Origin of the sequence: Nonomuraea sp. NPDC050536 (genome assembly GCF_044457685.1) — a bacterium.
Lineage (GTDB): Bacteria > Actinomycetota > Actinomycetes > Streptosporangiales > Streptosporangiaceae > Nonomuraea.
Genome location: NZ_JBITHD010000028.1, coordinates 1 through 111,520, shown reverse-complemented (window position 1 = coordinate 111,520; position 111,520 = coordinate 1). Strand labels below are relative to the sequence as shown.

Annotated in this window: 95 protein-coding genes, 1 tRNA gene and 1 pseudogene; 38 read left to right on the top strand and 59 right to left on the bottom strand. The window is 67.5% G+C overall.

Translation table 11 applies throughout. From position 1 onward, the window contains the following. Positions 1-221: 221 nt before the first annotated feature. Complete coding sequence (locus ACIBHX_RS46465) at positions 222-749, bottom strand: histidine phosphatase family protein (RefSeq protein WP_397074671.1); 528 nt, start codon at positions 747-749, stop codon at positions 222-224. Positions 750-958: 209 nt separating this feature from the next. On the opposite strand from ACIBHX_RS46465, the gene ACIBHX_RS46460 reads away from it, so the two are divergent. Beyond that, positions 959-1,035 (top strand) — tRNA-Ile (locus tag ACIBHX_RS46460). Between the two features lie 78 nt (positions 1,036-1,113). Here ACIBHX_RS46460 and ACIBHX_RS46455 read toward each other — a convergent pair. The 3 genes from ACIBHX_RS46455 to ACIBHX_RS46445 all read right to left on the bottom strand — a co-directional run bounded on the left by ACIBHX_RS46455 (position 1,114) and on the right by ACIBHX_RS46445 (position 4,579). Continuing rightward, positions 1,114-1,851 carry a site-specific integrase gene (locus tag ACIBHX_RS46455; RefSeq protein WP_397074669.1) on the bottom strand — a complete coding sequence of 246 codons (738 nt, stop codon included), beginning with the start codon at positions 1,849-1,851 and terminating at the stop codon, positions 1,114-1,116. Positions 1,852-2,191: 340 nt separating this feature from the next. Continuing rightward, positions 2,192-3,256 (bottom strand): IS110 family transposase, encoded by a 1,065-nt coding sequence (locus ACIBHX_RS46450; RefSeq protein WP_397074679.1) that lies wholly within the window; start codon positions 3,254-3,256, stop codon positions 2,192-2,194. A 234-nt stretch (positions 3,257-3,490) separates the two neighbouring features. Beyond that, positions 3,491-4,579: an integrase core domain-containing protein gene (locus tag ACIBHX_RS46445; protein WP_397074668.1), complete on the bottom strand. Its 1,089-nt coding sequence runs from the start codon at positions 4,577-4,579 to the stop codon at positions 3,491-3,493. 607 nt (positions 4,580-5,186) lie between these two features. Here ACIBHX_RS46445 and ACIBHX_RS46440 point away from each other — a divergent pair. Together ACIBHX_RS46440 and ACIBHX_RS46435 are read left to right on the top strand one after the other, a co-directional pair. Further along, positions 5,187-7,484, top strand: a complete 2,298-nt coding sequence (locus tag ACIBHX_RS46440; RefSeq protein WP_397074666.1) for a DNRLRE domain-containing protein — start codon at positions 5,187-5,189, stop codon at positions 7,482-7,484. 100 nt (positions 7,485-7,584) lie between these two features. Next, a complete protein-coding gene (locus ACIBHX_RS46435; protein WP_397074664.1) occupies positions 7,585-7,878 on the top strand; it encodes a hypothetical protein in 294 nt (97 codons plus the stop codon). A 168-nt stretch (positions 7,879-8,046) separates the two neighbouring features. Here ACIBHX_RS46435 and ACIBHX_RS46430 read toward each other — a convergent pair whose 3' ends face one another. Next, positions 8,047-9,111 carry an integrase core domain-containing protein gene (locus tag ACIBHX_RS46430; RefSeq protein WP_397074663.1) on the bottom strand — a complete coding sequence of 355 codons (1,065 nt, stop codon included), beginning with the start codon at positions 9,109-9,111 and terminating at the stop codon, positions 8,047-8,049. On the opposite strand from ACIBHX_RS46430, the gene ACIBHX_RS46425 reads away from it, so the two are divergent. After that, a complete protein-coding gene (locus tag ACIBHX_RS46425; RefSeq protein ID WP_397074661.1) occupies positions 9,110-9,376 on the top strand; it encodes a hypothetical protein in 267 nt (88 codons plus the stop codon). The genes ACIBHX_RS46430 and ACIBHX_RS46425 overlap by 2 nt on opposite strands. A gap of 86 nt (positions 9,377-9,462) precedes the next feature. Here ACIBHX_RS46425 and ACIBHX_RS46420 read toward each other — a convergent pair whose 3' ends face one another. Continuing rightward, positions 9,463-9,702, bottom strand: a complete 240-nt coding sequence (locus ACIBHX_RS46420) for a hypothetical protein (protein ID WP_397074660.1) — start codon at positions 9,700-9,702, stop codon at positions 9,463-9,465. Between the two features lie 74 nt (positions 9,703-9,776). Between ACIBHX_RS46420 and ACIBHX_RS46415 the strand changes: the two genes are divergently transcribed. After that, positions 9,777-10,370, top strand: a complete 594-nt coding sequence (locus ACIBHX_RS46415; protein ID WP_397074659.1) for an MBL fold metallo-hydrolase — start codon at positions 9,777-9,779, stop codon at positions 10,368-10,370. A gap of 214 nt (positions 10,371-10,584) precedes the next feature. Next, positions 10,585-10,989: a RidA family protein gene (locus ACIBHX_RS46410; protein ID WP_397074657.1), complete on the top strand. Its 405-nt coding sequence runs from the start codon at positions 10,585-10,587 to the stop codon at positions 10,987-10,989. A 195-nt stretch (positions 10,990-11,184) separates the two neighbouring features. Here the strand turns inward: ACIBHX_RS46410 and ACIBHX_RS46405 are convergent, their stop codons facing one another. After that, positions 11,185-11,658, bottom strand: coding sequence for a hypothetical protein (locus tag ACIBHX_RS46405; protein ID WP_397074656.1), 474 nt, complete (start codon positions 11,656-11,658; stop codon positions 11,185-11,187). 30 nt (positions 11,659-11,688) lie between these two features. Continuing rightward, complete coding sequence (locus ACIBHX_RS46400) at positions 11,689-12,612, bottom strand: GlxA family transcriptional regulator (protein ID WP_397074654.1); 924 nt, start codon at positions 12,610-12,612, stop codon at positions 11,689-11,691. Positions 12,613-12,870: 258 nt separating this feature from the next. Here ACIBHX_RS46400 and ACIBHX_RS46395 point away from each other — a divergent pair, with 258 nt between their 5' ends. Beyond that, complete coding sequence (locus ACIBHX_RS46395; protein ID WP_397074652.1) at positions 12,871-13,947, top strand: hypothetical protein; 1,077 nt, start codon at positions 12,871-12,873, stop codon at positions 13,945-13,947. Between the two features lie 247 nt (positions 13,948-14,194). On the opposite strand, the gene ACIBHX_RS46390 is transcribed toward ACIBHX_RS46395, so the two are convergent. After that, complete coding sequence (locus tag ACIBHX_RS46390) at positions 14,195-14,623, bottom strand: hypothetical protein (RefSeq protein WP_397074650.1); 429 nt, start codon at positions 14,621-14,623, stop codon at positions 14,195-14,197. 270 nt (positions 14,624-14,893) lie between these two features. Here ACIBHX_RS46390 and ACIBHX_RS46385 point away from each other — a divergent pair, with 270 nt between their 5' ends. The 3 genes from ACIBHX_RS46385 (at position 14,894) to ACIBHX_RS46375 (ending at position 17,378) form a co-directional block, all read left to right on the top strand. After that, the gene (locus ACIBHX_RS46385) at positions 14,894-16,144 is read left to right on the top strand and encodes a S1 family peptidase (protein WP_397074648.1); all 1,251 of its coding nucleotides are present in this window, start codon (positions 14,894-14,896) and stop codon (positions 16,142-16,144) included. Positions 16,145-16,385: 241 nt separating this feature from the next. Beyond that, complete coding sequence (locus tag ACIBHX_RS46380; protein ID WP_397074647.1) at positions 16,386-17,057, top strand: response regulator; 672 nt, start codon at positions 16,386-16,388, stop codon at positions 17,055-17,057. 105 nt (positions 17,058-17,162) lie between these two features. After that, on the top strand, positions 17,163-17,378 hold the full coding sequence (locus ACIBHX_RS46375; RefSeq protein ID WP_397074645.1) for a hypothetical protein: 216 nt from the start codon (positions 17,163-17,165) through the stop codon (positions 17,376-17,378). Between the two features lie 612 nt (positions 17,379-17,990). Here ACIBHX_RS46375 and ACIBHX_RS46370 read toward each other — a convergent pair. Next, positions 17,991-19,274: a hypothetical protein gene (locus ACIBHX_RS46370; RefSeq protein ID WP_397074643.1), complete on the bottom strand. Its 1,284-nt coding sequence runs from the start codon at positions 19,272-19,274 to the stop codon at positions 17,991-17,993. A gap of 406 nt (positions 19,275-19,680) precedes the next feature. Between ACIBHX_RS46370 and ACIBHX_RS46365 the strand changes: the two genes are divergently transcribed. After that, positions 19,681-21,057, top strand: coding sequence for a carbohydrate-binding protein (locus ACIBHX_RS46365; RefSeq protein ID WP_397074678.1), 1,377 nt, complete (start codon positions 19,681-19,683; stop codon positions 21,055-21,057). Positions 21,058-21,110: 53 nt separating this feature from the next. Here the strand turns inward: ACIBHX_RS46365 and ACIBHX_RS46360 are convergent, their stop codons facing one another. Further along, entirely contained in the window at positions 21,111-22,349 is a 1,239-nt protein-coding gene (locus ACIBHX_RS46360) for a sensor histidine kinase (protein ID WP_397074642.1), read from the bottom strand. Positions 22,350-22,497: 148 nt separating this feature from the next. On the opposite strand from ACIBHX_RS46360, the gene ACIBHX_RS46355 reads away from it, so the two are divergent. Beyond that, a complete protein-coding gene (locus ACIBHX_RS46355) occupies positions 22,498-23,766 on the top strand; it encodes an alpha/beta hydrolase family protein (protein WP_397074640.1) in 1,269 nt (422 codons plus the stop codon). Next, positions 23,766-25,214 (top strand): S41 family peptidase, encoded by a 1,449-nt coding sequence (locus tag ACIBHX_RS46350; RefSeq protein ID WP_397074638.1) that lies wholly within the window; start codon positions 23,766-23,768, stop codon positions 25,212-25,214. The genes ACIBHX_RS46355 and ACIBHX_RS46350 overlap by 1 nt, the downstream gene beginning before the upstream one ends. A gap of 126 nt (positions 25,215-25,340) precedes the next feature. On the opposite strand, the gene ACIBHX_RS46345 is transcribed toward ACIBHX_RS46350, so the two are convergent. Then, positions 25,341-25,997 carry a response regulator transcription factor gene (locus ACIBHX_RS46345; protein WP_397074676.1) on the bottom strand — a complete coding sequence of 219 codons (657 nt, stop codon included), beginning with the start codon at positions 25,995-25,997 and terminating at the stop codon, positions 25,341-25,343. Positions 25,998-26,156: 159 nt separating this feature from the next. On the opposite strand from ACIBHX_RS46345, the gene ACIBHX_RS46340 reads away from it, so the two are divergent. The 4 genes from ACIBHX_RS46340 to ACIBHX_RS46325 are packed head-to-tail and all read left to right on the top strand — an operon-like array spanning position 26,157 to position 29,638. Continuing rightward, a complete protein-coding gene (locus ACIBHX_RS46340; protein ID WP_397074637.1) occupies positions 26,157-26,687 on the top strand; it encodes a hypothetical protein in 531 nt (176 codons plus the stop codon). After that, on the top strand, positions 26,680-27,783 hold the full coding sequence (locus ACIBHX_RS46335) for a peptidoglycan-binding protein (RefSeq protein ID WP_397074635.1): 1,104 nt from the start codon (positions 26,680-26,682) through the stop codon (positions 27,781-27,783). The genes ACIBHX_RS46340 and ACIBHX_RS46335 overlap by 8 nt, the downstream gene beginning before the upstream one ends. Next, positions 27,780-28,433 carry an ABC transporter ATP-binding protein gene (locus ACIBHX_RS46330; RefSeq protein WP_397074633.1) on the top strand — a complete coding sequence of 218 codons (654 nt, stop codon included), beginning with the start codon at positions 27,780-27,782 and terminating at the stop codon, positions 28,431-28,433. Before ACIBHX_RS46335 ends, ACIBHX_RS46330 begins: the two co-directional genes overlap by 4 nt. Then, entirely contained in the window at positions 28,433-29,638 is a 1,206-nt protein-coding gene (locus ACIBHX_RS46325) for an ABC transporter permease (RefSeq protein ID WP_397074631.1), read from the top strand. Before ACIBHX_RS46330 ends, ACIBHX_RS46325 begins: the two co-directional genes overlap by 1 nt. Here the strand turns inward: ACIBHX_RS46325 and ACIBHX_RS46320 are convergent. Next, positions 29,581-30,768 carry a hypothetical protein gene (locus tag ACIBHX_RS46320; RefSeq protein ID WP_397074630.1) on the bottom strand — a complete coding sequence of 396 codons (1,188 nt, stop codon included), beginning with the start codon at positions 30,766-30,768 and terminating at the stop codon, positions 29,581-29,583. The genes ACIBHX_RS46325 and ACIBHX_RS46320 overlap by 58 nt on opposite strands. Before the next feature lie 68 nt (positions 30,769-30,836). Between ACIBHX_RS46320 and ACIBHX_RS46315 the strand changes: the two genes are divergently transcribed. Beyond that, complete coding sequence (locus ACIBHX_RS46315) at positions 30,837-31,703, top strand: universal stress protein (protein WP_397074628.1); 867 nt, start codon at positions 30,837-30,839, stop codon at positions 31,701-31,703. A gap of 33 nt (positions 31,704-31,736) precedes the next feature. On the opposite strand, the gene ACIBHX_RS46310 is transcribed toward ACIBHX_RS46315, so the two are convergent. Together ACIBHX_RS46310 and ACIBHX_RS46305 are read right to left on the bottom strand one after the other, a co-directional pair. Next, on the bottom strand, positions 31,737-33,104 hold the full coding sequence (locus tag ACIBHX_RS46310; RefSeq protein WP_397074626.1) for a nicotinate phosphoribosyltransferase: 1,368 nt from the start codon (positions 33,102-33,104) through the stop codon (positions 31,737-31,739). 213 nt (positions 33,105-33,317) lie between these two features. Beyond that, positions 33,318-33,614 (bottom strand): hypothetical protein, encoded by a 297-nt coding sequence (locus ACIBHX_RS46305; RefSeq protein WP_397074624.1) that lies wholly within the window; start codon positions 33,612-33,614, stop codon positions 33,318-33,320. Positions 33,615-33,684: 70 nt separating this feature from the next. On the opposite strand from ACIBHX_RS46305, the gene ACIBHX_RS46300 reads away from it, so the two are divergent. Beyond that, positions 33,685-34,266 (top strand): hypothetical protein, encoded by a 582-nt coding sequence (locus ACIBHX_RS46300; protein WP_397074622.1) that lies wholly within the window; start codon positions 33,685-33,687, stop codon positions 34,264-34,266. A gap of 71 nt (positions 34,267-34,337) precedes the next feature. Here ACIBHX_RS46300 and ACIBHX_RS46295 read toward each other — a convergent pair whose 3' ends face one another. Then, positions 34,338-34,748: a roadblock/LC7 domain-containing protein gene (locus tag ACIBHX_RS46295; protein ID WP_397074620.1), complete on the bottom strand. Its 411-nt coding sequence runs from the start codon at positions 34,746-34,748 to the stop codon at positions 34,338-34,340. Positions 34,749-35,101: 353 nt separating this feature from the next. Between ACIBHX_RS46295 and ACIBHX_RS46290 the strand changes: the two genes are divergently transcribed. Continuing rightward, positions 35,102-35,470 carry a hypothetical protein gene (locus ACIBHX_RS46290; RefSeq protein WP_397074618.1) on the top strand — a complete coding sequence of 123 codons (369 nt, stop codon included), beginning with the start codon at positions 35,102-35,104 and terminating at the stop codon, positions 35,468-35,470. A gap of 253 nt (positions 35,471-35,723) precedes the next feature. On the opposite strand, the pseudogene ACIBHX_RS46285 reads toward ACIBHX_RS46290, so the two are convergent. Further along, a pseudogene (locus ACIBHX_RS46285) lies at positions 35,724-36,650 on the bottom strand (ISAzo13 family transposase); the annotation flags it as partial. Positions 36,651-36,660: 10 nt separating this feature from the next. On the opposite strand from ACIBHX_RS46285, the gene ACIBHX_RS46280 reads away from it, so the two are divergent. The 5 genes from ACIBHX_RS46280 to ACIBHX_RS46260 all read left to right on the top strand — a co-directional run bounded on the left by ACIBHX_RS46280 (position 36,661) and on the right by ACIBHX_RS46260 (position 40,499). Continuing rightward, positions 36,661-37,125, top strand: a complete 465-nt coding sequence (locus ACIBHX_RS46280) for a hypothetical protein (RefSeq protein ID WP_397074617.1) — start codon at positions 36,661-36,663, stop codon at positions 37,123-37,125. A gap of 10 nt (positions 37,126-37,135) precedes the next feature. Next, positions 37,136-37,927, top strand: coding sequence for a 2-oxo acid dehydrogenase subunit E2 (locus tag ACIBHX_RS46275; RefSeq protein WP_397074615.1), 792 nt, complete (start codon positions 37,136-37,138; stop codon positions 37,925-37,927). A gap of 59 nt (positions 37,928-37,986) precedes the next feature. Next, positions 37,987-38,208, top strand: coding sequence for a universal stress protein (locus ACIBHX_RS46270; protein ID WP_397074614.1), 222 nt, complete (start codon positions 37,987-37,989; stop codon positions 38,206-38,208). Positions 38,209-38,866: 658 nt separating this feature from the next. Then, a complete protein-coding gene (locus ACIBHX_RS46265; protein WP_397074612.1) occupies positions 38,867-40,102 on the top strand; it encodes a cytochrome b N-terminal domain-containing protein in 1,236 nt (411 codons plus the stop codon). A gap of 34 nt (positions 40,103-40,136) precedes the next feature. Continuing rightward, positions 40,137-40,499 carry a hypothetical protein gene (locus ACIBHX_RS46260; RefSeq protein WP_397074611.1) on the top strand — a complete coding sequence of 121 codons (363 nt, stop codon included), beginning with the start codon at positions 40,137-40,139 and terminating at the stop codon, positions 40,497-40,499. 62 nt (positions 40,500-40,561) lie between these two features. On the opposite strand, the gene ACIBHX_RS46255 is transcribed toward ACIBHX_RS46260, so the two are convergent. Continuing rightward, positions 40,562-41,029 (bottom strand): IS3 family transposase, encoded by a 468-nt coding sequence (locus ACIBHX_RS46255; RefSeq protein ID WP_397074609.1) that lies wholly within the window; start codon positions 41,027-41,029, stop codon positions 40,562-40,564. Continuing rightward, on the bottom strand, positions 41,029-41,508 hold the full coding sequence (locus ACIBHX_RS46250) for a hypothetical protein (protein ID WP_397074607.1): 480 nt from the start codon (positions 41,506-41,508) through the stop codon (positions 41,029-41,031). The genes ACIBHX_RS46255 and ACIBHX_RS46250 overlap by 1 nt, the downstream gene beginning before the upstream one ends. Before the next feature lie 456 nt (positions 41,509-41,964). On the opposite strand from ACIBHX_RS46250, the gene ACIBHX_RS46245 reads away from it, so the two are divergent. Next, the gene (locus tag ACIBHX_RS46245) at positions 41,965-43,149 is read left to right on the top strand and encodes a DUF2786 domain-containing protein (protein WP_397074606.1); all 1,185 of its coding nucleotides are present in this window, start codon (positions 41,965-41,967) and stop codon (positions 43,147-43,149) included. Between the two features lie 907 nt (positions 43,150-44,056). Here the strand turns inward: ACIBHX_RS46245 and xerC are convergent. The 8 genes from xerC to ACIBHX_RS46205 form a co-directional block, all read right to left on the bottom strand. Beyond that, positions 44,057-45,094, bottom strand: a complete 1,038-nt coding sequence (xerC, locus tag ACIBHX_RS46240) for a tyrosine recombinase XerC (RefSeq protein ID WP_397074604.1) — start codon at positions 45,092-45,094, stop codon at positions 44,057-44,059. 699 nt (positions 45,095-45,793) lie between these two features. After that, on the bottom strand, positions 45,794-46,009 hold the full coding sequence (locus ACIBHX_RS46235) for an integrase core domain-containing protein (RefSeq protein ID WP_397074602.1): 216 nt from the start codon (positions 46,007-46,009) through the stop codon (positions 45,794-45,796). A 201-nt stretch (positions 46,010-46,210) separates the two neighbouring features. After that, on the bottom strand, positions 46,211-46,516 hold the full coding sequence (locus ACIBHX_RS46230; RefSeq protein WP_397074674.1) for a helix-turn-helix transcriptional regulator: 306 nt from the start codon (positions 46,514-46,516) through the stop codon (positions 46,211-46,213). A 135-nt stretch (positions 46,517-46,651) separates the two neighbouring features. Continuing rightward, complete coding sequence (locus tag ACIBHX_RS46225; RefSeq protein WP_397074601.1) at positions 46,652-47,959, bottom strand: IS256 family transposase; 1,308 nt, start codon at positions 47,957-47,959, stop codon at positions 46,652-46,654. Between the two features lie 300 nt (positions 47,960-48,259). Beyond that, positions 48,260-49,939 carry a hypothetical protein gene (locus ACIBHX_RS46220; protein ID WP_397074599.1) on the bottom strand — a complete coding sequence of 560 codons (1,680 nt, stop codon included), beginning with the start codon at positions 49,937-49,939 and terminating at the stop codon, positions 48,260-48,262. A 668-nt stretch (positions 49,940-50,607) separates the two neighbouring features. Continuing rightward, a complete protein-coding gene (locus ACIBHX_RS46215; RefSeq protein WP_397074598.1) occupies positions 50,608-51,591 on the bottom strand; it encodes a hypothetical protein in 984 nt (327 codons plus the stop codon). A gap of 79 nt (positions 51,592-51,670) precedes the next feature. Continuing rightward, a complete protein-coding gene (locus ACIBHX_RS46210; RefSeq protein ID WP_397074597.1) occupies positions 51,671-51,805 on the bottom strand; it encodes a hypothetical protein in 135 nt (44 codons plus the stop codon). 53 nt (positions 51,806-51,858) lie between these two features. Beyond that, the gene (locus tag ACIBHX_RS46205) at positions 51,859-52,971 is read right to left on the bottom strand and encodes an alpha/beta hydrolase family protein (protein WP_397074595.1); all 1,113 of its coding nucleotides are present in this window, start codon (positions 52,969-52,971) and stop codon (positions 51,859-51,861) included. A gap of 148 nt (positions 52,972-53,119) precedes the next feature. Here ACIBHX_RS46205 and ACIBHX_RS46200 point away from each other — a divergent pair, with 148 nt between their 5' ends. Then, positions 53,120-54,211 (top strand): sensor histidine kinase, encoded by a 1,092-nt coding sequence (locus ACIBHX_RS46200; protein ID WP_397074593.1) that lies wholly within the window; start codon positions 53,120-53,122, stop codon positions 54,209-54,211. Beyond that, positions 54,208-54,879, top strand: coding sequence for a response regulator (locus ACIBHX_RS46195; RefSeq protein ID WP_397074591.1), 672 nt, complete (start codon positions 54,208-54,210; stop codon positions 54,877-54,879). The genes ACIBHX_RS46200 and ACIBHX_RS46195 overlap by 4 nt, the downstream gene beginning before the upstream one ends. Positions 54,880-55,619: 740 nt before the next feature. Here ACIBHX_RS46195 and ACIBHX_RS46190 read toward each other — a convergent pair. Continuing rightward, positions 55,620-56,618, bottom strand: a complete 999-nt coding sequence (locus tag ACIBHX_RS46190) for a reverse transcriptase domain-containing protein (protein WP_397074590.1) — start codon at positions 56,616-56,618, stop codon at positions 55,620-55,622. Between the two features lie 420 nt (positions 56,619-57,038). After that, on the bottom strand, positions 57,039-57,707 hold the full coding sequence (locus ACIBHX_RS46185; RefSeq protein ID WP_397074588.1) for a hypothetical protein: 669 nt from the start codon (positions 57,705-57,707) through the stop codon (positions 57,039-57,041). Between the two features lie 311 nt (positions 57,708-58,018). On the opposite strand from ACIBHX_RS46185, the gene ACIBHX_RS46180 reads away from it, so the two are divergent. After that, positions 58,019-59,227, top strand: a complete 1,209-nt coding sequence (locus ACIBHX_RS46180) for a lipid-transfer protein (RefSeq protein WP_397074586.1) — start codon at positions 58,019-58,021, stop codon at positions 59,225-59,227. Then, on the top strand, positions 59,224-60,105 hold the full coding sequence (locus ACIBHX_RS46175) for a proline racemase family protein (RefSeq protein ID WP_397074584.1): 882 nt from the start codon (positions 59,224-59,226) through the stop codon (positions 60,103-60,105). The genes ACIBHX_RS46180 and ACIBHX_RS46175 overlap by 4 nt, the downstream gene beginning before the upstream one ends. On the opposite strand, the gene ACIBHX_RS46170 is transcribed toward ACIBHX_RS46175, so the two are convergent. Both ACIBHX_RS46170 and ACIBHX_RS46165 read right to left on the bottom strand, forming a co-directional pair. Continuing rightward, positions 60,097-61,329: a PucR family transcriptional regulator gene (locus tag ACIBHX_RS46170; protein WP_397074582.1), complete on the bottom strand. Its 1,233-nt coding sequence runs from the start codon at positions 61,327-61,329 to the stop codon at positions 60,097-60,099. The two genes, ACIBHX_RS46175 and ACIBHX_RS46170, sit on opposite strands and share 9 nt — an antisense overlap. 44 nt (positions 61,330-61,373) lie before the next feature. Next, positions 61,374-62,063: a pyridoxamine 5'-phosphate oxidase family protein gene (locus tag ACIBHX_RS46165; protein WP_397074580.1), complete on the bottom strand. Its 690-nt coding sequence runs from the start codon at positions 62,061-62,063 to the stop codon at positions 61,374-61,376. A 149-nt stretch (positions 62,064-62,212) separates the two neighbouring features. On the opposite strand from ACIBHX_RS46165, the gene ACIBHX_RS46160 reads away from it, so the two are divergent. After that, a complete protein-coding gene (locus tag ACIBHX_RS46160) occupies positions 62,213-62,977 on the top strand; it encodes a pyrroline-5-carboxylate reductase family protein (RefSeq protein ID WP_397074578.1) in 765 nt (254 codons plus the stop codon). Here the strand turns inward: ACIBHX_RS46160 and ACIBHX_RS46155 are convergent. Genes ACIBHX_RS46155 through ACIBHX_RS46120 form a run of 8 tightly spaced genes read right to left on the bottom strand, consistent with a single transcriptional unit; the run spans position 62,974 to position 72,959 of the window. Then, a complete protein-coding gene (locus ACIBHX_RS46155) occupies positions 62,974-64,809 on the bottom strand; it encodes an MOSC domain-containing protein (RefSeq protein ID WP_397074576.1) in 1,836 nt (611 codons plus the stop codon). The two genes, ACIBHX_RS46160 and ACIBHX_RS46155, sit on opposite strands and share 4 nt — an antisense overlap. After that, positions 64,806-65,588: an enoyl-CoA hydratase-related protein gene (locus ACIBHX_RS46150; protein ID WP_397074574.1), complete on the bottom strand. Its 783-nt coding sequence runs from the start codon at positions 65,586-65,588 to the stop codon at positions 64,806-64,808. Before ACIBHX_RS46150 ends, ACIBHX_RS46155 begins: the two co-directional genes overlap by 4 nt. Before the next feature lie 20 nt (positions 65,589-65,608). Continuing rightward, on the bottom strand, positions 65,609-67,453 hold the full coding sequence (locus tag ACIBHX_RS46145) for a CocE/NonD family hydrolase (RefSeq protein ID WP_397074573.1): 1,845 nt from the start codon (positions 67,451-67,453) through the stop codon (positions 65,609-65,611). Then, a complete protein-coding gene (locus ACIBHX_RS46140) occupies positions 67,437-68,495 on the bottom strand; it encodes a dipeptidase (protein ID WP_397074571.1) in 1,059 nt (352 codons plus the stop codon). Before ACIBHX_RS46140 ends, ACIBHX_RS46145 begins: the two co-directional genes overlap by 17 nt. A gap of 58 nt (positions 68,496-68,553) precedes the next feature. Further along, entirely contained in the window at positions 68,554-69,501 is a 948-nt protein-coding gene (locus tag ACIBHX_RS46135) for a threonine/serine dehydratase (RefSeq protein WP_397074569.1), read from the bottom strand. 14 nt (positions 69,502-69,515) lie between these two features. Beyond that, positions 69,516-70,670: an acyl-CoA dehydrogenase family protein gene (locus ACIBHX_RS46130; protein WP_397074567.1), complete on the bottom strand. Its 1,155-nt coding sequence runs from the start codon at positions 70,668-70,670 to the stop codon at positions 69,516-69,518. 28 nt (positions 70,671-70,698) lie between these two features. Continuing rightward, complete coding sequence (locus ACIBHX_RS46125) at positions 70,699-72,252, bottom strand: AMP-binding protein (protein WP_397074565.1); 1,554 nt, start codon at positions 72,250-72,252, stop codon at positions 70,699-70,701. A gap of 8 nt (positions 72,253-72,260) precedes the next feature. Continuing rightward, positions 72,261-72,959, bottom strand: coding sequence for a TetR/AcrR family transcriptional regulator (locus tag ACIBHX_RS46120; RefSeq protein ID WP_397074563.1), 699 nt, complete (start codon positions 72,957-72,959; stop codon positions 72,261-72,263). Between the two features lie 196 nt (positions 72,960-73,155). Between ACIBHX_RS46120 and ACIBHX_RS46115 the strand changes: the two genes are divergently transcribed. Continuing rightward, positions 73,156-74,394 (top strand): amidohydrolase family protein, encoded by a 1,239-nt coding sequence (locus ACIBHX_RS46115; protein ID WP_397074561.1) that lies wholly within the window; start codon positions 73,156-73,158, stop codon positions 74,392-74,394. A 150-nt stretch (positions 74,395-74,544) separates the two neighbouring features. Here ACIBHX_RS46115 and ACIBHX_RS46110 read toward each other — a convergent pair whose 3' ends face one another. From ACIBHX_RS46110 to ACIBHX_RS46090, 5 genes are all read right to left on the bottom strand, one after another. Continuing rightward, on the bottom strand, positions 74,545-75,702 hold the full coding sequence (locus ACIBHX_RS46110; protein ID WP_397074560.1) for a dipeptidase: 1,158 nt from the start codon (positions 75,700-75,702) through the stop codon (positions 74,545-74,547). Positions 75,703-75,728: 26 nt separating this feature from the next. Further along, the gene (locus ACIBHX_RS46105) at positions 75,729-77,081 is read right to left on the bottom strand and encodes a serine hydrolase domain-containing protein (protein ID WP_397074558.1); all 1,353 of its coding nucleotides are present in this window, start codon (positions 77,079-77,081) and stop codon (positions 75,729-75,731) included. Positions 77,082-77,094: 13 nt separating this feature from the next. Beyond that, entirely contained in the window at positions 77,095-78,324 is a 1,230-nt protein-coding gene (locus tag ACIBHX_RS46100) for a serine hydrolase domain-containing protein (protein ID WP_397074557.1), read from the bottom strand. A 92-nt stretch (positions 78,325-78,416) separates the two neighbouring features. Beyond that, positions 78,417-79,751: an ABC transporter substrate-binding protein gene (locus ACIBHX_RS46095; protein ID WP_397074555.1), complete on the bottom strand. Its 1,335-nt coding sequence runs from the start codon at positions 79,749-79,751 to the stop codon at positions 78,417-78,419. Positions 79,752-79,922: 171 nt separating this feature from the next. After that, positions 79,923-80,462: a hypothetical protein gene (locus ACIBHX_RS46090; RefSeq protein WP_397074553.1), complete on the bottom strand. Its 540-nt coding sequence runs from the start codon at positions 80,460-80,462 to the stop codon at positions 79,923-79,925. Between the two features lie 111 nt (positions 80,463-80,573). On the opposite strand from ACIBHX_RS46090, the gene ACIBHX_RS46085 reads away from it, so the two are divergent. After that, the gene (locus ACIBHX_RS46085) at positions 80,574-81,416 is read left to right on the top strand and encodes an SDR family NAD(P)-dependent oxidoreductase (RefSeq protein WP_397074551.1); all 843 of its coding nucleotides are present in this window, start codon (positions 80,574-80,576) and stop codon (positions 81,414-81,416) included. Positions 81,417-81,459: 43 nt separating this feature from the next. Here the strand turns inward: ACIBHX_RS46085 and ACIBHX_RS46080 are convergent, their stop codons facing one another. The 11 genes from ACIBHX_RS46080 to ACIBHX_RS46030 form a co-directional block, all read right to left on the bottom strand. Further along, the gene (locus tag ACIBHX_RS46080; protein WP_397074550.1) at positions 81,460-84,456 is read right to left on the bottom strand and encodes an ATP-binding cassette domain-containing protein; all 2,997 of its coding nucleotides are present in this window, start codon (positions 84,454-84,456) and stop codon (positions 81,460-81,462) included. After that, positions 84,453-86,669, bottom strand: a complete 2,217-nt coding sequence (locus tag ACIBHX_RS46075) for an MFS transporter (RefSeq protein WP_397074548.1) — start codon at positions 86,667-86,669, stop codon at positions 84,453-84,455. The genes ACIBHX_RS46080 and ACIBHX_RS46075 overlap by 4 nt, the downstream gene beginning before the upstream one ends. 1 nt (position 86,670) lies before the next feature. Further along, positions 86,671-87,174 (bottom strand): hypothetical protein, encoded by a 504-nt coding sequence (locus ACIBHX_RS46070; protein ID WP_397074546.1) that lies wholly within the window; start codon positions 87,172-87,174, stop codon positions 86,671-86,673. A gap of 303 nt (positions 87,175-87,477) precedes the next feature. Continuing rightward, positions 87,478-88,143 (bottom strand): ABC transporter permease, encoded by a 666-nt coding sequence (locus ACIBHX_RS46065; RefSeq protein ID WP_397074545.1) that lies wholly within the window; start codon positions 88,141-88,143, stop codon positions 87,478-87,480. 106 nt (positions 88,144-88,249) lie between these two features. After that, a complete protein-coding gene (locus tag ACIBHX_RS46060) occupies positions 88,250-88,957 on the bottom strand; it encodes an ABC transporter ATP-binding protein (RefSeq protein WP_397074543.1) in 708 nt (235 codons plus the stop codon). 394 nt (positions 88,958-89,351) lie between these two features. Further along, positions 89,352-90,599: a serine hydrolase domain-containing protein gene (locus ACIBHX_RS46055; RefSeq protein ID WP_397074541.1), complete on the bottom strand. Its 1,248-nt coding sequence runs from the start codon at positions 90,597-90,599 to the stop codon at positions 89,352-89,354. A gap of 555 nt (positions 90,600-91,154) precedes the next feature. Further along, a complete protein-coding gene (locus tag ACIBHX_RS46050) occupies positions 91,155-91,859 on the bottom strand; it encodes an integrase core domain-containing protein (RefSeq protein WP_397074539.1) in 705 nt (234 codons plus the stop codon). A 188-nt stretch (positions 91,860-92,047) separates the two neighbouring features. Further along, positions 92,048-92,572 carry a helix-turn-helix domain-containing protein gene (locus tag ACIBHX_RS46045; protein WP_397074538.1) on the bottom strand — a complete coding sequence of 175 codons (525 nt, stop codon included), beginning with the start codon at positions 92,570-92,572 and terminating at the stop codon, positions 92,048-92,050. 47 nt (positions 92,573-92,619) lie between these two features. After that, the gene (locus ACIBHX_RS46040; protein WP_397074537.1) at positions 92,620-94,920 is read right to left on the bottom strand and encodes an ATP-binding protein; all 2,301 of its coding nucleotides are present in this window, start codon (positions 94,918-94,920) and stop codon (positions 92,620-92,622) included. A gap of 296 nt (positions 94,921-95,216) precedes the next feature. Beyond that, on the bottom strand, positions 95,217-96,278 hold the full coding sequence (locus ACIBHX_RS46035; protein WP_397074536.1) for an integrase core domain-containing protein: 1,062 nt from the start codon (positions 96,276-96,278) through the stop codon (positions 95,217-95,219). 398 nt (positions 96,279-96,676) lie between these two features. Next, entirely contained in the window at positions 96,677-105,454 is an 8,778-nt protein-coding gene (locus ACIBHX_RS46030; RefSeq protein ID WP_397074535.1) for a SpvB/TcaC N-terminal domain-containing protein, read from the bottom strand. Positions 105,455-105,866: 412 nt separating this feature from the next. On the opposite strand from ACIBHX_RS46030, the gene ACIBHX_RS46025 reads away from it, so the two are divergent. Then, on the top strand, positions 105,867-106,019 hold the full coding sequence (locus ACIBHX_RS46025) for a hypothetical protein (protein ID WP_397074534.1): 153 nt from the start codon (positions 105,867-105,869) through the stop codon (positions 106,017-106,019). Here ACIBHX_RS46025 and ACIBHX_RS46020 read toward each other — a convergent pair. Then, on the bottom strand, positions 106,004-106,396 hold the full coding sequence (locus tag ACIBHX_RS46020; protein WP_397074533.1) for a hypothetical protein: 393 nt from the start codon (positions 106,394-106,396) through the stop codon (positions 106,004-106,006). The genes ACIBHX_RS46025 and ACIBHX_RS46020 overlap by 16 nt on opposite strands. 125 nt (positions 106,397-106,521) lie before the next feature. Between ACIBHX_RS46020 and ACIBHX_RS46015 the strand changes: the two genes are divergently transcribed. Both ACIBHX_RS46015 and ACIBHX_RS46010 read left to right on the top strand, forming a co-directional pair. Further along, complete coding sequence (locus ACIBHX_RS46015; protein ID WP_397074532.1) at positions 106,522-107,556, top strand: hypothetical protein; 1,035 nt, start codon at positions 106,522-106,524, stop codon at positions 107,554-107,556. Then, the gene (locus ACIBHX_RS46010) at positions 107,556-107,990 is read left to right on the top strand and encodes a YybH family protein (protein WP_397074673.1); all 435 of its coding nucleotides are present in this window, start codon (positions 107,556-107,558) and stop codon (positions 107,988-107,990) included. Before ACIBHX_RS46015 ends, ACIBHX_RS46010 begins: the two co-directional genes overlap by 1 nt. 17 nt (positions 107,991-108,007) lie before the next feature. Here the strand turns inward: ACIBHX_RS46010 and ACIBHX_RS46005 are convergent, their stop codons facing one another. The 3 genes from ACIBHX_RS46005 to ACIBHX_RS45995 are packed head-to-tail and all read right to left on the bottom strand — an operon-like array spanning position 108,008 to position 109,847. Continuing rightward, positions 108,008-108,457, bottom strand: coding sequence for a YdeI/OmpD-associated family protein (locus ACIBHX_RS46005; RefSeq protein ID WP_397074531.1), 450 nt, complete (start codon positions 108,455-108,457; stop codon positions 108,008-108,010). Positions 108,458-108,471: 14 nt separating this feature from the next. Continuing rightward, a complete protein-coding gene (locus ACIBHX_RS46000) occupies positions 108,472-109,020 on the bottom strand; it encodes a dihydrofolate reductase family protein (RefSeq protein WP_397074530.1) in 549 nt (182 codons plus the stop codon). Between the two features lie 50 nt (positions 109,021-109,070). Next, entirely contained in the window at positions 109,071-109,847 is a 777-nt protein-coding gene (locus tag ACIBHX_RS45995) for an alpha/beta fold hydrolase (RefSeq protein WP_397074529.1), read from the bottom strand. 99 nt (positions 109,848-109,946) lie between these two features. Here ACIBHX_RS45995 and ACIBHX_RS45990 point away from each other — a divergent pair, with 99 nt between their 5' ends. Both ACIBHX_RS45990 and ACIBHX_RS45985 read left to right on the top strand, forming a co-directional pair. Beyond that, positions 109,947-110,588, top strand: coding sequence for a TetR/AcrR family transcriptional regulator (locus ACIBHX_RS45990; RefSeq protein WP_397074528.1), 642 nt, complete (start codon positions 109,947-109,949; stop codon positions 110,586-110,588). A 502-nt stretch (positions 110,589-111,090) separates the two neighbouring features. Beyond that, entirely contained in the window at positions 111,091-111,354 is a 264-nt protein-coding gene (locus ACIBHX_RS45985; RefSeq protein WP_397074527.1) for a hypothetical protein, read from the top strand. Positions 111,355-111,520 lie beyond the last annotated feature (166 nt).

Here is a 111,520-nt window from a genome sequence, read left to right as displayed (position 1 = left end):
CTGAACGTCGAGGTGCTGTCCAGCGACGGCATGTCCATCGAGATGCGCGACACCGACGAGGACGTCTTCCGCGCGGCAGAGGAACTCGGCATCGACCTCTCCCGGCGCCCCAACGAGGGCGCGATGACCATCGACGAAGTCTGACAACGCAACGAGCGGCCGGTCGACGCCGAGACCCCTGGCGGGCTGCGGTTTCGTGGCGGCCGGCCGTACCGTTGCTGTCAGGCGAGGCTGAACTCCCACCCTGGCTTCCAGTCGAACGGCGCGTCCACCAGCTCCTCCAGCGGTACCCCTTCGAGCAGGTTCTGCAGCGCCCACCGGTTCGCCGAATGGGCGATCACCAGCACGATCATGCCCTGCCACTGCTTGGCCAGGTCCTCCAGGAACCCCGCCGTCTCCGCCACGACCTGCCGATAACTCTGCCCGCCCGGCCACGGCGTATCGATGTAGCGGCTCCGCAGCATCGCCACCTCGCTCACGGGCCGCCCGTTGTATATCCCGTAGTCGCACTCGCGCAGCCGCGAGTCGAGCCTGATCTCCTTGCCGCCCTCGAACGCGATCTCAGCGGTCTGTACGGCACGCCGCAGGTCGGAGGAGTACACCACGTCGACGTCGCGCCGCCGGGCGCCCAGCTCCTTGGCCAGCTCGCGCCCCGTCCTGGACAGCTCACCCGGCAGCCATCCGGTGGCGATCCCCGTCTCGTTGTCCACGGTGATCGCATGCGTCTCATAGATCAGCCTGACCGCCATGCCAAGACGCTACCCGCCCTCCCTCTCGCATGCCCCGAGAAAATCTCACGTTCCCGATCGCCTATGGCGAAGACGTACGGCAACGCCCCCGCGCAGGGGTGGGAGCATGGAATGATGTCCTAGCGTGGATTCGAGCCCTCGCGCGGGGCAGGCTCGGATGCTCTACCCTTAGCCAGCACGCTCGATCCACGCACGCACAACTGAATCCAGGGGCGGTAGCTCAGCCGGTCAGAGCATCGGACTCATAATCCGTGGGTCGTGGGTTCAAGTCCCACCCGCCCTACCAGGTTCTCCTTTGATCGTCCGCAGTAAGATCCGCCGTTGTTGATCTCGAATCGGACCATTGCTGGACCACTCGAAACGATCATGATGGTGTGTGGCCTGTCCCTCGGCGCCGCGGGATGAGCGCGATCGCCGCCTCGGCCGCCGCCTCGGCCAGTTCCGGCAACACCACGGTGTAGGTGTCGGCGGTGAACCAGTAGTGCCGGTGACCGAGCGTCGCGGACACGTCCTTCATGTCCATCCCGCTCGCCAGCATGATCGTCGCCGCGCAGTGCCTCATGTCGTGCAACCGGATCGGTGGCAGCCCAGACTTCTTCACCAGGTGCTGTGTATGGTCGGACAGCCAGTACAGATCCAGCGACCGGCCCAGTCGATCGGTAAACACCTTCCCGCTGTCCACCCACTCCCGACCGGCCGCCAAGCGCTCCTCTGCCTGAACCTTCCTCCACGCCCTCAGCAGCGCGACGTTCGGCTTGCCCAGCTTCACCGTGCGCCGGGAAGATTCGGACTTGATACCGTCCTCGGCTTCAGCGTCCTCGTCTTCCAGGACCGAGATGGTGCCATCGCCGTCCAGGTCGCTGTCGGACCACTCCAGGGCGCACACCTCGCCCCGGCGCAGACCGCGAGTCAGGACCAGGTGGTACAGCGCATACAGGCGCTCGTCCCACTCCACGAGCATGTCGAGCCACTCCCCCGCCAGCGTGGGCGTCCACACCATGACCGGGCTCGGCTTAGACACCGGCAACCGCTCTTCCGGCGGCTTGGCCGCCTCAGCCGCCAACTGCCTGCGCCAGCGCGCTACCCGCTCCGGCGTCCACAACAGCGGCCGGCGCTTCTTCGCAGACGGCAGCTCGATGTTCTTCGACGGATCGTGTGCCGCTCGAATATTGAGTTACGTGGCCTGAGCTGCGGTTATGCGGCGTGGCGGTATTCGTTAATGATGCCGGTGACGACGGGTTTTCGGCGAACGGATCGCAGGTCGCTGAGGTCGGTCACGTCCCGGGCGGGCTGCGTTGCGATGTCTGGGGGACGCTGGTGCCGGGACTGGTGCGGCCGGTGGTGGTTGTAGTGGATCAGATATTCGCCGAGCACGAATGCCAGGTGGTGTACCGCTCGAATATTGGGTTACGTGGCCTGAGCTGCGGATGCTCCTATTGATGTCAAGCAAGTTGTTCATGATCGTTCTTGGTGATGATCTGGTAGAACTCGCGGGCGATGTAGCGTTTGAGGCAGCGGATGATCTCCTTCTTGGACAGGCCGTCTTGGGTGCGGCGTTGCATGTAGGCGCGGGTGCGGGGGTCCCAGCGCAGACGGACCAGGGCGATGCGGTAGAGGGCGGCGTTGGCTTGGCGGTCGCCGCCGCGGTTGAGGCGGTGCCGGGTGGTCTTGCCGCTGGAGGCGGGGATGGGAGCGACGCCGCAGAGCATGGCGAAGGCTGCTTCTGAGGTGAGCCGGTCGTGGTTTTCCCCGGCGGTGACCAGGAGCTGGCCGGCGGTGTCGGGGCCGACGCCGTGCACGGCCATCAGCGTGGAGTTGATGGCCGTCACCAAGGGCTCCAGGAGTTCGTCCAGATCGATGATCTCCGTCGACAGTTGTTGATGGCGGCGAGCCAAGGATCGCAACGCGATCTTGGTGGCGGTGGCCGATGTTGCAGCGTCGTCCCGATTGGGCTCAAAGGCCGCGCAGGTGGCGATCAGCTGCTTGGTGGGCAGATGGCGCAGTTGTCCGCGCAGGTCGTCGGGCGCGGTGATGATCAGTGCCTTGATCTGGCGCTGGGTGTCGGCACGCTGATCAACGGCCGAGCGGCGGGCCACCCGCAGATTGCGGAGTGCTTCGATGTGACCCACACGCTGCTTGGGGATGCCGGTTCGCTGCCCGGCCAGGGCGGTCTTAGCCGCTTGGACGGCATCGATCGGATCGGACTTGCCCTGGAAGCGACGGGTTCTGCGGTCTGGGCGGTCGACCTCGACGATCTCGACGCCTTCATCGTCGAGAACACGAGCCAGTCCGGCGCCATAGGCGCCGGTGCCTTCTATCCCGACCCGCAACAGCCGCCCGAACGAGTGCATCCACGCCAGCAGCGCCGCATATCCGGCCGGGGTGGCGGGGAACTGCTCGGTGCCCAGAACCCGCCCCACCGCATCGATGACCGCGGCGGTGTGGGTGTCCTGGTGGGTGTCGACGCCACCGACAACCTCGAGAACGGGCACGTCATGGGGTGTAATAGCAGACATCGTCGTCCTGTCGCTCGTGACCATGGGGCAGGGCGGCACGCACCAGCCGAGCGGACGGACACAACAGTGATGGGGCCTCTGGCCAGGCTCTTATCAGGTCACACCGCACGCCGGTGAATGCACACGAGCACCTCCCGGCCGAAGACGACAAATCCGGTTGAAGACCCCAAGGTCAGTTAAGCGGTGGGTCAGACTCCGGCGGGAGGTGCTCATCCATCATCACTGTTAAGCGGCGTGGTGGTACTCGCTGATCATGCCTGTGACGACGGGTTTTCGGCGGATGGATCGCATGTCGTTGAGGTCGGTCACGTCCCGGGCGGGCTGCGTTGCGGCGTCCGGAGGGCGTTGCTGCCGGGACTGGTGCGGCCGGTGTCTGTTGTAGTGGATCAGGTATTCGTGGAGCACGAGGGCCAGGTGGCGTTCGCTGAGGATCAGGATCCGGTCCAGGAGTTCGCGACGCAGGGTGCCGATGACCCGCTCGCAGATGGCGTTCATCCTCGGCGTCCGCGGCAGGGTGGTAATGGCTCGCAGTCCTTCAGTCTTGAAGACCTCCCTGAACGCGGAGGTGAAGAGCGGATCCCGATCGTGGATCAAGAATCGTAGCTCGGCGATGCGCTCTCCCAGGTCTAGCGTCAGGTTGCGGGCCTGCTGCACCGCCCATGCCCCGGTCGGGTGCGCAGTTACTCCGGCCAGGTGCAGTCTCCGGGTGCCGTGCTCGATGAAGACCAGCACATATAGCCGCTTGAGCAGTATCGTCTCGATCACCAGGAAGTCACACGCGATGATCGCGTGGGCTTGGGCGGACAGGAACTGCCGCCAGCTCGGCCCGGCCCGGCGGGGCGCCGGATTGATACCGGCCGCGTGCAGGATCTCCCACACGGTGGAGGCCGCGATCGGGTGACCCAGGCGGGCCAACTCGCCCTGGATCCTCCTGTGCCCCCAGGTCGGGTTCTCCCGCGCCATCCGCACAATCAGTGCCTTGACCGGTCGGCGGGTGCAGGGCCGTCCCGGGCGCCGCCTGTCGGTGAAGGTCCACTTGTGCGCGACGAGGTTGCGATGCCAGCGTAAGATCGTCGCCGGGGTTACCGGGAACACCTCCGCCCACCGCCGCCTTTGGACCAGCCGCGACAACGCCGCAAGCCAGAGCCGGTCCGCGCGACCCCACCGCGGCCGGCCATCGAGTTGACGGCGGAGCACCTGGTTCTCGTGCCGGAGCACCAACAGCTCAGCGTCCTTGGACAGATCAGAGCGGATCAGCACCGCCACAAGGCCGAACAAGCACCGCACTAACCGGTAGACCAGCGACAACAACACCTCGCGATGGTGGCAGCCGCCGCCCTGATCGCGCAGCGAAATACCAGCTCACAGCACGAAGCCGTATTTCCGAGCGGGACAGGGCTGGGGCTCCATATCACAGAAGGATCAAGGATGGGAGCTTGTGGCTAAAAATCCTTACTGTTACGTTCAGCCTGTTTGATGATCAACGTCAGAAAGGGGTCGAATATCCACCTCGTGGAGACCTGTACAACGCAGGACCTGGTTAGGGAGCGCCACCGCCGGACTTCTCGCAATCCCTCTCATCGTTGCGACCTTGTCCCCATCGGCTCAAGCAGACCCTGGCCCCACGCCGCATTTCGGAGTGGGGCCGAGCGCCAAACAGCAGAGCGGGCCAGTCGAACTCCTCGGTGCGGCAACAGAGTCGACACGCTACTGGCGATATCCGGACGGGCATATCTCTGCGGAGGCGTGGTCGCGACCGGTTCGGGTTCAAAAGAGCGGCGCATGGGCGTGGATTGACACCACGCTGGCTGAACAGGAGGGTCGAATCTCGCCGAAGGTAATCAAGGGTGACCTCTCGCTACCATCAGGAGGAAGCGGCTCCGAAGTCACTTTTACGCCCACCTCTCAGCAGTCCTTTTCGATGCAGTGGCCCACCGACCTCCCCAAACCAAAGCTTGAGGGAAGTCGCGCAATCTATGCGGACGCGGCCGGGCAGGGCGCCGACCTCGTCGTTACAGCCCTGGCAACAGGCTTCCGCTACGACGTCGTCCTACGCAACAGACCAGCCAAGGCATTAGAAATCAAGCTTCCGTTCCACGGCCCAGGGCTGGCGCTCCGAAAGGAAGCTAACGGCCTACTCCGGGCCAGTACCAACGACAAACAGAATCTCGTCTTCGGATCCAGGCCCTACCTTACGTCCCTCGATAACGCTGGAACCCAGCGCCCCCACATTGGCACCGTCGCTACGGATATAAGCACCAACGGTGGGCAGCAGACAATTAACCTCCGGCCCGATCAGAAGTACCTTGAGGACCCCTCCACCACCTACCCCGTCACTCTTCAGTCCGCGTTCAGCCTCACCGCCAGCTCAGATGCAGACATCTGGAGCGCAACGCCCGACTGGTCTTACCCCGACGGCGCAACGCTAAAGGCGGGAACTGAGTCCGATGGCACCAAATCGCGCGCCTACCTAAAATTCGATACATCTGCTCTCATCGGTCAGCAGATCAGTAATGTCACTCTGTCCATGCTCAACATCGACGGGCCAAGCTGCGGGGCGACGGTTGGTGATGGCATCCAGGTTCGCAGAATAACCGGTGCTTGGACTCCCGACACAGTCACCTGGTCAGCACAGCCAACCAACACAACCACAGATGCTGTGATCAACAAGAGCAGCATCGGCGGATCGTGTGACCCCGCACCTATGACATGGGACGTCACGGCCATAGCCCAGCAATGGGCAGCAGACGCTGGGAACTATGGCCTAGTACTCATGTCGCCTACTGAGCGCGCCAGCGCGAACTACCGAGTCTTCACCTCAACCGAGGACTCAGACTTCAACAACCCCCCAAAGCTCACAGCAACGTTTGCTCCTCTTGGCGAACCAACCGTGCTCTACCCGGCCGGGCCCGATGGTGTCGAGGTAATCCAGCCACCTGCACATTGGGGCAGCGACTCCGTGCAAATGGCCGAGCCGCAAGCCCAAGCACTCAGCTCTGCCTATGATCGAGTAGAAGCCAATGGGGACACCCTCGCCGACCCGTACGTCGATATGGTGAGCGGCAACGTCATCGTGCCAGCGGTCACCGCGGACGGTCACCCAATCGGTGAAGCGGCACTTACTGGGACTGCCTACCTTGGCATCGGCAGCGTGGACTGGACTCTCCCCGGAGAGTACACGGACGGCGACACCGATGAGGACAGCGAAGGTTCGGGCGGCCAGCCCCAAGACTACAGCTTCACGCCGCAGGTGCCTGACGTCGCCCGAAGCAAGACCTGGCTAACAGCCACCGCCCAAGAAGTCCTCCGCCTGACCGCGGCACAACTGCCTGGCGCTGACAATGTGCTGGCAGCACGTCTGTGGGGGGAGCGTAACCAGGTGTTGCTGATAGCTAACGCCGTTTCACCCGAACTACGTCAGGCGCTTGCACAGCGTTATGGCGTTGACGGCGTCGTCATCGCTTTGGACCCAGCCGCTACCAAGGCAGAGACACTAGACAGCCGAGGCAACGACAACGACGCCTATATCAACGGAGGTGGAGGCTACAAAACTGACAACGAAGACGCGTGCACCATGGGTTTTGCCTGGTCGGTCAGTGGAGCAAAGCGCCTCGTCACGGCCGGCCACTGCATGCCGACCAACGACAGCACGACCTTGGTCTACTCTCTCCAGGGGGGCCTGGGCGTTACGGCACCTTACGGACATAAACTGCTGAGCAACTGGACGGTTGGTACTGGTACAGTGCCCCTTCCCGGCCAGAACAAATGGTTGGGCGACGTTGCTCTGGTTGAAACCACCGCTCCCACTCAGCCCACAGCATCCATCTTCGTCGGAGGAGCAACCTCAGGATCAAAACGCGAGGTCAAGCGAAGCTGGCCGCGCCGTTCGGTAAACGGGGATCTATTCTGTGTTGGAGGTGCAGTCTCCGGACAACACTGTACCTGGAAGGTCGAGAATGCCAACACCTGGATGAAAACCAACACAGGCACCCTCGACAATACAGTCACGGCGTCACGTAGTCGTGACTGCGTGCAACACGGTGATTCTGGCGGTCCTGTCTACACGTTAATCCCAGACCCCGCAGGTGCTGCTGATGTAGCAGCGAAAGGTATCATAAGCAGCGGAAAGGATCCCTGGTTCGGCGACTGCATTCTCGCATTCACCGACATCACAACCGTCCGGCAAGCGTTCGACGGAGACGTCATGAAGCGCAAATAGGGGTATTTCGATGCCTATCCGTTTTCGAGCCTATATCCTAGGTGTACTGGCGATAGTTGGGTTATCAGGATGTGGGTCTACGGAATGGAGAGAGATTCACATGGCATCGCTATCGGAAGATCAGCGCACCCTATCGGTCAATCTACTGTTGGCTCCCGGCGAGGACGGAAAGGCCTGCGAGCGAGTGGCGGACACCGAAATGATTGAGATGTCATCTCGCGTAGTCATCGGGATCAAGGTCGAAAACAACTGTCCGGTCTCATGGCCGTGGGATGACGAACTCAGCAACATGAACGCACGTGTCCAGCGCGTCCAGTTCCGGCTTCAGAAGCCTCTGGAAGAGCGGGTTGTCGTCGACAATAGAGGTCAGGAGCAAATCAAGATCAACCGATAGGTTGTGATTAAGTATCGGGCTCGAGGCTACGACGTCCCGAGCCCGATACGTGCATGGCTTGTGTAGGTTACGAGCTACTTTTGCCGTAGAGTCGAACCGAGGCACCTTGCGGGTGCCGATTAATCATCCGGCCAGGTCAAGCCTGTGGGTGCCAAGAACTCGGCCACCTTATGCGACCTGCCCGTATTCGTGGATCAGCCCACCAAGGCGGTCACGTCGGATGACCTCGATATCGCCCTCGACCGGGTCGGGAAGGGCTCGCAGCGGAGCGGCCTGGCCCAGGGAGCGATGCGGGCGATGCCCATTGAAGTGGGTCTCGTAGGTCGCCAGCACGCGCCGTAAGTGGCGGGCGTTGACGATGAGGATCCGATCGAGGAGTTCGCGGCGCAGGCCGCCGATCCAGCGTTCGGCGAAAGCGTTGGCCCGCGGAGCGCGAGGTGGCGTCTTGAGGATGCGGATGCCCTCGGCCGTGAAGACTTCGTCGAACATCGTGGTGAACTTCGTATCCCGATCGCGGATGAGGAACCTGAACCCCTTCGCCCTGTCCCCCAGTTCGATCACCAGGTTCCTGGCCTGCTGCGCAACCCACGACCCGGTCGGATGCTCGGTGACGCCAAGGACGTGCACCCGGCGGGTCCTGAGCTCCATGACGACCAGGCAATACAGGCGTTTGAACAGCACGGTGTCGCAGTGGAAGAAGTCGCATGCCAAGATCCCCGTAGCTTGAGCGCGCAGGAACTCACTCCAGGTCGGTCCCGCGCGTCGTGGCGCTGGATCGATGCCAGCCGTCTTCAAGATGAGCCACACTGTGGAGGCTCCCACCCGATAGCCCAGAGCGGCGAGTTCGCCGGCGATCCGCCGGTAACCCCACAGCGGATTCTCCCGGGCCAGACGAAGTACCAAGGCCTGGATGGAGGCGCGAGTGGGGGGCCGGCCCTGGCTGCGGCGCTTGAAGGTCCACCGCCGCCGTACCAGATCGGCGTGCCAGCGCAGCAGCGTGCCCGGCGTCACGAACAACCGCCGACGACCGGCTGGAGACAGCAGGCGCGCCAGCGCGCTGATCACCGCCCGATCCGCCCACGACGGCCGAGGCCTTGCTACCTGCCGACGCAACACCGCGAGCTGATGACGCAAGACGAGGATCTCCGCGTCCTTCGACCTCTGCGAGCGAGCCAGTAGCACCACCCATCCCGCGAGTTGGACGAAGATCAGATAAAGCAGCCGCAACGTCATGGACAGCGATCATGCCCGCAAGAACGGCAACGCCAAACCCAAGGTCAGCCCCAACGACCGAGTTTCGGGCACCCACAGGTACGGCCACACCATCTACCCGTCCACCATCGGCTATGGGCCGAGCGAATGCATCAACGACGCGGTCGACTCGTTCCTCATCAACGTCAAGCCGCCGAAGGACGGCACCCGCTGCGAGGCGATCGAAGTCCCCGGCGAAGGCCACCCCAACCCGCCGACGCCCAGCGCGTCTCCCTCCAACCCGTGACGTAACTCCCTAACGGTGGTGCCAGGTCACATCCTGGCACCACCGCGTCCCGTTGCAGGGGACCCCGGTCTCGTGCGCCGAGCCCATCAAGGCCGCGGTGAGGCCGCATCGGGAACAGCGCTGGGCAGCGCCAGCACCAGATCGGCCCCCGCCAGCGCCTCCAGCCCCCCGTCAGCGTGTACGGCGAGCCCCAGATCCGTGGTCACCACCTCGGTGTCGGCGCACACGCTGAACGCGAACCTGCCCGAGAAGACCTCGCCCACCAGCCCGAGCCCGAACGCGGTCACCCCGCCGGGCGCGTAGGCCGCTACGGATTGGAACCCCATGGATGGCACGATAACCGCGATAGCTGGCATCCGTGCCAGCGGCCCCCAAAGGCCGACATCTCAAGACTGGTGCCATGAGTGACGCACCCAGCGGCCGCGAGGCCTCCTTCCAGGTCCTGACCACCGGATACACCGGCTCCACCGGCCCCGGCGTGGCCGCGACCGTCTCCTGCGTGGCCGACGGCGACCTTCGGATCGTCTTCGACCCCGGCATGGTGGACGACCCGAAGTCCATCACCGGCCCGCTGGCCGAGCTCGGCCTGACGCCCGAGGACATCACCGACGTGGTGCTCAGCCACCACCACCCGGACAACACCCTCAACGCCGCGCTGTTCACCCGCGCCCGCATCCACGACCACAAGGCCGTCTACACCGGGCACACCTGGACGACCAGGGACGCCGAAGGGTACGAGTTCACCCCGTCCATCAGGCTCCTGTTCACCCCCGGCCACAGCCACGAGGACCTCACCATGCTCGTCGGAACCCCCGACGGCGTCGTGGCGCTGGCCGGAGACCTATGGTGGCGCGCCGACGGCCCCGCCGACGACCCGGTCAGCCCCGACCGCGACCAGCTCCGCGCCAGCCGCGAACGCGTCCTGGCGGTGGCCGACCTCGTGGTACCCGGGCACGGAGCCCCGTTCATCCCCGACGACCAGACCCCGCGCTAGTGGTCGGTGGCCGCGCGGATGGCGACGGGGTGGGTTCAACTGGTCGTCGCAACACCGCGACTGATTCGCAGGCGCATTCTTTCGTTCATATAATAAATTTCTCTATATAGAATACAGATTACACAGCAAATCTGCTTCAAAATAGCGAGGAATTATCAATCGTCTGAGCGGTTGAATTGACTGGTTCCAGTTGGCCCTTGCCCTACCCAAAAGCGTGGCGCAAGATCCGCTCCGGCCAGGTGTGTGCGTCCGGCAGCGGTCGGCAAGTCGCATCCAACGCGAGAAGCAACCACTGTCGGCCGCCCGGTGCTGGGGTGGCCAAATTCTCAGGTCGAGATTGCCATTCCCAGCGCTTGGGGACTACGCAGGCCAAGCAGCGAAAGCCATTGAGAACATGCAGGCTGCTCTCGCTGCCTCAGGCGCATCGATGCAGGACGTCATTAGCACAAGGGTTCTCGTCGCCTCCACACGCCGCCAGGACTTGGTCGCTGCCTGGGAGGTGGTCCGGGACTCGTTCGGTCAGCACGACGTACTGAGCACCTTGATGGGCGTCACCGTGCTCGGTTACGACGGCCAACTCGTCGAGATCGAAGCCGTCGCCGCCGTCGCCGATTCCTGAGCGGTAAGCGTCCGCGTGACACAACGGGCATGCCTGTAGCCCATCGTTGTCTTGGGTTGGTGCGCGTTCTGGCTGGTCAGACGCATGACGGCACGTTAGGCAACTAGCCTGGCCCCGCCCGCCGTTCGGGGTGGTCGACTCAGAACTGCGACGTCGAGATCGCCATGCCCGCCGTTGAGGCCATGCTTGTGGGAGTCAGGCTTGGTCTGTCGCATCGGGGGCGATCAGGTCTTCGGCGCGGGCAACGGCCTCGAGATCGCGACGCAACCCCTGCGGCTGGGCTTGGAGGGAGGAGATCCGGCCGCCGGTGACAGTGAGATCACCGAGAAGGCTCCGATTGAACTGGAGGACGTGGTCCGCCACGTCGCCGACGAGCTCACCCCGCAAGCAGACAAGGCCCACGTGGCGATCCACTGTGCGGCCGACGCGACCCCGACCGTCGGGGACGGTCTGCTCCTCGAGCGGCTGGTGCACAACCTTCTGGAGAACGGGATCCGCTACGTGGGCGAGCAGGAGTAGTCCGGAGATGAGCCGCTCGTGCCGGTAGCTGATCTCCATGAGTCCCTCGCCGAGCTGCTTGACGTCCTCGGAGGCGCTCTTGCGCGTCGTAACGTCAAAGCGAACGCCCGTTCGGACAGGCCCATCGAGAACGACCATGCCGACGGTCAAGCATTCTCCAGGCCGGTCTTCATATTCTTGTCAACTGTGGAAGGCGCGCCGGTAGTCGCGGGGCGGGACGCCGCGCCGCCGGACGAACTGCTCGCGCAGCTCGGCGCCGCCGCTGTAGCCCACGCGCCTGGCCACCTCCTCGACCGGCAGGTCCGTCGTCTCGAGCAGCTCCTCGGCCCGGTTGAGGCGCTGCGCCCGCACCCAGGCGTGCGGGGTCGTGCCCGTCGCTGCCGTGAAGCGGCGGATGAAGGTCCTGCGGCTCATCAGCGCCCGCGCCGCCAGCCGGTCCACGGGCAGCGGCTCACCCAGACGCTCCAGCGCCCAGGCCAGCACCCCGGCCAGCCGCTCGTCGTCGGCGCCGCCGGGCAGCGGCGAGGCCAGGTACTGCGCCTGCCCACCCTCCCGGTGCGCGGGGACCACCATCTCCCTGGCGATCGCGTTGGCCACGGCCGCGCCGTGCTCGCGCCTGATCAGGTGCAGGCACAGGTCGATCCCGGCCGCCGCGCCCGCTCCCGTGAGCAGGTCGCCCTCGTCGACGTAGAGCACGTCGGGCTCGACGGTCACCGCGGGGAAACGCCCCGCCAGCCGATCGGCGAAGCGCCAGTGCGTGGTCGCGCGCCTGCCGTCCAGCAGCCCCGCCGCGGCCAGCGTGAACGCGCCGACGCAATGCGAGGCCACCAGCGCCCCGCGCTCGCTCGCCGCCCTGAACGCCTCCAGCGCCCGCGGTGAGGCCGCATCGGGAACAGCGCTGGGCAGCGCCAGCACCAGATCGGCCCCCGCCAGCGCCTCCAGCCCCCCGTCAGCGTGTACGGCGAGCCCCAGATCCGTGGTCACCACCTCGGTGTCGGCGCACACGCTGAACGCGAACCTGCCCGAGAAGACCTCGCCCACCAGCCCGAGCCCGAACGCGGTCACCCCGCCGGGCGCGTAAGCCGCCACCGATTGGAACCCCATGGATGGCACGATAGCCACGATAGCTGGCATCCGTGCCAGCGGCCCCCGATCGCCGACATATCAAGACTGGCGCTATGAGTCCAATGACGTTCTTCCGGGGGTGCCCTCACCGCCTCAATCAGTCCGGCAGACGCCCGTCTTCTCCGGCTCTCCCTGCAGCCGCCTTTCGATGATCATCGCCAATTCGAGGGCCGCCGCCGCCATAAAGCGGTGCGCTTCACCTCCTAGCGTGGCGACTGAACCGGTAGAGGTTTGGTCGTGGCAGCAGTTACGCGGCGGCGCTTTGATCCGGAGTTTCGGGCGGGCGGCTCGGATCGTCAAGGCAAGCCGCCCGTCTGCCGCTTCGCACGATGTACGGCGGGCGATGCTTCCGGAAGCTGTACCGGCCTTCACCTTGAAGTCAGACGGGAGATCCCGATGAGCCTTGCAGGGCTCGGCATGACCGAGTCCGAGGAGCACGCTTACCGATCCCTGTTGCGTGACCCCGACGGCCCGATACTCCACGACCGGAAAGTAGTCGAGAGGCTGATCGAACTCGAGTTGTTGTCCGTGGACCAGTCCGGCCGCGTGGTCGCCGTGGATCCGGAAATCGGCGTGGCGAGGCTGATCAGGCGCCGGCTGAACGAGGCCGATGCCGAGATGCTCCGTATTACCGCGGCTTGGAGGGCGTTGCCTTCGCTAGTGGCGGGGCGCGGCTCGCAGGTGGGGGTGGAGTCCGTCGAGCGCATCGACAGCGGCGAGGAGGTGGGCCGGCGCGTCTGGGCTCTCGGGCTCCAGGCGCAGGAGGTCTTGGGCGTGCGCTCCGAGCGGCGGATGCTGTCGTCCGACGAGCTGGCGCGCTGCTTGGGGCGGCTGGCGCAAGGACCGAAATGGCGCACTGTCATCGGACGGTCGAGCCTGCGCACCCCCGAGCTGATCGCATACGCCACCCAGTTGCACCGGGCGGGCGACCTGCATCGGGTGATCGACAACCCGATCCAGCAGATGGTGATCATCGACCGCTCGGTCGCGTTCGTGCCGATCACCCCGAACAGCAGGGGTGTCGGCGCTCTCGTGATCCGCCAGGCCGGTGCCGTCGCCACGCTGGTGGACCTCTTCGAGAGCATCTGGGCCAAGGCCGTCGATCTCGAACCGGCGGAGCCTCTCGCACCGACACCGTTGGAGCGGCAGGTGCTGTACCTGCTGAACAACGCGACCAAGGACGAGATCGCGGCCAGGGAGATGATGGTCTCCGTGCGCACATACCGACGCCACGTGGCCGGTCTCCTCAGCCGACTCGGTGCGGCCAGCCGATTCCAGGCCGCGCTCCTGGCCAGAGAGCGCGGGTGGATCTAGCGATGGCCTTCCGGGGTGTTCGCCCGAGCATCTCGCCGGGGTGCGCCCGGTACTCCGTGATCGCACGAGAGTGGTGATACCGGCGGTAGTTCTCGCGCATGGAGGGCGGCCGAGCGGGGTGAGGTTGGCCAGGACGTAGCGGGACTGCTTGCAGACGTTCGCTTGCCGTACGGCCGACCGCGAGAATGCCGCGCATCTCCTGCCGTCAGCGGTCGCTGCCATTGACGGCAGGAGGTGGTGTGGCCGGTCACCCGTACGAGTAGTTCTCCGGCGAGCCGCAGTCACTACTGCCGTCAGCCCAGTTCTGGCACACGGTGATCTTCACCCTGGTCGTCATCAGGTGGAAGTACATCGGCCCGAAGGAGACGGCGCCGTCGCGCGATGTCCGCGTCTCGGAACCGAGCTTGACGCCGGTCCCGGAGAACGCCTCGAAGACCGCGGTCGTGGAGTAGTCACCGCCCACGCGGCTGACAACCTTGCCGTTGAGCTCGCGCGTCGGCCAGTAGATGGTGCCCGAGGTGTAGCCCATGTTGCAGTCGGAGTTCTTGAAGCAGACGGAGAAGGCTTCGAGGTTTCCGTCCGCTGCCGAGGCTGAAGGTCCCGCCATGGTCGCGCCGGCGATCATCGCCGGAATCACGGCCAGCCGGGCCAGCTTGGTGAAACTGATCTTGTGCATGGGCAACACCGTAAGGCGGCGGGATCTACGCGCAGGCGCCGATGACAGCAACCTGTCTGTGCTGGCAGGAGCCTGCCAGGGCCCGGACAAATCCCGCCCAGGGGCGCCATGCTTCACACCGCGGGCTCGCCGTCGCCGTCATGCCGACATCTGTGACGGTCGCGCCCGGTCTTCGGAGATCGTCCACTGACCACCCAAGCAACTCGGAGCAACGGCCTGGTTGTGGCCCACGCAACCCGAAGTCTGAAAACGCTACAAAGGGAGCTCATGTTGATCAAGCTTCGCCCAGCGCGGCAGCGTGTCCTCGCGCTGTTAGCAGCCACGATCGCCACTGCGGTGACTCTGACACCTGCCGGTCCGGCCGGTGCAGCCGACCGGCCACTGGCCGCCCTGGCCGACACGGCGCTGCCGCCGACGCCGCCGGAGTCGGCCGTCAAGAAGATCGAAGCCCTCACCCGGTCGATGCTGGACGACCCGACCCAGTGGGCGGGAGTGTGGTACGACAAGGCGCGCGGCAGGGTAGTCACCTCCGTCCCGCCTGCCGCTTCGGCGCATACGCGAGCCTCCGCCAAATCTGCGGTCGGAACGACCGGTGATGTCGTACAAGTCGCCCGCAGTTTCGCGGACCTCACCCGGTTATCCAGCGAGATCATCGCGCGCGAGACGGTCGCCTCGGTCCCCATCGTGACCACGGGAATCGACCTGGAGCACAACTCGATCATAGTCGGCCTGAAGACGATCACCGACGATGCCCGGGCCGCATTAGCCGCCGCCTACGGCGATGCGGTGACGGTACGGCAGGCGCCCCCGGAACCCAAGAAGAACAACGGACCCGACCGGTATCGAGACCGGTACCCGTACTGGGGCGGGTCGGCATGGTCAGGCAAATACTGGACTGGTTTGCACTGCTCTACGGCCTTCGCCATGAAGCGCCCCGATAGCTCCAAGCACTTCATGGTGACAGCAGGCCACTGCAACAGCCCCGCCATGGCCGCGTACACGATGGACTCGACCCGCTCGTCCTGGGACAACTACATCGGCACGAGCGTGGGCTACCAGAACTCGGTGTGCGCCACCACCGGAAGCAGCTGCGACATCGGCAGCACCAAGTACGGTGACATCTCGGTGATCAGGGTGAACGGCAACGAGGGCCGAATCTACGACGGCGGCACGTACACCACGGCGTCCAAGGCCGTCGCCGAGACCATGACCAGCCCACCGGCTATGGGCGAGTCGCTCTGCATAAGCGGGGCCACGACCGGAACCACCTGCGGGCACGTCGTGAGCAACAACTTCACAACGGTGAGATACGACGACGGCACCGTTATGACTCCGGTCGTCGAGACTATCGGCGGCGACGGCTGTACCGCCCCAGGAGACTCTGGAGGAGCCGTCTACAGGCAGTTGACGAGTGGCGTCCGCGCCGCGGGCATCCACAGCGGCAGTGGCGGTTGTCAGGAGTGGTTCACCTCGATCTACTACGCGCAGAAGCTCTTCGACGCCGTCACCGTGACATCCTGAGCCATTGAGGGGTACGGCCGGCAGGCGTTCCGACCGGCCGACACCCCGGGCCCGCGGGCAACGACGGCAGCACGATGCATCGCGGTGGCCGCGGACTGGCGCTTGGATTCAGATGGTTCGGAGGGCTTCGGTGGGCTGCATGCGAACGCGTGAAGTTGCTCGACGGCACCTTCGCCGCCGGGCCGGGCCCCCAGGGCGGGTTCGTCGTGCGGGCGGCACTTCCGATCCAGGGATGCGATGCATGATCCGCGTACTCCTCGCCGATGACCAAGCTCTGGTCCGCACCGGCTTCCGCATGATCCTGGAGAACGCCCAGGACATGCAGGTGGTCGGCGAGGCGGCCGACGGCTGCCAGGCCGCGACGATGGCTCTCGGCCTGCGGCCGGACGTGGTACTGATGGACATCCGGATGCCCACGGTCGACGGCGTCGAGGCGACCGGCCGCATCTGTTCCGGCGACGCCGACGGCGGCACGCGCGTGCTGATACTGACGACCTTCGACCTCGATGAGTATGTCTACGCCGCCCTGCATGCCGGTGCGAGCGGATTCCTGCTCAAGGACACCCTCGCCTCCGACTTGCTCTCGGCCATCCGAATAGTGGCGCGGGGCGACGCCGTCGTGGCGCCGTCCGTGACCCGCCGGCTACTCGAACGGTATGTCGGCACCGCCTCCGCGCAGGTCATACCGGCCGCCGACCTGGATGTCCTGACTGAACGCGAGCGCGAGGTGCTGGGGCTCATCGCCCGCGGCCTGTCGAACACCGAGATCGCCGGCCGCCTCTACCTGTCCGAAGGCACCGTCAAGACACACGTCCACCGCGTCCTGTCCAAACTCGGCCTGCGCGACCGAGTCCAGGCCGTCGTGCACGCCTACGAAAGCGGCCTCGTACGCGCCGGCACCGCGGAGCCCTAACGACCGTGAACCTTGGGTGGTTTCTTTGAGCTTGGTGCGGGTGTGTGTGAGAGAGTTCACGATCCGGCGAGGAACTACGTAGGGGGCGAGGCCGTCATCCCTAACATGACTGATGAGGCGCAGAACGATCGGTTCCGCTCTCTGCCGGAGCGGCCGGACCCGGCGACGTGGCAATCCGGTCTGGATGAGGGGCCCTTGCCGCAGGTGATCGCTGAGCCGGCGGAGTTGGGAGACACCGGCCTGCGCTGGGTGGCACCCGAGCTCGAAGTGGCACAGCAGATCAGCGACGCGATCGTACGGCGCCGCAGTTCCCGTGACTGAACGGAACGTTTGGACTGTGCGCCTGCAGAAGAGTCCGTAGAGCGCGACCCAGACACCTCCCTCCGCGTCCACGGCCAGATGGCGAAGCCACGGTCGACGGCCGCGACGACGCCAATCACCGGCCTGGTTGGCCAGCCTCAACGCTTACCCGAAATGGGCCTGAGCCGGGCCTTGGTGTCCGAGATCGAACGCCATTCACCCAGCCATCCGAGTCATCCACGCCGCCGCACCAGCAACTGCGTGCGCACCTATTCGCTGGCCGAACCGCGCAGCAACGGCCGCAGGGTGGTGTTCATGAAGTCGGTGCCCGGAGATCTACAAGAAAGAGGCCCTGCCCCAGCGGGCCACGCTCGGCTTCTACCGCCAGGTCGACGACCTGGACTGGACCTACGTCTCCCCGGCCGTCGCGATCGAGCCCGGCGAGCGCACCGAGAGCTACCGCCTCGGCGGCGAGGACCTCCTCGCCGCCGAGCAGGGCAAACAGCTCCATCTCGGCCGAGGACTACGCCATCGCCATCGCCGACGAGATGGAGGAGGCCACCCACACCGCCGCATCCAAGTGGTCCAATGACCACATGCTCGGGGTATGGCTGGCCGTACCCCATGGTCGGCTCAGGACGTCACGGTTACGGCGTCGAAGAGCTGTTGGGCGTAGTAGATCGAGGTGTAGTACATAGAACACGCGCCGTCCACCATGTTGCTGCTACTCATGATGCCGGACGCGCGAGCGCCACCCGTTACGGGTTTGTAGACCGCACCACCCGAGTCTCCGTGGAGTATGCAGGGTCCGCTGTCGTTCCAGGTCTCGACGACCGGAGAACGCAGCACCCGTTGGCCCTTTGAGTTGGTGGCATAGATCGACGTGAAATTGTTCACCACGCGATATCCGCACGTTGTTCCGGTTGTCGCCCCACTCGTGCACATCGAGTCGCCCACGGCCGGCATGCTGGTCTGCGTCGAGACGACCGCCTGCGAATCCGTGGCGTACTTGCCTCCGTCATAGATCCGCGGATCGTTGCCGCTCACCCTGATGACCGAGATGTCGCCGTACTTGGTGGTGCCGATGTCGCAGCTGCTTTCCGTCGTTTCGCAGAGCGAGTTCTGATAGCCGTCACTCGTGCCGATGCGGTTGACCCAGCGGGTGCCCTCCGTGTTCAGCGTCGACGCGTCACCTGGAAAGGGGAGGGTGCAGTGGCCGGCGGTCACCAGGAAGTGCTTCGAGCCATCCGAGCGCTGCATCGGAAAGGCCGTGGAGCAGTGCAATCCACTGCTGCCATAGCCGCTCCACGCCGCCCCACCCCAGTAGGGAAACCTGTCCCGATACCGGTCAGGTCCGTCCGTCTGACTAGGCACGGTGGGTACATGGCGAACCGTCACCGCGTCGCCATAGTCGGCCGCCAGGGCGGCTCGGGCATCGTCAGTGATCGACTTCAGCCCGACGATGACCCCGTTGTGCTCCCAGTCGAGTCCGGTGCTCACGATGGGGACCGACGCGATGCTGCCACGCGTGATGATCTCGTTGGACAACCGGCTGAGGTCCGCGAAGCTGCGGGTGGCCTGTGTCACTTCGCCCGTGGAACCGGTCGCGGACCGGGCGGCCGCCTGTGTCCGGTCCGACGCGCCATGCGGGACGGCGGCGACGACCTTGCCGCGTGCCTTGTCGTACCAGACGCCGGCCCACTGTGTGGGGTTGTCGAGCATCAACCGGTTGATGGCCTCGATCTTCTTGACGGCCTGTTCCGGCGCCACGGCCGGTGGCGCCATGTCGGCAAGGGCGGCGAGCGGACGAGCGACCGCGTTCGCCGAACCGGCGGGACTCAGCGTCACCGCCGCCGCGGCGATCGCGGACGAGAACAGCGCGAATGCGCGCTGCCTCCTTCGAGGGTTGGTGGCCACCTGTACTCCTTTGCGTGTCCCCTGATTCGGGGCAGGGGCGTCGATGCGCGAATGCGCTCGACATCGGCGCAGACTGTCCGCCGATGCGGAAGCCCATCCAACCGAGCGGGTCGTTTCCTCACGGTTTCCCGGTCAACCCAGACCGGCTCCGATCGGCTGGCCGAGTACCCGCGCAGGCCCAAGAGGGCGCTCAGGAGCCGGAGCCCAAGACGCGCCGCTTGAAGGTTTGGGTCTTGACCGTAATTGATCAAGACCTCCATACTGCCGACCAATCGATCACCCGCCCACGGGGACTGGCGCGCCCATCAAGCAGAACCCACACCAGGACACGCAGTTGTTCGATGGTTACTGGCGGGCACTCAGGTAAGGAGAGCGACAGTGTTCCGTTCAAGATTGGCCGCGGCAACTGGGGCGGCTTCGTTCGCACTGCTATCGCCCATCGCACCCGCGATCGCGGCATCGGCCGACTACCAGGCCGAGATCTGCGTGGTCAACCACGGGCTCATCGAGTCCAACCACTCGGGCTACACCGGCACCGGGTTCGTCAACACCGACAACGTCACCGGAGCCTCGAGAGTGCACGGTCAGCGGCCCGGCGACCTCGGTGATCGTACGCTATGCCAACGGCACCAGCGCCAACCGGTCGGTCCGCTACGGCACGACCATTGTCGACTTCCCGGGCACCGGGTCATGGAACACCTGGAAGACCGCGACCTTCCCGGTCAGCCTCGCGGCCGGCATGCACACCATCCGCCTGACCGCGACCACCGCCGGCGGCGCGCCCAACATCGACAAGCTCACCCTGGACAACAGCACGGCCGGCTCGGGTGATGTGATCAACGTCGCCACCGCACAGCAGCTCCGTACGGCTCTGGCCGGCGCCCGCCCCGCCCAGACGATCCAGCTGGCCGGCGGGACCTACCACGGCTCGTTCATCGCACAGCGCGCGGGTACGGCTTCCGCGCCGATCACGCTGCGTGGCCCCCGCGATGCCGTACTGATCAACGACGGCCCTGGCGGCAGCGGGCCCTCGTGCTCGGCACCGGTCAGCGGCTTCGACCCGGGATACGGCGTGTGGCTGTACAACGCCTCCTACTGGGCGCTGACCGGCTTCACCGTGGCGAACGCCGACAAGGGCGTCGTCCTCGACAACTCCCAGCACGTCCTCCTCGACGACCTGTACATCCACCACATCGACGAGGAGGCCGTCGCCTTCCGCAGGTCGTCGGCCGACGGCACCATCCGCAACTCCCGCATCGAGCACACCGGCCTAAAGAACCCCCAGTACGGCGAAGGCGTCTACATCGGGACATATCACAGCAGCTGGGGCTGCTACGGCAACTCCGGCGGCGTCGACCGCTCCGACCGCATCCAGGTGATCGGCAACACGATCGGCCCCTACGTCACCGCCGAGCACGTCGACATCAAGGAAGGCACTCAGAACGGCGTGATCCGCGGCAACACCTTCAACGGCACCGGCCTGTCAGGTCAGAACTACGCCGACTCCTGGGTCGACGCCCAGGGCAACAACTACCTGATCGAGAACAACACCGGCACGTTCGCCAAGCCCGGCACCTTCGCCAACGGCTACGAAACCCACACCATCATCACCGGCTACGGCTGCGGCAACACCTGGCGCAACAACACCTCCGACCTGGGCGGCGTCGGCGGCTACGCCATCTACGACTCGGCAAGGTGCGCGTCCAACCCGAACCGGATCTACTCCTCCAACACAGTGACCAACGCCCGCAAAAGCCTGACCAACCTCCCCATCACTCCATGAGGTGCACGCCCCGAAGGTAGGGCACTGCTGCCGGCCAGGTAAGACAGCCGTGACTACGCAGCGGAATCATCGGACGCGTGGTCCCGGCGGAGTGGGAGGGTGACGGTCACGATCAGGCCGCCTTCGTGCCTGGGGCGGATGGTGGCTTCGCCGCCGTGGGCGTGGGCGATGGAGCGGACGATCGACAGGCCGAGCCCGGCGCCCTGCGCGCCGCGCAACCGGTCGGCGCCCAACCGTCGGAATGGTTCGAACAGCGAGGGGATCTCGTACGACGGTATGTCCGCACCGGTGTTGCTCACCTCGAGCTCCACCCCGTCGGCCACGGTACGGCTGGTGACGCGGACCCAGCCGCCGGTGTTGTAGCGGATCCCGTTCTCCAGAAGGTTGTGCACCAGCCGCTCAAGGAGCAGACCGTCCCCGACGGTCGGGGTCGCGTCGGCCGCACAGTGGATCACCACGTGGGCCTTGTCTGCTTGCGGGGTGAGCTCGTCGGCGACGTGGCGGACCACGTCCTCCAGATCAATCGGAGCCTTCTCGGTGATCTCGCTGTCAGCGTGGGCGAGCACGAGGAGTCCGGAGATGAGCCGCTCGTGCCGGTAGCTGATCTCCATGAGTCCCTCGCCGAGCTGCTTGACGTCCTCGGAGGCGCTCTTGCGCAGCATGGCGAGCTCGACGAGGGCGCGGCTGAGGGTCAGCGGGGTGCGCAGTTCGTGGGAGGCGTTGGCGACGAAGCGGCGCTGGCCGTCGAAGGATCTGTCGAGGCGTTCCAGCATGGTGTCGAAGGTGTCGGCGAGGTCCTTGACCTCGTCCTCTGGGCCGTCCAGGGAGATGCGTTCGTGCAGGTTGCGGTCGGCGGCCGAGGCCGCGGCGATTCGGCGGGCGGTCGCGGTGATCTGGTGCAGCGGTTCGAGGACACGTCCGGCGATCAGCCAGCCGAATCCGACCGCAGCTCCGCCGACCAGGAGGAGCGCGATCCCGCTTTGGGTGAGCAGCGAGGTGGTGGCCGCCTGGTGCAGGGTGGCGCGCTGGTCACTCATCCAGCGCACTGCCGCGTCTCCGGTCAGTCTGCTGCCGTCGGGGGTGACCACGAGCGCGTCGGCTACGGGCGGAGGTTCGGGATGGGCGACGGGTCCGACGACCATCTTCGAGCTGGAGGCGTTGAGTTGCTGGGTGAACAGCATGTATGTGGTGCCGAGCAGCAGCATCCCGGCGACGAAGAAGAGCCCGCCGTACAGGAGCGTGAGCCGGGCGCGCAGCGTGATGCGGCGCATCCGTAGGTTGAGGAGCTTCACCCGATGCCATCTCTCAAGTCGTGAACGTTGGATTCATCATCGCTCACCTGGTGTTTCCTCCCGGTTTTCCGGGCGGGAAACCGTGGGGAAACGGCTCTTCGCGTTGGATACGGCTTCGAAAGCATCCCTGGACGTTCAGGAGAGATCCATGGCACTCGACGGCATCAGCCGCCGCTCACTGCTGGGAGGCGCGGCACTCGTGGCCGCCTCGCTGGCTACCATCGGCGTCGCCCGGGCCGACACCCCCAAGCGCTTGCGCCTCCCCTTGCCCGCCCCGACCGGTCCACACGCCATCGGGACAGTGTCGAAGAGGCTGGTCGACCGATCCCGCAAGGACCCGTGGCTTCCCACGCGTGATCGCGAGCTGATGGTCAGCGTGTGGTACCCCGCCCATCCCGGCGGCGGGCAGCAGCGGGCGCCATGGATGACGAGCGCGGCCCTGGCCAAGTACCGGCCGGAGTTGGAGCGCATGCTCACCCAGACCGCGCAGATGCGGCAGACAGGCGACGGCACGATCTCGCTGGCCGGAGTGGAATTCCCCACCACGCACGCCCGATACGGAGCACCGGTCAGGAGGGCGGCCTCGCCGTACCCTGTGCTGCTCTTCTCCCCGGGGGCGGCCGCCGACAGGGAGGAGCACACGACGATCGCCGAGGACCTGGCCAGCCACGGCTACATAGTGATCACCCTCGGGCACACCTATGACGCCGCGGAGATCGAGTTCCCCGGAGGGCGGGTGGAGGTGGCGGGCCCGCCGCTGAGCCAGGACGGCTCGGCCGAGGTTCTGAAGGCACGCTATGCCGACGCGCTGTTCGTGCTGGACAGCCTGGACAGCCTGGACAGCCTGGACGTGCGTCCGGGGAAGATCGGCATGTTCGGCCATTCGCTCGGCGGAGCCACCACAGCCCAGGCGATGGCACACGACAGGCGCGTCCTGGCCGGTATCGACCTGGACGGTACTCCGATCCCTGATGTTGCGATCACTCCGCCGGACAGGGGCGGCGACACGACCCCTGAGAAGGCCGCGGAGCTGGCCGGAGCCATCGCGCGCAAGATCGGCGATCGTCCCTTCATGATCATGAGCAGCAATGGGCAGGGGCCGCAGCAGTTGGGCGCGCTGATGGACGGGTTCTGGAGCAACCTCAGCGGATGGCGGCGCTTCCTGTCGGTGAAGGGCACGACCCACGGCAGCTACACAGACGCGGAGACGCTGATGCCGGAGCTGGTCAAGGCCGGCAGGATCTCGGCCGGCCTCGCCGCCGCGGTCATCGGCCCGTCCCGCGTGCTTCCTGCCCAGCGCGCCTACATCCGCGCGTTCTTCGACCGCCACCTGCGCGGCATGCAGGCACCGCTCCTGGATGGCCCTTCGGCCGACTATCCCGACGTCATCTTCTTCCCCGCTCAAGGAGAGTCCTGATGAAGACCGCGTTGGTCGGCCTGGCCGCGGCGTTGGCGCTGACTGGATTCGCGAGCGCCCCGGCCGCCGCCTCGAAGGCGGCCGCCTGTGCACCCGCCACGCAGCCCCCGCCACCGGTGCAGCCCACCACGATCGCCACGATCGAGCAGGCGTATCGGTGCATCTTCGACCACTACTACGGTGGCGACCGTCTCGACGACCGCACGCTGCTGACAGGCGCGTTCGCCGGACTCACCCAGGAGTTGCAGCGTCGCGGGCTCGACCAGGCCGATGCCACGCTGCCGCCGCTGTCCGGCGACCGCGACCGTGACTGGGAGGCGTTCCGCGCGGTCTACGAGCGCGTGAGCGGTGAGGTCCCGGACAAGCCGGAGGTCGAGCAGGCGCTCGCCGGGGCGACCATGACCGCCATGATCGGCACCCTCCAGGACAACCACGCCCGCTGGATGCGCCCTGAGGTCCCGCCCGGCGCCAAGCCCGGCGACGCCTACGGCCTGGGTATCACGGGGCTGTCCGGCAGGCAGGGCTCGCGGCCCGACCCGGCGGCGACCGGGCCGCTGTTCGTCACCTCGATCGCGGCCGGCAGCCCCGCCGCACAACGCGGCCTCAAGCCCGGCGACGTGATCATCTCCGCCAACGGCTCGGCGCCGTTCGCCGGCGGCGTGCTGTCGACCGGCGTGCTCAACCTGCTCGATCCTCAATACCCGGATCAGGAGCCGGTACGGCTCACGCTGCGCCGTCCCGCCACGGGCCGGACATGGACGACCACCGTCAAGCCAGGGCTCTACCGCACGGCGCCGCCCGCGGTGTCGTCGAAGACGCTCCCCGGAGACATCGCCTACGTGGCGCTGCCGGGGTTCTTCCAGGGTGCCGCCGACCAGGTCCTCGCCCGACTGCGCGAGCAGCCCGAAGCCCGCGGCGTCGTGCTCGACCTGCGCGGCAACCGCGGCGGCTCCGATGCCGAGGTGAACCGGCTCTTGGGCGCCTTCGTCCACGGCAAGGTCACCGCCTACCACTGCGACGCGCAAGGATCATGTACGGCTGGCCGTACCGACGACAGCGTGCCGCTCCTCGGGCTGCCGCTTGTCACGCTGACGGACAGGGTTTGTGGCTCGGCCTGCGACCATTTCACTTCTGCGGTCAAGGACCTGAAGGTCGGCCCCCTGGTCGGCACGCGCACCGGCGGTGTCGTGTCAGGCCCCGCCAGCGCCTACACGCTCTCGGACAACAGCGCGTTGCTGCTGCCCACGCTGCACCATCTGGGGCCGAACCGGGAGATCGTCAATGGCATCGGCGTCGCCCCCGACCACTACCGGCCGCTGACAGCCAGGGACCTGTCCACCGGCAAGGATCCCGCCCTGGAGAAGGCGCTGGACATCCTGACTTCGAGCACGAGCACGAGCACGAGCACGAGCGTGAAGCCGACGCCGTCGGCCAGCCCGACCTCATAATCCGCCGTGTCGGAGATGTAGTGAGGCGAACCCATGGCAGGCCACGGCCTGCCATGGGTACCGCCGCGGGCCTGGTAGCGGGCCAGTCGGCTGCGCCGCGCCGTACCGAGACGGGCCGCCGGCTGGTCAGTGCATGCGGTAGCCGACGCGGGTGATGGTTTCGATGACGTCCGGATCGCCCAGCTTGCGCCGCAGTTTGAGCATGGTGAGCCGCACCGCGCCGGTGAAGGGGTCGGTGTGCTCGTCCCAGACCTTCTCCAGCAGGTGCTCGGTGGACACCACCACACCGTCGGCACGCAGCAGCTCGGCGAGCACGGCGAACTCCTTGTTCGACAGCGGCACGTACCGGCCGCCTCTGAACACCTTGTGCCGGGCCGGATCGAGCGTGATGTCCCCACGGCAAAGCACTGGCGGTACGGCAGGCCGGGAGCGACGACCCAGGGCCAGCACGCGGGCTGCGAGCTCGGTGAAGGCGAAAGGCTTGACGAGGTAATCGTCAGCGCCCAGGGACAAACCGCAGACCCGGTCTGCGACCTCGGCGGACGCGGTGAGCATCAGCACACGAGCGTCCGAACCCGACTCGACGAGCCGGCGGCAGACCTCGTCGCCGTGCACACCAGGCAGGTCCCGGTCCAAGACGACCACGTCGTAGTCGTAGACGTCGATGCGCTCCATCCCGGTGGCACCGTCGTAGGCGACGTCGACCGCGTGCGACTGCTCGCGCAGCCATTCGGCGATCGCGTCGGCGAGCACCGCCTCGTCTTCCACCACCAGTATCCGCATCGTCACGTTCCTTCCTGCGGTGTCGTCCCTGGCCATGGTGACAGACGGGCCGTTTCCCGCCTGTTTGCCCCTGAGGGAAACCGCCGGGAAACGGCTCATGGAGTTCCATGGCATCCTCGGCGGCCGGATCTCCTCCGGCTCCGATGAAAGGAGACTCCAATGCGGATGCGAACCTCCGGCACCCTGGTGTTCGCGCTGGCCATGGCGCTGGCCGGGTGCGGCGCGCAGGCCGACGGCGCGAGACAGGTGGCCTCGGCCAGCGGCGTCGCGACCCAGGGCGCCGCCCAGCCGGCCAAGAGCGCCGATCAGGCGGAGATGGGAGTGAAGTTCGCGCAGTGCCTGCGCGAGCACGGCGTGAACGTGGCCGATCCCGAGCCGGGCAAAGGCGTCACGATCACCTCCGACAACGGCAAGGTGGATTCGGGAAAGATGCACAAGGCGATGGAGGCCTGCCGCCAGTTCGATCCCATGGCCAACCAGCCGGCGGGCGCGGACACCCAGGCCCAGGAGCGGATGCGCAACCTGGCTAAGTGCATGCGCGAGCACGGCGTGGCGTCCTTCCCCGACCCGGAGCCGGGCGGCGGCATGCGGCTGGACGCCCAGGTGCAGCAGGATCCCGACTTCGCCAAGGCGCAGAAGCTGTGCATGGGCGACATGCCCGGTACCCCACGGAGCGGCGGCAATGGGTGAGGCGGCGCTCCGGCGCTCTGCTCGCCCTCGCCGTACCGGAAGGATCATCGCGATCGCCGGCTCGGGGATCCTGGCCGCGGCGGCCTTGGCCACGGCGCTGATCACGCGAGGCGGAGTCGTCCGCGACACGCCTACGGCCGGCCAACTGCCTCCCAGCACCGCGCAGGTGGCCCGGCAGACGCTCAGGGACACCACTGACAGCAACGGGCAACTGGGCTTCGGTCCCACGAACACGATCGTGAGCCGGCTGTCGGGGATCCTCACCCGGCTGCCCGAAGTCGGCGGCAAAGTGTCGCGCGGCAGGACCCTCTATTCGGTGGACGACGAGCCGGTGACGCTGATGTACGGCTCACTGCCCGCCTACCGCGACCTGCGCACCGGCACGGAGGGACCGGACGTGCGGCAGCTCGAGCGCAACCTCAAGGCGCTCGGTTACAGCGGCTTCACCGTCGACGATCAGTACACGGCGCAGACCGCGTCCGCCGTCAAGAAGTGGCAGAAGACGCGCGGGCTCGATCAGAGCGGCTCGGTCGAACTGGGCCGCGTGGTGTTCGCTCGCGGCGCGGTGCGGGTGGACAGCCTGGAGGCGGCCAGGGGCGACGCCGTCACCCCGAACGGGAAGGTCCTCTCCGTCACCGGCACGACGCAGGCCGTCACGGTGGAACTCGACCCCGCCGAGCAGCGCCTGGCACGGCCCGGCCGTACAGTCACCGTCAAACTGCCCGACGACAGGAGCATCCAGGGCCGCATCTCCACCGTCACCACGGTGATCGAACCAGGCGAAAGCCAGAACGACGACCCGACCACCAAGGTGGAGGTTGTCATCGCCCTCCATGGCGAGCGAGCCCAACGGGCTGCCCGCAATTACGCCCTCGCCTCGGTCACCGTCTCCTTCGTCGCCGGCGAACGGAAGAACGTGCTCACCGTCCCGGTCGCGGCCCTGGTAGCCCTGCGCGGCGGCGGCTTCGGTGTGGAGACCGTGCGCGGCTCGACCACCGGCTACGTCCCGGTGCGCACCGGCCTGTTCGCCGACGGCCAGGTGGAGATCTCCGGCGACGGGATCACCCAGGGCACGACCGTAGGGATGCCGAAATGATCCGTCTCACCGACGTGACCAAGACCTATCCGGGCGGCGTCGCCGCGCTCGCCGGAGTCTCGCTGGAGGTGGAGTACGGCGAACTCCTCGCCATCGTGGGCCCCTCCGGCTCCGGCAAATCGACCATGCTTCACTTGATCGGCACGCTGGATCGGCCTACCACCGGCAGCGTGCTCATCGAGAGCCACGACACCGCCGCCCTGTCGGACGCCGAGCTGTCCGCGCTGCGCGCCCGCCGGATCGGCTTCGTCTTCCAGCAGTTCCACCTCGCACCGGGCACCTCCGCCCTGTCCAACGTGGCCGACGGCCTGCTGTACACCGGGCTGCGGCCAGCTGAGCGGCGACGGCGGGCCGCGGCGGCGCTGGATCGCGTGGGGCTGGGGCATCGCATGGAGCACCACCCGCATCAGCTGTCCGGCGGTGAACGCCAGCGCGTCGCAGTCGCCCGCGCGGTAGCGGGCGACCCGGCGCTGCTGCTCGCCGACGAGCCGACCGGCGCCCTGGACTCCGCCTCCGGCGCCGGGGTGATGGCGTTGCTGCGCGAGTTGCACGCCACCGGCACCACCGTGGTCATCATCACCCACGACCGGGAGATCGCCGCCTCCCTTCCCCGACAGGTGCGCATGCACGACGGGCAGGTGATGCACTGATGGCCGCAACATCGCTGCGCCCCGCCCGGATGTGGCCCAGCGACGTGCTCCGGGTCGGCGCGGCCGGGCTGCGGACCCGGCCCCTGCGGGCCCTGCTGTCGGCGCTCGGCATCGCCATCGGCATCGCCGCCATGGTCGCCGTGCTCGGCATCTCCTCCTCCTCGCGCGCCGAACTCGACCACACCCTGTCCGCGCTGGGCACCAACCTGCTCACCGTGTCCCCGGGCAAGACCTTGATGGGCGCGGACGCCCGGCTGCCGGCCACCGCCGAGGCCATGGCCGGCCGCATCGGGCCCGTCGAGTCGGTGTCGGCCATCGGCCGGGTCACCGCGGCCAAGGTCTACCGGACCAGCAAGATTCCCGCAGTGGAGACCAATGGCATCGCCACCTACGCCACCAGGACCGGCCTGCTCGCCGCCCTCGGCGTCAAGGTCCGCAGCGGCACCTGGCTCAACGCCGCCACCGGCGGCTACCCGGCGACCGTGCTCGGCTCGGCGGCCGCGGAACGACTCGGAATCGGTCACGCAGGCCCGCAGACCCAGGTGCTCATCGGAGGCGTACGGTTCACCGTCGTCGGGGTGCTGGATCCCGCCGCGCTGGCTCCCGAACTGGACACCGCGGCGCTGGTCGGCTGGCCCGTCGCACAGGCCCGGCTCGGCTTCGACGGCCGCCCCACCACCGTCTACACCCGCTCCGCCGATGCTGAGGTCGAGGCGGTGCGCTCGGTGCTGGCCGCCACCGCCAATCCCGAAGCACCCAACGAAGTCCAGGTCTCCCGCCCCTCCGACGCGCTGGCCGCCAAGCAGGCCGCCGGCCAGGCGTTCACCGGACTACTGCTCGGACTCGGCGCGGTGGCACTACTGGTGGGCGGGGTCGGCGTGGCCAACACCATGGTCATCTCCGTCCTGGAACGCCGCGCCGAGATCGGGCTGCGCCGCTCACTGGGCGCCACCCGCGGCCAGATCCGCACCCAATTCCTCGCCGAGTCGCTGCTGCTTTCCGCCCTCGGTGGGATGGCGGGCGCGCTGCTGGGCGTCGTAGTCACTGCCTGTTACGCCCTTTACCAGGGCTGGCCCGCCATCGTGCCCTCCTGGGGAGTGATCGGCGGCGTCGCCGCCACCCTGGCCATCGGCGCCCTGGCCGGCCTCTACCCGGCCATCCGCGCCGCCCACCTCTCCCCCACCGAAGCCCTCGCCACTCCATAACCAGAGCCCTGAAGAGGCAGATACCCACCGCCACGTGGTGCCGCGGTGGGAAACCACGACTGGTGCCCGGCCGGCTCGAGCCGATCACGTCGACGGATGTCCAACGAGGCGATCGAGGCCGGGTTGATGTCGGGATCAACGAGTGGTCGAAGCGGGGCAGTCTGTTGGACAGCCCGGTGGGGCTGGTGTTCGATATAGAAGGTCTCGAACTCGCGCAGAGCATGCAGAAGGTGGCGCTGGTTCCAGAGCAAGGTTCGATCCAGCAACTCGCGCCGACAAGTCTGGATCCATCGCTCCATGATGGCGTTCATCCTCGGCATACGGACGCCGCTGATGACGCGCACTCCCGCACCGGCTAGCACGGCATCGAAGGCCGCGGTGAACTTGGCGTCTCGGTCACGGATGAGGAACCTCGCTGAACTGCCCGCGTCCTGCAGGTCCATGACGAGGGTGCGGCCGAGCTGGGTGACCCACTGCCCGGTGGGGTGCGCGGTGACACCGAGGATCCGCACCTGGCGGGTGGCGTGCTCGATGACCGCCAGGACGTACAGTCGCGCCCCCACCAGCGTGCGGACCTCGAAGAAGTCGCAGGCCAACAGCACGTTGGCCTGACTGCGTAAGACTCGGACCAGGTGGTGTGCTCCCGTTCCGGAGACGGATCGATGCGGTGGGCTTTGAGGATCTCCCAGACCGTGGAAGCCGCGACCTGGATACCGAGCGCAGCGAGCTCGCCATGGATACGCCGGTAGCCCCACGAGGAGTTTCTCGCGGCCCAGCCGCAGCACCAGCAAGCGGATGGACCGGATAGTGGGCGGGCGTCCCCGCCGCCGATGAGCACTTGCTGCGGCGTCCCGGCGCCGCAGCAGATCACGATGCCAGCGCAGGATCGTGTCAGGGCGGACCAGCAACGTGAGACGCCGCAGCGTGCCCATAGGCAGACGATGGAGCAGCCCCGCGAGGAGGAACCGATCTTCCCGAGTGAACGCGGGCTTGTTCACCTGCCGCTGCAGCACGGTCGACTGATGCCGGAGCACCAAGATCTCGATGTCCTTGTCGCGATCGCGTGCAGACAACAACCGCAGGAACGAGAAGACGGTCGTCGCCGTGAGGTAGGCCAAGCGCAGCAACACGACCGATCATCCTGCCGCTGGCACAGCGCTCGAGGCGCTCACCCGAGGTGTGAATCATCCACCAGCCCTTGACCTGCACGGATGAGTATTCGGCACCCGCAGGCGTCGAAGAGGCGCTCCTGCGCGAGCGGCCGTTGCGGATCGTCCACGCGGTGGAGCCGATGGTGCACGGCGTAAGCGACGAGGCCGAACCCGACGCCGCCCAGGCACGCCAATGGGGCAGGCACGTGCTCCAACAGGCCGAGGAACTGGCGGCCCTACGCGGCGGGGACGTCGTCGTCACCACAGAACTGCTGCCCGGCCCAGTCGCCGAAGCCCTGCTGGCGGAGTCGGACGCCGCATCGACGCTGGTGATCGGCAGCCGAGGGCTGGGCGGCTTCACCGGACTGCTGCTCGGATCCGTCGGCCTACGGCTGGCCGGACACGCCCAAGGACCTCTGGTGGTGGTGCGAGGCTCGCCCACCACCCGCCACCACGAGGTCGTGATCGGCATGGACAAGGCCGAGAAGTCGCAGGCCGCGATCGAATACGCCTTCGAGGAAGCCCGGCTCAGGCAGGCCAAGCTCCGCGTGATCCACACCTGGTTCGTGCTGCCCACCCGCTACGAAAGCAGCCTGATCCTCGAAGGCGACGGGATCCCCGCCCACGAGCGGAAGGTGCTCCACGAGACGCTGGCCCTGTGGCGAGACGCCTACCCTGACGTCCCCGTGCTCGAATCCGTGCTCTATGGCCACGCGGTTGCCGCCCTCTGCGACGCCTCCGCCAGGGCCGACCTGGTCGTCGTCGGATCACACGGCCGCAGCAAGCTCGGATCCGCCCTGCTCGGCTCGGTCAGCCACGGAGTCCTCCACCACGCGCACAGCCCAGTAGCCGTCGTCGGCCCAGGAGCACGGCGCGATCGTAAAGCGTGGCCGATCGGCACCAGGTTGCCGTGATCGCGTAGTCCTGTCGCATGGACCGGCGAGCGCTCACGAGCCAGTCTCGGCGTTCGACCGGGGATGCTCCGCCTTGGGCGCGGGGATGAACCGTCCCAGTTCGCTGCGGACCTGGTAGTGAAGGTGCATCAGGCGCCGGGTGTAACGGACCCTCGGCGACACGGGCGCACGCAGTTCACGCGTGGCGGCGGGTAGCCGGGCGAGCTCGGCGGCGCACCGGTCACGGATCGTGTCGATCGTTTCGGGGACCTCCAAGCGGCGTCCCTCGATCATCACGGGCCCGAGCAGCGGCCGGTGGTCAGGCGGAGGGCTCTCCTCGCGCAGGCCGACCACGTCGCCCGCCGGGCCCCGGAACACTTGCTTGGCCCCGGGCGCGGTGACCTTGCCCGGCGACAGCTTCATCACGGGCCGCTCGCCGTACTGCACCAGTTTGTAGGCGGTGTCGAGGTAGGGCGCGTCGGCTGACACGCCCATCTTGGTCCCGACGCCGTAGGCGTCGATCGGGGCGCCGGCGGCGACCAGCGCGGAGATGGCGTACTCGTCCAGCCCGCCGCTGGCGAAGATCTTGGCGTCTCTCATCCCCGCCTCGTCCAGCAACTGCCGGGTACGGCGGGCCAGGCTCGCCAGGTCCCCGGAGTCCAGTCGGACCCCGATCGGGCCGGGCAGGCGCATGCGTCGGGTCACGTCGATGGCCGCGCGCACGCCGGAGATCGTGTCGTAGGTGTCGACCAGGAAAGTGGTCTTGGCGGGGAAGTCGGTGGCGAACACCTTGAACGCGGTCTCCTCGTCACCGTGGGCCTCGATGAAGGAGTGCGCCATGGTTCCCGCGGTCTGCAGGCCGTAACGGCGAGCGGCCTCGACGTTGCTCGTGGCCGAGAACCCGGCGATGGCCGAGGCCCTGGCCACGGCCATCGCGGCGTCCAGCCCCTGGGCGCGGCGGAAGGCGAAGTCCACCAGCCGGGCGCCGCCCGCGGCCAGCACGCATCTGGCGGCCTTGCTGGCCACCGCCGTCTGGAAGGTGACGTGGTTGAGCATCACCGTCTCGACCAGCTGCGCCTGAGCGATGGGAGCGGTCACCTCGATCAATGGCTCACCCGCATAGACCACCTGCCCCTCCGGCACGGCCCACACATCGCCGGTGAAGCGCATCTCCCGGAAGACTCGCAGGACATCGGCGTCGTAGCCCTCGGTGTCGGCCAGGTAGCCGAGCTCCTCGGCGGTGAAGCGGAAGTCCTCCAGGAAGGCAAGGCAGTCCGCGAGCCCAGCAGCGACCAGGAAGCCACGCGTGGGCGGCAGTTTCCGGACGAACAAGCTGAAGGTCGCCTCGTCCGTCAGCTGATGCCGCAGGTAGCTAGCGGCCATGTTCAGCTCGTACAGATCCGTGAGCAGTCCACCGGCCATGCCATCAGTGTCCCGGGAACTCACGCGCGAGTCTGCGGCCCAATGACCTGGCTGGAAGGGCCGTTGGTCCCACGAAGCCCCATCCGGTCCGCGATCCAGGCTACGCGAAGCGATCGCGCGCACGGTGGCCAACGTCGGCTCGGGGCCACCGCCTGGTTGGCCCACCGCTCGGGTTGACGTCACCAGAGGAAAGGAAACTCTCAGTAATCTCGGCTACTGGCCTACCCATGAGGAAGCGGCTGCCCGACATCGGGCCAGGGTCCGCGTGGCCGTGGCGATCCGGTCTGCATACACCCGGTACGCCTTGCGCCCCGCCGATGTGGAGCCGTCCCCGGTGAGAGCGGCGCACTGCCCGAGCATGGTCTGGTGGAGTGTCAGCAGGGCGGTGACAGGCAGTGAGTAGCCCTGCCTGCGGCGGATGGCCCAGCCCTCGCGCAGCGCATCGCGGATCGTGGCGCTTGGGCTGTTCTGCAGGTGCTCGGCGAGCAGGCCGAGGATATCGATGGTCACCGGCTGATCGGCGGCCATCTGTTCCTGGTCGGCTGGTCACGGTCGCCGCACTGACGTACGAGCACGTCTTGTGGAACTGGCCCCGCGCAACACCGCGATTGCCCAGCAGGCAGCTTCTACCGCTGGCCTGGGCCAGGTCGAGGTGATGACAGCTGACGCCGCACTCACCGACTGCTACCAAGGCATAGTCCCTGCTGACCTCGTGCTGGCGTGCGGGGTATTCGGCAACATCACTGATGACGACATCCAGCGCACCATCGGCTACTGCTCACAGTTGTGCGATAACGGCGCCACGATCATCTGGACCCGACACCGTGCAACACCCGATCGTGTGCCGCTGATCTGCGACTGGTTCGAAGAACGTGGGTTCGAACGGCGATGGCTGTCGGACCCGGAGGCGGGGTTCGGCGTCGGTGTGCACCGCTCCGCTCTCCAGCCGTCGACGTCGTCGCTGATACGGCGCTTGGCACGGTCATGCGACGCGTCCGCGAGCTCGCGATGGCCCTGGCACGCTCCCCCGTGGCAGACAGCACGCCTGGCCTGCGGCTCCAAGCCGACATTTGTCCTAACGACGTCGTCGCCACTCCAGCTCAAGCAGTGTTCGTTCGTGGCTCACCGTGTTCGGCGTCGCAGCGCGCCCGCCACTCGGTGAGCGATGCGGGTGGCTCCGGCAGCGGCTGCTCCCCCGCGCCCCGCACGCCTTTGAGGTTCCTCTTCTCTCCTTCAAGAGTGCCGGGCCGGGGATGTGAGGTACTGACCAACTCGAGCTACAAGCATCTCCAACTCGTAGGCGATCAGGCCGATGTCGCTGTCCTGCAGGCAGAGCACCGCGAGCCGCGCCCCCTCCCCCGCGACGGTGATGACCAGGAAGGCTGACTTCCACTCAACGACTGTCTGCCGGACCGCCCCACCATCAATGCGGGAACTGATCCCTGTGGCCAGGCTCTGCAAGCCCGCAGCCCCCGCTGCCAAGTGCTCGGCGTCGTCGCTCGTCAGGTCTTTCGACGAGGCCACCAGCAGCCCATCACCGGAGAGCACGATCGCGTGCTCGATCTCCTTCACCCGCCTGACCAGATCGTCGAGCAGCCAGTCCAGGTCCGGTCTGGCCCCCACCTGTGCCACGGAGCTTCGCACGCCGCCTTCACCCACTACGCCGCTCGCCACTCTTGCTGCCCCCTGTTGATCGGTAGGAAATGAGCCATTCGGACTCGGCGGCCGCCGAACCGGTCGTACAGTAACGTCCCGCATCTGCACGGCTACTCACATAGAGGATGATCTTCATCCTGCGAGGTAAGATCATGCACTCTGGTGCATATTTCCTCTCCGTCGCCGAGGTCGTGACCCGTGCGATATGTATGGCCACAAGACAGGCCCTCGCGCAGGGTGACGATCATCACGGCCGGATCTGCGCCGCCATCCCCGCGGCTACCGCGCTGAAAGAGCCACCTCGCCACCAGCGGTCCGCGTTCATACCGGAGGAGATGACGGTGGAGCGGCTCGACCCCGCCGGATATCCGGTCGCGGTGAGGCTGCGGATCGACGTGGACGCCTTCGCCTCGGGCCAGCGGCGCAAGGTCCTGCGGGACAAGAACCGTCCCGGGATGCTGGTACGCCGCCACCGGGAGGTCTGCGTGTTCTCCTACCTGGCCGCCGAGTTGCGGTCGGGCGACATCGCGGTGACCGGGTCGGACTCGTTCGCCAACCTGCACGACCAACTCATGTCGCGGGAGGAGTGTCGCCCGCTGGTGCCGGCGTTCTGCGCCCAGGCGGGCATCCCGACCGAAGCGTCGGCGCTGAGCGCGCACTACCGGGACAAGCTCGCCGCCACCACGACGAGCGCCACCTCGCCCGCCTGATCACCCCGTCTGGACAGGAGCGACATCGACAGGAACCCTGGACCGGATAGCAGCCAACTCCCGCGTCGTCCACTACACCCGTGGGCATGGTGATACATCCATGCCGGCTGCCAGGAGACCAATAACTCCGAACCGTCCTACAGGTCAGCCCTGACCACTCCGACGAGGCGACCCGCCACAAAAAGGCCTTCGTCAAGATGTGGAACCCCGCCGCCCGCGAATACGGCCTGAAGGTCCACGCGGCAGACAAGATCTAGAGCCAACGCCGTTCAGTTAGGGCTCGCGGGTTATTAACACGCAGCTTTGATCTTCGATGGTAGGGGGTGCCTTTGACTTCGGCGAAGTCGTAGAGAGCTTCCAGCGTCGGCAGCCGACGAGGGTTTGGCTGGATGGTGTGTCCTGCCTGCTGGAGGAGTTGCCGGGTCTGGCGTATACGCCGGTTGAGGGTCTCGGGCCGGACGGTGAACAACTCGGCGATGGCGACCTGGGGTAAGCCGAGCCGGTCGTGGATAAGGGTGCTCAGCAGCCGGTCGGCGAGGGTGAGGATGGGGCGGCGTCCAGTGCCGGGAGCGGCCATGCGCGGGCGGTGGCCGCGCCGCTTGTCCAGGTGCGCTTCGCGCTGCTGGTCATGCAGCGTCAGCAGGGTGGCGATCAGGGTGTCCCAGTCCGGGCCGGTCAGTCCGGTCAGGGCGGAGTGGCAGAGCCAGGCCAGGTCGGGGCTCGGCTGGTCGAACGGGTCCGGGGCATCGTTGACCTGGGCGTAGGCCTGCGGGTGCAGCGTGTAGTTCCAGTCGCCGTGCCAATCGTGACGATGCAACGGTAGGGCGTCCATCTGCCTGTCGCTGATGGTGACGCCGGTCGGATAGGTGCTGGTGTCGAGGTCGGCGTGCACACGAAGCCCGGTGCGGGTGGTGGTGGAGGCGATGGTCTGCACAATGACCTCGTGGCTGCTCAGCGGTCGGCCTCGCCAGTTCATGGTGATGTGGGAGAACAGCCGATTCTCGACCTTGTTCCACTTGGAGGTGCCGGGCGGAAAGTGGCACACGGTGATCTCCAGCCCGGTCTGCAGGGCCAGCGCGGCCAGCTCAGCCTTCCAAGCTCGGGTGCGATAGCCGTTGGATCCTCCCGCATCGGCGGTGATCAGCAGACGTGTGGCCAGCGGGTAGTCGCTCCTGGACTTCGCCTACGCGATGATCGTCCCACCGTTCACCGGCCAGGACGTGGTCCGCGCCGTCCCCGGACTGGCCGACGAGAAGGGCTTCGTACCCGTCCTGGACACCTACCAGTCACGCGCCTACGCCGACGTCTACGCCGTGGGCGTGGCGGCCGCCGTCGACGTCCCGTGGACCTCCGCGATTCCCGTCGGGGTGCCCAAGACGGGCTTCCCCACCGAGACACAGGCCCACGTGGCCGCGGCCAACATCGCGGCAGCCGTACGCGGAGACTCCCCCACAACACACAACGAATTCGGGAAGATCCCCGCGGTCTGCATCATGGACGCGGGCAACAACGGCGTGCTCATCCTGGCCGACAAGATGCTGCCGCCCCGCAAGTTCGGCGTCATGGTCCCAGGACCTCAGTCGCACGCAGCGAAGATCATGTTCGAGAAGTACTTCCTCTGGAAGGCACGGCAGGGCTACGTCAGGCTGCCGTGAGGAGATGACCATGTCCCAGTGGCGGAAACTGGCCGATGCGAGCTGGGGCGCGCCCCGCGACCCCCAGTTCTTCGGTGAGCTCGACCTGGATGCGGCGACCGCGCTGGCCTTCATCGAGGAGGCACGGCGCCATTCCGGCGTGCATGTGACGATGACGCACGTGATCGGCCGCGCGGTGGCGCACGCCCTGTCCACCGTTCCCGAGCTGCGGGTACGGCGTGCCTTCCGGGGCCTGCGCCCCCGGTCGAGCAGCGACGTGTTCTTCATCGCGGTCAGTGACGATGGGCGGGAGCTCAGCGGGGTGAAGGTCGCCGATGCCGACCACAAGTCCGTCGTGGCCGTTGCCGAGGAACTCCAGCGTCGCGATCCCGGGTTGGAACGCGGCAAGGCCCTGCTGGCCCGGCTGCCCGGATGGCTGCTCCGCCCGGCGCTCGCCCTGGGTGCGTGGCTCACCTCGGATCTCGACCTCGACCTGTCCCGCATCGGCCTGCCGCGGCAGGCGTTCGGCGGCGCGATGGTCTCCTCGGTGGGCATGTGGGGCATCGACCGGGCTTTCTCGCCGCTGGCCTCCTACTACCGCGTGCCGGTGCTCGTGCTCGTCGGCGCCGTGCGCATGCGGTCGGTGGCAGTGGCGGGCGACGTGGTGGTGCGGCCGATGCTCACGCTCACCGCCACCTTCGACCACCGCTACACGGACGGGTTCCACGCGGCGCGCTTCGCCGCCGCGATCAGGGAGTACTACGCCGATCCCGCCGCCTTCGAGCCGCGCGCGTTGGCGATCCCGCAACAGCAGAGCGCATGAAACCGGATGCCGTCCTGCCCCGGTCCGGCTCTCGCAGGACTCCCTCTCGAGGAGATCAGATGGAAGCTCGCGGTGTCGTCGTGGGTTGCGACGGTTCCGCCCCCGGCGACCACGCGCTGTGCTGGGCGGCGGATGAGGCCGAGTCCAGGAACCTCCCGCTCACGCTCTGCCACGTCTGGGACTGGCCCTACCACGAGTGGCCCGGCGAGGTGGTCCCGCTCGAGCTGGTGGGCCGCCCTGCCCGGTCGCCGTGGTCCACGAATAGCGCCGCTCTCAAGTGATGATGGCGAGGAGCAGCATGAGCGCTCCCGCGACGACCAGCAGCGCCGCCCACACGAGGTGCTTGGCGAGCCGGGCGATCCAGCCACCAGCGAACGTCCGGCCATGGGGGTGTCTGCGGAGCGAGGCCGCTGATGGCCTTGATGCGGCGGACGAACGCCGGATCCTCCTGGGTCAGACATTCCTGGAGCCTCGAGGCAGTGTTCGGGAGGTCAGCGGAGGTGGCAGATTCCAGCATCGTCAGGATCATGGCTCGAGGCCCCAGATTCGACTGCAGGATGCCGCTCGCGCCGTGCTGGCGGACTCTCCTGACTGCATGTCAACGACGGCTGGATCTCCAGGCCCAGGCAAGCATTCCGGGCCGTCTGTCGGGTAGATCACTGTTCGAGTGTTCTGGCTCGCGGATCACCTCCGCTGCTCGCTACTAGGCCTGCTGTCGTAGTCGTAGGCAGCGTGAAGGCAACCGACATCCGCGTGCCAGCGGTCACCGTACCCGAGACACGCTGCCAGCAAGCCACCCCGCGACACACCGACCGGCGATCCAACTTCAGCAGACACGTATCGCTTAACCTGCAAAAACAGGATCACGTAGAAGATTGATTCAGAGACTATGCGGATGGCCGTCACGACCTATGCCGGCGCCCAGGGAGCACAAGCCTCATGACTGAACAGCCTGCCCCCATGGAGCCGCCTGGCCCACCAGAACGGCACGAGGCCGGCGAGGGAACGACGCCCCAAGAACCGACGCCGGGGAAACCAGCACCGCCGACCGGGGCTGCGTGGCGGCACGCTTTCCGCGACCGGGTGAAGGAGCAGCTGGGCCTACGCGGGATGATCAGCGAGTACATGATCCCCGTTGAGACCAACACCGTGTGGTACACGCTCGGCGGGGTACTGGCGATCTCGCTGGTCCTCGAGATTCTCACCGGGATGCTGCTGGCACTGCGCTATGTTCCCGATGCGGGCCGGGCGTACCAGATCACGCAGATGCTGCTCCGCGAAGGTGGCTGGTCAGTCGCGCTCAACTTCCACTACTGGAACTCGTATGTGATCTTCGCGCTCGTCATGGTGCACATGATGCGGGTCTTCTTCAGCGGCGGTTACCGTGGGCCGAGGATAGGGCTGTGGGAGATCGGGGTCGCGCTCGCGGGCTCCGTATTCCTGATCAGCATCACGGGTGAGACCCTGCACTGGGACGAGCGGGGGTTCGCGGTCCCCTGGCACATGTCGGAGATCCTGGAGGCCGTGGGGCTGGACAAACCCCTCCATTACACCCAAGCCGATCTGCTGAACATCTCGAAGGCCACCGGCCTGCTCATCCCGTACTACGCGATGCACGTGTCGATCCTGCCGGTGCTGCTACTGGCGCTGATCGCGATGCACTACTACCTGATCAAGGTCAAAGGCATCTCGCTGCCGTTCTGGCACAAGCCGACCGGTCGCACGGTCCCGTTCACAACGCATGTGAAGCTGTGGTTCGCCTACAGCGCGGTGATCCTCGGGATCGTACTGCTGATCTCCATCTTCGTGCCACGCGACCCAGGACCGGCCCCGCAGCTGCTGCCGAGCTCTCCGTTCTACGGCTCGGAAAACGGCCCTGGCGAGCTCGGCATCGTGCCGACCTTCCCGATCAGCTGGACGCACGGCATGAACCGCCTCGTCACCATCGCGTTCGGGCTGGAGCCGGACATCTGGGGCACCATTCTCGGCCTAGTGCTCATGGCAGCGGCGCTGATCGCCATCCCGTTCCTCGACCGTGGCGGACCCGGTGAACCCCACAGCTGGCAGGAAGCACGAAGCCTGCGCCGGCGAGGGTGGGCGTATCTGGCGATCGGGCTGTTCTGGTTGATCATGATCGTTGGCGTGGTGACCAACATCATCACTCCCAAGGGGTGAGCGAGAATGTCGCGGAAATCCTGCGGGGCCGGCGATGTTCGCGCATGACGTGCACCTGCTCCTCGCCCTCGTCACCACCGTGGCGATGCTGGTCGTGGCGGCGGACGGCGCCGTGCGCGTGGCCTCGGGCAGCCCACCGGGCAGGATCGCGGACGTCGGCGCGAAGGTTCTGCTGGTCCTGGTGATGATGGCCGCCGCCGGTGGGCTCGCCCTGCTCGTCAGCGAGCACCGTCCAGGGGAGCTCCTGCACGGCATGTACGCGTTCCTGGCGCTCGGCGCGGTCCCCGTGGCCGATTCGCTCTTCTCCAGGACCTCTACGCGCCCACGGGCACTCGCGCGCTGCCTGGGTGCCGTGGTCGGTGTGGTGATACTGGTGCGGCTCTTCAACACGGGTTGAGCAGCCGTTTCTAGACTGCTCGCTAAGCGACGCATTCCAGAGAGAATGAACCGCCCCAGGTTTCATGGAGGCCCTGGTGTGCCCACCACCCGGCGGGAGTAGGCGTCCAGCACCACGCAGCAATACACCTTGCCCTCCCGGGTCGGATGATCGGTGATGTCGGTGATCCACAGCCGGTCGGGTTCGGTCCTGGCGAAGGCCCGGTCCCCCAGGTCGGTGGCGATCTGGACCGGCTTGGCGCGCCGCCACTTGGGCCGGCCGCTAAGGCCTTCCAGCCCGGCCCGGCGCATGAGTAACTCCACCGCTCCGTGGCTGACCGGGACCTGATGGCCCAGGCACAGCTCGGCGTGCACCCGCCGGGTCCCATAGGTGCCGCGGGAACGCTGATGGATCTGCCGGATCAGGTCGGCCAGCCAGACGTGCCGGATGCCCCGCAGCGAAGGCCGCCGGTCCCGCCAGGCGTAGTAGCCGGACACCGAGACGGCAAGGATGCGGCAGGCGACCTCGACGGGGATACCTTCGCCGGCCATCACCGCGATGGCCTCGAGCCGCCTTTTGGGGGCACCGCCTCTCGCACCAGTTCGATCGCCCGGTGAGTGGCCTGCAGCTCGGTCTCCAGCTCGGCGATGCGCCGTTTGGCGGCCGCTAGCTCGACCTTCTCGCTGCTGGTCAGGCCGGGCTCCAGCCCGTGAGCGTCGCGGGCTGACGCGATCCCGCCGCCGCGGCCATCCTTCCCGCCCGCCGCGCACAGCTGGTCGAGCAGGCTCTGCAGGGCCCACCGTTCCCAGGCGTCGGGCGACCAGCCGCGGTCGCGGACGAACAGCAGGTACAGCTCGGGACTGAGCAGGCCGTACAGCAGATCAGCCACGTGCTCGGCCGCCATCTCCTGGCGGATGCCGGACTTGGCCACCAAGGCGCGGGCAGCGGCCTCGTGGACAGTGAACCGGGCGTTGCCATCGAGGTCCCACAGCTGCCCGATCGCGGGGTCGGCTGCGGTGGCGGCACGCACCATCTCGATGATCGGGGACCAGTTCCTTGAGCAGCGCTCGCTTGTTGCGGAACGTGAAGTAGATCGTCTGCACGTTGACGCCCTGTGCGGTGCCAAAACTCGTACACGGCATCTGACCTGGTCTTCTATGCTCAGCGCTTGTGTTTCTACGCCTCCTCTCCTTCACTTCGCCTCTTCATCCTGAGTATCGGCCCTCTTCGATGAGCTGCAGGACAAGTGGTTGTGGGCCCGAAACCCGCTCATGCCCCAGCGTGCACTGCCTCAGGATGGCAGAAGAGCGGACATGCAGTACTCTCCGCAGCTTGAGAACCGAGGCTCAAGGCGGCTTGCGCCGGTCGGAACGACACAGCCGGGGTCGGCCAGGACCTCGCCGCCTTCCGCCGCACCGGCGAGCAGGGGACGAGGCTCCGTCACGGTAGAGTTCTGGCGGACTTTCTTCGAGGTGGACGGGCACGTGTGAGCAAGGCTAATGAGCTGATCGGCGCGGCGATGGAGGCGCTTGCCCGTGAGGATCAGGCGGCCTTCGACTCCGCCGCCGCCTTCCTGGCCGACCGGGACGACGCCGATCGCGTGCTGGTCGAGGTCGTCACCCATGCGATCTCGGGGTTGTGGCGCAACGGCTGGCAGCCCGCCGACGTGGTCAGGATCGCGGCCAGGCGGCTGACCGACTGGCACGGGCGGGCGGCGGCCGACCTCATCGCCTGGGAGATGCGGCCCTACGCGCCGGCCACGGTGGACGAGCGCTGGCGCGACCAGCTCGCCGGCCTGGAGGCCGCGGTGTGGTGGAAGGGCGACTACCTGGCGGGGCGACAGGCGCGCGACGGGGCCGGCCGGCTGGTGACCGTCTCCGGCGTGCTGGAGCTGCTAGGGTTGCTGACCGGGCTGCCCCGGCTGGAGTTGCTGAGCCCGCCGCCCGGGGCCGCTCGCCGTACGGTCCGGGCACGTCCGCGCGCGGTCAGCGAGAAGACGCTCACGCGGGTGCGGGCGCTGCTCGCCAAGGCGGAGTCGACGACGTACGAGGCCGAGGCGCAGACGTTCACGTCGGCGGCGCAGAGCCTGATGGCGAAGTACAGCATCGACGCGGCGATGCTGGATGCGCAGCCAGGCGGAGCCGAGGCCCCGGCGGGCATCCGGATCGGCATCGACGCGCCGTACGAGCAGCCCAAGGCCGTGCTGCTCAACCTCATCGCCGAAGCCAACAGGTGCCGGGTGATCTGGTCGAAGGAGCTGGGGTTCGCCACCGTGCTGGGGTTCGGGGCGGACCTGTCGTGGGTGGAGATGCTGTTCACCGCACTGCTGGTGCAGGCGCAGACCGCGCTGGTGAACACGGGCACCAAGAAGCACGGCACCGGCCGGTCGAGGAACAAGACGTTCCGCCAGTCGTTCCTGTCGGCGTTCTCCTCCAGGATCGGCGAGCGGCTCGCCGAGGCCACGGCGGCCGCGGTCGCGCAGGAGAGCGCCAGCCGGGGCACCGACCTGGTGCCGGTGCTGGCGGCCCGCGAACAGGAGGTGGAGCAGGCGGTCGAGCGCATGTTCCCAAACCTGGTCTCGCACGCGGTCCGCACGTCCTGGGACCGGGAGGGCTGGGCAGCCGGCCGCACCGCCGCCGACCAGGCCAGCCTCAGGGCGCGGGACCGATAGCGCTCCGGGCGCCGGATCTCCATCCGCGCAGGCATGGCAGTGATGCGCTGCTTCGATGCTGATACTGCGCCTACCGAAAACCACATCCATACACGTCAAGCAGGCTTCGCATCGTTTGCGAAGCAACTACAAGGCATCCTGGCAAGAGGGCGCACATCGCCTACTCATGACTGCTCGGTGGTTGCTCGCCCGCACTCGGCTGCCGTGAGGGTCGGAGCCTCGTCACGGCACATAGCCGCGTCATGAAGGGGGCAAACGACGCATAATGGCGATGGTCAAAAAACCATGGTTGCTCGGTGGTTGCTCGCGTGTACGCGATACAGCACGGCATCCATCATCACTTCCCGACACGACGGCGAGGAGAATTCCGTCCACAGCGATAGAAAATGCCACTCTGCGGCACTGAGTAACACCGAAGGAACCGACTCATAATCCGTGGGTCGTGGGTTCAAGTCCCACCCGCCCTACTCTTCAACACCGCGTCCGACCTGGGGTTCCTCGGTTCTTGTCGACCTCGGATCTCGTTGTTGATCATGGTTGGTTGCTCGGTGGTTGCTCTTGTGTACGGACCGTGTATTGCGGTAGATCATTTAGGCGGCCACCGTCAGTTCAGACCCCAATGACGACCATCCGAAGATCAAGCCAGAAGGTCTGCGCAGCGTCGCTGGTCAGCAGTCGTCTGATGGGCGATCAAGCCGTGTCCAAGTCGGCTCGTCTTGCCTACCAGGCCGTCTCGGACAAGCAGATAAAAGATCCGCTGCTTCTCGCAGCGATCCGCTCGGCCTGTTTACAGCGCAGCTTGGGATCGCTCGGCTGCGCCATCTGTGGGACGGCCGCTGAGGAGATACAGCAGGCCCGCCGGGTACCGGCGGGCCTGCCTGGGGTCGGTGGTTTAGGTGGTGGTGTCTCAGGTGTGGGTCGGCAGGGTGATCAGCCGGGCCGTCTGAGCGCCCCCGGCTGCGGTGTTGACGAGGGCGGCGGTGGATTCGGCGGCGGCGCGGGCCACCTCGGGATAGACGCTGGTGTAGGTGTCACGGGTGAAGGTGGACGAGACATGACCGAGGGTCTCCTGCACGATCTTCAGATCGACCCCGGCGGCGAGCATGAGCGAGGCCGCGCCATGGCGGAGGTCGTGCAGCCGCACCGGCGGCAGCCCCACCTGGAAGGCCAGCAGGTAGAACTGGTCGCTGACCTGCTGCGGATGCAGCGGTCGGCCGATCTCGTCAGTGAAGACGAAACCACTGTCGGTCCAGGCCTCGCCCGCGGCCAGTCGCTCGGCCGATTGCCGCTTGCGGTGCCCGCGCAGGGCGGTGACGGTGTCGGCGTCCAGGGTGACGGTGCGGTCGCTGGCCTCCGTCTTCGGTCTCCCCTGCACCGGCTCCCAGCCCAGCTGAGTGATCTGCCAATGCACCCCGGCGGTCCCGGCGGTCAGGTCGACGTCCTTCCAGCGCAGCCCGACCGCCTCGCCCCGGCGCAGCCCCCGCAGGGCGATCAGCCGATACAGCGCGAACAGCCGATGAGTGGCCGCCTGGGCTAGGAAGGCGAAGGTGTGCGAGGGCGTCCACACCATCACCGGCGACGGCCGCGGCACGGACGCGTACATGTTGATCATGTTGGCGCGGCTGAGCCGGGCCCCGCGCCGCCGCTGCTCGACGCCGAGCCGGTCCTGCAGGTCGCGGTTCCAGTCAGCGACCCGCTCGTCGGTCCACACCAGCGCCTTGGGGCGCTCGGCGTCAGGGAGTTCGACAACCGCCGCCGGGTTGAAGTCGATCAGCCGATCCTGCTTGATCGCAATGTTCAGCGCGTGCCGCAGCGTGGCGCGGATGCGATGCATGGTGGCCGGGCCGACCGGCCGCCGATACCGCACCTTCGCTCGCTCCTCGGGATCGCCGCTGACGCGGGCAGTGGCGATGACGTCGTTAAACTCCTCGATCGCATCGAACATCCCCGCGACATCGGACACCCGCAGCCGGTCCAGCCGGATATCACCCAGGTAGGGCGTGAAATACAGGCGAATGTGCGGTGATTTGGAGCCTCCTCCGCGTAAGGCGACTCCGGAGGATCAGAACCCCTCCATCTACTCGTACAGCACCGCAATCAGCCGGTCACACTCAACCCACCTCTCACGTTCATGTTCACAACCGAAAACTACATCCATGCAGCTCAAGCTGCGTGTGAATACTCGTGGAGAACGCCTGTGGGGCTTGCATATTCAGTCACCTTGCCTGATCTGCGGGTCCACCGATCCCAGACGAGCAGGATCGGCCACTCGGCGCCCTCAGCCCTGCCACCCCCGAGACGAAGGTCTCTGCGCTGCACGCGATTCGAGTTCTTGAGCCCCACACCACCGCTCACCGTGAGCTCGTTGTTCAGTCCAGTGGCACTCCATGGTTGTCGGCGAGGCGGAGCCACAAGGTCAGATGCCAGTCCTGATCGTTGGCCAGAAGGTCGGCCTTATGTGCCGGGCGGCCGTCGACGGAGGTGGGCATGATGAAGGCGCAGGTGGCCGAGCCGTCGTCGAAGTTGTACCGCTCGAATATTGGGATACGTGGCCTGACCTGCGGCTAAGCGGCGTGGCGGTATTCGCTGATCATGCCCGCGACCTCAGGTCTTCGGCGAATGGATCGCAGATCGTTGAGCTCGGTCACGTCCGGACGGGTTGCGTTGCGGTGTCCGGGGGCCGTTGCTGCCGGGACTGGTACGGCCGGTGCCTGTTGTAGTGGATCAGGTACTCACGAAGCACGAGGGCCAGGTGGCGTTCGCTGAGGACCAGGATCCGGTCCAGGACTTCGCGGCGCAGGGCGCCGATGCCCCGCTCGCAGACGGCGTTCATCCTCGGCGTCCGTGGCAGAGTTGCCATGGCCCGAAGTCCTTCGGTCTTGAAGACCTCTCTGAACGCGGAGGTGAGAAGCGGTTCCCCAGTCCGACGAGCACACCGAGGAAGTCATGGCAAGGGACGACATCACCGACACCGAGGTACGGCTGCGCTCCTGTGCCGTCGGACCAAAGACGTAGCGGTTGCGTCTGATGAAAGCTCCAGCGAAGTCCCGCCAGCGCTCATTCAGAAATCTGCGGGCGAGTGGCGTGTTCTGCCCGTGACCTTGTGCCGATGCCGCGACGGTGTCGTGCCGGTCTCGCGGCGGAAGGCTGTTGCGAAGTGCTGGGATGAGGAGTAGCCGAGGTCTGTTGCGATCGTGGTGATCGGCAGGTCGGTCTCAGTGAGCAGCAGCCGGGCGCGTTCCATCCGCAGGCGGGTGCGGTACCTGCCAGGAGTCTCACCGATCTCCGTGCGGAACAACTCGGCGAAGTGGGGCGGCGACAAGCGGACTGTGGCGGCCAGGTCATCGACCGTGAGGCCCTCGGCCAGGTGGGGGTGTGTCCAGTTAACGGCTCTGTCGCAGATTCGGTGGTGACGATACGGCTCGCAGCGTCACCACCGAATCTGCGACAGAGCCGAAAGAGAGACAGAGCCCAGTTAACGGTGTATCTCGATCTTGACTAGTTATCGGGTGGTCAGGGTCAGGCGGCCTTCGAAGGTGATGGCGAAGGCGTTGAGGGCGGCTTTCCAGCGGGTGATCCAGCGTTTGCGGCCCTTGCCGGTCGGGTCCAGGCTCATGATCGCCATGTAGACGCACTTGAGCGCGGCCTGCTCGTTCGGGAAGTGCCCGCGCGCCTTGACCGCCCGCCGGATGCGGGCGTTGACCGACTCGATGGCGTTGGTGGAGCAGATCACGCGGCGGATCTCGGTGTCGAAGTTGAGGAAGGGCACGAACTCGGCCCAGGCGTCTTCCCACAGCTTCACGATCGCCGGATACTTGCCGCCCCAGACCTCGGCGAACTCGTAGAAGCGCTCGAGCGCGGCTGCCTCGGTCGGGGCGGTGTAGACCGGCTTGAGGACCTTGGCGATGGCATCCCAGTGCTGGCGGGCGGCATAGCGGAACGAGGCGCGCAGCAGGTGCACCACGCAGGTCTGCACCACCGCTTGCGGCCAGACGGTCTCGATGGCCTGCGGCAGCCCTTTCAGCCCGTCGCAGACCACCATCAGCGCATCGGCGACGCCGCGGTTCTTGATCTCGGTCAGCACATGCAGCCAGAACTTCGCGCCCTCGCCGCCGTCGCCGGCCCACAAGCCGAGGATGTCCCGCTCGCCGTCGACGGTGACGGCCATCGCCACGTAGATGGGCCGGTTGGCGACCTGGCCCTCGCGCAGCTTGACGTGGATGGCGTCGATGAAGATCACCGGATAGACCGGGTCGAGGGGGCGGTTCTGCCACTCGGCCATCCCCTCCAGCACCTTGTCGGTGATAGTGGAGATGGTCTGCTTGGACACCTCGGCGCCGTAGACCTCGGCCAGGTGCGCGGAGATCTCGCCCGTGGTCAGGCCCTTGGCAGCCAGGGAAATGACCATCTCATCGACGCCGGACAGCCGTCGCTGCCGCTTGCGCACGATCTTCGGCTCGAAGCTGCCGTCCCGATCGCGCGGCACGGCGATCTCCACCGGACCCACGTCGGTGATCACGGTCTTGGCCCGGCTGCCGTTGCGGGTGTTGCCCGTCTGGTTACCGGCGAAGCGCTCGTGCTTGTCGTAGCCGAGATGATCAGTGATCTCGCCGTCGAGGGCCGACTCAAGCACCAGCTTGGTCAACCGCCCCAGCAACCCGTTCTCACCGACCAGTTCCACTCCCTCGGCCCGAGCTTGATCGACCAGCCTGGCCACCAGCTCGCGATCCGTCGAGTTGTCCGGCTTCTTGCGCGCCACCGTGGCGTCCTCCAGGTCGAGCTCCGTCGATGCCTGGATCACAGTACTCATCAGGTGCGTTCTCCATGATCAGGAGTTACACCGAAACCGTACAGTCCCGGCCACCGCCCCAGTGGGTGATGTCGTCGTCGGCTGCGGCGGGTCGCAGGGCCTGTTCGCCGACCATGCCAGCGGGACTTCCTGCCCCACGACCTGCTGCGCAGGCAGGTACGGGAGAGGCGGGGACGACCAGCCGACCCGAGCCTGGTGGTGCCGGACACGCAGAGCGTGCACGCTGCGGCCGGGGTACCGTCAGACACGACGGGCAAGGACGCGGCCGCACCGCCAAGATCTCCACCTGGCTCGAACGGGTCACTCATTGACCACCGGTTCGAGCTTGCTCCAAGTCTTCTCGCCCGCATCCTGAACCAGCAGGGGCATGTACGGCCGCTTCTCATCCACCTTGTCCCAGCGGACGGCGGCCTTGGCGCCGGTGTTCATCTCCACGTCGTCCGTGGTGAACCGGATCTCGTCCTTCTTGTCCTGGTAGATGACCTCGATGCCATAGGCTGCGCTGTCGCCCTTGACCTTGCTGGTGTCCAGGATGAAGCGTCCGAAGCGCTTGCCGTCCCGGGGAAGTTCGGCGCTCATCGTGCTACCGGCGACGTCGGCGGAGTTGGAGACGTTGAAGGTGAGGTACTCGTCGGCGGAGATGCTGGCGCCGAAGTGGACGACGGGGGAGACCGTGTCGCTGGCGGTGTAGCTGAATTTGCTCATGTCGGCACTGACGTCGAAGATGTCCTTGGCTCCCTTGCGGAGCTGGATCTGCTCCGCGGCGACGTCGAAGGCGTCGTAGATGATGCCCACCTGGACGTCCTTCACGTTCTTGTTCAGGTGGCCGCCGTCCACGGTGATGGTGACGTGGTTGTCGCCGGGAATGGTGTACTCGGGTTCGGGGTCGTCGCCGGGTTTGCCGCCCTTGGGCTTGCTGACTGCGGCGCCGGGGATCTCGTTCACCAGTTGGCCGTCGATGTAGCCGGTTCTGTGGCCGGCATCGTCGGTCAGGAGCAGGTGCGGGTGGTTGGCGGCGTCGCCGTCCAGGTAGACGAGCTTGGTGTCGGCGGCCGGTCCGCCCTTGGCGGAGCCCTTGCCGCTCTGCTCGCCGTCGTCGTCGTTCCTGCCGCAGAAGGAGCACGGCTGGGTCTCGGTGACGGCCTCGGCAGGGGTCAGTTCCAGGGTGCCGGTTTCGGCGTCGCCCTCATAGAGGTCGACGGGTTCGCCGGGTTTGGTGGTGGTCTTGTACTCCCAGGTGTCGCGCGTCAGATCAACCCTGATCTTCTGCGTGACGCCCGGGTAGTTGTTGTCGTACACCAGGAGGTTGACCTGCCCGTCGCCGGCCTTCTCGATCGCGTAAGGCGTGAGCTCGTGGCCGCCGGAGCCGTCGCGTTTGTAGAAGCCGAGCGACATGCCCTCCTTCTCCTCGGCGGACCAGGCTTGGATGAGGCGGTCGACGATCTGGCTCGGCGTGCCCTTGATCACTTGCTTCTTCACGCCGGCGCCGTACTGGGCGGCGAAGTTCTGGGCAATGACGCTCTGGAGGGGCTGGTTGTCCTCCTTCGCCAGTTCCGGGGTGGTGTCGGCGCCGTAGTCCGAGGCATTGAGCGTCCGTTGCCACATCTGGAGGCTGGTCAGCGACATGCCGTAGCAATGGCCGCCGTCCATGGACTTGTTGGTGTGCTCCATCCACGCCTCGGCCTGCGGGATGAGCTCGCAGGACTCGGTTTCCGCATCGATGCAGACGGCGTCGCCGAACAGGTTGTGGACCTCCTGGGAGGTCAGGTTGGTCTCGTCCCCGCCGCCGTAGTTCTCGAACCCGAAACCGTCGATCTCAGGTCGGAAGCCGCTGTCGGCGATGAGCTCCCCCGTGGGGGCGTCGTCGATGGCCGTTCCGTGGGTCAGCTTTCCTTTGCCGCCGCCGTCCTCGGTGTCCGAGCACGCGGTCGCTGTGAGCATCACGGCGACCGTCAGGGCCGCCAGAGTTCTCGAGGGCATGAGCTGACGGTGCCGGGCTCGCATTGACGATCCATAACCGGTCGGTTGACAGCGGAACTGCTTGAAGGATCACGGGACCGGTCATTCAGCAGGCGCCGGGGTGTGTGGAGCGAGTGGATGATCGACCAGCGTGTTGACGTAGTCGGGGGTGAGCGGGCGCCTGCCAAAAACCCCGTCCACGCCGTTCAACGGGGGCCCGTCAGGTCGCTCACCTGTGGGGTTGCGAGTGCCGATTAGTCATCCGGCCAGGTCAAGCCGCGTGTCGGTATTCCTTCAGGGACACCTCCGAGCCGATCACGTCGACGGATGTCCAACGAGGTGATCGAGGCCGGGTTGATGTCGGGATCAACGAGTGGTCGAAGCGGAGGCGACCGTCGCGGCAGCCGAGGCCGTGACGCGAGGGGCCGCCCACTCCCGAAATCGTCCGGCGGCAGCACCCCCCTCCAAGCGTGTGCTGCTGCCGGACCTGGGGCCTTCGGGAAGGCGCCCGCCATGGGTCACGAACACCGGCCGGGCGCATCATCCTTTCCCGAAGGACCCGCCATCCGATGAGGGTTGGGAGAGAGCGGATGCCGGTCAGCCTTTGCGGCTGACCGGACTCCTGCCTACTCTCTGCCCTTCCTTCCCCTGACGGGTGGCTAGCCCCGTCTTCCGCATGTGAGTGATCTTCAGCGGAGGTCTCGTGGATCGATGTCGAGGAGGTCCAGGAGATCGAGTTGGAGATCGGTGGGCTGCGGGATGGTCGGGGGTGACTGGCCGGTGCCCGGGATCAGCCGGATGCTGGCCAGCGCGTCGAGGACGAGCTTGCCGGTGGGCACGGCGGGCCGCCCGGCGTACAAACCATCGACCTTGGCCGCGCCACGAGCCGCCAGAGCATCGCGGACCTGGCGTTCGATCAGGCAGAAGATGAGCAGGGCCAGGCAGATCACGGTGATCAGCGCGGCGATGCGGCGGTTGCTCTTCAGATACAGGCTGGTGACGGCCAGCGGCCCCTTGAAGGCCTGGTAACGGCGCTCCACCGCTTCCTGGCCTTTGTAGTGGCGCAGAACCTGTCCGGCGTCACTTCGAACGCCTCGATCGCGGCCAGCCCGACCGACCCGGCTGGTCTCTCCGGCCTCGGTGGCGAGATCTGGTGAGGTGAACGGGAAGGCCGCCGCCAGCGCGGTCGTGTCGAAGGTGCGCGTGGCGCCGAGGGAGTCGACGCCGAGCGGCAGACCGGTCGTCCATCCCTGCAACGCGCGAAAGGTGGCTGGTCGTGCGTCGAGGAGCAGTGAGGAGGCGAGTGCCCGAATACGCTCCACTTCTGCGGCCAACTCGGGTTCGGTGGGTGCGTGGATGGTCAGATACAGGCCGACTTTGAACAAGCGGCCGTGGCCTCGGGCGAGGCTGTCGGCCAGGTCGGTGGCGTCGTCGGCGGCGGCCTCGGCTCCGAGATCTTGGAGCCGACCGTATTGGGCGTCGGAGCGGCTTGCTGATTCCAGGCGGGCGAGCTGGCGACGCAGCCGCATCGCCGCGACCTGCTGCGGGATCGGCTCGATGTGCAGAGAAACATCCAGATGGCCGAGGTAGGTGAGCCGGGGTTCCAGCCAGCCCGCGCCGACTTCGCGCGGGTAGCCGGTGACGGCGAACGAGGCGCTGACGGCGTTCGGCAAGGTGACGGTCCGGACGCCAACCTGGACGGCGGCCGGGCGGGTCAGCGCGCTCGGCTCCTGATCGCGGTGCGGCGTAGCTTCACGGGGCGCTCCTGGTCGAGGTAATCAACTCATCGGGCAGGACCTGGCCGGCGGGGTGCCGGCCGCCGGGGTCGAGGCACTCGGCGAGGGCCTGGGTGGCTTGGTCGGCGTCCAGGACGCGGGTGGTGATCATCGCGCGCGCCCTGGCAGCGGCGCTCGGGCAGGCGGTGCCCGGTTGCGAGTGACCTACCTGGTGTAGGTCACCTCGGGGAAGCGCGGCGTCGGCCCGTCCAGCAGCGGGGACTTCTTGCCGCGCAGGAACCGGTCGAAGAAGGCCAGCGGGTAGGCCCGCTGGAAGGCCAGCGCCCGCATCTCCGGGATCGTCCCGACGGATCCGGCCAGTTCCTCCTTGGACAATCCGACCTTACGCAGGAGCCGCACGTCGTCGCCGAAGGAGTTGTGCGCTGCCCCCTCGACGGTGAGGTTGAGCCGCCACCCGCGCAGGTTCTTCCAGAACGTCCGCAACATCGGGTTGGTGGCCATCCCGCCCTTGCCCGGGGTGTCGACGACCAGGTAAGGCCGCTCCAGCCCTGCCTCGGCGACGGGTCCGAGCACCGCGCCGTCGAGGCCGAGCCCGGCCTTGATGCGCTTGTCGGCGTACATGGCCGAGGAGGTGGAGGCGCCGCCGAGGGAGTGGCCGAACATGCCGATCCGCTTCATGTCCAGCAAGCCCGTCAGCCCTGCGGGAAGCTTGCGTCCGCTCAGCTGGTCGAGCACGAACCGGGTGTCGTCGGCGCGCACCTTGGTCGCTTTGACGAAGTCGGTGATCTCGCCCCTTGGGTTGGTGACGAGGCGGCCGCCGGGGAACTCGACCACAGCCGCGTCGTAGGTGTGGTCGATCGTCACCACCGCATAGCCGCGGCTGGCCAGCTCCTCTACCACCCCGGTGCCGTAGGAGCGCGAGGCGTTGGCGCCGGGCGAGTACAGCACGACGGGCAGCCGCCCGAGCCGCCGGTCGGCTGGGGCGCCCTGGTGCCCGTCCGTCGCGCCCAGCACCACCTTGCCCGGTATGCCGAGGTCGCGCAGGTAGCGGTCGGCCGCCGCCTTCGGCATCCATGGCGCGAGCGGGTATCTGGCGGTCTTCCGCGCCGGGTACCAGATGCTGATCATCAGTTCGCGTTTGCGCCCGGCCACCCACGGGTCGGTCCTGGAGGAGTCGACCAGGTGCAGCGCGACCGTGCCGATCCGGTGCGGGCCGGTGGGGGATGGCGGCTCGAATTGCACGGGGGCCGTGGCAGCGGCGGCAGGGACAGCGGCAGCCGTCAGGAACGCGGCGACGCCGATCAGGAGAATCTTCATGCTCTCCACGCTGCCGCCCCACCCGGAGCCCGGCATCACGCCGCAGAACGAGCCGCGCGTCAGCCCAGGACGCTACCGCCAAACCGGCCCTCCTCCTCGCGGACGATGTTGCTTCCCCGCCGGTGACCTGCGCGGATACTGTCGGCTGGTGAACGAGACCCTGCTGGTGCACAGGCTGCGCCACGGCCACTGGGTGGCTCTGGACGTGATGGTCGCGCTCCTGCTGGCCGTCGCCTTCGCGGCCGCGGCCCAGCTGAGGAACGACCTGCCGCAGGCCGTCGCCGCCCTGGCCGCGCTGCCCGTCGCGACCCGGCGCGGCTGGCCTCTGCCGTCTTTGGCGGTCTCGCTGGCCGCGGCGGCCACCGCGCTGCTCCTGGGCGTGGAGTCCGCCTATCTTCCGGTCGCCGTCGTGCTCTACTCGGTCGGCGCGCAGGAGCCGCGCAGGCGGGCCGTCACCGGCCTCGCCGCCGCTCTGGCCTGCGTGGTCGCCGCGCTGCTGGCCGCCGTCTGGCCGTTCTGGACGCAGGCGCTGGGCAGCGCCGGGTTCGGTCTGGCCCTGATGGGCCTGTCCTGGACGGCGGGGCTGGCCGTACGCGAGCAACATCTGCACGCGGCCCGTACGGCGGAGCGGGCCGTGCTCGAGGAGCGGCTGCGCATCGCCAGGGACCTGCACGACGTCGTCGCCCACAGCATGAGCCTGATCACGATGAAGGCGGGGGTGGCCGGGCTCGTCGCCGAGACCAGGCCGCAGGAGGCGCGCGAGGCGCTGCGGATCATCGAGACCACCGGCAGGGAGGCGCTGCTGGAGATGCGCGCCATGCTCGGCTTGCTGCGCTCGCATACCGGCGCCCACGACACCGCGCCGGCGCCCCGACTGCAGGACCTGCCTGCGCTTGCCACGCACGCGGGGGTCGAGGTCGACCTGCGCGTTGACGCCGTCGACCTGCCCGAGGGGGTAGGCCTGGCCGTGTACCGGATCGTTCAAGAGGCGCTGACCAACGTGGCCAAACACGCGGGAACCGGCTGCCGGGTGCGGGTTACCGTACCCGAGACAGGGGTGGTGGAGGTCGAGGTGGCCGACGGCGGCCGCGCTGCGCCGCGCGACGGCGGCGGGTACGGGCTGGCCGGCATGCGCGAACGCTGCCTGGCCTACGGCGGGCAGCTGACCGCGGGCCCCCGCCCCGAGGGCGGCTTCCGCGTGCTGGCGCGCCTGCCCTACGCGTGCAAGGACACGCCGTGATCAGGGTGGCGGTCGCCGACGACCAGCCGCTGCTGCGGGCCACCCTCACCATGCTGGTAGGAACGGCGGCCGACATGGTGGCCGTCGGTGAGGCGGGCTCCGGCGCCCAGGTCGTTGAGCTGGCCGCGCGCACCCGGCCCGACGTCGTGCTCATGGACGTACGCATGCCGGGCATGGACGGGCTGGCGGCTACCCGCCGCATCCGCGCCGACCCGGCGCTGTCGGAGGTCCGCGTCGTCATCCTGACCACCTTCGACTTGGACGAGTACGTGTACGAGGCGCTGCGCGCCGGCGCGAGCGGCTTCCTCCTCAAGGACATCCCGCCGACCGACCTACTGGCCGCGATCCGTGTCGTCGCCTCGGGCGAGGCGCTCCTGGCCCCCGCGGTCACCCGCAGGCTCATCGCCGAGTTCGCCCGCGTGGCGGCGGTTGAGTCCCGGATGGTGCGTGAGCTGGCGGCGGTGACCGGGCGGGAGCGTGAGGTGCTGACGCTCATCGCCCGGGGCCTGACCAACCCCGAGATCGCCGCCCGCCTGGGGCTCAGCATCTCCACCGTCAAGACCCACGTGCGGCGGCTGCTGGCGAAGCTGGACGTGCACGATCGCGCCCAGCTCGTCATCGTCGCCTACGAATCAGGCCTGGTCACCGCCGCCAAGAGGAGCAGATAGACGATCAGGCCGCCGCGATGGCCGTAAGGAGGTCGAGCCGTGCCGCCCGCCGGGCGGGCAGGAGCGCGGCCAGGATGCCGACCACCACGGCGGCCTGCGCTTGCCGAAAATCTCATCCATGCAATGTGTGTATTCGTGGAGGACCTCGCCGAGCCGGTCTCGTCGGCGTACGTTCAGGTCGACGATTGTGGCCGGATCAATGATCGGATCTGGGACGGCGCGGAGTGGAGCTGCCTGGTTCAGGGCCTGATGGGCTCGGTGCTGGTTGTAGAACTCTCTCATACTCGCGCAAGGCGCGCCGTAGATGGTGTTCGTTCCAGAACAGGCACCGATCGAGAAGTTCACGGCGGCAGGACTGTACCCATCGCTGTCGCGGTAGGGACCGCCCTTTAGGGCGGCCCCCCGCACAGATCCCAGCGTGCGGAACTACCGCGCTGGGCTCCTGCCTTGGGTGCTGGCAGCGAGGCGCACCTCCGGGTAGGGATGCATGATTCGGGCCTTGGGTATCCATCGAGTGACGTACCGGTTCATCCGTTCCCAGGTCATCCGGTTTCGCTGGCTTCGACGCCGTAGCGTCTTGTGCCAGAGCCGGGTCACCTGGTGGCGAAAGGCCGATACCGCGTCAGAGTTGCCCGGCACGGCGTAGTAGGCCATGTGCCCTCGTAGCACGTTGGCCAGCCACCGCCCCTGTTCCGGAACGGGCTCGTGCCGGCGGCGCTTAAGCTGCTCGTTGATCTCTTTCAGCTTCGCCCGCGCCCGCTTTGCGATCGTGATGCGCCTGATCCAGAACGTTCCCTTCCGCGACCTCGCACAGATGTGCGTGAACCCCAGAAGTCGAACGTCTCCGGCTTGCCCAGGCCCCGCCGCTGCCGACCCCGAGCGGCATACCGCCCGAACTCGATCAGCCGCGTCTTGCCCGGATGCAACTCCAACCCGAACTTCGCCAATCGTTGGCGTAGCTCGTCCTGGAACCGCCGCGCATCTTCCCCGCATTCGAACCCGACGATGAAGTCGTCCGCGAAACGCACGGTGATGACCTCCCCGCGCGCCTGCGTCCGCCTCCAGTCAACCCACAGGTCGAAGACGTGGTGCAGGTAAACATTCGCCAGCAAAGGAGACACCGATGCCCCTTGCGGCGAGCCTTCCTCACACGCTGTCCACTCCCCGTCCTCGACGACCCCAGCGGCCAACCATTTCTGAATCAACCGCAGGACCCGCTTGTCCGCGATCCGGTGCTCCAGGAACTTCCGCAGCCAAGCATGATCAAGCTGGCCGAAAAAGTCGCGGATATCCGCATCGAGCACCCAGTTCACCGGCCGCCGATAGAGCCCGACCGACAACGCATCCAACGCGTCATGCGGGCCGCGCCCTGGTCGGAACCCATACGTGAAGCCCCGGAAATCCACCTCATAGACGGCGTTAAGGACCACGACAACCGCCCGCTGGACGATCTTGTCCTCCAGCGCGGCAATCCCCAGCGGCCGCTGACGTCCATCCGCCTTCGGGATGTACGCCCGCCGACTCGGCAGAGCCCGGTAACGCCCCGACTGCACTCTGACATGCAGGTCCTGAAGATTGACCTCCAGGTCCAGCCCGTAGTCAGACCACCTCACCCCGTCCACTCCGGGTGCGGCCTTCGGGCGAATCGGCCAATACGCCTCCCGAAGCCGCCACAGCGTGACATGGTGCAGCAACGCGGTGAACCGCGCGTCCTTGTCCCGTCGTGCCACCTCACGCACACGGCCCAGCGCACTGGACGCATCGGATCCGGCACTGTGTCCGGGATGCGTTTTGCCGTCCGTGTTCCCCTTGGCTCGCCCCCTTTCCTCCCCCACCTCCGCAGCCGCCTTCACGGCCTTGTTCGGCGGGTTCGCAGGTGCTACGGGACGATCCGACTTCCCACGCTCGTACATCTTGGGCTTACCACCTCAGTGTTCCCCAAGCGGCCACCCCGGTGATCAACCGAGTCGGGCGAGCATGGGATCTCCCGGTTCTCGCGCTTGAAGGTTCCGTACGTGCCCTGGTTCCCAAGACCGCGCGGGGTCCGCTGGCGCCTCGCGATACCGCCGCCAGCGGTGTGGCCTTCCACTTCATGGACAGTGTCGGCACCCCGGTCACCTCATTTCGCGGCTCAATAGCCCGGCCCGCACGTGCCCCTGTCAACGCTTCGCCACGCCCTCGCGGATCGTCGACGCATGACTCGGGGCGTGTCGGTCGCGGGCGTTGAGCCGATGAGCCAGGAATGCCATGGCCAGGTCCAGCGTGGAAGCGCCGAGCCGCTTCGCGTCAGCGATGGCCATGGACGGCGCCTCGCACACCAGGGTCCTGAGGTAGGCGGTCAGGATCGCGCCGATGCCGCTGCCTGCGGGCATCCTGTCTGCCACGAGCGCGTCGACCTTGCTGGCGGGCAGGGGCAGGTCGGCTCTGGGCAGATGCACGATGATCGCCTGCGCCGGGGTCCGGCCGTCGAACGCGCCACCCTCGTAGGGGTGAGAGGTCTCCCACATCACCAGGTCGCCGGCTCTCATCCGGGTGTCGTTGCCGCCCTGGGAGATCCACATCGCGCCGCCGACGATCAGGGCGAGCTCGTATCTCTCCGGGTCGGAGCGGCGGATCAGCGCGGGTGTGCGCGCCGAGCTGAGCGCGGGGAACGACATGGTCGTTATCTGTACGGTGTCCAGGTCGATCGCTCCTGCGGAGGCCCGGAAGTCGGAGGCGTGGTCGCTCGTGACGCGGATGGGCGCCACGTCGCGGCTGATCAGGTCGCACCACCAGTCGAATCGCTGGTCGGGCGGCAGGTCCGTGCTGTGCAGCGTGACGAAGCTCAATCCGCACCTCTCACGACATGATCTCGGGCTTCGAGACGCTACTCGATGTGGGGAGAAGCGCTCAATTGATCCAGCGATCGCAGCGTGCGCGCCGCGAAGGCGTTGGTAACGGCGAGATAGGCCAGGCGCAGGAGCACGGCCGACCATCATGCCGCGTACGCGCTTGGTGGTCATGCCGGAACGCTACGGTCCGGTGCCGCCGCGGGTACCCGACCAGATGTCGCAATCGAGGGCTGCAACGTTCATCGGCTGTCCGTAGCCGATGCGTGGGGTCGAAAGACAGTCTGTCGACCATGGTCGAGGAGAAGATCGTGAGCAAGGTCTACGTCATCGGCGTTGGCATGACGAAGTTCGAGAAGCCCGGACGCCGGGAGGGCTGGGACTACCCGGCGATGGCCAAGGAGTCCGGCACCAGGGCGCTGGCCGACGCCGGGATCGCGTTCGAGCAGATCGAGCAGGCCCACGTCGGGTTCATGTTCGGCGAGTCCACCTCCGGCCAGCGCGCGGTCTACGAGCTCGGCATGACCGGGATCCCGATCACGAATGTGAACAACAACTGCGCCACCGGGTCGACCGCGCTCTACCTGGCAGCGAACGCGATCCGCGGCGGCCTGGCCGACTGCACACTCGCGCTGGGCTTCGAGAAGATGCGGCCCGGTTCGCTGAGCGCGGCGTACGAGGACCGCGAGTGGCCACTGAAGAAGCACGTCCTGGCGCTGGCCGAGATGCGCGAGTTCTCCTCCCCGCCGGCCCCGTGGATGTACGGCGTCGCCGGATTGGAGCACAACGAGAAGTACGGCTCCACGCCGGAGCACTTCGCGAAGATCGCCGAGAAGAACCACCGGCACTCGGCGAACAACCCGTACGCCCAGTTCCAGGACGTCTACACAGTCGAAGACATCAAGAACGCCAAGATGGTCTACGCCGAGGCGGGCCTGACCAGGCTGATGTGCTCGCCGACGTCCGACGGCTCCGGCGCCGCGGTGCTCGCCAGCGCGCGGTTCGTCGAGGAGAACGACCTCGGCGACCGCGCGATCGAGATCGTCGGCCAGGCGATGGTCACCGACATGCGCTCGACCTTCGACACCAACAGCGCGATCAACCTGGTCGGCACGGATATGAGCCGAAAGGCGGCGGAGAAGGTCTACGCCCAGTCCGGGCTCACCCCGGACGACATCGACGTGATCGAGCTGCACGACTGCTTCGCCCCGAACGAGCTGTTCACCTACGAGGCGCTTGGCCTGGCGAACGAGGGCGAGGCGCACCTGCTGGTCGACAACAACGACACCACCTACGGCGGCCGCTGGGTGGTGAACCCGTCCGGCGGCCTCATCTCCAAGGGCCACCCCCTTGGTGCCACCGGCCTCGCCCAGTGCGCCGAGCTCACGTGGCAACTCCGCGGCGAGGCCGATGCCCGCCAGGTGGATGGTGCGGCCGTCGCCCTCCAGCACAACATCGGACTCGGCGGCGCCGTCGTCGTGACCGCCTACCAGCCCGCCAACCGTAGAGGCACGCTGTGACCCCGCTGGCATTCGGAGACACCGACGGCCAGCCAGTCGCCTGCTACGACGCCACGGCCGTGACCCATTGCGCGACGCAGATGCGCGAGGTGCCCTCCCTGATGGCGGACACCCTGGAAGAGATTCGACGTGACTACTTCGAAGCGCGGGCCGGGGACCCCGGCGCGATCGTCGCGGTCCTGGTCACGCCCGTCCAGAGAGACGCGGACCACGGGCTGGTCTTCGTGGCCACCGACGGACCACTCGGTGGCTGCGGTGAAGCGAGCATGTTCGCCGCGATGCTCGTTCTCGGGTCCCGACCTGAGGTGAGGCTCGAGACGGGCGCGGGCTTGATCACCGCTCGGTCTTCAGGTGCGGCCGGCATCGCCCTCACCATGCCTCCGGTGACCTCTCGGGTCGACGTGGCCGAAGTCCACTACGAGGGCAAGCAACTCCAGGTCCGTACCGTGACGGCCGGAGGCAACGTCTTCGCCGCGGTTTCCGCGGCCGAGCTGGCGTTGGAGATCTCCGCCGCAGAGGCGCACGCCCTCACCGAGCGTGGCTCAGCTCTCCTCAGAACCCTCCGCGCGGGCGCGCCGGGCCTGGCGCAACCGAACATGCTCCTGCTCACCACACCGGTGAACTCGGCGCGCACGACGAGCGCGGTGATCTGGGGCGACGCGATCCTGAACATGGGACCGTGCGGCACCGGCACGTGTGCTCGCTACATCCTGGCGGTCGAGGACGGCGAGGTGGTTCGGGGCAGCCGCCTGGCACACGTGAGCCCGTTCGACAATGCCTTTGCGGCGAGCTCCGTCGATGATGATCTGCACGGCTCACCGGACAGGCCGATCCAGATCGAGATCTCAGGCCGTGTGACCGTGGCCGGATCAGGCTGAAGCCGATCGCAGCCCCAGGAGGGTCGCGATCTTGAGGCCGAGATGAAAGGCCAGTCGATCCCCGCCGTTCGACAGCTGGGCGCCCGTCAACTCCTCGATGCGCTGGAGCCGGTAGTAGAGGGTGGTCCGGTGAACATACAGCTGCTCGGCGGTCGCCGGCCCGTCACCCGCGTTCTCGAGATACGCCTCGAGCGTGTCGACCAGTTGCTTGCCCTTGGCGCCCGAACTCAGGAGATCAAGGAGTCCCCGCGGCACGCTTGACGCACTCAACTCCCCCTCCGGGATCCGGGCGAGCACGCCGTACACGCCGAGCTGGTCGGCCCGCACGATCGTGCCCAGGCCGTCGACGAGGCGAGCGACCCGCGCCGCCCTTTCGGCATCACGATGGGAGCGGTAGGCGTCGGCGAGATCGTCGACGACATCGCCGACCCCGATCAACGGGGTCGTACCCGGCAGGTCACGAACCAGGTCCGCGAGCAGATCCTGACAGAGGCGATCCCGTGCGCGACCGCTGATCAGCGGATCCCTGTCCGAGAGCACCAGGAGTCCGTGGTCGCGCCGAGCCAGACCCAGGTGCCGCCGTTCGCTGAGCCTGCGACCGGTGCCGTCGAGCCGACCCTCCAGCGCACTGCGCTCCTCGTCCGACATCGCTCTGCGGCCCGCGTGGAGGGAGACGACGAGGACCAACAATGGCTCGTTCGGCACGAAGAGCTCGGCCTCCAGCAACTTCTCAGCCGCCGCACGCCGCGTGGATGCTTCGGAGGCGAAGATCAGCTCGGTCGCCAGCTCCCTGACCTGGGCTCGGTACAGCTCATCGGCCAACTGCTCGCGCTGCATGACAACCGCAAGACTGTCGGCCGCGCTGAGTGCGGTGGCGAGTTCATCTTGGGAGAGCTCGATCTCACCTTCCAGGATCCACAGGAACCCGACCAGCAACCCGTTCCGACGGATCGGAAGGCACAAGCGCTGCTCGGTCCCGCCGATGCTCTCATTGAGCGGAGGACGCAAGGGCCCTCGAGCGTTGTAAGCACCGGCGGAGCGGAGCCACGCGGCCACCTCGGGAGGCAGATCCTTTCGCAGGATCGTCTGCTGCCGGAGCAGGTCGATCGGTTCGTAGACGTGCGAGGAGAACGCGATCTGGTGCATCGCCGGGTCGTCGACGGACACGTTGCGCTTCAGGCTGTGGCCGAGAGCGTCGGTCAGACGCTGGAGTTCGGACGCCATGGTCACCATGCTATCCGTGGCACCCGGAGCTTCGAGGGCCTCGCTCAAACCCCCGCTCGGTCCTCCCCCCACCCCTCGAGGTGGTCGGGAACGGGCATGTCCGCCGGCACGTAGTCGTCCGGCACCGGGGAACCAGCGACAACCCTGAGCGGGAGCTGACCTGCCCAGACCGGACGGGATCGGTCGGCGTCCGCATCACTGGCATCACCGGTGCGTACCTTTGCCGACACCTCGGTGATCGGGACCGAAACGAGGAGCACGGATCGCAGCTCGGCGTCGTTGAGAGGACGAAGGAACGGGAGCCGACCCGGAGCCCACTTGTCAATGAGCGCATGCATCCGCGGCAGCACCTCGTCCGGAGCTTCGACGGCTCGTCCCTCACCCATGACAACGGCGGATCGATAGTTGACCGAGTTCTGGAGAACGCTGCGTCCCAGGACGACCGAGTCGATCACCGTGGCCTCGATACACACCGGGGCCCCTGCCGCGACCTTGTTCATCATGCGGTTCTGCCGCGCACCGTGGATCAGCAACTCGTCACCGATCCTGACGTGCAAGGTCGGCAGTACGACCGGATCCCCGCCGTCTATGAAGGCCACGTGACACAGCAGCGCATCGTCGAAGATCGAGCGAACAAGGTCCAGGTCATACGACCCACGCGCGGGACGGCGCCGAATCTTGACCCGCTCACTGACCGGGGCAGGTTTCTGGGTCTTCGACGATCGATCGGTCATGCAGCAGATGCTCCCGGATCCGGAGTCGCAACTCTAACGACGAGCGTCGGAAACCTCGGTGCGCCTCCTCGACACGCGACGCATGTCAAGGGCGACACAGCCGCTCTACGGTTCAGGTGACTAGTCGTTCCGTCTGACAAAGGATCCTGATGATCGGTTTCGTTGGCGCAGGCAACATGGCCACTGCGATCGCCCGTGGCCTCGGTGAGCCGATCTACGCCACGGACTCGGGATCCGGGCGAGCGGCGGCGCTCGTGGCCGAGCTGGGTGGAGAGGTCAAGCCCACCAACGCCGACCTCTTCCGGCACTCCGAAACGATCTTCCTCGGCCATCGTCCCGACCAGCTGGCGGCTGTCGCCGAGGGCATCGACGCGACGGGAAAGATGGTGATCTCGATGATGGGCCCCACCACCGTCGCTCAGCTCCGGAGCGCGTACCCAGGCGCCACGGTCGTGCGGACGATGCCCAACACGCCGGTCGAGATCCGCAGAGGCGTGGTCGCCGTAGCCGCAGGCGGCGAGCCTGCGGTCGACCTCCTGTCCAGACTCGGCAAGGTGGTGGTACTTCCCGAGCACCAGATGGACTTGGCCACCGCGACGGCCGGGGTCATGCCCGCCTACATCGCCGTCCTGGCCGAGGCCGCGATCGACGCCGCGGTCTGCCACGGTCTCGACCTCAAGAACGCGACGGACATGTTCCTCGAGACGATGGCCGGCACGGCCGAACTACTGATCAAACGGAATGGCGACACCCTCGCCGTACGCCGAGAGGTGGGCACACCGGGCGAGTCGACCGTGCGAGGCGTCGCCGCTCTCGAGCGCAACAACGTCCGTACCGCGTTCATGGACGCCTACCACGACGTCCTCACTCGCTTGACCCGTCCGTACACGGGCGGCTCCGTAGTCGCGGACTAGGCCAGCATGGTCATCGGCGGTTCCTCGGGGGCCGATCGCCGCCTTAACGTGACCGGCCCGGTCGGCACCGCGGAGCAGGCCAGCACCGCCCGCGAACCCGGCGGAAGTGCCGGATCGACGAGATACGAGACCTCCCCCTGCACCAGGTCGAGCGCGCAGGCGCCGCAGGCGCCGGACCGGCAGGAGTAGGGCACCGCCACCCCGTGCTGCTCGGCCAGCTCAAGGAGCGTGCCATCGGCGTCCGTCCAGGTCGTGACCGTTCCTTCGGGAAGGTAGGTCACCGGGTGCGGGCCCGGACCCGGCGCGGGTCGTCGGATGGGCGGGTCGGTCGCCGGCGAGAGGAACGGGTCGGCATGGATGCGATCCGCGTCGACCCCGGCTGCCCGAAGGGCTCGGGACACCATGTCCACGAAGCCGGCCGAGCCGCACACCAGTGCGTGCGCGTCGGCGTGGCTGTCGCCGGGCAGGACGTCGAGGACGTCGCGCGGGGTGGGACGTCGCGCGGCCGCGCCGGCCGGCCGGGTCTCGAAGAGCGTGGCCGTCCCGCCGGACCCGCGAGCGTCCTCGACGACCTCGGGCCACAGCGCCGCGCTCTCCTTGTCGGCGTCGACGTGCAGCACGCAGAGCGGGCGGCGGTCGGCGGCCGCCACCAGCTGCCGCAACACCGCGGCCACGGGGGTGATGCCGATACCGGCGCTGACCAGGTACAACGGCCGCCGCTCCGGGGAGAGCGCCGGGGCCCCGTACGGACCCGAGAGGAGCAGGCGGTCGCCGCCGGACAGCAGCGCGAGGCGCTTCGAGACCTCCCCGCGCAGCCGCACGGTGATCCGAAGCCGGTCGTCCCGCCGGCCGGAGACGCTGTAGGCGCGCCAGGTCAGCCCACCGTTTGCGGTGGGCAGGTGCACCCGGACATGCCGGCCGGCCGTCACCGGCAGCTGGTAGGGGTCGCGCAGCCACAAGCTGACCGTCCGGGCGTCCTCGCGAACCACCGTGACGACCTCGGCCTCCCGCGGCCAGGTCCGCGTCGCCTCGTGGCGTTCCCGCAGCCCGTCCATGAGCCGGGCAGCGTCGGGCCGGCCGCCCACGACCACCGTTGCGCCGGCGCGAAGCCGGGCGGGCTCGACCAGGCGCGCGTAGACACCCAGGTGCGGGTGGCCGAGCGCTCGGGCGAGCATCGAGGGGAGCTCAAGATCCCGCTCCCCCGTGCTCGGGTTCGCGGACGTCGCGCGGCAGCGCTGGATGGGGCGGATCACCTCGACCTCGCAGTCGCCGAGCCGGATCCGCCGACCCACCCAGGACAGCTCGGCGAACGCGGACAGGCCGTCGAGGTGGACGTTGGCGCGGAATCGCCGGGTGTCGAGCGCGCAGCCGGTGAGTCGCTCGAGCGCACGCACCGAGGCCAGATTGAGCAGGGACAGTTCGGCGTCCGAGCAGTCCCACAGGCCCGACGCGTCGGCGTGGACGAGGCGCAGCCCAGGGTCCCCGAACCACTGGCGCAGGACTGCCTCCTGGTCTTCCGGAGGCTGGTCCGAACGCACCGACGGCCCGCCTGGGTGCGCGCGGTGGCGGAGCTCGACCACGCCGGGCCCGAGCATCGTCACCTTAACCTGCGTCATGTCTGGATCGCGCGCCACCTGCTTGAAGGCCGATCGCGGCCGCCACGTCGTCCGGGGCGGCACGGGCCCGTCGCCCCGCGCGATCGCGAGTGAACGGTCGTGCAGCGCGCCCGTGCCGGGCAGGACGTCGACCTCACCGATCGGCACGCCCACGGCACCCTTGACCGGGTACACCCACAACGAGTCGACGAGTGCCCGGGATCTCCGTGTGGTCAAGGCTGGCCCAGCTGATCGCGATAGACCGGAACCCGGTTCTCACGGAGCGCGGCGACAGCTTCCTTGGCGTCGGGCTCGGCGGCGAGGCGCCCGGTCAGCCGCTGCTCGAACTCGTAGCCGGCCTTCAGGTCCATGAACTCGATGGTGTTCATCGCCTCCTTGGCATGGCGCAGCGCGGCCAGGCTATGTCGCGTCATCTTCTCGGTCAGGGCGAGCGCCGTTTCGAGCACTTCGTCGTCCGGGACGACCCGCAGCACGGACCCGAACCGGACGAGATCAGCGGCGGGCCACGGGTCGGCCGTGAAGTACATCGCACGCATGATCGGTTGCGGGACCAGGCGGGCGAGGTGGGCGGCTCCGCCCATCACGCCGACGCTCACCTCGGGCGTACCGAAACGAGCGCTCTCACCGGCCACGACCACGTCGCAGCTCGCGGCGAGCGCCAGGCCAGTGCCGAGCGCCGCCCCACGGACCGCGCCGACCACCGGAACCGGGCAGTCGTAGATGGACGCGAAGGCGTCCCGGACCAGCCGCATGCGTCCCGCGGCGTTGGACTCGGTCAGCGTGAGGAACTCCGCAAGCTCGTTCCCCGCGCAGAAGTGCTTGACGGCGCTGGTGAGCACGACCGCCTTCACACCCGGCAGCACTTCGTCGAACCGGCCGAAGAGGTCGCGGATCTCCTCGTACATGCTCAGGTTGACCGCGTTGACCGGTGGCTTGTTCATCGTCACGACGGTGGTCGCGCCGTGTTCCCGGATGGACAGGTACTGGTAGGACATTCGATCCTCTGCGCTCTCGATCAGGTGGTCGGGCAGATGGGCAGCACCACGTGCGAGGGGTGCGAGGCGTCCCGGTAGACGGTCTGTGTCGCCGCGATCGGATCCCCTGGCGCGCCGCCGAGGTTGCTGTTGCGGTCGAACCGCGGGAAGTCGGCGGAGCTGATGTCGACGCGGATCCGATGGCCGGCCTTGAACCTGTTCGCGGTGACCCACATGTCGATCTCCAGCGGGTAGATCTCACCGGGGACGAGGGGTTCGGCGCCGCGATCGAGGTCGCGGTACCTCGCCCGCAGCAGGCCGTTCTGCAGCTGGACGGCCCGCCCGTCCGGGAGGACATCGCTCAGCCGCACGGCGAAGTCGGTGTCCACCGCGGACGAGCTCGCGTAGAGCAGCGCCCGCAGTTTGCCCACGACATCGACGTCGTGCTCCAGCGTCTGCGTGGTGTAGGTGAGGACGTCGCCGCGCTGCTGGACCCCGCTGACGTCTACGCTTCCGGCCGGATAGACCCAGGAGACGATGCTGCCGCCCACGGTCGGGGTCGGGTCGAGCGGGTCGTAGACGTACTGGTCGGCGGCCAGTCGCTCCTGGGGGGCCGCGGCGCTCAGCGTCCCGTCGGCGCCCAGGTAGAACGGCGTGTCCACGGCTTCGGGAAGCGGCCAGTCGTCCGCGGTGCGCCACTCGTTGGCACCCATGAGGTAGTAGATGACGCGAGGCCATTCGTCGATCGAGCCGTCCCGCACGGTCTGGTACCAGCGCAGCGTGAAGTCGACGTTGGACCAGTGGTTGTGCTGCAGCTCCGGGTGCTCCCCCATGCCTTCCTTGTATCCGGGGAGGTTGTGCGCGGACGGGGTGATGACGATCCGGGCCTGGGAGCGCAGCGGTTCGGGCGCGTTCTCGCGCAGGAGCTCCCAGGTGGCCAGCGCGTCGTTGATGAACCAGTCGTACCAGCCGGTGCGCAGCAGCGGGATCGCCTGGAAGTCGGCGACCTGCCGCGCGGGGTCGACGGCGGGCAGCGTGTGCCGGTCGATCGAGATGCCCTGGCCGAAGAGGGGCCCGATCTGCTCGACGTCGATCATGGTGATGTGGGGTGACCCGGTGATGCCCCGGATGAGGTCGGCCCGTTCCGCGCACGTCAACGAGCAGTAGTGCGCCCACAACCAGTCCTGCGCCTCGACCGGGGACAGGCCCTTGAGCGCGGGGAACGACTCCGCCAACTCCGCCGGCACCGGGCTGACGAACGGCTCGTTGAACAGGCCCGTTGACAAGGTCTCGTCCAGCATCATCGGTTCGAGCTGCCAGAACGGTATGTCCAGCTTGTCCGCACCGTGTCCGATCGTGCGCGCGAGGACGTTGAACATCATGTGGTACGACGCCGTCTTGACGCCCACCCCGATGCCGCTGACCTCCGGAAGTATCGTGGTCATTTTCGGGTGTGTCGCCATGGGCCACTGCACCTGGCCGACGTACGAGCCGCCGACGGAACCGATGAACCCGTCGCACCAGTCCTGGGCGCTGACCCACTCGACGAAGTCGTAACCGTCCTGCGGCTCGAACATGTAGAAGTCGTGGTCCTCGGGCTCACTGCCGCCCGTGCCGCGAAGGTCCTGCACCGCCACGACATAGCCCCGGCGCGCGAACGCGATGAAGACCGCCACCAGCCGGTCGGAGTCGCGACCGTAGGGCGTGCGCACCGCGATCACCGGGGCGGGCAGCTTCGGAGGCAGGTAGAGATCGGTGGCGAGCCGGACGCCGTCCCGCATCGTCGCGAACACCGTCTCGATCGTGACGTCGGCCGCGGCGAACGCGACCGGCGTGCGCGGCTCCCTGCTCGCCAGCAGGTACTGGAGGTCATCCAACACGGTCATCTGTCGGCCTTCCCATCACTTCACGGAGAACGCGCAACACGTTCTCGCCGAGCACCTTGCGAATGTCCGACTCCTCGAACCCGCGGCGCACCATCACCTCGGTGATCTTCGGCAGGTCCGAGGGACGGGAGATCTCGGCCGGCGGGTACGCACGGCCATCGGGCGAAGGAAGCCATCCGCCGAGCCAGCCGCCGAGCACGTTCTGGTAGTAGTCGTCGATGAAATCCGGTCCAAGGCCCACGTGATCGATGCCGGCCACGTGGATGACGCGTTCGATGTGGTCGACGACGCGATCGGCCGACGGACTGGTCGAGTCGATGAAGAACGGAATGGCGGCGGCGACCCCGATGACCCCGCCGAGCTCGGCGATCGCCTTGATCTGCGCGTCACCGAGGTTGCGGTGGCTGTCGGTGATGCCCAGGCACGCCGAGTGCGTGGCCAGGAACGGTCGCGTCGCCAGGGAGAGCACGTCCTCGACGCCGGCGATCCCGAGATGGCTGATGTCGAAGACGATGCCCAGCTCCTCCATCTCGCGAAGCGCGGTGACGCCCTCCGGGGTCAGGCGGCCGCGCGAGGTCGAGTCCAGGCCGCTGCCGTCGGCCAGGAAGGTGCGGCCGAAGTGCGCCATGGAAGCCACCCGGACCCCCACTCGTGCCATGGTGCGCACCAGCGCGGGGTCCTGCCCGACAGCATGGGCGCCCTCGAGGGCGATGATCAGAGCGATGCGCCCGGACGCGGTGGCGGCGTCGACGTCGGCGCCGGTCAGGCACACCGCCACGTCGTCGCTGTGTTCGGCGGCGAGTTCATGGATCCGCTCGACCAGCAGCAGCGTCCGACGCAGGGCCCCCTCGGACTGGAACTGATCTTCGATGCAGATGGGCAGCACCTGCACGTCGACGCCCCCGGCACGCAGCTCAGGCAGCCAGAACCGGGCGAAATGATCAGGTTGTTCCCGCCGGTCGAAGTGGTCCACCAGGAGGATCAGGTCGTTGTGCGTGTCGACCACGACAGCGTCACCGTGCAGTCGATGCGGATCGGTCATTCGTGCCGGCTCCTCTCGTTCAGGTGCGCCAGGTGCACGTCCTGGAGCCGAAGAAGACTCAGGACAGGGTCGCCGGGTCGCTGTTGCCGCCGCACACGACCATGGCTACGCGTTCGGTCGCCGCGGGCACATAGCCGCCGGTGACGAGTGCCGCGAGCGGCGCGGCGGCGCCCGGTTCCGCGCAGATCCTCAGCTCGTCCCACAGGCGTAGCCGCGCGTCGAGGATCGCCTCCCCCGGCACGACCACGACCTCGTCGATCGCGCGCTGAGCGATCTCCCACGCGATGGCGCCGATCCGGCCGGCGCCCAGCGCGTCGGCGGCGACACCGCCGACGCTGATCGTCACCCGCTCGCCCGCCGAGCGAGCCGCGGCCAGCGTGGGCGAGCCCGACGCCTCGACGGCCACCACGCGCACGCGGCGGTCGAACCAGGCGGCCATCCCGCCGACGAGACCGCCGCCACCGCACGCCACGAGCACCGTGTCGACGTCCGGGCACTGCTCGTCCAGCTCCAGTCCGACCGTGCCCTGGCCGGCGACGACCTCCAGCTGGTCGTAGGCGTGCACGAGCAGCGCCCCGGTCTCGGCCGCGCCGCGCTCGCTCGCCACCGCGGCCTGCGCGAAGTCCCGGCCGACCTGGTGCACGCGCGCGCCGTGGTGACGCAGCCTCGCGATCTTGACCGCCGGGGCGGTCTCGGGGACGAACACCTCGACGGCATGGCCGAGCCGCCTGCCCACGTGCAGCAGGGCGAGAGCGGCGTTCCCGCCCGAGGCGATGACCAGGCCCGCGGCGGGCACGTCCTGGGTCAGGACTCGGTTGAAGACTCCCCTGGGCTTGAACGACCCGGAGTGCTGCAGCAGTTCGAGCTTGAGCGCCAGCGGTGCGTCGACGCCGAACGCCCCGGCCGCCACCTCGATGAGCGGTGTCCTTCGCACGTGGCCGTGGATCCGGTCCGCGGCGGCCGCGACATCGTCCGGCGTGGGGACCGGGACATCGGTGACGTGCACTGCCGACGGCTCTCTCACAGCGATCGGGCGATGAGGTCCTTCATGACCTCGTTGGTTCCGCCGTAGATCTTCTGGGCGCGTGCGTCGGCGTACAGGCGGGAGACGAGGTACTCCCGCATGTATCCGTAGCCGCCGAAGAGCTGGAGACATCGATCGGTGACGTCGCACTGGTTCTGGCTCAGCCACCACTTCGCCATCGACGCGGTCGCGGGATCGAGGGTGCCGGCGACGAACTTCTCGACGCAGTCGTCCAGGAAGACCCGGGACGCGCGGACGATGGTCGCCAGCTCGGCGAGCTCGAACTTGACGTGCTGCATGGAGAACAGCGGCGCGCCGAAGACCTCCCGGGTCTTCGTATAGGCGATGGACTCCTCCAGCGCGCGTTCCATGGCCGCCACCGCGTTGACGCCGATGACCAGGCGCTCCCGGGGCAGGTCGCGCATCATCATCCCGAAGCCCGCGCCCTCCTCGCCCAGCAGGTTCTCCGCCGGCACCAGCACGTCGTCGAAGAACAGCTCCGAGGTGTCCTGGCTGTGCATGCCCAGCTTGTCGAGCACCCGCCCACGCCGGAATCCCGGCGCATCCGCCGTTTCCAGCACGAGCAACGAAATCCCGTGGCGACCCGCCGCCGGGTCGGTCTTGGCGACGACGATGATGAGATCGCATTGCGCACCGTTGCTGATGAACGTCTTGGACCCGTTGAGCACGTAGTGGTCGCCACTGCGCGTGGCACGTGTCCTGACGTTCTTGAGGTCGGTGCCGGCGCCGGGTTCGCTCATGCCGACCGCGCCGATGATGTCACCGGTCGCCATCCCGGGCAGCCAGCGCGCCTTCTGCTTCTCGGAGCCGTAGGCCACGAGGTAAGGGGCGACCACTCCGCTGTGCACCGGATTGCCGAGCCCGGTGTCCCCGGAACGTGCCTGCTCGCTGAAGACGACGGCGTCGTGGGCGAACGTGCCCCCGCCCCCGCCGTACTCCTCGGGCACCTCGCAGCAGAGCAGGCCGAGCGCGCCTGCCTTGCGCCACACCTCCCGGTCCACGTACTTCTGCCGGTCGAAGCGTTCGAAGTGCGGGACGACCTCGGCCTGGAAGAAGTCGCGGGCGACCGCGCCCAGCGCGGCCCCCTCGTCATCGACCCAGCGCGGCCGTGCCCCGGTTGCGGTGCTCATCGATTCCTGTCTCCTCCTGCCGAATGATTCAATTCACGGCTCGGTCGCGCTCGCCCCAGAAGCGCGCTCGCAGTTGCTTCTTGTCGACCTTGCCCAGGGGTGTGAGCGGCAGAGCGTCCAGGAACTCCAGACGCTTCGGGGCGTGCACAGGTCCCTTGAGTTCGCGGATGAGGGCGATGAGCTCCTCGGACGTCACGGTCGCACCCGGGGTTCTGACGACGAAGGCCGTCACCGCTTCGCCCCACTTGGAGTCCGGAACTCCGATCACCGCCGCCGCCGCGACCTCCGGATGCGTCACCACCGCGTCCTCGACTTCTCGCGGATAGACGTTGAACCCGCCGGTGATCACCATGTCCTTCTTGCGATCGGTGAGGTATAGGAAGTTGTCCTCGTCCAAGTAACCGACGTCGCCGGTGTGCAGCCATCCGTTCCGCAGCGTCTCCGCGGTCAGCTCGGGCTGCTTCCAGTAACCGTCCATGACCAGCGGACCACGAACGCAGACCTCTCCCCGCTCGCCGACTCCGCAGGGCTGGTCGTCGTCGTCGAGGACGGCGACCTCCAGCGTCGGGTGCGGCTTTCCGCAGGAGGCGAGCAGCTTGGGCCGCCGCAGGTCATGGTCCTCCTTGCTGAGGCTCGTGACGGTGTTCGGCGCCTCGCTCTGTCCGAAGAACTGCACGAATACGGGCCCGAACACATCGAGGGCTTGCTCGAGCCGGTCGGGTGACATCGGCGCCGCGCCGTACAGGATTGTCTGCAGGCTCGACATATCCGTAGGGTGCTCGGCGAGGTGGTCGAGCAGCACGTAGATCATGCTCGGCACGAGGAAGGTCGCCGTGATCCGGTGTCTCTGGACGGTCTCGCAGAACTCCGCAGGATCGAAGCCCTTGGTGAGCACCATGCTTCCGCCCTGATGGAACACCGGCGGCACGATGCCCGCGAGCGCGTGGGTCAACGGCGTCGAGCCCAGGAACCGGAGCTCGGTGGGGAGCTGCCAGTGTGCCACGCTGAGGTAGAGGTGCGTGACCAGCGAACGATGGGGGAGCATCACGCCCTTGGGCCGGCCGGTGGTCCCACCGGTGTATCCGAGCAACCCGATGTCGGACTCGCGCGCCAGCGCGGGGATGGGCCTGTCCGTATCAGGGCCCGCCAAGACGTCGGACGGCGATCCTCCGCCGATGTGAAGCACCTGCGGACCTGCTTGCAGCTCGGCCGCGAGAGCCGCACCGTGTTCGGCGTACTGCAAGCCGTCAGCGACGATCGTCGTGATCTCAGCGTCGGCGCAGACGGTGACGTGGTCCGCTAAGGAGCCCATCGGATGCAACGGGGTGTACCGGGCGCCCAGCGACATCGCGGCGATCAGCGTGGCGAACGCCTCGGGTCGGTTCGGGGCGAGCATGGCCACGCCGTCCCCCGACTTCACCCCGGCGTCCTGCATGGCGAACGCGATCCGCGCGATCAGCCGGCGCAGCTGTTCGTACGACAGGTCACCGGTCGGGGTGATGAACGCGACGCGATCCGGATAGTTCTGGAGCGAGCGCGAGACCATGTCGACGAAGGTCGGTCGACGATAGAGGTCAGTCATATGAGCCATCACTGCTCCTGTCGGGCCCGTCGCTTGATTCGCCGCAGCTCGGCCTCGAACCCGTCGAGCAGGCAGCGGATCCCGAGGATGAACTGCGCCTCCGGGTCAACGGCGAGAACTTCGCCGAGGCGGCGAAGCGGCGAGTCCGCCGGTGTGTCCTCGTGCACGAACGTGTCGTCCACCTGGTGGGCGAATTCCTCGCCGCCGCTGCGGAACCTTGAGATCTCCCAGGCCATGGCGCCGAGGAGGTAGTTGCGCAGCACCATGAACCCGCGGATCGACGTGTCGTTGTCGAACCCGGCCTTGTGCAGCAGAGCGATGATGTCGAGCCCGACGGCGGCCGCGCCCGGCCCGCGGACGGAGTTCTCCAGGTGAATCTCGATGAGGGCCGGGTGCCGCAACGCGTTGCGCCGGGACTCCAGCGCGAACTCCTCAAGGCGCACTCGCCAGGGCCGCCCATCCTGAGCGATGCGCGGAGACTCGGACAGTGCGAGGTCGACAACGGCGTCCAGCAGTTCCTGCTTGTCGCTCAGGTGTCGGTAGAGCGACATCGGGCTGCCACCCACCGCGTCGGCCACGCGGGCCATCGTGATGGCGCTGAGACCCTCGCGATCCGCGATCGCGAGCGCGGCGGCGACCACCGTCTCTCGGTCGAGCGCGCCGCGCGGCAACCGCTCCGACTTGCGCACCTTCGGTTCTGACGTCAAGGCGTGTGCCCCCTGTTCCGTTCGGCGTGGGCGGCGCTCTTGCGCAGCCTTGCGTACGAGCATAGTGTATGTCCATACCCAGGCGAGATATTCACGCGAGAAAAGTCTGCGTCATCCGTCGAGACCGGGTGAGTGCGCCCGCAGCTGATTTCCCTCCACGCCTCCTCGACACGAATGCTGAAGGAGCACTCTGCCCATGACCGCCGGCCTCTGGCTCCACGGCGCCACTCTCATCACCGCGACCGGGCGCGACCCCGAAGCTGCCGGACTCCTCGTCGAGGCCGGGAGGATCGCCCAGATCGGAGGGTCCGCCCCGCCCGATGCCGAAGTCGTCGACTGCACCGGCCTCACCGTGACTCCCGGCCTGATCGACGCACACGTTCACATGGGTTTGGCCAGCCGACTCGAGGCAAGCGTCGGGTACGGCATGTCCATCGCGGAGATCGCCGCCGACATGTTCTCTAATTGCGCCCAGACTCTACGCACTGGCTTCACCACCGTGCGAGACTGCGGGGGCATCGACGCCGGCCTCGCCCGCGTCGTCGCATCAGGCAAGGTCGCCGGGCCCCGGATCGTGCAGTGCGGCCCCATCCATTGCCAGACCGGAGGACACGGCCACTACGCCTCCGAGTGGGAGCCCACCGAGATGTGGCGCGGCCGGGTGATTCCGGGCTTGCGGACACTGGCGACGGTCTCGGACGGGCCCGATCAGATGCGAAAGAACGCGCGCGAATCCTTCCGGGGAGGCGCTGAGTTCCTCAAGCTGTGCGTCACCGGTGGCGTCATCTCCCACCACGACAAGCTCACCGACACCCAGTTCAGCACCGAGGAGATCGCAGTAGCCGTCGGCGAGGCCGCGGCCCGAGGCACCTACGTCACCGTCCACGCCCACAACGTCGAAGGCATCCGCAACGCCGTCCTGGCCGGCGTGCGGTGCGTGGAACACGGCACCGGCATCGACGACGAGACGGCCGCGCTCATGGCCGACCACCAGGTTTCCCTCGTGCCCACGCTCGCTGCCGTCGAGGCGGTGATCTCGAACGTCGACGGGCTCGGCCTGCCCAGCCATTTCGCCGAGCGAGCGGCGCGGGTGCGCGACGCGATGATCGACGGATTGCTCGCCGCCAAGGCTGCCGGCGTCCGCGTCGGACTCGGGTCGGACCTCATCGGGCCCGACCAGAGCCGTCGTGGTGCGGAACTGACCCTGCGGGCAGCGGTCGAGTCACCCATGGAGGCTCTGATCGCGGCCACGCGGGTCAATGCCGGCCTCCTCGGACTCGACAGCGAGATCGGCACCCTCGAGGTCGGGAAGCAGGCGGACATAGTCGCGTTCGCGGAGAACCCCCTGGAAAACCCCGCCCTGTTCGCCGAGCCGGACAGCGTCGTGCTCGTGCTGCAGAACGGCGTGGTCGCGAAGGACGTACGAACGTCCTGATTCCCTGACTCGCACCAGCGCTACCCGCGTACGGGCTGCGGGAGAAGGGCGCTTCTCGGGCGGCCTGGGCGCGCGGACGGGTCGCGAAGTCCCGATGGTCAGCGCGCCCAGGCCTGGTGCCGGAGGAGATCACGGCTGCACTACGGCGGGTCAGCCGCAGACCGCCTCCATCACGCGTACGAAGTTCGCGCCGAGGACCTTGGCGATGTCCTCGTCCGACCAGCCGCGCCCGACGAGGCCGCGGGGGATGTTCGGGAAGTCCCGGTAGTCGTCGAACCCGATCAATCCCTGCGTCGCGACCAGGCCGTCCTCGGGCCGGAAGCCGGTCTCGGCGAAGATCGGCTGGACGAGATCACGGAGCATCCACTCGGGCAGCTGCAAGGGCCAGTCGGTCCCGATCCCGACATGGTCGATGCCGGCCACCTCGGCGACGTACTCGATGTGGTCGAGCATCGAGTTGATGGTGACCGATGATCCCGGGGCGAGGAAGAAGGGAACGGCCACGATTCCGATGAACCCGCCCGTGTCTGCGATCGCGCGCAGCTCTTCGTCGCTCTTGCCGCGCGCGTGCGCGAATACGCCTTGTGCCGCGGTGTGTGAGGCGACGACCGGCTTCTTCGACACCTCGCACGCATCGAGCGTGGTCTGCCGGCCGACGTGGCCCGTGTCGACGATGATGCCGAGATCGTTCATGACCTTGACACTGGCCACGCCGAACGTCGACAGCCCCGCGTCCGTGCGCTCCGTGCAGCCGGCGCCGACCTTGGTCAGGTTGTTGTAGGTGAGCTGGCACATCCGCAGGCCGGCGTCGTGCGCGTAGAGCAGCGTGTCGAAGTCACGCCACGGACCCAGCATGACCTGTGTGCTCATCAGGCCGGCGTGGGTGCCGGTCTCATGCGCACGGCGGATGTCAGCGGCGGTCAGGGCTTTCGTCAGCCACGGGAAGTGGTCGAACTGCTTCTGCATGAACGCGAAGGTGCGCGCCCATTGCTCATCCACCAGCTCCACCTGACGGTTACCACAGGTGATGCCGCTTGCGTCCCAGTGATCCTTCAGCGCGTCCATCTGCCCCTCGAACGCCCGGCGGACCGGCAGCATCAGCCCGTCAGCGAAGGTGGCCAGCTTGTCGCCGTCTCTCGTCTCCAGGGCCGAACGCAGCTCCTTGTGCATCTCCTCGTCGAACACCCGGTACCCGACCGGGCCCTGGAACAGGGCATCGACGATGATGCACTCGCGATGAAGCCGCGCGGCACGCTCCTCCTGCGCCTCGTTCAAGCCGAAGTCGAACGTGCCGAACTGTTCCGTCATCAAGATCCTCCAGAGCTTCGTGGGTGTTAGTTGTCGCCCATGCGGCGAACGAGCCGGTCCATCAGGAACAGGAACTCCGAGTGTCCGGATCCGTCGTCCCCGACGCCGTAGCCGAAGGGCGGTTGATCGGGGTGGTCGGCCAGGGCCAGGCCCCGTCCGCCGATCGGTCGCAGCCGGACCGGGGGCGGATCCGAACGGTTGCGGCCGAGAACCGGGTCGGTGAACCTGGCCTGGTAGCAGAGCGCGTCGCCGTCGCCGGTGATGGTGAGCTCGCAGCCCCAACAGACGTACCGGCCGTGGTATCGGCTCGGCTCCGGCTCCGGATCGGAAAGGTCGGGCGCCACCGGAGCGGATAGACCGAACCGGTCCTGCAACAGGGCCTCGGCGAGTTCCTTGTGGAAGGGCATCGAGGCTGGCCCCCCGTTCGCGAAGGCGATGTAGGCGGCGTCGCTGTCGGGGAGGACGCCGACCATCGCGACGCCGCCGTAGGAGCCCCCGCCGTGGGTGAGCACGACGCGATCCCCGTACTGCTTGCGCAACCAGCTGAGCCCGACCGAGCCTGTTTCCGGCACCGGGAAATCGAGGTGGTGGGCGGTCATCTGGTCGACGGACTCGGGGCTGAGCAGGTGCTTGGCCGACGTGAGAGTCGGCAGGTGGCTCCCCACGAAGGTCAGCGTGTCCTGCACCGAGGTGATGAGCGTCGTGCCCGCCGGTCCCAGGCATTCGGGCATCATGAACAGTTTGGTCGGCACCATCCCGCTGTCTCCCGGAGAGTGGCCGATCGCCATCCGGTGCAGAATCGCCTCTTTGGCCGTGAACATGCTGCGTTCCAGACCCAGCGGCGCGAACAGCCGTTGCCGCATGGCGGCGGAGAAGCTCTCACCGGTGACGACCTCGATGATCCGGCCGGCGAGCACGAAGCCGGCGTTGTTGTAGGAGAAGTACTCCCCGGGCGGAAACAACTGACCGACGTCGCGCAGCAGCGGCACCCAGTTCGCGATCGCTTCGTCGCCGTCCCCGACATCGGCGATCAGGTCCGACGCGTCGATCCCGGTCGAGTGGGTGACGAGGTGTCGTACGGCCAGCGCATCCGCGGCCTCCGAGTCACCCAGGACGAGATCCGGCAGGTAGCGCTTCACCGGCGCGTCGAGGTCGACCAGCCCCTGCTCGACGAGGGACATGAGCAACGTCGTGGTCCAGACTTTGGTGATCGAGCCGGTCAGGAACAGCGTGTCCGGCGTCATCTCGACGCCGCTGTTCATGTTCGCGACGCCGGCGGCCGCGGTCTCGATCCGGCCGTCCTCGAGGACGCCCACCACGGCACCGGGGACGCCGGATCGGGCGACCAGTTCCTGCACCGTCTCTTGGAGTTCCGTCATGAGAGGTCTCCCGTCACCCGAGGCAGGATCGGACCGCGTCAGCGAGGTTGCGGGCCCGCCGTTCGCCGACCTGGTAGGAGTAGAGGTTCATGACGTAGCCGAAGCCGACCTCGGCATCGGGATCACCGAAGGCGATCGATCCGCCGGAGCCCGGGTGGCCGAACGACTTCGGCCCCGCCATCGGCATCGGCGGGCAGGCTCGCCAGAACCCGAGCGACATGTTGAAGGAACGGTCGGCCGGGAGGTCCAGGTCGGCGGGCAGTCCGTGCATCCGGGTCCTGTCGGTCTGGACCTCGATCGCCCGCTCGACGGTGGCCGGATGCAGCAGCCGCACGCCGTCGACCTCGCTCACCGTGGCGGCGTACATGCGCGCCAGCGATCGCGCGTCCGTGAGCATGTTCGCGGCCGGGAACTCCGCGGCGTGATAGGCGCGGGTGCCCATGGCCTCGGAGAAGTCGGCGAAGGCGCCGCCGAGCGAGCCGGCGCGGGACTGGATCGAGCCCTCGCCCCACACGGCGGCGATCCACCTGGTGACCGTGTCGGCGTCGAGCCCGGTGCTCTCGATCATCCCGGCGGTCATCTCCTCCAGGACGAGCGGAGCCGAGTCGATCCGGGCCACCTTCCCCTCCTCTTCCTCCGGCAGCCCGATCCAGGCGTTCAGCCCGAGCGGACCGGCCACCTCCTCGGCGAAGAAGGTGCCGAGCGATTTGCCGGAGATCCGGCGCACGACCTCGCCGACCAGGTACCCGAAGGTCATGCTGTGGTAGACGTGCTCGGTGCCGGGCTTCCACTCCGGCCTCTGGGCCTCCAGCGCACGGATCACCGGGCCGCCGGCGCACGCGTCCTCGAAGGTGAACCGGCCGTCGACGACCGGCAGGCCGGCCTGGTGCGAGAGCAGCCAGCGCACCGGGATGTGCTCCTTGCCGTTGGCGCCGAACTCCGGCCAGTACGTGACGACCGGCGCGTCCAGGTCGAGCTCACCGCGCTCGGCCAGCATGTGCGCGCAGATCGCGGTCGCGCCCTTCGTCGTGGAGGCGACCAGGGCGATGGTGTCCTTCTGCCAGGGCCGCCGGGTCTCGCTGTCGGCCAGGCCGCCCCAGAGGTCGACGACGGGACGGCCGCCGACGTAGACGCAGCACGACGCGCCCACCTCGCCCGGGCTCCCCTCGAAGTTCGCGCGGAACGCGTCCGCGACCTTGCCCCAGCCGTTCTCGATATGTCCGTCCACCACTGCCCCGCTCATCGTGTTCACGCAGTTGCCCCTCGTTGAGTGTTCGGAGACCTCAGGCGACGCCCATGCGGGCCGGGTGGGACCCTCGGCCCGCATGGCGGCCGTCACTCGATCGGCCCCGCCGGCACTGTGTATTTGAAGCAGTTGCACCCCTTGTCGAAGCTGGACACGGCCGTCAGCTCCATGCCGTCGTGCCGATCGGGCCCGAACCTGGTGGCGCCGCCCAGGGTGAGGGCGCTGACGAAGCTCGTCCCGATCTTCTCGATGGCCGGCACGAGCTTCTCGGTCCCGCCCAGGCCACCGCTGTTGGTCAGGCCCTGCTGCAGCAGTCGCACCGCGTCGCACGCCATGAAGACGGTGATCTGGTCCGCGATCTTCTGGACCGCCATGCCCGCGGCGCGCGCGTCCGCCAGGCAGGCCGCGCGCACCTTGGCCTGCTCCGCGGGCGGCGCCGGCTGCTCACTCACGTCGCTGTCGGGCAGGCCGCCGAAACCATGCATGTTGGCCAGCTGGTCCGCCGAGTAGGTCTTCAGCGCGTTGGGGCCGCCCTGCGAGTGGAAGAGCAGGTACTGCGGCGACCACTTCTGCGCGTGCGCGCCCTGCGCGAAGTAGTAGACGACTCCCCTCTCGTACAACGTCAGGAACATGACGTTGTCGACGCCCTGGGACTTGAACTTCAGCGCGAGCGACTGGATCAGGGCGAGGGTCGGCCCGTTGTCGGCGTACCCGTGGGCGCACTTGACCTCCGCCTTGATGAGGGCGATGCCGCCCTTGTCGGCGATGGGCTTGAGGGTCTTGTCGTAGACGCGCTGGTTGTAGGGGCAGTCCTCGAGAACGACGCCGATCTTGCTGCCGGAGCGGAGGTGGCCGGCCGCGACGGCCTTGTCCATGATGCTCTCGACGCGGCGGTCCAGCCGCACCGAGTTGACCGCGATCAATCCGGGGTTCTTGGCGAGGTCCTCGCTGTCGCCCACGGCCGATCCGGTCGAGCTGCCCATGTACAGAATCGGAACGCCCGCCTTAGTGAGGCAGCTGTTGAAGCTTGCGTTGTAGATGGTGCCGTCGTAGACCACGGCCTGGACGTTGTTGTCCTTCGTGAACCGCTGGCAGACCGTTTCGAATGCCGTGTCGTGGTTGGGGGCGCTGAAATCGATGGCTTCGTCGACGACCTTGATCTGCCGGCCGTTGATGCCGCCGCTGGCATTGATCTTGTCGAAGGCGGCGTGTGCCGCGTCGCGGTGCGGGCTCTCGATCCCGACGCCGTTCCGCGCGGTCTCGGCGCGGGTGTCGGTGATCAGCATCCCGATCTCGATCGGACCGGAGGTGGTCAGCTTGAAGCCCGAACCTCCGGCCCTTGGATCTTTGCCGCTGCCGCCGCCACAAGCGGCCAGGACAACGGCGCCGCAGACCGCAAGCGCGGTCATCCGAATACGCATCATCGATCCTGACTCCCTCAATCTCAGCACCTGCGGGCAGTCCCGCGGTGAACAACCACGTGTGGCCGCCCGGGGCCGCTGGCGAGGTGCCGAGCGCGATCACGTATGTGTATACACTATGAACGTACGCATCTGGTCGACGCAAGGCCCAACCGGCAGATTCTGCGGAAGGGGTCAGGACCGCCCGACGACCCGTGCGGCCAGCTTCTTCAGCCCGCCGACCGAGCCGGCGCCGTGGAACGAGAGCGAGTACCAGGTGTCGCGGTCCAGCACCTGCACCTCACCGACGGCGGCGAACGCCTTGTCGCCGAGGTCTACGGCCTCAGCCTTCGGATAGGCGAGCTTGGCCTGTTCGAACAGGTCGGCCACACTCATGCCGTTGCTCTTGAACACGCCGGCGAGGCGGTCCTGGCGCAGCACGGTGATCGAGAAGGTCGACCCCGGCGCGGCGCCCGTGCTCGTCCAGACGCACTGGTCGGCCCCGGTGTCCTCCTGATGGGCCGGCTTGCCGCCCCCGAACGGGCTGCCGAACGCCGCCTCCAGGTCGCCGGCGGCCACCAGCTTGCAGGCGTCCGCCCCCGCGTCCGCGCTCTTGCTCGTGCCGACGGGCGACGCGGACGAGGCGCCCTTCGCCTCCTTGCCGTCGCCGCCGCAGCCGGTGACGGCGAGCGCGAGGACCAGCAGGGACCCGGAGACACCGGTGAGGATCCTCATGGGCGAACCTCCCTTATCACGTATGTAAGTACACTATGTTGATACGCGTACGGCGGCGCAAGACCATCTCGGCAACCTGCGGAAGCGAACAGCTCCGAGTCAGGAGGAGACATGGATTCCCTCTCAGGCCGCACGGCCTTCATCACCGGTGGGGCGCGCGGCATCGGGCTGGCCATCGCGCGCTCGCTCGCGCGCCGGGGTGTCTCGGTCGCCATGGCCGACCTCGACGATCCGGCTCTGGAACGAGCCGAGGAGGAGTTGTCGGCGGTGACGAGCGCCCGGTCCTACAAGCTCGACGTCCGCGACCGGCAGCGGTACGCCGAGGTCGCCGACACCGTGGAGGCGGAGCTCGGCCCGGTGACCGTCGTCGTCAACAACGCCGGAATCCTCGACTCCGTCTCGCCGTCGCGCATGGACCACACCCTGTGGGACTACGTCATGGGAGTCAACGCGGACGGCGTCTACAACGGCCTCCAGGCGTTCGTGCCGCGCATGATCGAGCGCGGCCTCGGTGGACACATCGTCAACACCGCCTCGGCCGCCGGCCTCTTCGTCGACGGTGAGTCACTTCTCTACAGGTCAGGCTTCCTCTACCACGCGTCGAAGTTCGCGGTGGTCGGCCTGAGCGAATCGCTGCGCGTGGAGCTGGCCCGCCACGGGATCGGGGTGAGCGTCCTGTGCCCCGGACCGGTGGCCACCGACGGGGTGGACAACGCCCGGCGCCTCCGTCCGGCGGACGCGCCGGAGCGCTCGGCCAGGATCGAGACGATCCTGGAAGCCGCGCAGAACATGGTGCGCGATCAGGGCGTTCAGCCCTCGGTCGTGGGCGAGCTCGTCGTCGACGCGATCATCCACGACCGGCCTTACATCCTCACGGCCGCCGACAACGCCGCCCCGATCCGGGCCCGGATGGAGGCGTTGCTCGACGCCGTTCCGACGCCCCGGACCGAGTAGGCCCGGGGCCTGCCGGCTGGAGCGCCATCGCGTCGAGCGCGCCTCATCGGTCAGCGGCGACCCTGCCCGTGCCGGAGCGCTCGATCGCGGTGATGCTGCCACCCAGGTAGGCGTCGACGACCCGCGGATGGGTGCGTACGACGTCCGGCGGCCCTTCGGCGATGAGATCGCCGTCGGCCATCGCGATGATGCGATCAGAGATCCCCATGATGAGCGGGATGTCGTGCTCGATGACCACGAGGGTCAGGTCGAGCTCGCGCTTGAGTTCGGCCAGCAGGTGCCCGAGCGCCTCGGTCTCGCGCTGGGCGACGCCGCTGGAGGGCTCGTCGAGCAACAGGCACATCGGCCGCAACGCCACGAGGCAGGCGATCTCGGTGATGCGGCGGGTGCCGGTCGAGAGCTCCTGGATGGGCTTGTCCCGATGGCGGTCGAGACCCATCGCGGCGATGAGGGCACGCGCCTGGTGCTCCTTCTTCCGCTCGCCGAGCATCAATCCCAGCGTCGACGTCAGGAAGCCCGTCGGCTGCACCCGCTCCAGCGAGAGCATGACGGTCTCCTTCACAGTCATCGTCGGGAACAGCGCGGCATCTTGGAACGACCGGATCAGACCGCGTCGCGCGCGCCCCTCCGGACCGACCCTGCTGATGTCCTCACCGTTGAAGAACACCTGACCTGTGTCCGGTTTGGTGAAGCCGCCGAGCAACTCGAAGGTCGTCGTCTTGCCGGCGCCGTTCGGACCGATCAGGCCGACCGTCTCGCCGGCACGCACCTCGAACGACACCCCGCGTACGGCGTGCACGCCGCCGAAACTCTTGCGGAGATCGCGCGCCTCCAGCAGGGTCGTGCCCGGCGAGGGAGCCGGTCGCTCCGAAGCCACCGCACCAGGCTCGCTGACGCGCAGGCCGCTGATCCGGACACCCTGGGCCGTCGCGGTGGCGTCGGCCGGGTCCTCACCGGCGTACAACGGCTCGGGATCGATGCCGTGCCGGCGGGCGATGAACTTCACGATCCGGTCCCGGATCGGCGCGACGACCTGGATCAGGCCGCCGACCTTCCACAGGATGAGGAGCAGCGCACCGAACTTCGTCGCGGCCAGCCCGATGTTGCCGATGTCGAGCAGCGGCAGGCCGAGCACCCAGATCGCCCCCAGCACCGGCCCGATCAGCGCGGACATGCCGCCGAGCACCGTCATGACGACGACGTCGATGCTCGCGGACGTCGGGAACGACCCGGCACTGATGCTGGACAGGGAGTGCGCGTAGGTCGCGCCGCCGATGCCGGCGATGAACCCGCCGACCAGATAGCCCTGGAGCTTGACGAGGGTCGCCCGCACGGCGAACGCGCGCGCGTTCTCCTCGTTGTCGCGGACGGCGACGAGCAGGCGGCTGAACCCGCCGCGCCGGATGTTCCACGCCAGCACCAGGGAGACGACGAACAGCGCCAGCGCGAAGTAGTAGTAGTCACGACCGCTGTCGAGCGGGCCGTCGAGCGGCCAGCCGGAGGGTTTCCCGGGATCCTGACCCTCGCCGAGCATCCACGGCTGCGTGAGCAGCCACGCCGGGGCGGCGAGCGCGAAACCGAGCGTGGTGACGGTGAGCATGAGGCCGCGGATGCGCAGCGCCGGCAGGCCGATCACGACCGAGACGAGCCCCGCGCCGAGGCCGGCGAGGAGCAGTGCGAGCGGGAAGCTGCCGGAGGTGCTCGACACCTTGAACGAGATGACCGCGCCGATCGCGGCGACGGCGAACTGGCCGAGCGTCAACTGCCCGCCGAGACCGGTCAGGACACCGATCGACAGGCCGACGATCGAGAAGGCGATGATGCCGGTGAGGGTCACCGACAGGCCGTTGGAGACGAAGAGCGGCAGGATCGCGAGCGCCGCGACGGTCGTGATCGTGAAGGCCGGGCCCATCGCGCGTACCGCCCACAGGCGCTGCAGCCTCTCCGGGACCGAGCGCAGGCCCTGCACCGCGGCCCAGCTGCCCTTCTCCTCATCGCGGCCCGCCCGCCGGCGCTGCACCAGCAGCGCCACGAGGATGATGAGGAACATGGCCACCTCGACGAGGCCCGACTGCGGGTAGTTCCACAGCAGGAGCTGTTCGAGGATGCCCAGGCCGACCCCGCTGGCCAGGGCGATCGGCAGGCTCCGCATCCGGCCGATGACGGCGGCGGTCAGCGCGCGCAACAACAACGAGGGACCGAAGCTGTCAGCGCCGACGAAGCCCTGCGTCGGCGCGGTGAGGATCGCGGTGAAGGCCGACAGGGCACCGGCGATCGCCCAGGCCAGTGTCGACATCCGGCTCGCGAAGATGCCGGCCATCCGCGCCGCTTCCGGATTCGCCGCCGCCGCGCGGATGGCGAGACCGAACCGCGACCGCCTGAGGAACAACGCGATGGCGAGCACGAACAACGGCGACAGGAACAGCATGCCGGAGTAGGCCTCCGTCACGCGCAGGCCGCCGACGTCGAAGACCGGCAGCCACGCCGGCTGCGGGTACAGCGGTCCGGAGGCGGTGGAGTTGATGAGCGCGGCGAGGACGACCAGGAACTGGCCGACGCCCAGCGTCGCGACGATGGACACGATCCGCGGCGCGCGGCGCAGCCGTCGTACGACGCCGGTCTCGGCGGCGGCCGCGGTCGCCGCGGCCACGATGAGTGCCATCGCGAACGCGATCCAGTACGGGATGTGCCACTTCACCGCGGCGACGCCGAAGAACGCCGCCCCGAACGCACCGATCTGCCCGTGCGCGAAGTTGATGATGCGGTTGCTCCGGTAGACCAGCACGATGCCGACTGCCAGCAGGCCGTACGTCATACCGACGATCGTGCCGAGCAGGATCACCGGGAACGGTGTCGCTGCATTGATGACGTCGTGCTCGTCGAGGATCGCGGACACGATCTTCGCCAGTACGACTGCAACCACGAACGCCAGGATCTGAAGGAACGGCTTGCGGGCTCGCTGGAGAAGACCACGCCGGCTGACCACCGATTCCTCGACGGCCTCGAGCGCGTTCTCGACCAGATCGGGCCGCGCGGTCACTTCGCCGCTCCCGCACCCTGCAGGAAGACCGCGCGCAGCAGGTCGTCACGGGCCAGCAATTCATCAGCGCGGCCGTCGAAACGCATCTCGCCCTTTTCCATGAAGTACGCGTGGTCAACGAGGTTCAGCGCGATGTTCACCGACTGCTCGACCAGCACCACGGCGGTGCCGTCGGCGTTGATCCGCCGGACCATGTCGAGGAGCCGGCCGACGATCACCGGGGCCAGGCCGAGCGAGAGCTCGTCGATGAGGAGCAGCCGCGGACGGAGCATCAGCGCCTTGGACAGCCCGAGCATCTGCTGCTCGCCACCGGACAGCGTCGAGGCGAGGGAGTTGCGGCGCTCGTACAGCCGCGGGAACGCCTCGAAGGACGTCTGGATCGCTCGTTCGACCGATCCGCGGTCCCTGGCCATCGTGTATCCGTAGCTGCGCAGGTTCTCCACGACGGTCATCGGCCCGAAGACCGCGCGTCCGCCGGGGATCTGCGTGATGCCCAGCCGCATCCGGCGTTCGGCGTCGAGATAGGTGATCTCCTGGCCGCGGTAGCGCACACTGCCCGCGGTGGGCAGGCCGATTCCAGAGATGACCTTGAGCAATGTCGACTTGCCGGCACCGTTGACACCGAGCAGCGCCACCATCTCACCGTCGTCGATGGTGAAGTTCGCGTCGAAGAGGACCTGCAGCCGGCCGTAGGAGAAGTCGACGCCGCGGCAGGACAGCATCGGCAGGTGTCCGCCGCTGTGCTTGATCCGGAGGATCTCCTCGTCCTCGACCACCTCGTCGATCATCCGGTCAAGGTCGTCCTCGATGAACTGGCCGGCACTGGAGATGATGAACGCGCCGAGCACTCCGGGGATGGCGATGGCGACCATCGTGCCGCCGATCCCGAACTGGTCCTGGACGCCGGCGAGAAGCACGGCGCCGACCGCGCCGCCGACCGCGACGAAGATCCCGGCGAGTGCCTGCGCATGCGGTCGCATGTGTGAGGGAACGATGGAGAGCAGCGAGATGCCGAGCATCGGATGCAGAAGCCCGATGCAGGCGCCGGCGATTCCGAAGCAGATCACCATCGGCGCCAATGCCGGCATCAGCCCGCCCAGCGCGATGAAGACGACGGTCCCCGACAGGAGGAGACCGGCAGCCCGGAGCACGCGCGCCGGCGAGGCACGGAACTGCTTCTCGCCGCGGCCTCCGTAGATGACCAGGGCGACGACGCCGATCCCGAAGAACATCGAGAAGAACAGGCCGCGTTGCCCCGGCCCGAGGTTCCACCGCTGGTCGAGGAACACCGAGATGAAGGTGCCGAGCGGTACGGTGAGCACGCCGTACACCGCGAAGCCCGCGTACACCCTCCTGTTGGTAGGAATGAGCAGGACGCGCCGGCAGATCTCCCAGAACCCGAGCGCGACGTCCTCAGCGGCCAGCGAATCCGTCGCCTCGCCGTGCTCCTGACGCACGCTGGCACGCAGTTGCTCGGTGTCCCATCGCCCGTATCCGGGGTCGCGCAGCCTGATGGCGCAGAGCGTCATGAGGAGCGAGGCGACTCCCAGGGCCAGGAAGACGCCACGCCAGCTGAGGCCGGCGACGGAGGCGAGGATGCCCACCAACAGGGGCGCGAGCGCCTGGCCGAAGGTGCCGATCGCGGTGTACGCCGTCAGCGCGCGCACCCGCGCGGCCGGAGGGTAGCTGTCGACGATGATCGGCGCGTGCAGGGCACTGACCGACCCTGTGAAGAGCCCGTCAAGACAGAGTATGAAGATCAGTGCCACCAGCGAGGTGGCGAATCCGGTCGTCAGCGTGATGGCGCTCCACACGATCCCGGTGAGGATGCAGAGCATCGCTCGCCGCGCCCCGGACTGGGACAGCCGCGCTATGGGCAGCGGTGCGACCGCGATCGCGAGCTGGAACAGCGCGCGTGCTCCGACGATGGCGGCGATGGAGATGCCCAGTGTGCGGCTGATCTCCGGCGTGAGAACCGTGAACGCGTAACTCTGGAAAGCGCCGGTGACGAACAACAGGCCCAGGGCGACGACCGGGTAGTAGCGCAGATCGTGTTTGCGGACCAGTGCCCGGAAGCTCTCCGTGTTCTCGTCGCCGGTGACACCCAGGGTGGCTCGCGCCTTCTCGCGCAGTGCCGCGCTCGTCTGCTCGACGTCTGCGAGGGCCGCCGCTTCGCTCCCGGGCCGATCCCCTGTGTCTGCTCTGTGTGACACGTCAGAAACCAACCTTCTTGATACGGACATCGAGCTCCCAGGCCGACTCGCCGATGCGACGTCCGGAGGTGTCCATCAGCACGATCGTGATGGTGTGCGGTTGCAACTCCTCCTTGCTCCCGGGGAGATTCGGGATCGATGGAATCTCGAACGACTTGTTCGTCGTGGTGTAGACGTCGTGGTTGGCCAGGTAGGTCTCGTCCGGGCAGCTCGACGACCCCTCACACAACAAGTCGCCCTCAGCCACGTCGTCCATCGTGTGGCCAGGCTCGATCGGCGGCTGATCGACGAAGATCGCGAAGTGGCCGGCGTCGCGGGACGGTGGCTCGCTGCCTCTCGCCGCGATCCGGAAGTCGTCCATCGTCCAGGTGATGGTGGCCGAGGACTTCACTGTCGACCGGGCTTCGGGGCTGACGAAGTGCAGCCGACCGTCAACGCGGAAATTCAGGTCGTTCAGATCGGTGAGGCCACATCCCGCCAGAGCGACAACGGCGACAATCGCCATCGCGCCGCGAGTAAGCCGGCGTCTGCCCTTCACAGTGCTCCCTTCGCGTCGATGACCTGCATGCCTCGCGAGCCGACGAGGCCCGGATCAAGCACTGAGCGCGATCACGTATGTGCGTACACTATGACTGTACGCCTTAGGTTTCGCAAGACTTCGTGACAACTTCGCCCCACGTCAGCAAGTGGTCCAGCGGCGGTCACGTCGCGTGTCGACGCCCGGGACGAACGGCCAGGTGATCTTTGCCGGTTTCCGGCGCATCGCGGACACTCGATGCCCGATGAATCCCGGATGGCTGCGGACTGGCTAGGAGATTTTGCGGCGGTAGGTGTTCATGGCGAAGGCGTAGGCGACGATGAGGATGCCGACGCACCAGGCCAGAGCGATCCAGATGTCGGTGCCGACCGGCTGCTGGGTGAACAGGTCGCGGATGGCGTTGACGATGGAGGTCACCGGCTGGTGCTCGGCGAAGAAGCGCACCGGGCCGGGCATGGTGGCGGTCGGCACGAAGGCCGAGCTGAGGAAGGGCAGGAAGATGAGCGGGTAGGAGAACGCGCTCGCGCCGTCGACGGTCTTGGCGGTCAGCCCGGGGATGACCGCGATCCAGGTCAAGGCCAGGGTGAACAGGATCAGAATGCCGGCCACCGCGAGCCAGGCCAGGACGCCCGCTCCCGAGCGGAAGCCCATGAGCAGCGCGACCAGCACGACGACCACGAGCGAGATCAGGTTGGCGATCAGCGAGGTCAGCACGTGCGCCCACAGCACCGATGCGCGTGCGGTCGGCATGGACTGGAAGCGTTCGAAGATGCCGCTCTTCATGTCGGTGAAGAGCCGGAAGGCGGTGTGGGCGATGCCAGAGGCGACGGTGATGAGCAGGATGCCGGGCAGCAGGTAGTTCACATACGACTGCGTCCCGGTGTTGATCGCGCCGCCGAACACGTAGACGAACAGCAGCATGATGGCGATCGGCATGATGGCGGTGGTGACGATGGTGTCGCGCTGCGGGTGATGTGGCGAAGAGATCGTCCCAGCAGGACGGTGGTGTCGCCGAAGAAGTGCTTGGTCATCGCGGGGTCCTTTACGCGGTGGTCCCATTGACGCCGACGAGGGTGAGGAAGACGTCTTCGAGGGTGGGCTGCTTTTCGACGTATTCGACCTTGGCGGGCGGCAGTAGCTGCTTGAGTTCGGCCAGGGTGCCGTTGACGATGATCCGGCCTTGGTGCAGGATCGCGATCCGGTCGGCGAGGTGTTCGGCCTCGTCCAGGTATTGGGTGGTGAGCAGCACCGTGGTGCCCTGGCCGGCGAGTTCCTTGACGGTCTGCCATACCTCGCTGCGGGCCTGGGGGTCCAGGCCGGTGGTGGGCTCGTCGAGGAAGATGACCGGCGGGTCGCCGATGAGGCTCATCGCGATGTCCAGGCGGCGGCGCATGCCTCCCGAGTACGTCGCCGCCTTCCGGGCGCCCGCCTCGGTCAGCGAGAACCGCTTCAGCAGGTCATCGGCGATCTTGCCAGGGTTCTTCAGGTGCCGCAGCCGGGCGACCAGCACCAGATTCTCCCGCCCGGTCAGGATCTCATCGACGGCGGCGAACTGGCCGGTCAGGCTGATCGACTCGCGCACGTCCGCCGGTTGCGTGGCCACATCGTAGCCGTGCACGCCGGCCGTGCCGGCGTCGGCCTTGAGCAGCGTGGACAAGATCTTCACGACCGTGGTCTTACCGGCCCCGTTCGAGCCGAGCAGGGCGAAGATGCTGCCCCGGGCCACCTCGAAGTCCACGCCGCGCAGCACCTGCAGGTCCTTGTAGGACTTTTCAGGCCCTGCACGCGGATCGCAGGCCACTGGACCTGAGTGAGTGTCATCTGGATATCCGTTCTCTGGTTACGGTTGGTTGCCGGCGACGCCATCGACGGCTGATCCACGAGCCCGCCGGATGGTTGCGAAGCATCGCCTCGGCGAACTCCGCTGGGGCTTCGCCGACGACCTCGAGGATCGGGGTTCCGTTCGCCGCGCTCTGCGCGAACAGATCAGCATCGCCGGCAGGCTGTCCCAGATGGTGAAATGCGGTCCTGTTGGTGCCCGGGGTATCTGGGCTGCTCAGGTTGGGTCGCCCGAGGGGACCTCTCCCTCGGGCGACCCCGGCGGCCGACAGGATCGCCGACCGCCAAGGGGCGGAGCCGCTGGTTCAGCCTGCGGCCTTCCCGTTGCAGAACTCCTCCTTGAGGAGCCTTTCCACCACCTTCGGGTACAGCGCTGCCGGGTCGGCTGCGGCGTCCCCGGTGGTCAGCGAGGCGGTCAGGGTCTTCTTGCCGTCAGGCGAGCTGTACATCAGCGTCCCGTAGCCCGCCGGAGGGCTGCCGTTGTGCTGGTAGACGATGCCGCCGCAGTTCGGGCCCAGGTCCTGCACCCACAGCCCGAGGCCGTAGCCGAGCTTGCCGTACGGCTTGCGCATCTCGGCCAGCAGCGGGGCCGGTAGAAGCTTGCCGCCCAGCAGCGCGGAGATGAACGTCTGGAGATCCTGGGTGGTCGAGATGAGTGCCCCGGCACCGGCCAGCAGCGAATCGTTCTGGCGGGAGACGTCGACCACCTTCCACTGGCCGGCGTCGTCCTGGTAGCGGAGGTAGCCGTGGGCGTGCGGCCCGGGCAGCTGCGTCCGGTCGCCCAGCACCACGGTGCCCCGCATCCCGAGCGGCCGCAGGATCCGCCGCTCCATCTCCTTGGCGTAGGAGCGGCCGGTGACCTTCTCGATCAGCAGCAGGGCCAGCGTGTAGTTGGTGTTGGCGTACCTCTGGTCCGTCCCCGGCTCGAACCGCGCCGGCTTGGACAGCGCCAGCCGTACCAGCTCCTCCGGCTGATAGCTGTGGAACCGGTTGTCCAGCCACTCCTTGCCCATGCCGGGGATCCCCGTCTCCCACTTCCCGTCAGCGTCGAAGTCGCCGGTGTAGTTGAACAACCCGCTGGTGTGCTGCAGCATCATCCGTACGGTGATCCGCTGGTCCAGCCCGAGCTTGGGCAGGTAGTCGGCCACCGGGTCGTCCAGCCCGATCTTGCCCTCGGCCACCAGCTGCAACACCAGGGTCGCGGTGAGGGGCTTGTTGACGCTGCCCGTCCAGAACCGCCCGTTCGTCGGCGGCTTGGCGCTCTGGCCCAGCTTGCTCACCCCGGCGCTGCCGGCCCACTCGCCCCGCTCATCGTGCACACGCAGCTGCACCCCGGCGAGACCGAGATCGACGATGTCCTGGATGGCCTTCTGCAGTTCCGGGCGATCCTGCCCGGCAGCGGCCTTCGACACGGGCCTGCTGTCCGCGGCGGCCACCGCGGGTGTGGCCGCCCCGGCCAGCAGCGCGGCCGCCAGCGCCGTTACCGCCACGCGCCGGGAGACCCGCGGCGTCCGGGCCCTGTCGTTCTTGACGGTGTGGAGGGATTCACTCATCGCCGTTCCTCGTTTCGCGATAGTACGTGTTTTGCGTACCTCGATGGCTACGCTGCATTCGGAATAGGGAGTCCACGGAGTTTCCGGACTTTCTGGGCGCCCTAACGCGCGTACGCGCGAGACATCGATCGGCCGGCAATATGGCCGCTCATGAGCACCCGACACCCGATCACGACCCCGACAGCCCTGACACCGAGGCCGGCGGGCTGAGGGGATGGGTGGATGAAGGAGCGCATCTCCGTCGAGCGTGATCTTGTCTTTGTACGCCTTCCGCAGCCCCGAGGCCGCGATCTGAACCGTTCATGGCCTTTACCATCGCCGACCGCCCTGATACCGGGCCGTCGCCGTGCTGACACGGCCGCTGACACGACACCGCAGAGTGCGGGTGCCGAATCATCCGCCCAAGCTGAGCAGCATTTCGGTACTGCCTGAGGACACCACTGAGTCGATCACGTTGGCGGACGTCGAGCCGAGCGACCTGAGTTCGTTCGGCGCCCGTGTCAGGAAGCGGTCGCCATGGGGTGGCGGCCTGTGGGTGTCAGAAACTCGGCTGACCTACGCGACCTGCGCATATTCATGGATCAGGCCGCCGAGGCGATCACGTCGGATGACCTTGATATCGCCCTCGACAGGATCAGGAAGCGCGCGTAGCAGAGCGGCCTGACCCAGGGAACGATGGGGGCGATGCGCGTTGAAATGCGCCTCGTACTCGGCCAGCACGTACCGGAGGTGCCGGGCGTTGGCAATGAGCACCCGGTCGAGGAGCTCTCGGCGTAGACCGCCGATCCAGCGTTCAGCGAACGCATTCGCCCGCGGAGCACGTGGCGGCGTCTTGAGGATGCGCAAGCCCTCGCTGGTGAACACCTCATCGAACATGGCGGTGAACTTCGTATCCCGATCACGGATAAGGAAGCTGAATCCCTCGGCCCTGTCCCCCAGCTCGACCATCACGTTTCTGGCCTGCTGAGCGACCCACAGCCCAGTGGGATGGGCAGTGACGCCGAGAACATGGACCCGGCGAGTAGAGATCTCCATGACGACCAAGCAGTAAAGACGTTGGAACAACGCGGTGTCACAGTGGAAGAAGTCACACGCCAAGATCCCTGAGGCTTGAGCGCGCAGGAACTCACTCCAGGTCGGTCCCATGCGTCGCGGCGCGGGTTCGATACCGGCCTTCTTCAAGATGAGCCACACGGTGGAAGCACCCACCCGGTGGCCCAGACCGGCGAGTTCTCCAGTGATCCGCCGATAGCCCCACAACGGATTCTCCCGAGCCAGGCGAAGCACCAGGGCCCGGACCGAAGGACGTGTAGGAGGCCGGCCCTGGCTGTGGCGCTTGAATGTCCACCGGCGCCTCACCAGATCAGCGTGCCATCGCAACAGCGTGCCTGGCGTCACGAATAGCCGCAGACGACCAGCTGGAGACAGCAGTCGCGATAGCGCGCTGATCAGCCCATGACGGCCGCGGCCCGGCCACCTGCCGACGCAATACCGAGAGCTGATGACGCAGGACAAGGATCTCCACCTCCTTCGACCTCTACGAGCGACCCAGGAGCACCAGCCAACCCGCGAGCCGGACGAAGATCAGATAAAACAACCACAGCGCCATGAAAGGCGATCATGCCTGCCAGCAACCGGAACGCCGAACCCCAGGTCAGCCCCAACGGCCGAGTTTCGGGCACCCACAGGATCCCAGTCTGGATTAGCAGCTCGCCGAACCACTCCTCGAAGTGAGTCACCGCTTCGAGGTCATGCCCGTACGTGCCGGTGGCGGCCGGCGCGCGCGTCCCTCGGTTGCCCGGTGAGCCTGGTCGGCCCGGTAGCCGCCGGATCCGCCGTTGCGCGTGACTTTCCCGGCCGATGGTCGAGGTCGGCCGGTCGAGGCTTCTGGCGATCTCGGCATAGGTGAGCCCCTTGGCCAGTCCCGCGGCGATGTGCCGGCGGTCCTCGTAGGTCAGCCTGCCTCCAGCCATCCGCGGTCGCCGCCTGCCACCGGTCCCCTCCGAAGTACTGCGTAAAATCAGTGGCGGCCGTGCTCGACGGCCCAGGCCGCGATCTGCACCCGCGACGTGAAGCCGAGCTTGGCCAGGATGTGCTCCACGTGACCCTCCGCCGTGCGCGTCGCTATCACCAGCGCGGCGGCGATCTCCTTGTTGCTCAAACCCTGCGCGACCAGTTCGGCGATCTCCATCTCCCTGCGCGTCAACGGCCCTGACCCCGCCTCGGGCTTGACCACCGCCGCCGCCGAGTCGGGCTTCTCTTCCAGCGCGAAGGAGATCGCGCCTTCCACGGTGAACCGGGTCCCGCGCCGGAAGGCCGACTCGTAGCCTTTCTCCGCCAGGATCTCCCGCGTGCTCTCCTGGCACTGGTCGTGATAGACGGTCACGAAGTTGAACAGGGAAATGCCGGTGCGCAGCCAGATCGTCTCCAACGCCCCGAGCAGGGTGGCGGCCCGCTCACTGTGCCCTTCAGCCGCCGCGATCCAGGCCAGGACCTCGATCCCGATCGCGACCCCCACCTGGTCGTGGAAGGCGGCCTTGACCCGGATGCTCTCCTGTTCCAGCGCGGCGGCTCTGCGGTGGCCGCCCGCCCTCCAGACCGCGATGCCCATCATCCACAGGGCGTGCGCCCTGAACCACGCCTCACCGTGGGAGGCGCTCAGCGCGATGCACTCCTCGCAGTAGGCGACGGCCCTGTCGGCGTCGTCGAGCAGGATGCTGGTGGTCGCCAGACGGATCAGGGCGTACGCGGCACCCATCAGGTCGCCGGCGGAGCGGTGCTGGGCGAGCGCCTCCTCGAACAGTGCGACCGTCGTGGGTAGGTCTCCCCTGAATTCGGCCAGCCCGGTGATCTGCGCGACGTACGCCAGGGCGCTCGCGTCCTCCAGTTTCTCGGCCAGCGCCCGGCTGGCCTTGAGCATCGGCAGCGCCGCGGCCTCGTCGTTCTGCAGGAGGCAGAGCCAGGTGTCGAGCCACAGGGCCTTGGCCCGCGCCGGCGTCGCCTCGATGTGGAGCGGGAGCAGGCGGTCGAGCCAGCCGCGTCCCTCCCGGATCAGGCCCGAACCGAGCCAGTACATGCGCAGCGCGGCGGCCATGAGCAGCCCGGCTTCGGCCTCTCCCGGCTCTGTCCGGCAGAAGTCGAGCGCCGCCCGGAGATTGGCGTGCTCGCGCCGCAAGCGGTTGGTCCACTCGAGCTGCTGCCCGCCGAACCATTCCGCCTCCGCCCGTACGGCCAGCCGCTCGTAGTAATCGCGGTGCCTGCGGCGCAACGCCGTCAGCTCACCGCTGCCGGACAGCAGTTCGGCACCGTACTGCCGCATGGTCTCCAGCAGCCGGTATCGATCCGGCGCGGCCTCGTCCCTGATCAGGATCGACTTGTCCACCAGCTGGATGAGCAGGTCGAGGATGCTCTCCCTGGGCAGACCGCAGAGGCTGCAGACCTCCTCCACCGCCTCCAGGCCGAAGCCGCCGTAGAACACCGACAACCTCGCCCACAGCGTCTGCTCCTGGGAAGAGCACAGGTCGCGGCTCCAGTCCAGCAGCGCGCGCAGCGTCTGCTGGCGGTGCGGCTTGGTCCGCGGGCCACCGGACAGCAGCTCGAAGCGGTCGTCCAGCCGGTCCAGGAGCTGCTGCGCCGACAGCGCCCGCATGCGGACCGCCGCCAGCTCGATGGCCAGCGGGATGCCCTCCAGCCGCTGGCAGAGCCGCCCCAGGACGGCCGCGTTGTCCGGTGTGACAGCGAACCTCGGCACGACCGACGCCGCCCGGTCCGCAAACAGCGCGACCGCCGCCGAGACCGTGACGCTTTCCGGTGACTCCGTCGGGACCGACAGCGGGGGTACGGCCAGCACGTGCTCGCCGTACACTCCGAGCGCCTCCCGGCTGGTGCTCAGGATGCGCAAGCCAGGAGAGGCCCGCACCAGCTCGTGCGCCAAGGTCGCGCAGGCGTCGAGCAGGTGCTCGCAGTTGTCGAGCACGATGAGCATCTGCTTGTCGGCGACGCGCTCGCAGAGCGCCGTCAGGGGCGGCCTGGCCGACTGGTCGCCGAGTCCGAGGTGCCCCGCTACCGTCTGGACCAGTAGCTCCGGGTCCGTGAGAGCAGCCAGTTCCACCATCCAGACCCCGTCGGCGAACGCCCGGCGCAGATCCGTCGCGGCACGCAGCGCCAGGCGGGTCTTCCCGACTCCGCCCACGCCGGTCAGCGTCACCAGCCGAGCCAGTGAGAGCAGCCGTTTTACCTCCGCCAGCTCAAGGCGCCGATCGACGAAACTCGTGAGGTCGGCCGGCAGATTGTCCAGCAGGCGTCTCCCCTTCGAGACCATAGCCATTTCACGCTAAGCGGGCGGGGTTCGGCAGGTCAATCCATCGCCCGCGCATCCGCTGTGCCGTACGGGCCGCGGGACCGTACGGCACAGCGGGCGGGATCAGCTGCTGGCTGCGTGTTCCTGACCAGTAAAAACTGGGCTTGATCCGATTTGTCGAAGCCGGGCTGCGCAAGCACGGCTTCGCCGTCGACGTCGCCCTGGAGGGCCCGGAGTGCTCTGGACAAGTGCGAAATCACGCCTGTGCCGCTTCAAAACTCATGCACATGGTTTGAGCTGGTGTTTCTTCGGGTTTGTCAGGCGACTCGCTGGTACTCGTTGATGGCTCCGCCGAGCACCTTTCGGCGCTGAATCCGGCCTTTCAGCGGCACCACGACATCCTCGTCTTGATCAGGTGGGCGCTGCTGGCGGGACTGGTGCGGGCGATGCGCGTTGTAGTGCACGGCGTACTCGTTCAGGATCGATCGAAGGTGGCGTCCGTCGTAGATCAGCATGCGGTCAGTGCATTCGGTTCGGACGGTTCGGACCCAACGTTCGGCGTAGCAGTTGGCTCGAGGTGTCCGCGGCGGAGTCTTGATCACCGTGACGCCAAGGCTGGTGAAGACCTCGTCGAAGACGGCGGTGAACTTGGTGTCCCGGTCACGGATGAGGAACCGAAATGACCTGGCCCGGTGGCCGAGGTCCATGAACAGATTTCTCGCCTGCTGAGCTGTCCAGGCGCCTGTTGGGCGAGCGGTGACGCCCAGGACGTGCACGCGACGTGTTTCCACCTCCATCACGAACAACACGTACAGGCGTTTCAGGAAGATCGTGTCGATGTGGAAGAAGTCGCAGGCGAGCAGGCCTTTCGCTTGCAGTCGTAGAAACGTCCGCCAAGAGGTGTCGACGTTTCGTGGCACCGGGCCGTGTCGGCGTGAACGCAGGGTTCGTCGCACGGTCGCCTCGCTGACCTGCACGCCGAGCCGAGCCAGTTCGCCGTGGACTCGCCGGTACCCCCACCTGGGGTTCTCGCGTGCCAGGCGAAGGACCAGCTCTCTGACCGCCTTACTCATCTCAGAACGGCCAGCGCGGTGTGGGTAGGTCCATGCGCGTTTGATCAAACGACGATGCCAGGCCAATAGGGTGCCGGGGGTTACGAGCCGATGAGCTCGCAGCACCGTCGGCAGGAAGCGGGCCAATGCCGCCAAGAGCGCCCGATCGGCCCAGTCCGGCTTCGGCCGGGCGACCTGGCGCTTCAGTACGGCAACCTCATGCCGGAGCACCATGATCTCGACGTCCTTGGACGCCTGTCCACGACCCAGCAACACCAGCCAGCCGAACACCCGAATCAAGGTCAGATACAGCAGACGAACCGACACAGACCGCGATCTTGCCCACACGGCGCCTGAAGGTCAAAGCCGCAGATCAAGCACCACCGATGAGTTATGAAGCGGTACAAGGCGTCGCCGACCCGGTGCAGGATGACGAAGCCGAATTCGCCCGGAGGAGATATCCGGGTGACCTCGGCGCGGAGGAACTCGCGTGCCTCCTTCCGTACGGCGTCGCCGATGTCGAGGTCCTCGCGGTGGAGGTCGTACCACTTGAGACGGACGCCCGGGAGTTCGAGGCTGTCGCGAGCCGAGAGGCGCTTGCGGACGTGGAGGTAGCCGGGGAACGCTGGTCATGGCTGGACGGTAGACGCGCGGCGGGCCGGTGCCGACGGCCATTCCCGGTCAAAACCAGGAGACCATTTCACCGGCCCGCCGTACCGAACCCCTTATGGAGTGGAGCCCCTGCTATTGATGTTGAATTTGCTCGCACTCTGCTGGAGATCGCTGAGGTTGATGTAGGTCTCGCCGGTCATCGTGTAGTCACGCGCGCCGTGTGCCTTCATCTCCACCATCGCCGCATGGATGCAGTTGGTCGGCCGTCGCCCATCGTCGTCGAACCTCGAATAGATATCCTTCTTGGCCGCGTCCTGATAGACCGGATGCCACTCATAACGATCCTGGAACCAGACCTGGACCTTGCGGGTGCCGAAGTTGTATTCCCAGTCCACCCGGTCGATGGCGCCGAAGGCATTCTTGTACTCCGGCACGCTGATGTCGCCCTGTGCCAGAGCGAGGTGGCCGGTGACCAAGCCAGTGTCGACGCCCTTGGCGACGCTGGCCTCGATTCCCTTGGAGACCGAGTGGTAGACGAAGTACGCCACCGAGTGGTCGGAGTCGAGCATCTTGGACAGGTTCGCGTTCTCGTCGATGGTCGTGCCGGAGCCCTTCAGGTAGTGGTCCAGGTGCTCCGCGGCCACCGGCTCGTCCTGGGCATGGGCCAGTGCCAGGCTCGCCACCCGCTCCACTGTGCGTTCGCGGCAGAAGTTCTCGTAGAAGCCGGACCGGCCCTTGAGGTCCTGCTGGACGACGCTCTCCCACTGGCCGCTGGGTTGGTGATCGTGTACGGGCGTGGGGTGGTAGTGGGCCGGAATGGTGGGGCTACGCCCGTCCGGGTCGGTGTACTTGATCGGGTTGCCCCGGGCGTACAGGTAGGCCGACAGGTCCTTCGATCCAGGTGTCACGTCGGGCAGGGCGGGGTCGGCGCTCTGCCACACGGCGGTACGCGGGTCGTAGTAGCGCGCGCCGTAGTAGTACAGCCCGGTCTCCGGGTCCAGTTCCTTGCCGTTGTACTGCTGCGGCACCGGCTGGGATGGGTGCTCGTCGACCCACGTTTCGCCGCCCGCGACGTACATCAGGTGCTCTGCCAGGCCGCCCGAGGCGTCGGTGACGAATCCGGTGGAGCCAAGATGGTCGTCGTGAGAGTAGAACTGGCGGTTCTCGGGCTTGTTGCCGTTCTTCTCCACCGCCTTGGTCAGCAGCTTGGTCGCGCCGACGTAGATGTGCTTGAACTCGTGGTTGCCGTCGGTGGAGTAGTTCTGGTTGGGGTAGACGTGGAACGTGGAGCCGTCCTTGATGATCCGGTTGCCCTGGTCGTCGTAGAAGTACCGCGCGTCGTTGGGCGTCCCGCCGGCGTTGTCGCAGGAGGCCGGTGTCTGCGGCAGCGTCGTGCTCTGGACGTTCTCATGGCTGCATGCCAGCCGGTTCTCCTCGTCCCAGATGTTCTGCCGCCGCGGCTTGGGCTGCTGCGCACGGCTGATCTGGTTGCCGTTGGCGTCGTAGGCGACCGTGTAGATCCCGATCGTGGTGGGCGCGTGCGGCTGGGCCGGGGCGTAGGCGTAGTTGTAGGCGTAGGTGAGCTTGCCTTCGGTCTGCTTGGTGCCGTTCCCGACCAGTTCGTGGACCTGGTTCTTGCTCGTCAGGTTGCTCGTGCTGTCGTAGGCGAAGTCCACGCGGTAGGTGTCGGTCTTCTGCGGCGCCCGCGGCTGGTAGGAGCCTTCCGCGTGCACCAGCCGGTACAGGTCGTCGTACTGGTAGGTCTCGGTGCTCGGCCCGCCGACCTGCGTACCGACGTCGGGACTGCTGGGCGCGACGGTGTCGTTCTGGATGGTGGTGACGTTGCCGACGCTGTCGTAGGTGTAGTTGAGGTTCTCGAAGACGTACCCCTGGCCGAGGTTCGCCTTCATGTTGTCGAGCCGCCGGGTGGCGGGGTTGAACGTGTAGCGGGTACGCGTGCCGTTACCGGTGTCCAGCAGGACCCGCTCGCCGAACTTGTCGTAGTCCAAGCGGGTCAGGTACGGGTAGGTGGTTCCGGCCTTGGCACCGGTCGCCGAGTCGACCTGCCCACCGGAGTTGTAGTGGTAGGTCAGCACCTCGCCGTCCGGGTAGGTCATCGACAGCGCCCGGTTCCACGTGTCGAAGCGGTACTCGGTGGTGAAGCTCGCCGTATGGCTGCCCTGCTCGGAAACCGTCCGGGTCTCCTTGGTCACCTCTCCCAGCGGCCCGTACTCCCGTGCGACGGTGCCCGCACCGTCCACGATGGAGGTGATCCGGTCGGCGGCGTTGTTGGCCGCGCCGGGCGCTCCGTAGGTGTAGGTGACGTTGTTGGCGGTGAAGATCGGGTAGCGGATGGCGCTGATGCGGTTGAAGTCGTAGTCGTACTCGACCGCCTTCGACTCCGCCGCCAGCTTCGCAGTGATCTTCTTGGTCACGTTGCCGGCCAGGTCGTAGACGGTGTCGGTGCGCCCGGTGTCCGGGCTGATCAAGCTCGTCTGGCGGCCGAAGTTGTCGTAGGTCATCCTGGTGGTGTTGTTGTGATCGTCCACGATGGACGTGTGCTGGCCGAGCGCGTCGTAGCCGTAGCTGGTCTGGATCACCGGCTGGCCGCCGGCCGGGTTGAACTCCTTGACCGAGGTGGTCTGCCGGCGTACGTCGGAGTAGGTGCGCATCGACTTGCCGTTGGCGTCGGCGGCGACGGTTTCGAACTGGGTGACGCCCGAGCGGTCGGCGCCGAAGCCGTACGCCTGGGTGGAGACGGTGCTGTCGGGGAGCACGGTCTTGGTGACCCGGTCCAGGACGTCGAAGGTCGTGGTGACCGGCGAGACAGTGTCGAACGCCGGGTTGAACGTGGTGTTGGCCGCGCCCTTCGGCTCGGTCACCGGGAAGAACTGCTTGACCGCCCGGCCGAGGAAGTCGTACACCGCCCGGCCGGAGACCACCATGACGTTGGCCGGCGCCGTGCCCGGCGCGGCGCTGACCGCCGCGTCCATCTTCGTCTGGATGGTACGGCCGAGCCCGTCGACGAACGCGATCGTGTCGATAGTGTCGCTGTGCACCCCGTCAGCCTGCCGGTCGATGTGGCGGGTGATGGCGTACGGCACCGCCGCGCCGGGGTGGTACTCGAACGACGCGGTGACCCGGTGCTCCGGCAGTTCGTACGGCCCGGCCACGCTGACCAGCCGCCCGACCGAGTCGTAGGTGTTGGCGATGGACTGGTGGTTGATGTCGCTGCTGGTGGCCACGGATCCGAACCGGAGGTCGTGGGTCGTGCTCGAGTGGTAGCCGAAACTGTCGGTGGTCGACTCCACGAAGGTGTCGACGGTCGCGTCATAGCCGTAGTCGGTGCGGAAGCGCTGGTTGTTCTTGTTCGCGGGACCGGTCACCGAGCGTAGGTTGCCGTTGGCGAAGTACTCCATGTCGGTCACGGCGGCCTCGCCGCCGGCGAGCTCGGCCCGGACCCGGGTCACGTCGCCGGTGGCGCAGTCCACCGTGGATTCGCGATGGCGCAGGAGAGTGCCGCCGCCGGACACGTCGATCGCCGTGGCCACGCCCACGATCCCGGTAGCGGGACAGTCGGTGTAGGCGACCCGGGAGTCGAGGTCGTCGGCCGCCCCGGCCTCACCCGCGTCGAAGGTGCGAGTGACGTTGCCCAGCTGGTCGTATTCCATCGTGGTGAAGGTTGACTTGACGGGGTTGGCCTGGCCCTCGAAGTAGCGGCTGTCGGTGCGTACCAGCTGCGGGAAGATCGTCGCGGTGGTGCTGTGCGGATCGGCCGCCGTGTCCGGGTGGTCGATGTCCTTGAGCACGTAGTCGCTCTCGGTCTCCAGGAACTTCTTGCCGCTGGCGTCGGTGGTCAGCGTCCGCGTCGGCAGCCCGCGGGTGTACGGGCCATCGGTGCGGAAGGCGTGGGTGATGCTGCGGAACACCACGTCGTCGGCACCGGCGTCGCGGTGGCGTTCGACGACCGTGGCGTACCCGTCGAACTCGCGCTCCAGGCGGTCGTAGACGCCGCCGGAGTACTCGTAGGTGATCAGCTGGACGTCCTGGCCGTCGCCGGGGCGCCCGTCGTCCACGGCGACGCGCGACAGCACGAACTTCGACTGCGGCTGGCCGAAGGTGTTGCCGTCACGGGTGTAGTCGAAGTCCATCCGGCCGCCCAGCGGGCGGGTCACGGTCTTGAGCAGGTTGGTCCGGCCGGTGCGGTTGCCGGCGACGACCAACTGGTCGTCCTTGACCGACGACAGCTGGTCGGCGAATCCGTCGCCGTTGACGTCTCTCAACATCTGCTCTGTACGGCTGGCGCCGGTGGAGCCGCTGGCGCCCGGGTTGATGACCACGCAGACGAACACGAAGCAGACGCCGAACTCGAAGTACGCGCCGAGGCTGGCGCTCGCGTTCTGGTCCCGCGTGACGCCGGGCAGGCTGCCGAGGAACGGCACCGGCGGCTCGAAGCCATTACCGGTGTTGAGACCCACCTTGATCGGGTTGCCGGAGAACACGCGGTCCGCGAGGCCGTCGCCGTTGACGTCCTGCAGCGTGCTGGACGTACTGGTGACGTCGCGTTCGAACGCGGCGCCGCCAGCGAAGCCGTAGAAGTCTGTGTTGAACCCCAGATTCACCCCCTCGTTGTCGCCGCTGGAGGCGTTGAACCCGGCCGGGTTGCGCCACTGCTCGGCGGCACCGAACCGGTAGCCGAGGTTCAGCGCCACCTTGCCGTCCTTGTGGACCCGGTCGGGCAGCCCATCGCCGTTGATGTCGATCAGGTCGAAGTCCCCGTCGGAGCTGCTGCCGCCCAGGTTCGCGCCGATGCCGAACGGTGGCATGTCGTTGCCTGACTTGGCCGTGTTTCCCGGCGTGTCGCCGTTGGAGCCGCCGCGGCCGAGCCCCGTCGGGATGGTGCGCGCGGCGCTGCCGACGCCGGCGTTGCCGGACTCGTTGGTGCTGCTGCGTACCGCGCCGCCGGGCAGATCACCGTGCTTGGCCCCCAGCCCGCCGGTCGGGTCGGTGTACTGGATGCCGTTGCCGCTGACGACGTCCGGGAACTGGTCGCCGTTCATGTCGAAGAAGTCGACCTTGCCCTCGCTCGTGCCGTTGGCCAGGCTGCCACCGATCGAGCCGACTGTCCCGCCGAGGCCGCCGGTGAGCGACAGTTGCTGCGAGCGGGACAGCCGCGGAACGGCGACACCGGCGAAGTCCGACGCGCTCGGCAGGTTGATCGATTCGGTGCCCAGCCGGGAGCTGCTGGAGCTGGTGCGCGTGACGAAGGAGTGGTCGCCGACGCCCCAGCGGTCCTGCTGCGGCGAGGGGAAGAACGGCACCGCCTTCGGCGGATCCACCTTCGGGTCCTTGCCGAAGTCGTCCTTCTGGCCCTGCGGGTCCACGCTGGTTGGAAGCTGCCCGGCGTAGTCGTCGTCGATGACCAGGTCGCCCTGCGCGATGGGCTGCCCGGCCCGTTCGCGGTTGCCGTTGTAGCCGACCGCGCCCCAGCCACGGTACGGCTGCGGGAAGGCGCCTTCGGGGACGGTGTCGTGGAACGCGCTGGGCGCGTCGACGGCCTGGCCGCCATTCTGGCTGACCTGCACCGACTGGCCGGTCAGGAAGGAGCGCAGCTTCGGGTTCAGCGTGCTGAAGTCGAAGAACAGCTCGTCCGGAACCTGTGGCGCGGTATGGACGCTCACCGGGCCGGGTGAGCTCAGCACACCCTTGTCGAGGGTGAAGAAGCTCTTGGCGACCAGCGTGCCACGCCGCTTCACGGTGAACGCTACCCGGCCAGACGGCTTCTCGTCGCCGAAGTCGAACGTCAGGGACGGAGTCACCGACAGGTCGCCGTCCTGCGACACAGTGAAAGGCTCCTGCGGTGCTGACAGCCCGTCCACCGGGTACAGATCGAGGTTGTACGGCGGGAACACCTCGATCAGCGGCTTGCCCTGGGCGTCGGTTAACTGGGTGACGCCGTCGGCGGCGGTGTAGACAGCGCGCGGCTGCCACGAGATCTGCCCGGCGTCGATCGGCGAGTCCGTCTGTACCCGCCACTGGAGCGTCTGCCCCTGCTGGACGGCGATGTCGAGGGACACCGCCGCCGTGCCCGCCGAGGCGGAGTCCAGCGTGTGCTGCAACACCGGCGTGCCGTCGCGGGTGATCAGGGCGGTGACGTCATCGGTGGTGGCGCCGCTCTTGTTCAGATCGCCGGACAGATGCAGGGTGCCGGTCAGCGGCGCCTTCACCGTCACGATCCGGCCGCCCAGGGTGAAGTCGTCCGACGCCTGGTAGCGATAGGCTGGCAGCTGGTTCACGTCCTGCGTCGCGGGCACGTTCAGATAGCTGATCACCGGGTTCCAGGACACTTCGTCCTTGCTGCCGTCGAAGCGCGACTGCACCCGGAAGTACAGCCGGTCTCCGCGCGCCACGGTGATGGAGTCCACCTGCGATGGCACATGGTCGTTGCCGTCCGGCGGCTCGATGGTGTCCGACCACAGCTCGGCGCCCTCATGCTGGATCGCCACCCGTACACCGTCGGCGGGCGCCACCGCGGTCGGTTGCAGCAGCTTCACCGGGCCCTCGACCCGGATCACGCCCGCGTAGGGCGCCACCCAGCGGCGCACGGTGTCCAGCAGCGGGAACGAGTCGATGAGCCGCTCCCGGTCCGGGCCGAGGTCGCCCAGCAGCCCGCCGGTGTCCACCTGCCCCGGGATCACCGGCACCGGGGTGTCGGCGCTGATGCCGTACAGCGGCTTGCCGTCGCTGCCCAGGCGGCCGAACAGCACCTTGGACCCGTCGACCAAGTCCATGATCCGGTCACCGTTGACATCGCTGAAGTAGGTCTGGGTGGTGACGAAGGAGTTGACATAGTCCAGCTGCAACGCGGCCGATCCCGGATACGCCTCGACGCCCAGCGTCAGGCTGTCGCTGCTCTGCCCCATGATCCCGGGCAGGTCCAGTGTCGTGGCCCGGTCGGCGAAGCGCGGCTGTCCCTTCGGGCCGGACAGGTTCTTGCGGTAGCGGACCTGGCCGTCATCGCCGCGGAACACCTTGTCGGGCAGGTCGTCGCCGTCGACGTCGACCAGGGCCAGCACCCCGGAGTCCGAACTGTGGCTGAACCCGGCCTTCAGCCCGATCGAGTTCGCCTTGCTCTCCGAGCTGCCCACGCCCACATACAGGTGCCCGCCGCCGGTCGTGCTCGTGTTGGCGTTCAGCGCGCTGGCGTCACCGGCGTTGTCGGAGGTGATGTTCACCGCTCTGGACTGGAGGCCGTCGCCCGGCACGGTCCACTGCTCGGAGCTGAAGGCCTGATAATTGCCCTGCCCGTCACGGATGTCGTCGAAGTAGCCGAACTCGTGCTTGTTGAACACCGTGCCGCTGTCGTCCTGCTGCGTGATCGACTGCAGCAGTGTTTTGTGGAACGCACCGGTGGTGTAGGCCAGCTCGTACCGGCGGATGAGTTTGTCGTCGAGGGTCACGTCGATGCGCCGGAGCAGGTCGGCGGTCACCCGTTTGAAGCCGCCCCGCGCGTCGATGGTCTTGTCCACACGCAGCGGCTCGTGCAGCTCCCGGTCACGCGTGAACGTCACCGCGTACCGGCCGTCGGTGTCCCCGAATCCGGTGTAGGTGATCTTCTTCAAGTACAGGTTGCGCCCCTGCTCCGCACCGTTGTCGAGGCCGGTGTCGTCGACCTGCGTGTAGCTGAAGCGCATCACGTTGCCGTGCGGGTCACGGACCTCGCGCAGCCCCCACTGGAAGATGTGACCGTCCTCGTCGGCCAGGGCCGCGCCCGCTCCGCCGTACAGCGACCGCATGCCCGTCTTGTCGGTCACCTCCCAGCTGTAGGACTTCGGATCGTCGCCATGGCGCACGATCTGCGAGAACCCGCCCTCGACCCGGCTGTGGAAGACCTTCTCCGCCGTCCGCGCGACCGGCTCGCCACGATGCGCCGTAGGCGTCAGCTGCTGGCCGTTCAGCAGGTACGTCTCCGTCTCGGTCGCACCGTCATACCGGGGTACACCCCAGCGGGTGTCGACCGTGAGAGCCGAGGCCGACAGATCCCAGCCCACACCCAGCCAGCCGTCGCCGCCCTCGGAGCTGTAGACGACACTGAGTTGAGGCTGAACCCCGTGACGGCCCGGCGGCACCTCGATCGGGTAGCTGAGCCGGTTGTCACCGGTGCTGTCGGCACCCGGCGCGCCGATCAGGTTCACCTTAGAGGCCGGGTCGGCGGCCTGCAGGCCCTTGATCTGGGTCGGGTTGAACGACACGTTGTCCGGGTGCTCCGGCACCGTGACAGCGGCGTTGACCATGTCGGTGAAATGGTTCGTCAGCGACGTCACGGTGTGGTTGACCTCATCGACCGATACCCGCTGCAGCACCTGCCAGCACTGGGCCACGTCGTCGTAGAAGTAGGTGAACAGATCCGACGCGGCGAAGTCGCCGGGCACCAGAGCCGGGTCGTAGGGCAACGTCACCTGGACATCGGTCAGGAACTGCAGCGGATGCGGGGTGAACCGGAACCCGGAACGCGCCTTGCCGGTGACGTTGGTCATGCCGGAGTCCAGCGCTGCCAGCTCGGGATTCGTCAGATCGGTGATGCCGATGCTCACCTGCTTGTCCAGGGCGCCCGGCTTGATCGCGACCTGTGCCCCGTCCCAGGCCACGATGTGCGACTGCGTTGCGCTAGGGCTCACCAGCTCTTCATGATCCGGCGGGCTGGTGCCCGCCGCCGTCGTGGCCGGCGCACTCGCCGTCGCCGTGCCACAGCTGTCCAGCGCCGTCGACGCCATGTCCAAGGCCACCGGCGTCACGGATCCCGTCTGCCCCGCCATCGCCACAACCAGGACCAGGCCGGTTAGGCCGGCCAGGATCTTGATGCTGGCCTTCCCCGATAACATCGCGCGCATTGACGTGCTCCCCCCACGGCTTCAATCCTGAGCCGATCCCGGGCAGCGCCGTCTCTTCGGCGCGACTCCCTCACCTACGATGCGTTCCATGCCGTTCCATGCCGGGGAACATCGTTCTCTGAGGCCGCAGGGCTCCAGGTGCGGCGCTTCCCTCGGTCGAGGTCGTCGACGCGACAAGGCGATCGACATCACCCGCGAGGGGTACCAATCCCTCTCCATGGCGTCCGCGGAGTGGAAGGGTGTCGCCGTGTCGATTGCTCCACCGAAGACCTGGGTCAGATCAGGCCGCACCGGCGCGTCCCTTTCGCCGAGCCGGTAGCGCACCAGGCCTGACCTGGAGCAGTCAAGACTGGCTGTCGCGGATTTCCCTACGTACCGTTGGGTAGCCCGATCCGGTTCATGAGGGGTCCGCGTGAGGCGCGACCTGTTCGAGGCACTCGATCGCGAGCAGCGTTTCGACTACGTGTACGCCTATTCGCCGCGCCAGGCCTACAGGCCCTTCGGCCCCGAGGTCGATGCAGAGATGGCCGCGCGACGTCTGTGGGTGGTTCATCGGACTTGTTGAACGACCTCGTTGATCGCGGCGGCCACGGTCTCGGGGTCCTTGGCCAGGATCTGCACGTGGTTGCTAGGCGTCGTGGCGAACACGGATCTACGCGCATTGCTCGCGGTGGCTTCGGCGGTGGCCGCACGCATGATGCGCATCTCTTCTTCGGCGGCACCCGAATGTGCGCCGCTGCCCACGATGTACGTCGCCGGGCAGGTCAGCGCCTCGAGGTCGGGACCAAGGCGGCCGTTCGCCCAGTCCAGTTCGATGACGAGCTCCGCGCTCTGGGTTGGTGTCAGCCGCGCTGACGGGCCGAGCATGGCCAGGATGCGCATGATCCAGCCTAACCGTCGGAATTGCCGGCGCGCTGCGTCCTTACCTGCCTGGTCGAACATGGTGATCGGGTAGGTCCGCTGGCCCCAGCCCGTGATGAGGGGTATGTAGTTCGGCCGTTTCTGGCCCCACCCTCCCGAAAGCCGTGGGACGCTCGGGATGCTGGTGACGTTGCGGGGTTCGGGTGATGCCGAAGACCAAGGTGGAGTTGTACGCGGCGATCCGGCGGGATGCTCGGATGGAGCACCTGTCGGTCCGGGCGCTCGCGCTCAAGTACCAGGTGCACCGCAGAACGGTCCGAGACGCGCTGAAGTCGGTCTGGCCGGCCCCACGCAAGCAGATGGCACCGCGTAAATCGGTGTTGGACCCGTTCAAGACCAACATCGATCAGATGCTGCGGGCCGATCTGGACGCCCCCCGCAAGCAGCGGCACACCTCCAAACGGATCTTTGATCGGCTGGTCGCCGAGCATGACATGGAGGGCGTCTCCTACTCGACGGTCTGTGACTACGTGCGCGACCGGCGGCCGCAGATCCGTGCCGAGTCCGGCAGGGGCCCTGCGGTAGTGCCCAGCACGCGCACGCGCCTGGTGGCGTGCTCGATGACTGCCAGGATGTACTGGCGTTGCCCATCGAGGGTGATGGTCTCGATGAAATCGCAGGCCAGCAGGGCGTCGGCTTGGGAGCGGAGGAAGTCGGCCCACGTGGTGGACGCACGCTCGGAAGCCGGATCAAGCCCTTCCTGCTTGAGGATCTCCCAGACTGTGGACGGTACAACCTTTCATCAGATCGCGGTGCCAGCGCAGGACGGTATCCGGCCGGACGAGAAGCCGCAGCCGGTGCAAGACCTCGTGCGGCAGCGAGGTCAGCAGCGCGGCGAGAAAGGCCCGGTCCTCGGGCCCGAATCTCACCCTGGTGCCGGCGCCGAGCTGCCGTTCAAGAACGGTGATCTGGTGGCGCAGGGCGAGAATCTCAACATCCTTGTCCCGATCCCCCATCGGAAGCAGCCGCAGCGCGGTGAAGGCGTTCGTAACGGCCAGATAGGCCAGGCGAAGGAGCACGGCCGATCATCATGCCGCACACGTATCCCCCTGGTGGCCGAAGCTCGTGCACGTCACACAGAAACCCCACAAGGCCTTGACCTGGGCGGATGTAATTATCGGCAGGCGCAATGTGGCCGGGGTGCGGCGAATCGCGGCAAAGGTATAGGAATTAGCGGGTGATGATGGCTGAGCACGCTCAATCCCTGTCCCCGGTCAACTCGCAGGTGCGGCGGAAGGCCCTGCGGCCGCAGGATCTCCAGCCACTCTTCGTCGAGCGGGTCAACGCCCGCGATCTGGAGGGGCTCGAAGAGCTCTACGAGCCTGACGCGGCACTGCACTATCCGGCCGGGCACATCGCTCAGGGGATCGAGGAGATCCGGCTGGTGTTGAGGGATTTCCTGGCCGCCGAGCCCCTCATGACGGCCGAGCCCGTCAGCGCGGTCCTCACCGGTGACCTGGCACTGACCTCGGGGGTGTGGACCATGGAGATCGCCAGGCCCGATGGTCAGCCTTTCCACGCGACGGGGCAGACGGCCGAGGTCGCGCGCCGCCAGGCCGACGGGACATGGCGGATGATCATCGATGATCCGGACTTCGTCAGGCTTCAGAACTAACATGGCGCCCTGCTCTGTCAGCGGGTACGCCCGTCCCGGAGCAGGGCGATCGTCTCGGTGAGACGTCGCTGCCTGGTCTCGGGCTTCTTGGCTCCCTCGACGGAGAGAACGAACCACTGCTTCTTGGTATAGGAGAGCGTGTCGAAGAATCTCTTGGCCTCGGCGTCGCGATCGAGGGCCTCGGCGAGATCGGCCGGCACGGTGACCTCGCGGGGTTCGGTGTCGAGTTCGAGGTTCACCGCGACGTCGTCGCCCGCGGAGACCCCCGCGTGTGTGCGGTTCTCCGCGCTGATCCCGACCATGTATCTGCCGCCCATGGACGCCACGGTCGAGCGGTAGGTGTGACGGTTGATCGTGACGCGGACGGGGGGCCGCTTGCCCGCTCCGAGGTCGGCGACGACCTCGTCGGGCACCTGGAACCCCGTGGCGGTTTTGCCGGCCAGCTCGAGTGTGACTCGGAATCTCATCACTGTCGGCCTCTCTAGGGGTGGAGCGCGGGCTGATAGGTCAGATGAACGACACCGGTGCTGAAGGTCGCGGAGTCGATCAGCCGCAACGGTGTCTGCCGGTCGTCGTCGAAAAGGCGCCGGCCGCGGCCCAGGACGATGGGGTGGACTAGCAGCTGGAGTTCGTCCAGGACGCCCTCACGCAGCAGTGACCGGACCAGGGTGGGACTGCCGCTGATGGTGATGTTGTTTCCGGGTTCCTCCTTGAGTTTGGTGAGCTCGGCGGCTACGTCGCCGCCGAGCAAGGTGGTGTTGTGCCACCGCACCGTGTCCAAGGTCGTGGAGGCGACCAGTTTGGGCATCGTGTTGATCCGCTCTGCCAGCGGCACCTCGCTGCCGCGCTGCGGCCAGGAGGCGGCGAACACCTCGTAGGTGGTCCGCCCGAGCAGCAGGATGTCGGACTCGTGGAACTGTGCGGCTACCACCTCGCCCATCTGCTCGTTGTAATAGGGGAAGTGCCAGTCCTCAGATGCTTCCATGACACCGTCCACGGACACGAACAGGTGCGCGACGATCTTCCTCATGACCTCTCCTCGGTGGGTGGTGTCTCTGGGGATGCCTGGGCGACGCGGTCTCAGGCGGCGAAGAACTCCGCCAGGACGGGGGCGATGGCCGCCGGGTCGACGTTGTGGGGCTGACCGTGCAGGGTGCGGCGCTGGGGGGTGGGCAGGGCCGCGGTGATCGCCTCGGCGGCGGTGCTGACCCAGGGGATCGTCCCGCCGTCGATCACGATCGTGGGAACGGTGATGGAGGCCAACTGGTCGGCGGGCAGGGAGAAGTCACCGGCGACCTCGGCGTCGTAGGCCAGGGCGGGCGCAGTGGAGCCCATCGCCTCCCAGAACGGGCCGGCCTTCATTCCGGCGACGAATTCGGCGGGCATGAGCACCGCCTCCAGGAAGAACAGTTCGAGCATGTCGCCGTGACGGCCCTGCTCGCGCAGCGCGAACTGCTGGTCGCGATAGTCGGCGGGGACGGCCGGGCGGGTGCCGGGGAGGATGTAGGGCACCTCCCACAGCGCCAGTCTGGTGATGGCCAGACCGCGAGCCGCGGCCTGGACGGCGAGGATCCCGCCGCCGGAGGTCCCGTACACCATCGCCGATCCGCCCGCTTCGGTGATCAGGGCCTGGATGTCCTCGAACTCGCGGTCCACTGAGTACGGCGTGGCGTCGCCGCTCTGGCCCCGGCCGCGCCGGTCGTAGTTGTAGACGGTGTAGTCGCCCGCAAGCAGGTCGGCCACCGGCGCGTTCGCCGATCGGTCGGTGGGTCCGCCGCCGATCAGGATGGCTGCCGGTCCCGAGCCGATCCTGTCGTACGCGATGGGGGTCCCGTCCGTGGAGATGACCTTGTTCATGGCGCTTCCTCTCGAGCTCGTTCGGTACTGGACCGTACAGTACTCGTTTGAGTACTGAGCCGTCTAGTACTAAACTGAAAATGAGGAGAGGAGCGGACGATGACAGACGTGACACAGACGACGCCGCAGGTGGAGGGCCGTTCAGCCCGCAAACGCAGGGCGATCATGGAGGCGGCCACCGGGCTGTTCCTGCGTAACGGCTATCAGGGCACCAGCATGGACGAGGTCGCCGCCCTCGCCGCGGTGTCCAAGCAGACCGTCTACAAGAACTTCACCGACAAGGAACAGTTGTTCCGCGACATCATCCTCGGCGCTACCGACCGAGTCGGCGAGTTCACCGAGGTCGTCGCCCAGCTCGTCGGCACCGAGGACCTGGAGGAGGACCTGGGTGAGCTCGCCCGCCGATACATCACCGTGGTCATCCAGCCGCGAACGCTGCAGCTGCGCAGGCTTCTCATCGCCGAGGCGGGCCGCTTCCCGGTGGTGGCGCGTGACTATTACCAGCGGGCGCCGGGACGCACGATCGACGCGTTCACCGACTGCTTCCAGAAGCTGGCGGACCGGGGGCTGCTGCGGATCGACGATCCGTCCCTGGCCGCCAGCCACTTCGCCTGGCTGATCTTGTCCCAGCCGATGGACAAGGCCATGTTCTTCGGGGACGAGCAGCAGTACACCCCCGCGGAACTCCAGCACTTCGCGGACGAAGGGGTCCGCGTGTTCCTCGCCGCCTACCGGACCTGAGCGAGACGGCCCGCCGGACCTCGACGGCTGAGCGGCGCCGGAGCCGCGGAGGCTGCGCTTGAGCCGCCCGACGATCAGGCTGGAACGCGGTCCGGCGAGGTGGGCGAGGACGGCGTGGTTGGCCTCCCAGCCGTCGGGGAACTTGATCGGCACGTTGAGCCGCACCCGCCCCGTGCTGGGGTGGGCGTCGAGGAGCTCGGGGATCCCGGCGCGGGCGACGACGATGCAGGCGTAGCGGTGGCGTGAGGCCAGCACGCCCAGGCGCCCTGATTCGAGGTGGAACGCGGTGGCGTCGCGCCGTCCGGACGGCGGGGGGAAGCTCATCCTGCTTCAGGATCTCCCAGACTGTGGACGGTGCAACCTTGATGCCGAGCGTGGCGAGCTCACCGTGCACCCGCCGATATCCCCACGAGGGGTTCTCGCGAACCAGTCGCAAGATGAGAACACGGATAGAGCAGACCGTGGGCGGGCGCCCTCGCCTGTTCGGCCGACAGGTACGGGCGTGACGCCGTTTCATCAGATCGCGGTGCCAGCGCAGGACGGTATCCGGCCGGACGAGAAGCCGCAGCCGGCGCAAGACCTCGTGCGGCAGCGAGGTCAGCAGCGCGGCGAGAAAGGCCCGGTCCTCGGGCCCGAATCTCACCCTGATGCCGGCGCCGAGCTGCCGTTCAAGAACGGTGATCTGGTGGCGCAGGGCGAGAATCTCAACATCCTTGTCCCGATCCCCCATCGCAGCGCGGTGAAGGCGTTCGTAACGGCCAGATAGGCCAGGCGAAGGAGCACGGCCGATCATCATGCCGCACACGTATCCCCCTGGTGGCCGAAGCTCGTGCAGTACACCTCGATCGCCTTCGGCCGGCGCTGCGAGCAGGCCGGCGTCCGTCCCTCGACGGGCAGAACCGGGACGTGCTTCGACAATGCAATCATCGAGA

Bases quoted from the DNA above. Each gene is read 5' to 3' on its own strand.
- ACIBHX_RS46220 (WP_397074599.1), bottom strand. From the start codon at position 49,939: ATGCCCTCGAGAACTCTGGCGGCCCTGACGGTCGCCGTGATGCTCACA.
- ACIBHX_RS46420 (WP_397074660.1), bottom strand. From the start codon at position 9,702: ATGGGGTTCCAATCCGTAGCGGCCTACGCGCCCGGCGGGGTGACCGCG.
- ACIBHX_RS46010 (WP_397074673.1), top strand. From the start codon at position 107,556: ATGATGGCTGAGCACGCTCAATCCCTGTCCCCGGTCAACTCGCAGGTG.
- ACIBHX_RS46170 (WP_397074582.1), bottom strand. From the start codon at position 61,329: ATGGCGTCCGAACTCCAGCGTCTGACCGACGCTCTCGGCCACAGCCTG.
- ACIBHX_RS46340 (WP_397074637.1), top strand. From the start codon at position 26,157: ATGCGGATGCGAACCTCCGGCACCCTGGTGTTCGCGCTGGCCATGGCG.
- ACIBHX_RS46435 (WP_397074664.1), top strand. From the start codon at position 7,585: ATGGCATCGCTATCGGAAGATCAGCGCACCCTATCGGTCAATCTACTG.
- ACIBHX_RS46110 (WP_397074560.1), bottom strand. From the start codon at position 75,702: ATGACGGAACAGTTCGGCACGTTCGACTTCGGCTTGAACGAGGCGCAG.
- ACIBHX_RS46335 (WP_397074635.1), top strand. From the start codon at position 26,680: ATGGGTGAGGCGGCGCTCCGGCGCTCTGCTCGCCCTCGCCGTACCGGA.
- ACIBHX_RS46085 (WP_397074551.1), top strand. From the start codon at position 80,574: ATGGATTCCCTCTCAGGCCGCACGGCCTTCATCACCGGTGGGGCGCGC.
- ACIBHX_RS46440 (WP_397074666.1), top strand. From the start codon at position 5,187: ATGCAGTGGCCCACCGACCTCCCCAAACCAAAGCTTGAGGGAAGTCGC.
- ACIBHX_RS46065 (WP_397074545.1), bottom strand. From the start codon at position 88,143: ATGCCGATCGCCATCATGCTGCTGTTCGTCTACGTGTTCGGCGGCGCG.
- ACIBHX_RS46160 (WP_397074578.1), top strand. From the start codon at position 62,213: ATGATCGGTTTCGTTGGCGCAGGCAACATGGCCACTGCGATCGCCCGT.
- ACIBHX_RS46235 (WP_397074602.1), bottom strand. From the start codon at position 46,009: ATGGCAACTCTGCCACGGACGCCGAGGATGAACGCCGTCTGCGAGCGG.
- ACIBHX_RS46345 (WP_397074676.1), bottom strand. From the start codon at position 25,997: ATGCGGATACTGGTGGTGGAAGACGAGGCGGTGCTCGCCGACGCGATC.
- ACIBHX_RS46210 (WP_397074597.1), bottom strand. From the start codon at position 51,805: ATGATCACCACCCGCGTCCTGGACGCCGACCAAGCCACCCAGGCCCTC.
- ACIBHX_RS46260 (WP_397074611.1), top strand. From the start codon at position 40,137: ATGTTCGCGCATGACGTGCACCTGCTCCTCGCCCTCGTCACCACCGTG.
- ACIBHX_RS46330 (WP_397074633.1), top strand. From the start codon at position 27,780: ATGATCCGTCTCACCGACGTGACCAAGACCTATCCGGGCGGCGTCGCC.
- ACIBHX_RS46355 (WP_397074640.1), top strand. From the start codon at position 22,498: ATGGCACTCGACGGCATCAGCCGCCGCTCACTGCTGGGAGGCGCGGCA.
- ACIBHX_RS46390 (WP_397074650.1), bottom strand. From the start codon at position 14,623: ATGCACAAGATCAGTTTCACCAAGCTGGCCCGGCTGGCCGTGATTCCG.
- ACIBHX_RS46005 (WP_397074531.1), bottom strand. From the start codon at position 108,457: ATGAGATTCCGAGTCACACTCGAGCTGGCCGGCAAAACCGCCACGGGG.
- ACIBHX_RS46000 (WP_397074530.1), bottom strand. From the start codon at position 109,020: ATGAGGAAGATCGTCGCGCACCTGTTCGTGTCCGTGGACGGTGTCATG.
- ACIBHX_RS46225 (WP_397074601.1), bottom strand. From the start codon at position 47,959: ATGAGTACTGTGATCCAGGCATCGACGGAGCTCGACCTGGAGGACGCC.
- ACIBHX_RS46115 (WP_397074561.1), top strand. From the start codon at position 73,156: ATGACCGCCGGCCTCTGGCTCCACGGCGCCACTCTCATCACCGCGACC.
- ACIBHX_RS46310 (WP_397074626.1), bottom strand. From the start codon at position 33,104: ATGGCCGGTGGACTGCTCACGGATCTGTACGAGCTGAACATGGCCGCT.
- ACIBHX_RS46040 (WP_397074537.1), bottom strand. From the start codon at position 94,920: ATGGTCTCGAAGGGGAGACGCCTGCTGGACAATCTGCCGGCCGACCTC.
- ACIBHX_RS46280 (WP_397074617.1), top strand. From the start codon at position 36,661: ATGATCGTCCCACCGTTCACCGGCCAGGACGTGGTCCGCGCCGTCCCC.
- ACIBHX_RS46465 (WP_397074671.1), bottom strand. From the start codon at position 749: ATGGCGGTCAGGCTGATCTATGAGACGCATGCGATCACCGTGGACAAC.
- ACIBHX_RS46265 (WP_397074612.1), top strand. From the start codon at position 38,867: ATGACTGAACAGCCTGCCCCCATGGAGCCGCCTGGCCCACCAGAACGG.
- ACIBHX_RS46055 (WP_397074541.1), bottom strand. From the start codon at position 90,599: ATGAGTGAATCCCTCCACACCGTCAAGAACGACAGGGCCCGGACGCCG.
- ACIBHX_RS46380 (WP_397074647.1), top strand. From the start codon at position 16,386: ATGATCCGCGTACTCCTCGCCGATGACCAAGCTCTGGTCCGCACCGGC.
- ACIBHX_RS46145 (WP_397074573.1), bottom strand. From the start codon at position 67,453: ATGACCGTGTTGGATGACCTCCAGTACCTGCTGGCGAGCAGGGAGCCG.
- ACIBHX_RS45990 (WP_397074528.1), top strand. From the start codon at position 109,947: ATGACAGACGTGACACAGACGACGCCGCAGGTGGAGGGCCGTTCAGCC.
- ACIBHX_RS46205 (WP_397074595.1), bottom strand. From the start codon at position 52,971: ATGAAGATTCTCCTGATCGGCGTCGCCGCGTTCCTGACGGCTGCCGCT.
- ACIBHX_RS46270 (WP_397074614.1), top strand. From the start codon at position 37,987: ATGGAAGCTCGCGGTGTCGTCGTGGGTTGCGACGGTTCCGCCCCCGGC.
- xerC (WP_397074604.1), bottom strand. From the start codon at position 45,094: ATGTTCGATGCGATCGAGGAGTTTAACGACGTCATCGCCACTGCCCGC.
- ACIBHX_RS46275 (WP_397074615.1), top strand. From the start codon at position 37,136: ATGTCCCAGTGGCGGAAACTGGCCGATGCGAGCTGGGGCGCGCCCCGC.
- ACIBHX_RS46140 (WP_397074571.1), bottom strand. From the start codon at position 68,495: ATGACCGATCCGCATCGACTGCACGGTGACGCTGTCGTGGTCGACACG.
- ACIBHX_RS46125 (WP_397074565.1), bottom strand. From the start codon at position 72,252: ATGACTGACCTCTATCGTCGACCGACCTTCGTCGACATGGTCTCGCGC.
- ACIBHX_RS46375 (WP_397074645.1), top strand. From the start codon at position 17,163: ATGACTGATGAGGCGCAGAACGATCGGTTCCGCTCTCTGCCGGAGCGG.
- ACIBHX_RS46425 (WP_397074661.1), top strand. From the start codon at position 9,110: ATGGACAGCGATCATGCCCGCAAGAACGGCAACGCCAAACCCAAGGTC.
- ACIBHX_RS46090 (WP_397074553.1), bottom strand. From the start codon at position 80,462: ATGAGGATCCTCACCGGTGTCTCCGGGTCCCTGCTGGTCCTCGCGCTC.
- ACIBHX_RS46105 (WP_397074558.1), bottom strand. From the start codon at position 77,081: ATGACGGAACTCCAAGAGACGGTGCAGGAACTGGTCGCCCGATCCGGC.
- ACIBHX_RS46020 (WP_397074533.1), bottom strand. From the start codon at position 106,396: ATGTTCGACCAGGCAGGTAAGGACGCAGCGCGCCGGCAATTCCGACGG.
- ACIBHX_RS46095 (WP_397074555.1), bottom strand. From the start codon at position 79,751: ATGATGCGTATTCGGATGACCGCGCTTGCGGTCTGCGGCGCCGTTGTC.
- ACIBHX_RS46415 (WP_397074659.1), top strand. From the start codon at position 9,777: ATGAGTGACGCACCCAGCGGCCGCGAGGCCTCCTTCCAGGTCCTGACC.
- ACIBHX_RS45995 (WP_397074529.1), bottom strand. From the start codon at position 109,847: ATGAACAAGGTCATCTCCACGGACGGGACCCCCATCGCGTACGACAGG.
- ACIBHX_RS46350 (WP_397074638.1), top strand. From the start codon at position 23,766: ATGAAGACCGCGTTGGTCGGCCTGGCCGCGGCGTTGGCGCTGACTGGA.
- ACIBHX_RS46030 (WP_397074535.1), bottom strand. From the start codon at position 105,454: ATGCGCGCGATGTTATCGGGGAAGGCCAGCATCAAGATCCTGGCCGGC.
- ACIBHX_RS46255 (WP_397074609.1), bottom strand. From the start codon at position 41,029: ATGGCCGGCGAAGGTATCCCCGTCGAGGTCGCCTGCCGCATCCTTGCC.
- ACIBHX_RS46150 (WP_397074574.1), bottom strand. From the start codon at position 65,588: ATGTCCTACCAGTACCTGTCCATCCGGGAACACGGCGCGACCACCGTC.
- ACIBHX_RS46400 (WP_397074654.1), bottom strand. From the start codon at position 12,612: ATGGGGTTCCAATCGGTGGCGGCTTACGCGCCCGGCGGGGTGACCGCG.
- ACIBHX_RS46325 (WP_397074631.1), top strand. From the start codon at position 28,433: ATGGCCGCAACATCGCTGCGCCCCGCCCGGATGTGGCCCAGCGACGTG.
- ACIBHX_RS46045 (WP_397074538.1), bottom strand. From the start codon at position 92,572: ATGGCTGGAGGCAGGCTGACCTACGAGGACCGCCGGCACATCGCCGCG.
- ACIBHX_RS46165 (WP_397074580.1), bottom strand. From the start codon at position 62,063: ATGACCGATCGATCGTCGAAGACCCAGAAACCTGCCCCGGTCAGTGAG.
- ACIBHX_RS46100 (WP_397074557.1), bottom strand. From the start codon at position 78,324: ATGAGCGGGGCAGTGGTGGACGGACATATCGAGAACGGCTGGGGCAAG.
- ACIBHX_RS46015 (WP_397074532.1), top strand. From the start codon at position 106,522: ATGCCGAAGACCAAGGTGGAGTTGTACGCGGCGATCCGGCGGGATGCT.
- ACIBHX_RS46070 (WP_397074546.1), bottom strand. From the start codon at position 87,174: ATGGCGATTGTCGCCGTTGTCGCTCTGGCGGGATGTGGCCTCACCGAT.
- ACIBHX_RS46130 (WP_397074567.1), bottom strand. From the start codon at position 70,670: ATGAGCACCGCAACCGGGGCACGGCCGCGCTGGGTCGATGACGAGGGG.
- ACIBHX_RS46430 (WP_397074663.1), bottom strand. From the start codon at position 9,111: ATGACGTTGCGGCTGCTTTATCTGATCTTCGTCCAACTCGCGGGATGG.